The organism is Chryseobacterium sp. P1-3 (genome assembly GCF_000738495.1).
GTDB lineage: Bacteria > Bacteroidota > Bacteroidia > Flavobacteriales > Weeksellaceae > Chryseobacterium > Chryseobacterium gallinarum.
The window spans coordinates 1-115,343 of the sequence record NZ_JPEQ01000005.1; the positions used below are offsets into that span (position 1 = coordinate 1).

At 36.5% G+C, this 115,343-nt stretch carries 114 protein-coding genes, 3 tRNA genes, 5 pseudogenes and 1 riboswitch (1 of these 123 running past the window's edge); of the genes and pseudogenes, 61 read left to right on the top strand and 61 right to left on the bottom strand.

Annotation, left to right across the window (positions count from 1 at the left end):
• The first annotated feature begins 295 nt into the window (after nucleotides 1-295).
• The 9 genes from HX13_RS06830 to pth all read left to right on the top strand — a co-directional run bounded on the left by HX13_RS06830 (nucleotide 296) and on the right by pth (nucleotide 5,391).
• Nucleotides 296-964, top strand: coding sequence for a hypothetical protein (locus tag HX13_RS06830; protein ID WP_238555128.1), 669 nt, complete (start codon nucleotides 296-298; stop codon nucleotides 962-964).
• A 2-nt stretch (nucleotides 965-966) separates the two neighbouring features.
• Nucleotides 967-1,119, top strand: coding sequence for a hypothetical protein (locus tag HX13_RS23700; protein WP_238555129.1), 153 nt, complete (start codon nucleotides 967-969; stop codon nucleotides 1,117-1,119).
• 5 nt (nucleotides 1,120-1,124) lie between these two features.
• Complete coding sequence (locus HX13_RS06835; RefSeq protein ID WP_050020483.1) at nucleotides 1,125-1,940, top strand: hypothetical protein; 816 nt, start codon at nucleotides 1,125-1,127, stop codon at nucleotides 1,938-1,940.
• Nucleotides 1,941-1,949: 9 nt separating this feature from the next.
• A complete protein-coding gene (locus HX13_RS06840; protein WP_238555130.1) occupies nucleotides 1,950-2,645 on the top strand; it encodes a hypothetical protein in 696 nt (231 codons plus the stop codon).
• Between the two features lie 197 nt (nucleotides 2,646-2,842).
• Nucleotides 2,843-3,301: a hypothetical protein gene (locus HX13_RS06845; protein ID WP_050020484.1), complete on the top strand. Its 459-nt coding sequence runs from the start codon at nucleotides 2,843-2,845 to the stop codon at nucleotides 3,299-3,301.
• Nucleotides 3,255-3,704: a hypothetical protein gene (locus HX13_RS06850; RefSeq protein WP_050020485.1), complete on the top strand. Its 450-nt coding sequence runs from the start codon at nucleotides 3,255-3,257 to the stop codon at nucleotides 3,702-3,704. Before HX13_RS06845 ends, HX13_RS06850 begins: the two co-directional genes overlap by 47 nt.
• Before the next feature lie 100 nt (nucleotides 3,705-3,804).
• Nucleotides 3,805-4,200, top strand: a complete 396-nt coding sequence (locus HX13_RS23705) for a hypothetical protein (RefSeq protein ID WP_238555131.1) — start codon at nucleotides 3,805-3,807, stop codon at nucleotides 4,198-4,200.
• Nucleotides 4,169-4,735 (top strand): hypothetical protein, encoded by a 567-nt coding sequence (locus HX13_RS23710; RefSeq protein ID WP_238555132.1) that lies wholly within the window; start codon nucleotides 4,169-4,171, stop codon nucleotides 4,733-4,735. Before HX13_RS23705 ends, HX13_RS23710 begins: the two co-directional genes overlap by 32 nt.
• Nucleotides 4,736-4,827: 92 nt before the next feature.
• On the top strand, nucleotides 4,828-5,391 hold the full coding sequence (gene pth / locus HX13_RS06860) for an aminoacyl-tRNA hydrolase (RefSeq protein WP_050020486.1): 564 nt from the start codon (nucleotides 4,828-4,830) through the stop codon (nucleotides 5,389-5,391).
• A gap of 155 nt (nucleotides 5,392-5,546) precedes the next feature.
• Here pth and HX13_RS06865 read toward each other — a convergent pair whose 3' ends face one another.
• The 7 genes and pseudogenes from HX13_RS06865 to HX13_RS06895 all read right to left on the bottom strand — a co-directional run bounded on the left by HX13_RS06865 (nucleotide 5,547) and on the right by HX13_RS06895 (nucleotide 11,538).
• Nucleotides 5,547-6,182 carry a carbonic anhydrase gene (locus HX13_RS06865; protein WP_050020487.1) on the bottom strand — a complete coding sequence of 212 codons (636 nt, stop codon included), beginning with the start codon at nucleotides 6,180-6,182 and terminating at the stop codon, nucleotides 5,547-5,549.
• Nucleotides 6,183-6,226: 44 nt separating this feature from the next.
• Nucleotides 6,227-7,819, bottom strand: coding sequence for a SulP family inorganic anion transporter (locus HX13_RS06870; protein WP_050020488.1), 1,593 nt, complete (start codon nucleotides 7,817-7,819; stop codon nucleotides 6,227-6,229).
• Nucleotides 7,820-7,968: 149 nt separating this feature from the next.
• Nucleotides 7,969-8,268 (bottom strand): hypothetical protein, encoded by a 300-nt coding sequence (locus tag HX13_RS06875; protein ID WP_050020489.1) that lies wholly within the window; start codon nucleotides 8,266-8,268, stop codon nucleotides 7,969-7,971.
• 25 nt (nucleotides 8,269-8,293) lie between these two features.
• Nucleotides 8,294-8,963, bottom strand: a pseudogene (locus HX13_RS06880) (carbonic anhydrase).
• 294 nt (nucleotides 8,964-9,257) lie between these two features.
• Nucleotides 9,258-9,812 carry a serine O-acetyltransferase gene (locus HX13_RS06885; RefSeq protein ID WP_050020490.1) on the bottom strand — a complete coding sequence of 185 codons (555 nt, stop codon included), beginning with the start codon at nucleotides 9,810-9,812 and terminating at the stop codon, nucleotides 9,258-9,260.
• A gap of 9 nt (nucleotides 9,813-9,821) precedes the next feature.
• Nucleotides 9,822-10,973: a glycosyltransferase gene (locus HX13_RS06890; RefSeq protein ID WP_050020491.1), complete on the bottom strand. Its 1,152-nt coding sequence runs from the start codon at nucleotides 10,971-10,973 to the stop codon at nucleotides 9,822-9,824.
• 97 nt (nucleotides 10,974-11,070) lie between these two features.
• Nucleotides 11,071-11,538, bottom strand: coding sequence for an acyltransferase (locus HX13_RS06895; protein ID WP_238555133.1), 468 nt, complete (start codon nucleotides 11,536-11,538; stop codon nucleotides 11,071-11,073).
• Between the two features lie 41 nt (nucleotides 11,539-11,579).
• Here HX13_RS06895 and HX13_RS06900 point away from each other — a divergent pair, with 41 nt between their 5' ends.
• Nucleotides 11,580-12,554 (top strand): 3-oxoacyl-ACP synthase III family protein, encoded by a 975-nt coding sequence (locus tag HX13_RS06900; protein WP_050020492.1) that lies wholly within the window; start codon nucleotides 11,580-11,582, stop codon nucleotides 12,552-12,554.
• Between the two features lie 25 nt (nucleotides 12,555-12,579).
• A complete protein-coding gene (locus tag HX13_RS06905; RefSeq protein WP_157837417.1) occupies nucleotides 12,580-12,816 on the top strand; it encodes a phosphopantetheine-binding protein in 237 nt (78 codons plus the stop codon).
• A gap of 14 nt (nucleotides 12,817-12,830) precedes the next feature.
• Here the strand turns inward: HX13_RS06905 and HX13_RS06910 are convergent, their stop codons facing one another.
• Complete coding sequence (locus HX13_RS06910; RefSeq protein ID WP_050020494.1) at nucleotides 12,831-13,994, bottom strand: glycosyltransferase; 1,164 nt, start codon at nucleotides 13,992-13,994, stop codon at nucleotides 12,831-12,833.
• Complete coding sequence (locus tag HX13_RS06915; RefSeq protein ID WP_050020495.1) at nucleotides 13,994-14,833, bottom strand: glycosyltransferase family 2 protein; 840 nt, start codon at nucleotides 14,831-14,833, stop codon at nucleotides 13,994-13,996. Before HX13_RS06915 ends, HX13_RS06910 begins: the two co-directional genes overlap by 1 nt.
• A gap of 272 nt (nucleotides 14,834-15,105) precedes the next feature.
• On the opposite strand from HX13_RS06915, the gene HX13_RS06920 reads away from it, so the two are divergent.
• From HX13_RS06920 to HX13_RS23720, 10 genes are all read left to right on the top strand, one after another.
• On the top strand, nucleotides 15,106-15,876 hold the full coding sequence (locus tag HX13_RS06920) for a class I SAM-dependent methyltransferase (RefSeq protein ID WP_050020496.1): 771 nt from the start codon (nucleotides 15,106-15,108) through the stop codon (nucleotides 15,874-15,876).
• Between the two features lie 138 nt (nucleotides 15,877-16,014).
• Entirely contained in the window at nucleotides 16,015-16,671 is a 657-nt protein-coding gene (locus tag HX13_RS06925; protein WP_050020497.1) for an acyltransferase family protein, read from the top strand.
• A 76-nt stretch (nucleotides 16,672-16,747) separates the two neighbouring features.
• Nucleotides 16,748-17,044: an acyltransferase family protein gene (locus HX13_RS06930; RefSeq protein ID WP_050020498.1), complete on the top strand. Its 297-nt coding sequence runs from the start codon at nucleotides 16,748-16,750 to the stop codon at nucleotides 17,042-17,044.
• 249 nt (nucleotides 17,045-17,293) lie between these two features.
• Nucleotides 17,294-18,955 carry an HAD-IIIC family phosphatase gene (locus tag HX13_RS06935; RefSeq protein WP_202962911.1) on the top strand — a complete coding sequence of 554 codons (1,662 nt, stop codon included), beginning with the start codon at nucleotides 17,294-17,296 and terminating at the stop codon, nucleotides 18,953-18,955.
• Nucleotides 18,956-18,957: 2 nt separating this feature from the next.
• Complete coding sequence (locus tag HX13_RS06940) at nucleotides 18,958-19,869, top strand: class I SAM-dependent methyltransferase (RefSeq protein WP_050020500.1); 912 nt, start codon at nucleotides 18,958-18,960, stop codon at nucleotides 19,867-19,869.
• 22 nt (nucleotides 19,870-19,891) lie between these two features.
• Entirely contained in the window at nucleotides 19,892-20,131 is a 240-nt protein-coding gene (locus HX13_RS06945; RefSeq protein WP_050020501.1) for an acyl carrier protein, read from the top strand.
• Nucleotides 20,131-20,511, top strand: coding sequence for a VOC family protein (locus tag HX13_RS06950; protein ID WP_050020502.1), 381 nt, complete (start codon nucleotides 20,131-20,133; stop codon nucleotides 20,509-20,511). Before HX13_RS06945 ends, HX13_RS06950 begins: the two co-directional genes overlap by 1 nt.
• 2 nt (nucleotides 20,512-20,513) lie before the next feature.
• A complete protein-coding gene (locus HX13_RS06955) occupies nucleotides 20,514-21,926 on the top strand; it encodes an MBOAT family O-acyltransferase (RefSeq protein ID WP_050020503.1) in 1,413 nt (470 codons plus the stop codon).
• A 1-nt stretch (nucleotide 21,927) separates the two neighbouring features.
• A complete protein-coding gene (locus HX13_RS23715) occupies nucleotides 21,928-22,341 on the top strand; it encodes a hypothetical protein (protein WP_238555134.1) in 414 nt (137 codons plus the stop codon).
• Between the two features lies 1 nt (nucleotide 22,342).
• Nucleotides 22,343-22,855, top strand: a complete 513-nt coding sequence (locus tag HX13_RS23720) for a hypothetical protein (RefSeq protein ID WP_238555135.1) — start codon at nucleotides 22,343-22,345, stop codon at nucleotides 22,853-22,855.
• On the opposite strand, the gene HX13_RS06965 is transcribed toward HX13_RS23720, so the two are convergent.
• The 30 genes and pseudogenes from HX13_RS06965 to HX13_RS07100 all read right to left on the bottom strand — a co-directional run bounded on the left by HX13_RS06965 (nucleotide 22,847) and on the right by HX13_RS07100 (nucleotide 46,020).
• Nucleotides 22,847-23,788, bottom strand: a complete 942-nt coding sequence (locus HX13_RS06965; protein WP_050020656.1) for a glycosyltransferase family 2 protein — start codon at nucleotides 23,786-23,788, stop codon at nucleotides 22,847-22,849. The genes HX13_RS23720 and HX13_RS06965 overlap by 9 nt on opposite strands.
• Nucleotides 23,789-23,952: 164 nt before the next feature.
• Entirely contained in the window at nucleotides 23,953-24,891 is a 939-nt protein-coding gene (locus HX13_RS06970) for a glycosyltransferase family 2 protein (RefSeq protein ID WP_050020504.1), read from the bottom strand.
• 75 nt (nucleotides 24,892-24,966) lie between these two features.
• Nucleotides 24,967-25,473, bottom strand: coding sequence for an acyltransferase family protein (locus HX13_RS06975; protein WP_316931271.1), 507 nt, complete (start codon nucleotides 25,471-25,473; stop codon nucleotides 24,967-24,969).
• A complete protein-coding gene (locus tag HX13_RS06980; protein ID WP_128572238.1) occupies nucleotides 25,358-25,966 on the bottom strand; it encodes an acyltransferase family protein in 609 nt (202 codons plus the stop codon). Before HX13_RS06980 ends, HX13_RS06975 begins: the two co-directional genes overlap by 116 nt.
• Nucleotides 25,953-26,897, bottom strand: coding sequence for a glycosyltransferase family 2 protein (locus tag HX13_RS06985; protein WP_050020507.1), 945 nt, complete (start codon nucleotides 26,895-26,897; stop codon nucleotides 25,953-25,955). The genes HX13_RS06980 and HX13_RS06985 overlap by 14 nt, the downstream gene beginning before the upstream one ends.
• Nucleotides 26,897-28,693: an asparagine synthase (glutamine-hydrolyzing) gene (asnB, locus tag HX13_RS06990; RefSeq protein ID WP_050020508.1), complete on the bottom strand. Its 1,797-nt coding sequence runs from the start codon at nucleotides 28,691-28,693 to the stop codon at nucleotides 26,897-26,899. Before asnB ends, HX13_RS06985 begins: the two co-directional genes overlap by 1 nt.
• A gap of 145 nt (nucleotides 28,694-28,838) precedes the next feature.
• The gene (locus HX13_RS06995; RefSeq protein ID WP_128572240.1) at nucleotides 28,839-29,732 is read right to left on the bottom strand and encodes a glycosyltransferase family 2 protein; all 894 of its coding nucleotides are present in this window, start codon (nucleotides 29,730-29,732) and stop codon (nucleotides 28,839-28,841) included.
• Between the two features lie 13 nt (nucleotides 29,733-29,745).
• Nucleotides 29,746-30,345, bottom strand: coding sequence for a hypothetical protein (locus HX13_RS07000; protein ID WP_128572242.1), 600 nt, complete (start codon nucleotides 30,343-30,345; stop codon nucleotides 29,746-29,748).
• 572 nt (nucleotides 30,346-30,917) lie between these two features.
• A complete protein-coding gene (locus HX13_RS07010; RefSeq protein ID WP_050020511.1) occupies nucleotides 30,918-31,880 on the bottom strand; it encodes a hypothetical protein in 963 nt (320 codons plus the stop codon).
• Nucleotides 31,881-31,890: 10 nt separating this feature from the next.
• Nucleotides 31,891-32,679, bottom strand: coding sequence for a glycosyltransferase family 2 protein (locus HX13_RS07015; RefSeq protein ID WP_128572243.1), 789 nt, complete (start codon nucleotides 32,677-32,679; stop codon nucleotides 31,891-31,893).
• A gap of 11 nt (nucleotides 32,680-32,690) precedes the next feature.
• Complete coding sequence (locus tag HX13_RS07020; protein WP_128572244.1) at nucleotides 32,691-32,918, bottom strand: hypothetical protein; 228 nt, start codon at nucleotides 32,916-32,918, stop codon at nucleotides 32,691-32,693.
• Nucleotides 32,919-32,952: 34 nt separating this feature from the next.
• Nucleotides 32,953-33,429: a glycosyltransferase family 2 protein gene (locus HX13_RS07025; RefSeq protein WP_050020514.1), complete on the bottom strand. Its 477-nt coding sequence runs from the start codon at nucleotides 33,427-33,429 to the stop codon at nucleotides 32,953-32,955.
• 4 nt (nucleotides 33,430-33,433) lie between these two features.
• Nucleotides 33,434-33,643: a glycosyltransferase family 2 protein gene (locus HX13_RS07030; RefSeq protein WP_050020515.1), complete on the bottom strand. Its 210-nt coding sequence runs from the start codon at nucleotides 33,641-33,643 to the stop codon at nucleotides 33,434-33,436.
• A 1-nt stretch (nucleotide 33,644) separates the two neighbouring features.
• Complete coding sequence (locus tag HX13_RS07035; RefSeq protein ID WP_050020516.1) at nucleotides 33,645-34,313, bottom strand: NAD(P)-dependent oxidoreductase; 669 nt, start codon at nucleotides 34,311-34,313, stop codon at nucleotides 33,645-33,647.
• A gap of 284 nt (nucleotides 34,314-34,597) precedes the next feature.
• Nucleotides 34,598-35,560 carry a glycosyltransferase gene (locus tag HX13_RS07040; RefSeq protein ID WP_128572247.1) on the bottom strand — a complete coding sequence of 321 codons (963 nt, stop codon included), beginning with the start codon at nucleotides 35,558-35,560 and terminating at the stop codon, nucleotides 34,598-34,600.
• A 132-nt stretch (nucleotides 35,561-35,692) separates the two neighbouring features.
• Nucleotides 35,693-36,328 (bottom strand): glycosyltransferase, encoded by a 636-nt coding sequence (locus HX13_RS07045; protein WP_050020518.1) that lies wholly within the window; start codon nucleotides 36,326-36,328, stop codon nucleotides 35,693-35,695.
• On the bottom strand, nucleotides 36,291-36,512 hold the full coding sequence (locus tag HX13_RS25420; protein ID WP_050020519.1) for a glycosyltransferase family A protein: 222 nt from the start codon (nucleotides 36,510-36,512) through the stop codon (nucleotides 36,291-36,293). Before HX13_RS25420 ends, HX13_RS07045 begins: the two co-directional genes overlap by 38 nt.
• A complete protein-coding gene (locus HX13_RS07055) occupies nucleotides 36,502-37,602 on the bottom strand; it encodes a DegT/DnrJ/EryC1/StrS family aminotransferase (RefSeq protein ID WP_050020520.1) in 1,101 nt (366 codons plus the stop codon). The genes HX13_RS25420 and HX13_RS07055 overlap by 11 nt, the downstream gene beginning before the upstream one ends.
• Nucleotides 37,595-37,855, bottom strand: a complete 261-nt coding sequence (locus HX13_RS22950; protein WP_050020521.1) for a hypothetical protein — start codon at nucleotides 37,853-37,855, stop codon at nucleotides 37,595-37,597. The genes HX13_RS07055 and HX13_RS22950 overlap by 8 nt, the downstream gene beginning before the upstream one ends.
• A 78-nt stretch (nucleotides 37,856-37,933) precedes the next feature.
• Nucleotides 37,934-38,314: pseudogene (locus HX13_RS26275) on the bottom strand (hypothetical protein); the annotation flags it as partial.
• A 71-nt stretch (nucleotides 38,315-38,385) separates the two neighbouring features.
• Nucleotides 38,386-38,739: an FdtA/QdtA family cupin domain-containing protein gene (locus HX13_RS21935; protein ID WP_316931272.1), complete on the bottom strand. Its 354-nt coding sequence runs from the start codon at nucleotides 38,737-38,739 to the stop codon at nucleotides 38,386-38,388.
• 59 nt (nucleotides 38,740-38,798) lie between these two features.
• Entirely contained in the window at nucleotides 38,799-39,551 is a 753-nt protein-coding gene (locus tag HX13_RS07065) for a glycosyltransferase family 61 protein (RefSeq protein WP_262483511.1), read from the bottom strand.
• A 44-nt stretch (nucleotides 39,552-39,595) separates the two neighbouring features.
• A complete protein-coding gene (locus HX13_RS07070) occupies nucleotides 39,596-39,982 on the bottom strand; it encodes a hypothetical protein (RefSeq protein WP_050020523.1) in 387 nt (128 codons plus the stop codon).
• A pseudogene (locus HX13_RS07075) lies at nucleotides 39,967-41,231 on the bottom strand (ABC transporter ATP-binding protein). Before HX13_RS07075 ends, HX13_RS07070 begins: the two are co-directional and overlap by 16 nt.
• Before the next feature lie 52 nt (nucleotides 41,232-41,283).
• The gene (locus HX13_RS07080; RefSeq protein ID WP_050020524.1) at nucleotides 41,284-42,132 is read right to left on the bottom strand and encodes an ABC transporter permease; all 849 of its coding nucleotides are present in this window, start codon (nucleotides 42,130-42,132) and stop codon (nucleotides 41,284-41,286) included.
• 166 nt (nucleotides 42,133-42,298) lie between these two features.
• Entirely contained in the window at nucleotides 42,299-43,162 is an 864-nt protein-coding gene (rfbA, locus tag HX13_RS07085) for a glucose-1-phosphate thymidylyltransferase RfbA (RefSeq protein WP_050020525.1), read from the bottom strand.
• A gap of 7 nt (nucleotides 43,163-43,169) precedes the next feature.
• Entirely contained in the window at nucleotides 43,170-43,475 is a 306-nt protein-coding gene (locus HX13_RS07090; protein ID WP_238555136.1) for a hypothetical protein, read from the bottom strand.
• Nucleotides 43,468-43,620 (bottom strand): hypothetical protein, encoded by a 153-nt coding sequence (locus tag HX13_RS23725; protein ID WP_238555137.1) that lies wholly within the window; start codon nucleotides 43,618-43,620, stop codon nucleotides 43,468-43,470. The genes HX13_RS07090 and HX13_RS23725 overlap by 8 nt, the downstream gene beginning before the upstream one ends.
• 5 nt (nucleotides 43,621-43,625) lie before the next feature.
• A complete protein-coding gene (rfbB, locus tag HX13_RS07095) occupies nucleotides 43,626-44,705 on the bottom strand; it encodes a dTDP-glucose 4,6-dehydratase (RefSeq protein ID WP_050020526.1) in 1,080 nt (359 codons plus the stop codon).
• A pseudogene (locus HX13_RS07100) lies at nucleotides 44,706-46,020 on the bottom strand (UDP-glucose dehydrogenase family protein).
• Nucleotides 46,021-46,234: 214 nt separating this feature from the next.
• Here HX13_RS07100 and rimP point away from each other — a divergent pair.
• The 15 genes and pseudogenes from rimP to pckA all read left to right on the top strand — a co-directional run bounded on the left by rimP (nucleotide 46,235) and on the right by pckA (nucleotide 65,796).
• A complete protein-coding gene (gene rimP / locus HX13_RS07105) occupies nucleotides 46,235-46,702 on the top strand; it encodes a ribosome assembly cofactor RimP (protein ID WP_050020527.1) in 468 nt (155 codons plus the stop codon).
• 16 nt (nucleotides 46,703-46,718) lie between these two features.
• Complete coding sequence (gene nusA, locus HX13_RS07110; protein ID WP_002982960.1) at nucleotides 46,719-47,954, top strand: transcription termination factor NusA; 1,236 nt, start codon at nucleotides 46,719-46,721, stop codon at nucleotides 47,952-47,954.
• A 78-nt stretch (nucleotides 47,955-48,032) separates the two neighbouring features.
• Nucleotides 48,033-50,969 carry a translation initiation factor IF-2 gene (gene infB, locus HX13_RS07115; protein ID WP_050020528.1) on the top strand — a complete coding sequence of 979 codons (2,937 nt, stop codon included), beginning with the start codon at nucleotides 48,033-48,035 and terminating at the stop codon, nucleotides 50,967-50,969.
• A 319-nt stretch (nucleotides 50,970-51,288) separates the two neighbouring features.
• Complete coding sequence (locus tag HX13_RS25425; RefSeq protein ID WP_262483512.1) at nucleotides 51,289-51,411, top strand: hypothetical protein; 123 nt, start codon at nucleotides 51,289-51,291, stop codon at nucleotides 51,409-51,411.
• Nucleotides 51,412-51,421: 10 nt separating this feature from the next.
• On the top strand, nucleotides 51,422-54,184 hold the full coding sequence (locus HX13_RS07120; RefSeq protein WP_185113598.1) for a SusC/RagA family TonB-linked outer membrane protein: 2,763 nt from the start codon (nucleotides 51,422-51,424) through the stop codon (nucleotides 54,182-54,184).
• 48 nt (nucleotides 54,185-54,232) lie between these two features.
• A complete protein-coding gene (locus tag HX13_RS23730; RefSeq protein WP_050020530.1) occupies nucleotides 54,233-54,811 on the top strand; it encodes a RagB/SusD family nutrient uptake outer membrane protein in 579 nt (192 codons plus the stop codon).
• A gap of 41 nt (nucleotides 54,812-54,852) precedes the next feature.
• Nucleotides 54,853-55,224: a hypothetical protein gene (locus tag HX13_RS23735; protein ID WP_050020531.1), complete on the top strand. Its 372-nt coding sequence runs from the start codon at nucleotides 54,853-54,855 to the stop codon at nucleotides 55,222-55,224.
• The gene (locus HX13_RS23740) at nucleotides 55,193-55,732 is read left to right on the top strand and encodes a RagB/SusD family nutrient uptake outer membrane protein (RefSeq protein ID WP_050020532.1); all 540 of its coding nucleotides are present in this window, start codon (nucleotides 55,193-55,195) and stop codon (nucleotides 55,730-55,732) included. Before HX13_RS23735 ends, HX13_RS23740 begins: the two co-directional genes overlap by 32 nt.
• 44 nt (nucleotides 55,733-55,776) lie before the next feature.
• The gene (locus HX13_RS07140; protein WP_050020533.1) at nucleotides 55,777-56,580 is read left to right on the top strand and encodes a hypothetical protein; all 804 of its coding nucleotides are present in this window, start codon (nucleotides 55,777-55,779) and stop codon (nucleotides 56,578-56,580) included.
• Between the two features lie 166 nt (nucleotides 56,581-56,746).
• Entirely contained in the window at nucleotides 56,747-58,603 is a 1,857-nt protein-coding gene (locus HX13_RS07145; RefSeq protein WP_238555138.1) for a putative porin, read from the top strand.
• A 12-nt stretch (nucleotides 58,604-58,615) separates the two neighbouring features.
• Nucleotides 58,616-60,202, top strand: a complete 1,587-nt coding sequence (gene bshC / locus HX13_RS07150; protein WP_050020535.1) for a bacillithiol biosynthesis cysteine-adding enzyme BshC — start codon at nucleotides 58,616-58,618, stop codon at nucleotides 60,200-60,202.
• 38 nt (nucleotides 60,203-60,240) lie between these two features.
• Nucleotides 60,241-62,188 (top strand): annotated as a pseudogene (locus HX13_RS26280) (LysM peptidoglycan-binding domain-containing protein).
• A 71-nt stretch (nucleotides 62,189-62,259) separates the two neighbouring features.
• Nucleotides 62,260-63,105 (top strand): ACP S-malonyltransferase, encoded by an 846-nt coding sequence (gene fabD, locus HX13_RS07160; RefSeq protein ID WP_050020536.1) that lies wholly within the window; start codon nucleotides 62,260-62,262, stop codon nucleotides 63,103-63,105.
• A gap of 41 nt (nucleotides 63,106-63,146) precedes the next feature.
• Nucleotides 63,147-64,052: a GYDIA family GHMP kinase gene (locus tag HX13_RS07165; RefSeq protein ID WP_050020537.1), complete on the top strand. Its 906-nt coding sequence runs from the start codon at nucleotides 63,147-63,149 to the stop codon at nucleotides 64,050-64,052.
• A 127-nt stretch (nucleotides 64,053-64,179) separates the two neighbouring features.
• Complete coding sequence (gene pckA / locus HX13_RS07170) at nucleotides 64,180-65,796, top strand: phosphoenolpyruvate carboxykinase (ATP) (RefSeq protein WP_050020538.1); 1,617 nt, start codon at nucleotides 64,180-64,182, stop codon at nucleotides 65,794-65,796.
• 191 nt (nucleotides 65,797-65,987) lie between these two features.
• Here pckA and HX13_RS07175 read toward each other — a convergent pair whose 3' ends face one another.
• The 3 genes from HX13_RS07175 to HX13_RS07185 all read right to left on the bottom strand — a co-directional run bounded on the left by HX13_RS07175 (nucleotide 65,988) and on the right by HX13_RS07185 (nucleotide 67,442).
• A complete protein-coding gene (locus HX13_RS07175; RefSeq protein WP_050020539.1) occupies nucleotides 65,988-66,395 on the bottom strand; it encodes a type II 3-dehydroquinate dehydratase in 408 nt (135 codons plus the stop codon).
• A gap of 30 nt (nucleotides 66,396-66,425) precedes the next feature.
• On the bottom strand, nucleotides 66,426-66,755 hold the full coding sequence (locus HX13_RS07180; protein ID WP_050020540.1) for a helix-turn-helix domain-containing protein: 330 nt from the start codon (nucleotides 66,753-66,755) through the stop codon (nucleotides 66,426-66,428).
• Between the two features lie 96 nt (nucleotides 66,756-66,851).
• Nucleotides 66,852-67,442 (bottom strand): hypothetical protein, encoded by a 591-nt coding sequence (locus tag HX13_RS07185; protein ID WP_128572251.1) that lies wholly within the window; start codon nucleotides 67,440-67,442, stop codon nucleotides 66,852-66,854.
• A gap of 347 nt (nucleotides 67,443-67,789) precedes the next feature.
• Here HX13_RS07185 and HX13_RS07190 point away from each other — a divergent pair, with 347 nt between their 5' ends.
• Nucleotides 67,790-69,049, top strand: a complete 1,260-nt coding sequence (locus HX13_RS07190; protein ID WP_128572253.1) for a hypothetical protein — start codon at nucleotides 67,790-67,792, stop codon at nucleotides 69,047-69,049.
• 74 nt (nucleotides 69,050-69,123) lie between these two features.
• Here the strand turns inward: HX13_RS07190 and HX13_RS07195 are convergent, their stop codons facing one another.
• Together HX13_RS07195 and HX13_RS07200 are read right to left on the bottom strand one after the other, a co-directional pair.
• On the bottom strand, nucleotides 69,124-69,483 hold the full coding sequence (locus tag HX13_RS07195; protein WP_050020543.1) for a helix-turn-helix domain-containing protein: 360 nt from the start codon (nucleotides 69,481-69,483) through the stop codon (nucleotides 69,124-69,126).
• A 46-nt stretch (nucleotides 69,484-69,529) separates the two neighbouring features.
• On the bottom strand, nucleotides 69,530-70,069 hold the full coding sequence (locus tag HX13_RS07200; protein WP_128572255.1) for a hypothetical protein: 540 nt from the start codon (nucleotides 70,067-70,069) through the stop codon (nucleotides 69,530-69,532).
• A gap of 606 nt (nucleotides 70,070-70,675) precedes the next feature.
• On the opposite strand from HX13_RS07200, the gene HX13_RS07205 reads away from it, so the two are divergent.
• From HX13_RS07205 to HX13_RS23760, 6 genes are all read left to right on the top strand, one after another.
• Nucleotides 70,676-71,113 (top strand): transposase, encoded by a 438-nt coding sequence (locus tag HX13_RS07205; protein ID WP_050020545.1) that lies wholly within the window; start codon nucleotides 70,676-70,678, stop codon nucleotides 71,111-71,113.
• A gap of 78 nt (nucleotides 71,114-71,191) precedes the next feature.
• The gene (locus tag HX13_RS07210) at nucleotides 71,192-71,515 is read left to right on the top strand and encodes a hypothetical protein (protein WP_050020546.1); all 324 of its coding nucleotides are present in this window, start codon (nucleotides 71,192-71,194) and stop codon (nucleotides 71,513-71,515) included.
• 119 nt (nucleotides 71,516-71,634) lie between these two features.
• Nucleotides 71,635-72,954: a hypothetical protein gene (locus HX13_RS07215; RefSeq protein WP_050020547.1), complete on the top strand. Its 1,320-nt coding sequence runs from the start codon at nucleotides 71,635-71,637 to the stop codon at nucleotides 72,952-72,954.
• 295 nt (nucleotides 72,955-73,249) lie between these two features.
• Nucleotides 73,250-73,347: riboswitch (SAM riboswitch) on the top strand.
• An 83-nt stretch (nucleotides 73,348-73,430) separates the two neighbouring features.
• Complete coding sequence (locus tag HX13_RS07220) at nucleotides 73,431-76,370, top strand: SusC/RagA family TonB-linked outer membrane protein (protein WP_050020548.1); 2,940 nt, start codon at nucleotides 73,431-73,433, stop codon at nucleotides 76,368-76,370.
• 16 nt (nucleotides 76,371-76,386) lie between these two features.
• A complete protein-coding gene (locus HX13_RS23755) occupies nucleotides 76,387-77,325 on the top strand; it encodes a RagB/SusD family nutrient uptake outer membrane protein (protein WP_238555141.1) in 939 nt (312 codons plus the stop codon).
• Entirely contained in the window at nucleotides 77,306-77,881 is a 576-nt protein-coding gene (locus tag HX13_RS23760) for a RagB/SusD family nutrient uptake outer membrane protein (RefSeq protein WP_238555142.1), read from the top strand. Before HX13_RS23755 ends, HX13_RS23760 begins: the two co-directional genes overlap by 20 nt.
• A gap of 111 nt (nucleotides 77,882-77,992) precedes the next feature.
• On the opposite strand, the gene HX13_RS07230 is transcribed toward HX13_RS23760, so the two are convergent.
• From HX13_RS07230 to HX13_RS07255, 6 genes are all read right to left on the bottom strand, one after another.
• Nucleotides 77,993-78,376, bottom strand: a complete 384-nt coding sequence (locus HX13_RS07230) for a hypothetical protein (protein WP_128572256.1) — start codon at nucleotides 78,374-78,376, stop codon at nucleotides 77,993-77,995.
• Entirely contained in the window at nucleotides 78,369-81,644 is a 3,276-nt protein-coding gene (locus HX13_RS07235) for an RHS repeat-associated core domain-containing protein (RefSeq protein ID WP_050020550.1), read from the bottom strand. The genes HX13_RS07230 and HX13_RS07235 overlap by 8 nt, the downstream gene beginning before the upstream one ends.
• Entirely contained in the window at nucleotides 81,607-83,124 is a 1,518-nt protein-coding gene (locus HX13_RS22760) for a hypothetical protein (protein ID WP_050020551.1), read from the bottom strand. Before HX13_RS22760 ends, HX13_RS07235 begins: the two co-directional genes overlap by 38 nt.
• Complete coding sequence (locus HX13_RS07245; protein ID WP_128572257.1) at nucleotides 83,039-85,249, bottom strand: SpvB/TcaC N-terminal domain-containing protein; 2,211 nt, start codon at nucleotides 85,247-85,249, stop codon at nucleotides 83,039-83,041. The genes HX13_RS22760 and HX13_RS07245 overlap by 86 nt, the downstream gene beginning before the upstream one ends.
• Nucleotides 85,250-85,356: 107 nt before the next feature.
• Nucleotides 85,357-85,842, bottom strand: a complete 486-nt coding sequence (locus HX13_RS07250) for a hypothetical protein (RefSeq protein WP_050020553.1) — start codon at nucleotides 85,840-85,842, stop codon at nucleotides 85,357-85,359.
• Nucleotides 85,843-85,848: 6 nt separating this feature from the next.
• Nucleotides 85,849-86,676 carry a hypothetical protein gene (locus tag HX13_RS07255; protein ID WP_082129174.1) on the bottom strand — a complete coding sequence of 276 codons (828 nt, stop codon included), beginning with the start codon at nucleotides 86,674-86,676 and terminating at the stop codon, nucleotides 85,849-85,851.
• Between the two features lie 277 nt (nucleotides 86,677-86,953).
• On the opposite strand from HX13_RS07255, the gene HX13_RS07260 reads away from it, so the two are divergent.
• From HX13_RS07260 to HX13_RS07290, 7 genes are all read left to right on the top strand, one after another.
• Nucleotides 86,954-87,277, top strand: coding sequence for a DUF6660 family protein (locus tag HX13_RS07260; RefSeq protein ID WP_050020555.1), 324 nt, complete (start codon nucleotides 86,954-86,956; stop codon nucleotides 87,275-87,277).
• Between the two features lie 140 nt (nucleotides 87,278-87,417).
• Complete coding sequence (locus HX13_RS07265; protein WP_128572259.1) at nucleotides 87,418-91,782, top strand: CusA/CzcA family heavy metal efflux RND transporter; 4,365 nt, start codon at nucleotides 87,418-87,420, stop codon at nucleotides 91,780-91,782.
• A 91-nt stretch (nucleotides 91,783-91,873) separates the two neighbouring features.
• On the top strand, nucleotides 91,874-93,103 hold the full coding sequence (locus HX13_RS07270; protein WP_050020658.1) for an efflux RND transporter periplasmic adaptor subunit: 1,230 nt from the start codon (nucleotides 91,874-91,876) through the stop codon (nucleotides 93,101-93,103).
• Nucleotides 93,104-93,233: 130 nt separating this feature from the next.
• Nucleotides 93,234-94,115, top strand: coding sequence for a bestrophin family protein (locus HX13_RS07275; protein WP_050020556.1), 882 nt, complete (start codon nucleotides 93,234-93,236; stop codon nucleotides 94,113-94,115).
• An 11-nt stretch (nucleotides 94,116-94,126) separates the two neighbouring features.
• Nucleotides 94,127-95,026: a cation diffusion facilitator family transporter gene (locus tag HX13_RS07280; protein WP_050020557.1), complete on the top strand. Its 900-nt coding sequence runs from the start codon at nucleotides 94,127-94,129 to the stop codon at nucleotides 95,024-95,026.
• A 19-nt stretch (nucleotides 95,027-95,045) separates the two neighbouring features.
• Nucleotides 95,046-95,465: a Fur family transcriptional regulator gene (locus HX13_RS07285; RefSeq protein WP_050020659.1), complete on the top strand. Its 420-nt coding sequence runs from the start codon at nucleotides 95,046-95,048 to the stop codon at nucleotides 95,463-95,465.
• A gap of 44 nt (nucleotides 95,466-95,509) precedes the next feature.
• On the top strand, nucleotides 95,510-97,492 hold the full coding sequence (locus HX13_RS07290; RefSeq protein ID WP_050020558.1) for a heavy metal translocating P-type ATPase: 1,983 nt from the start codon (nucleotides 95,510-95,512) through the stop codon (nucleotides 97,490-97,492).
• 150 nt (nucleotides 97,493-97,642) lie between these two features.
• On the opposite strand, the gene HX13_RS07295 is transcribed toward HX13_RS07290, so the two are convergent.
• Complete coding sequence (locus HX13_RS07295; RefSeq protein WP_050020559.1) at nucleotides 97,643-98,161, bottom strand: GNAT family N-acetyltransferase; 519 nt, start codon at nucleotides 98,159-98,161, stop codon at nucleotides 97,643-97,645.
• A 424-nt stretch (nucleotides 98,162-98,585) separates the two neighbouring features.
• Here HX13_RS07295 and HX13_RS07300 point away from each other — a divergent pair, with 424 nt between their 5' ends.
• The 11 genes from HX13_RS07300 to HX13_RS07355 all read left to right on the top strand — a co-directional run bounded on the left by HX13_RS07300 (nucleotide 98,586) and on the right by HX13_RS07355 (nucleotide 107,856).
• Nucleotides 98,586-99,905, top strand: a complete 1,320-nt coding sequence (locus HX13_RS07300) for a T9SS type A sorting domain-containing protein (protein WP_050020560.1) — start codon at nucleotides 98,586-98,588, stop codon at nucleotides 99,903-99,905.
• A 131-nt stretch (nucleotides 99,906-100,036) separates the two neighbouring features.
• Nucleotides 100,037-100,399, top strand: coding sequence for a hypothetical protein (locus HX13_RS07305; RefSeq protein ID WP_050020561.1), 363 nt, complete (start codon nucleotides 100,037-100,039; stop codon nucleotides 100,397-100,399).
• Nucleotides 100,400-100,627: 228 nt separating this feature from the next.
• Nucleotides 100,628-100,900 carry a YHS domain-containing protein gene (locus HX13_RS07310; protein ID WP_050020660.1) on the top strand — a complete coding sequence of 91 codons (273 nt, stop codon included), beginning with the start codon at nucleotides 100,628-100,630 and terminating at the stop codon, nucleotides 100,898-100,900.
• Nucleotides 100,887-101,564: an SCO family protein gene (locus tag HX13_RS07315; RefSeq protein WP_050020661.1), complete on the top strand. Its 678-nt coding sequence runs from the start codon at nucleotides 100,887-100,889 to the stop codon at nucleotides 101,562-101,564. The genes HX13_RS07310 and HX13_RS07315 overlap by 14 nt, the downstream gene beginning before the upstream one ends.
• Nucleotides 101,565-101,670: 106 nt before the next feature.
• The gene (locus HX13_RS07320) at nucleotides 101,671-102,345 is read left to right on the top strand and encodes a superoxide dismutase (RefSeq protein WP_050020562.1); all 675 of its coding nucleotides are present in this window, start codon (nucleotides 101,671-101,673) and stop codon (nucleotides 102,343-102,345) included.
• A gap of 4 nt (nucleotides 102,346-102,349) precedes the next feature.
• The gene (locus HX13_RS07325; protein ID WP_050020563.1) at nucleotides 102,350-102,718 is read left to right on the top strand and encodes a hypothetical protein; all 369 of its coding nucleotides are present in this window, start codon (nucleotides 102,350-102,352) and stop codon (nucleotides 102,716-102,718) included.
• 155 nt (nucleotides 102,719-102,873) lie between these two features.
• Nucleotides 102,874-103,701, top strand: a complete 828-nt coding sequence (locus HX13_RS07330) for an MbnP family protein (protein ID WP_050020564.1) — start codon at nucleotides 102,874-102,876, stop codon at nucleotides 103,699-103,701.
• Nucleotides 103,694-104,743, top strand: a complete 1,050-nt coding sequence (locus tag HX13_RS07335) for a cytochrome-c peroxidase (protein ID WP_050020565.1) — start codon at nucleotides 103,694-103,696, stop codon at nucleotides 104,741-104,743. Before HX13_RS07330 ends, HX13_RS07335 begins: the two co-directional genes overlap by 8 nt.
• Nucleotides 104,744-104,756: 13 nt before the next feature.
• The gene (locus HX13_RS07340) at nucleotides 104,757-105,704 is read left to right on the top strand and encodes a transporter (protein ID WP_050020566.1); all 948 of its coding nucleotides are present in this window, start codon (nucleotides 104,757-104,759) and stop codon (nucleotides 105,702-105,704) included.
• 531 nt (nucleotides 105,705-106,235) lie between these two features.
• Nucleotides 106,236-107,435 (top strand): hypothetical protein, encoded by a 1,200-nt coding sequence (locus tag HX13_RS07350; protein ID WP_050020568.1) that lies wholly within the window; start codon nucleotides 106,236-106,238, stop codon nucleotides 107,433-107,435.
• On the top strand, nucleotides 107,368-107,856 hold the full coding sequence (locus HX13_RS07355; protein WP_050020569.1) for a hypothetical protein: 489 nt from the start codon (nucleotides 107,368-107,370) through the stop codon (nucleotides 107,854-107,856). Before HX13_RS07350 ends, HX13_RS07355 begins: the two co-directional genes overlap by 68 nt.
• Before the next feature lie 203 nt (nucleotides 107,857-108,059).
• Here the strand turns inward: HX13_RS07355 and HX13_RS07360 are convergent, their stop codons facing one another.
• The 10 genes from HX13_RS07360 to HX13_RS07405 all read right to left on the bottom strand — a co-directional run.
• Nucleotides 108,060-108,848 (bottom strand): T9SS type A sorting domain-containing protein, encoded by a 789-nt coding sequence (locus HX13_RS07360; protein WP_050020570.1) that lies wholly within the window; start codon nucleotides 108,846-108,848, stop codon nucleotides 108,060-108,062.
• A 494-nt stretch (nucleotides 108,849-109,342) separates the two neighbouring features.
• On the bottom strand, nucleotides 109,343-110,443 hold the full coding sequence (locus HX13_RS07365) for a T9SS type A sorting domain-containing protein (protein ID WP_050020571.1): 1,101 nt from the start codon (nucleotides 110,441-110,443) through the stop codon (nucleotides 109,343-109,345).
• Nucleotides 110,444-110,601: 158 nt separating this feature from the next.
• Nucleotides 110,602-111,156, bottom strand: coding sequence for a hypothetical protein (locus HX13_RS07370; protein ID WP_050020572.1), 555 nt, complete (start codon nucleotides 111,154-111,156; stop codon nucleotides 110,602-110,604).
• Between the two features lie 711 nt (nucleotides 111,157-111,867).
• Nucleotides 111,868-113,427, bottom strand: coding sequence for a T9SS type A sorting domain-containing protein (locus HX13_RS07375; RefSeq protein WP_157837420.1), 1,560 nt, complete (start codon nucleotides 113,425-113,427; stop codon nucleotides 111,868-111,870).
• Between the two features lie 447 nt (nucleotides 113,428-113,874).
• Nucleotides 113,875-113,946: transfer RNA gene (locus HX13_RS07380), tRNA-Glu, on the bottom strand.
• Between the two features lie 67 nt (nucleotides 113,947-114,013).
• Nucleotides 114,014-114,085: transfer RNA gene (locus HX13_RS07385), tRNA-Glu, on the bottom strand.
• Between the two features lie 10 nt (nucleotides 114,086-114,095).
• On the bottom strand, nucleotides 114,096-114,350 hold the full coding sequence (gene rpsT, locus HX13_RS07390; protein WP_002983073.1) for a 30S ribosomal protein S20: 255 nt from the start codon (nucleotides 114,348-114,350) through the stop codon (nucleotides 114,096-114,098).
• A gap of 41 nt (nucleotides 114,351-114,391) precedes the next feature.
• Entirely contained in the window at nucleotides 114,392-114,745 is a 354-nt protein-coding gene (locus HX13_RS07395) for a hypothetical protein (protein WP_050020574.1), read from the bottom strand.
• An 11-nt stretch (nucleotides 114,746-114,756) separates the two neighbouring features.
• Nucleotides 114,757-114,831, bottom strand: a tRNA-Glu gene (locus HX13_RS07400).
• 57 nt (nucleotides 114,832-114,888) lie between these two features.
• Nucleotides 114,889-115,343: the 3' portion of an N-acetylmuramoyl-L-alanine amidase gene (locus tag HX13_RS07405; RefSeq protein WP_050020575.1), read on the bottom strand. 832 nt of this gene lie beyond the right edge of the window; the window shows 455 of its 1,287 coding nt (coding positions 833-1,287); its start codon lies off the right edge, out of view; it ends in the stop codon at nucleotides 114,889-114,891.

Sequence of the window (115,343 nt, forward strand, 5' to 3'; positions counted from 1 at the left end):
ATTTATCATTTTTTACTTTAAAAGTATTACATGTTACCAGTAGAGTTAATGCGTTTTATATGGTTTTAAAGAAGTACACCTTCCAATGATAAAAAAACTTAATAAGCTCCCAAGTTGCATAAAGGGTTTGTCTGGAGGGTGTATTTAAATTCATTTGTGAAAAGTAGAGTTATGTAGAATTAATTCTACTTTTTTGTGTGATTAATTCGATAGCGTAATGTGTTTATTTCTATGGAGTTAAGGTGTGCTTTGGAAACTTTTTTGATTTGAAAATTGTACATTTGCAAACCTTATTATGAAAAAAACAATATATTGCTGCGTGACTGTATTTCTTTCAATCTATGCAGGCGCACAGGTGGGAATCGGGACTTCTAAACCAAAGTCTATGCTAGATATCAACGGAAAAACCACCTTAAGAAAAGAAATTAGAGTAGGAGGTACTTCAACCCAGGTGGGAGACGCGGGTTTGAATGGCCAGGTTTTGGTTTCTCAGGGAGAGGGTTTACCCCCTGTCTGGAAATCGTTGAATGTTTCCTTTATGGAAGAGGGGCAATACAAATTGATTAATTCGTATTTGTCGTCAGATCAAACCGGAATTATTACCCTTTCTAATGGCGTTGCCGGAGATAATGTGTACAAGAATAATGTTGGGGATGATATCACGGATACAAGCAAAGGTAAATGGGAAAAAATTACAGGTCTTGAAAATAATTTTACCATTAAAAACGGAAAAAACAGACTTACATATCAATTCCAGACGGGGGTTGAAATGAAAGCCGCTTCTTCAACTGTTTCATCCAATATCAGGTTTGCCTGTGGGGTTTTCAGAAATGGTAAGCTCGTAGCCGTGCGTCCTGACAGGATTGCTTCTAATAATAATGCAGAAAAGAATGGTATCCAGGATTATATTTTCACCCTCAGTTATACCGAGCTGAATGTTCCTGTCGGTACTCATAAAAATTGAGATTGCCTGCAGAAAAAATTGATACTTCCAACCTAAACTCACAGTTTGCAATAGGGCGTGATGTTCAGAGCTCAAATGGAATATCCAATGCATTTACGCTGGAATCCACAATGAAGATGGATGTTATTGAATATGTTACTTATAAAAGCAATTAATCAGGATGAGAAAAATATTATCGACTTTGCTTCTTGCATCAGGACTGCTATTGTCAGCCCAGGTGGGGATAAATACAGATACTCCGAAAGCAACATTGGATGTAAACGGAGACATTAACTTCAGGAATAAAATTGTACTTCTTAATACTACAGACAATACCCTCTCTGAAGGAAACAATGATCAATTGTTGGTTTCCCAGGGAGAAGGATATCCGCCTACATGGAAAACACTTCGTATTCCAGAGTATGAGCCCAATAAATTTTACCTGATATTCAACAACTCTTTTTCAGATAAAGTAGGGGTTAAATTTACCAATGGAGAGGAAGCTAATATGACATCTTCCCGGGGAGCAACATTTAATAAGGGAACCAATATCAGTAGCTTACAGGGCTTTAAGAAAATTGACGGACTTTCACAAACCATCAGTGTGTTCAGTACTCAAAGTAAGGCATACTTCCAATTTGAAACCGTAGTACAGGCTAATTTCGGCTCGAACGGAACCACTGATACTTCTATAGATTATGCCTGTGGAATTTTTGTAGATGATAAACTGGTGAATCTAAGACAGAGAAATTTAAAGGCAAGTAGTGCTAGCTATCCTTTCCTTACCCATAATCAGATCGGTATTGTAGAAAACCTTACTAAAGGAAATCATACGGTAAGTGTAGGATGTGCGAGACTGGCATCTTATGGAGATACTACTAAAACATTGGCTATAGGAACCAATACAAATACTAATATCAACGGATTTGTAGCTCAATCCTCATTAAAAGTTGATGTGTATGAAGTTCCGGAAGTGTTCAATCCGATCATCAATTAAAAACGAATTATGAAAGAAATATTTTTTGTTGTATCCTTGTTTGTTGCAGGATGTATAAACGCCCAGGTGGGGATTAAAACAACAGATCCGGTTAATATGCTGGATGTTAACGGGGATATCAATATCAGAAAAGAATTAAGAACAGGAGGGACCAATTTGCTGAAAGGCTCCGCAGGAAACGCAGGGGATATTTTTCATAATAATTCTTCTATGGCGGCCAACGACTGGAAGAATATTAAAATTGCAGACGGGCAAGGCAGTATGTCTTTGTTTTCCATCAATACGGTTGCGGATCAGACTGGAGTTTCATTCAATACCAGTGGAAGTGCCGTCCCTTATAACGAAAATGATGCCTTAACAGGAAACTGGACGGTGCTGCCTGGAGCTACGGATACATTCTCCGTGACGAATGCAACGAATAAAGTAACATTTTCGTTCCAGACCACGGCGCAAAAAACAAATAACGGTTCTGCCTCTGCGAGTTTTGCGTGTGGAGTTTTTGTAGATGATAGACTTAAAGCGGTAAGAACAGATGTATTGCTGGGAGAAAGCGGAGCATACAAGATCTTTAACCTTAATGCCACTTTGGCGAATCTTGTCCCCAAAAACAAATATGTTGTAAAGGTAGCATGTATCAACAGAACCCTTAACAATACGACCCTTGGTATAGGCAGAGCAGTAAACACCAATTTTTTTAAGCAGTGATATGTCGCAATCTGTATTGACAGTCTCTGTACTGCAGCCTTACTAATTTTCATAATAATGCAATAATTAAAATCTAAAAACGTTATGTTTTTAGATTTTTTCTGTTTATTAAGACTGTTTGTTGTGAATTTGTTTGAATAAATTAGAGGCTGTTATCAAAAATTGAATTATATTTGAACGTGCTAAAATTATTTTATATGGCAAAAAACTATTTTCTTAAAATTTTCGCCGGCTTTGCTTTGCTGGGCTTGATGGCTTCATGTAATACGACTTCAGATCCCACCGAATCCATACCCAATCCTGATGAAGGAGCGCCACCCCAAAAGATTCTGTCAAAGGTGAGTGTGAACGCCAGTTCTGAAGAAGAATTTGTTACCACTGCAGGAGTTCTGGAAAAAGCAGTCTTCAAAGATGAAGTGAATACCAATGCCAATTATACAGGAACGGTAACTTATACCAACAAGAAAATAACCAATATCAAATTTGTAAGTACAGCCTCTACCAGTATGAATTACACATTTGATATTACCCCCGATGGTAAGGGGAATATTTATAACGCTTCTTGTGTGGCCACTTCTGTGAATGCGGGAGCAGCCTATGTAAGTGATCTTGCCTTTACTTACGATACTGCCGGGAAACTTACCAAAGTTCTTTGAAAAAAGAAAGGTTGGTGGAATAACAGCTTATAATGTATTTGTAGAAAATCTATTTACCTATTCAGGGGAGAATATAGCCCAGGTTACGGTATCTAAAGGAATGTTGGATATCAATGGAACACCGAATATGGCAACAGCAGTAGTGAGTAAATATAGTTTTCAGAACTATGATACCCAGAAAAGCCCATATTCTACTTTGCCGAAACCGTTTTTTATCATAAGAGGCCTGATCAGTCCGGGCCATTTGTATAAAGCTTCCCCGAATAACCCTACGTCAAAGTATTTCCAGTTGCCGTCACCTGCTGCACCTGTAAATACTGCACAAACCTATTCTTATGACCAGCAAGGGTATCCACTTGTTGAGAAAAACCAGAATATTGTATTTACCTATAAAAACCTATAGTGGGAATATCTTTATGAATCTCATTGGAATATAAATAATTCTATAATTTTTTTTGTCAAAAAAAAATTATATTTGTGAAAAAATAATCAACCCCCAGGAAATGAAACAACTTTTCTATTTTATTTTATTAATAGCAGGCCTTTCTTCAGTACATTCATGTAAGAGTTTATTGGATGAGGATGGAGATCCTTTACTGGATCTGAACAATAATACCGGCCTGACCGGGCCCAGAGCTTTATATAGAGAAATTACTGATAAAGATACGTTGGCAGAATACCATTACAGTGGTCTTCTTGTGACAAAAGTACTTACCGATAGCGCATCAGTTACTGATATTATGTATAGTGGCGACAAAATAAGCCAGGTTACTTTCAATGGCTTTCTAGATCTGGATGGAAATGGAAAGCTGGATAAAGACAGTGTATCCTACACACAATTATTTACTTATGTTAATAATAAACTGGATGTCATCTCTGAAACACGTTTTTATTTTTAGAAGAACACCTCCGGTTCCACCGGCAACAACCCCTGGCCCTCAGACATTATTGAGAAAGGAAAAATCGCATTACAAAATCGAATTCAACGCTACTACGGGTAAACTGGAATCTATTGTTATGGAAAACGGACCGGAAATTACCGGACAGCAATTTGCCTTTACAGACTATTCCAATACGACATATACCTATTCAGGAGACAATGTATCTAAAGTAGTAAGACATTACGGGCCAATGGCAGGTGGTATACACGGTGCGGCTAACAGAAAATACAGCTACGAGTATTTTGCGTATGATAACGAGATCAGCCCGTTCACATTATTGCCGCAGGCTTATAAAATCTCAAGGCTGTTGTCTACCATTATTAATGATAAGGAGAGCCTTATATTATCTCCAAACAATCCCAAGAGATGGTCGGCAACTGACCTAATGCCACCGGTTCCGACTCCGGTTGTAAAAAGTACTAACTACGTATATGATCCTCAAACCTATATGACAAAAGGGTATGGTGTGAATTACATTTACAAACCGCAATAAAAAAAATTTTTTTTTAATAATACATCAACTCAATCTTCCGGGATTGAGTTTTTTTTATTTTTTATCTCTTAAATTTTGCAAAAAAATTTCTGATGAAATATTTAATCGTTGGGCTGGGTAACAAAGGCTCTGAATATGAAAATACACGACATAACATAGGATTTAAAGTAGCCGAAAAAATAGCTGATGCTCTCGGCACCTCATTCAATACAGCTAATTTTGGCTGGATGGCTGAAGGAAAATATAAAGGAAGAAAAGTTTTTGTTCTTAAACCGGATACCTATATGAACCTTTCCGGAAATGCCGTGAAATACTGGATGCAAAAAGAGAATATTCCTTTAGAAAATGTATTGATTGTAACGGATGATCTGGCTCTTCCTTTTGGAACTTTAAGAATGAAAGGAAAAGGATCTGATGCAGGTCATAATGGTCTTAAAAGCATTAATGAAATGCTGCAGACTCAAAATTATGCTAGACTACGCTTCGGAATTTCCGCAGATTTTGCAGCAGGCCGACAGGTAGATTATGTCCTTGGCACATGGAATGAAGAAGAAGCTGAGAAACTTCCGGAAAGAATTGAAACTTTCTCTAAGGCAAGTCTTTCTTTTGTTTTTGCAGGGATCAATAATACGATGTCTGCATTTAATGGTAAGTAAGTTAACTTAATAACCCCACTCGGTTTATACAATAAAGGCCATCGGATTCCGATGGCCTTCTGATGTGCTTTAAAAATTAATTTCCAATCAATTTATCTGAGCTATGCTCTGTTTATGTATTATTTTTTTGTAACTTAGCTGTGAATGCTGAAGGTCTATAACCAGGTTACAGCACCTGTTTCAACATCATAATTCGCTCCCACGATTTTGATTTTACCTTCTTCTTCAAGTTTTTTAAGTGTTGAACTTTGTTTGCGGATTTCTTCAATGGCATTCCTTACGTTCTGCTGGTTAAGTCTTTCTAATAGCGAGCTGTTTTTTGATGAACGTTCTTCATTTTCTTCGATCACCTGGTCAATGATTGGGCTGAAATGATTGATGAGGTGATTAAGATTATCCATTCCCAAACCTTCAATCTGAGCAGCGTCAAGACCTCCTTTTAAAGCTCCGCACTTAGTATGGCCTAAAACGACAATCAATTTGGAACCGGCAACGTTACATCCGAATTCCATTGAACCCAGGATATCCTGGTTCACAAAATTACCGGCAATTCTGATACTGAAAATATCTCCCAATCCCTGATCAAAGATCAGCTCTGCAGAAGTACGGCTATCTATACAGCTTAAAACCACAGCAAATGGCCATTGCCCTTCACGGGTAGCATTTACCTGTTCCAGAAGATCCCTGTTTGCTTTAAGATTATTGACGAACCTTTGGTTTCCTTCTTTTAGAAACTCTAATGCTTTTTCAGGAGTAATTGTCGACTGTGTTTCGTATGTATGTGCTTTCATATAATGTTTTCGAATTTTAAAGTTAAAATTAATTGATAATGAGCTTACATCGCTCTTTTATGGGTAATCAGAATATGAGAATCCTCACTTCTTTCATAATCCCTGTATGATGTTTTAAAGCCTAAAAGCTCTACATTGATATCTTCTTCCTTGGCCCGGATATTGGCAAAATCCTGAATCATTTCCAGAACATCTGTTGCAATATAAGAGGTTTCTTTTGCATCAATGGTTACTGTAGAGTTGGGTTTAATGTTTTTAAGGGTTTTTTTAATGGCGGCTTTGTTTAAGAATGAAACTTCTTCCGCCAGCTTGATTTTGATTCCGTCTGCATTGTCCAGTTTTTCTCTGCTCAAATAATAAGCTCTTTTCATATTTCCCTGAAGAATGTAGAAAATAGAGATGGCAAGACCAATTCCGACACCTTTTAACAAATCAGTTGCTACTACAGCTACCACAGTTGCGATAAATGGAACAAACTGGAATTTTCCAAGATGCCAGAAATGCTTGAAAGTAGCAGGTTTAGCCAATTTATATCCTACCAGAATCAATACAGCAGCCAGTGTTGCAAGCGGTATAAGGTTAAGAATGAAAGGAATGGTAAGAACGCATACAAGCAGCAATACCCCATGAATCATGGCAGAGACTTTGGAAGTTGCTCCTGCATTGGCATTTGCCGAACTTCTTACTACTACAGAAGTCATAGGAAGCCCTCCGATGAATGAGCTGATAAGGTTCCCTATCCCCTGAGCTTTAAGTTCAAGGTTGGTATCTGTAATTCTTCTTTGCCTGTCTAACCTGTCTGATGCTTCAATACAAAGTAAAGTCTCAATGGAAGCTACGATGGCAATAGTTGCTCCCACAATCCATACTTTAGGATTGGTGAAACCAGCAAAATCAGGCATAGTGATCAGGTTTTTGAAGTCATCCAGGGATGCTGGAACCGGTAAGGATACTAAATGTTCCTTTGAAATGGCTAAAGAACTTCCGGAAAGTTTGAATAATTCATTGATTAATATTCCGGCTGTTACAGCCACCAATGCTCCCGGCAACATTTTCAGTCTTTTTAAAGCCGGTATTTTATCCCATGCAATAAGAATTGCTACGGATACCAGGGTAATAAGGATCGCCCCAGGATGAATGGCTCCAAAAAGTTCCGTAAAATAATTGAAGTTGAGACCGTTATCGAATATTGATTCATGCCCTTCATAATCTTTATCAAAACCTAATGCATGAGGGATCTGTTTTAAAATAATGATGATCCCGATGGCGGCAAGCATTCCTTCAATAACGTTGTTGGGAAAATAATTGGAAATACTTCCAGCTCTTACAAATCCCAAAATCAGCTGGATAAGTCCTGCAATAATCCCGGCACAAAGGAAAAGTTCAAAGGCACCAAGGTCTGTTATTGCCGTTAATACAATTGCTGTTAAACCAGCGGCAGGACCTGAAACTGAAATATTTGAATTGCTGATCGCTCCTACAACCAGACCTCCTACAATACCCGCAATAATTCCGGATAACGGAGGAGCGCCGGAAGCTAAAGCGATTCCTAAGCACAAAGGCAGTGCTACTAAGAATACAACGAGCCCGGAAGGGAAATTCTCTTTGATTCCTCCTAATAATGATGTTTTTTTCATGATTTTTTGAAAAATAGTATAACTGATTGATTGATTTTAAACCTATCAATTATAAAAGATTGGAAAATTAATTTCAAAGCACAGGTGATATTCACGATCAGAAATGACGTGAACACCGTAATAAAAAATAATCTAATTATACTTTAAAATTAAGCTTCCGGAGGCGGAGAAAATATAGTAAGTAAAGGTGACAGATGAAAAGAATCATCGATCAGTATAAAGGATCCACCCTGAAGATCAGGTTCAGAAAACTTCAGATAATCAAACACATCCAAAGTTTTCGGAATGGCCTTTTCATAAACAATAAAAGAGGATGGATGAGAATGCTGTTCTTCTTCATTGACTATAATATTGGTTCTCAGAATATCCCAGCCTAATACCGCAGCAATGCTCGGCAGCGCTGTAAAATTCAGAAAGAACGTCAATACAATAATACTCCAGAATTTCATTTTACATTCTTTTTTTTAGAAAAAACTATTTGGTTTTTCTGCTCATGATCCAATCAGAACCGGTAAGGTTGTAGATTTTCTGAATATCTTTCAAGATTTTCTCAAAATCAATTTCCAAATCGATGATCTTACCTGTCCTAAGGTCAAATACCCAGCCATGTACAATAGGATGTTCTTCAAGAATATACCTTTCCTGTACGCAGGCCATTTTGATTACGTTGATACACTGCTCCTGAACATTAAGTTCTACGAGCCTGTCGTATCGTTTGTCCTCATCTTCGATAGAATCCAGCTCAGCCTGGTGCAATCTGTAAACATCACGGATATTTCTCAGCCATGGATTCAGTAATCCTAAATCCTGGGGAGTCATCGCTGCTTTTACACCACCGCAGTTGTAATGGCCACATACGATAATGTGTTTTACTTTCAGATGTTCTACAGCATATTGAATAACTGCTGTGGAGCTCATGTCTAAAGTATTTACAACATTTGCAATGTTTCTGTGAACAAAAACCTCTCCCGGTTTAGCTCCCATCAATTCCTCTGCTGTAGCTCTACTGTCTGAACATCCTATATAAAGATAATCAGGATGCTGAGTTTTAGCCAATTCTTTAAAGAAGTTGGGATCTTCTGCCATCTTAGATTCTACCCATTTTTTTATTGTTCTCAAAAATAACTTTGTACGATTGTGACATAATTTTAAATTTTAAAAGGCTTATAATTATTTATTTCGTTTAAATTATTTTTAAAATCAATAGACCGAATCAATAATTATGCAAAAATATACTTTTTGCTGAAAAACTATTCACTTTTAACAAAGTTTAATATTAAAATATGCTTAAAATCATATGTAATATGGCTATTATATGGCTGTTCAGATGAAGATCTGTTATACAATAATTCAAACGTTAATAAACTATGATAAAATTACAAAGTAAAATTTACAAATTGAAATCTGATGATTAAAATATTCTTAATTTTTTCGGATATCATACCTTGTTGTTGATATATCCTTTCGTAGCATCTGATGAAGAGTAGATTTTTCCCGGATTCCCCATAACCATAGAATCGGACGGAACATCAAAATTGACAAACGCATTGGGAGCGATCAATACATTGTTCCCGATATGGATGCTGCCTACTATAACTGCATTGGGGCCTATCCATACTTCATCACCAATCACAGGAAATCCTTCATTTTTTCCTCTGTTTTGCTGTCCTATGGTAACACCCTGGGCAATATTACAGTTTTTCCCGATCCTGGTTTTCGGGTTGATAACCAGTGCTCCCCAATGTCCCAGATAAAAACCTTCCCCAATCTCGGTTTCAGGGTAAATCTGGAAACCATATTTGATCTGGTAATGTCTTAACAGAAGCCTCCAGAATAAACCGGCAATAGATTTTTTTCTGTATTTCTGGGCTTTTCTAAGAATATAAACATAGTGTAGGTTAGGATTAATACATTTGGCCCAAATCTGAAAGGTGGAAAGCCACCGGCCACTTTCTCTGTAAAAATCTTTCTGTATTGCTGTGTAATCTGACATGACAAAATTTTATACTTTATCAATAATTTCCTGAAGATGAGCTACAGACTTTTGCAGGACAAAAGGCAGGTCGGTATTGGCTATTTCTTTTTCATAATGCCCGGCAAGTTCTTTTTGGGTAAGGATTTTTTTCATTCCTTCATAGATCCCTTCTTCTGAATTAGCGTTGATAATTCCAAGTTTTCCTTCCTGAAGCAGGTCCCTGATTCCTGAAACATCAGTAGAGATTACCGGTTTGTTCAGAATAAGGGCTTCGGCAATGATGGTAGGAAAACCTTCATGTCTTGAAGACATAATATAGAAATCCGACTGTTTTACATAAGGATAAGGATTGCTTCTGAATCCCAGCATTTTTACGGTCTCCTGAAGCCCCAGCTGATGAAGCTGGGATTGAATGTTTTCAAAGTCAAAGCCATCCCCAATGATGATAATCTGATGTTTCAGTCCTTCATCCATTAGTTTTTTATGAACATTCAGGAGCCTGTCATAGCCTTTTTGCGGATAAACGGTTCCTACCGTAACAAAGGTTGGAAGATCTTTTGAAAAAGGAAAATCATTAATCTTTATATCCGCTTTTTGTAAAGTATCCTCTTTGTCAATAGGGTTGTATATTTTAATGACAGACTGTTTTTCCCTTTTATTTTGGGCAAGCTTTTGCATTTCTTCTTTCAGCTTGTTTGAAATAACCAGTATTCTGTCGAATCTGAAAAATTGCCTGATAATATCCGGAGTATATTCTTTTAAATTGAAGATGTCATTTTGTATCCAGATTATTTTTTTTGAATGCTTCTGTGGGCTGGATAACAGCTCTTTGTACATTCCGTGGATGGCTGCTATTTCTACATCATATTTCTTATTTTTTAAAATAAATGTATATAACAGGGAAGGGAACCAGATGAACATTTTCTGATAAAGTACCCTGAAGGCTTTTACAGGAATTTCATGAGGCTTGTTGGTGGTGATCATTTCTCCTTTCAGCAGATAATGCAATTTGACCCATGACGGCACTTCTTTAATATACATGCCGGTATACAGATTGATCAGCAGGTCCACTTCGTATTTGTCTTCCGGAAGATTTTTGAGGAAATTAATCAATACTTTTTCTGCTCCACCATGGCGCAGGGAACCTATTCTAATAAGGATTTTCTTTTTTTCAGACATTTATTTTTTTATAGGTTTATAGGTATGAGGGAGGTGTTCTTTTATATAAGCTTCTAATTTGGGTCTGTCCAGTTCCAGTTCTCTGGGGTACATCACGTTATTTTTTTAACGCTTTATCTCCATATTCCTCGATGGTGCAGATATATTTTGCAGGAACTCCTGCATAGACTGTTCCGTCCGGCATAGAAGTCGTAAGTATAGATCCTGCTCCCAAAACGCAATTGTTTCCCATCTCTACCCCCAGCATGATAATCGTGTCGGCCCCGATTAAACATTGTTTGCCGATTTTTATTCTTCCGAATGCTCTTACATCTTTGTACTTTTCAAAAAAGTGTAAAGCATTATATCCGCCATCATGATTGATGAATCTTACATTGTTGGAAAATGTGGTTTCATCGCCTATTTCAATTAAAAAAGGCTCAGTTCCAAATTCCGGAACTTCTACAAAACGAACATTTTTTCCTACCTTTAGTCCTTTAGCAATACAAATTTTGAGATAAATTCTCTGGATAAGATATTGATAAGTGGTATGAATTTTTAATATAAGACGATATATGAATATCATTATTTACAATTTGTTTTTCTCTTACAAAGAAAAGAATTTATATGATAAAAATTTCTAAAATAGAATATTATTTGCCCGAACAAGTTCTTACCAATAAGGATTTGGAAAGAGAATTTCCTGAATGGAGTTCTGAAAGAATCAAGGAAAAAGTAGGAATTGCACAGCGTCATGTTTCTTCGGAAAATGAGACGGTATTGGATCTTGCCATACAATCTACAGAAAAGATTTTTAAGGATTACGACAGGAATGCTATTGATTTTATTCTCTTCTGTACTCAAAGTCCGGATTATTTTTTGCCGACTACCGCTTGTATTTTACAGGATAAACTGGGTTTAAGGAAGAATATCGGGGCTATGGATTTTAATCTGGGTTGTTCCGGGTTTGTTTATGGTCTTGCTTTTGCTAAGGGTTTAATTGCCGCGGGAATAGCTAAAAATATATTATTGGTCACCTCAGAGACCTATACCAAGCATATTCATCCCAAAGATAAAGGAAACCGTTGTATATTTGGGGATGCTTCTGCATCTGTCATTATTGAGAAAAATGAGGATGTTTCAGATTATCAGTTTTGCCTGGGTACCGATGGAAGTGGGGCTGAAAACCTTATTGTGAAAAAAGGGGCATTCCGGAGAGATTCTGAATTTAATCCGAATCACGAATTTGATCCGGAAAACCTCTATATGAATGGCCCGGAAATTTTTAATTTTACGATAGAAAATATCCCGGGACTGGTGAAAGAAACGATGGAACTTAATCAACTGACGATGGAGGATATTGATTATTTTGTCTTTCATCAGGCTAATTCATTTATGCTGAATTATCTGAGAAGAAAAATAAAAATACCTGCAGAGAAATTCTATATTGATATGGAAAACACAGGAAATACAGTTTCTGCAACAATTCCGATTGCATTGAAAAATATGATGGATAAAAAACTGTTGAAAAAAGGAGATAAAATTCTGATAGCTGGTTTTGGGGTGGGATATTCCTGGGGAGCTACGCTGCTGGAATTTTAAAATGATGAATCACAAATCAAAATATATGAAGACTTCCATTTTTTTAGAAAAATTACAAGAAGAATTAGGAGAAAGCCAGACACTTCATCTGGAAACCAGGCTGAAGGAGCTGGAAAATTATGACTCAATCAGTTTCCTGTCGATTATTGCTTTCGTGGATGAAAATTTTAACCGGCAAATTGATACTGACCAATTCAAGGATATGGAAACTATCTCTGATTTGGTTACTATTATTGGTAAAGAAAACTTTGAAGATGAATAAACGAATGGTACAGGTTATTTTTGATGATAAAGTTCTTCTATAATCTGTTCCACAGCATTGAAAATCTTCTGATTGTCAAATTGATCTTCTATGGTTTCAAGGTTCTTTCTGATTCTGGCAATAAGTTCAGGATCAGAAAGAAAAATTTTCATAGCTTCATACATTTCATTAGTGTCATAGTTAATCAGGTAGCCTGTTTCACGGTCCCTGATCATAATACCAACATCACCGGTATCTGTAGCGATGATAGGCTTCTGAAGAATCAGCGCTTCAGCAATGACTAATGGCCAGGCTTCAGACTCAGAAGGAAGAATGAAATAATCCGCATTCTTGATATAAGGGTAAGGATTCATTTTATTGCCACATAGTATAAATGTTCCCTGAACATTATTAGCCTTAATCTGTTCCGTCAGATTTTTCATTTCCTCACCGCTTCCAAGTACTAAAACAGTGTGGTGAAATCCTTCATCAATAAGTTTTTTATGGGCATCAATGAGCTTATGGTATCCTTTTCTATGGTGAAGCCTTCCTACAGATACAAAAACAGGCCCCTCAGGAAGAGACTCTATTTTTTCCTCAGCTTTTCTTTTGATTTCTTCCAAAGGAATGGCATTAATCACGACACTTTCTGCTGGATACTGTAAATCCGGATAATAGCGGTGCATCATTTCCTTAATCCTTTGGGAGCAGTAGATCATATGGTCGAACTTCGGAAAATTTTCAATAATCTCAGGAACCAATGGCTGCAGGGCAGGTAAATTGATCTCTGAATGAAACCATCCTATTTTTTTGGAAGCTTTATTGCTGGAATTATTAACCGAAGAGAAGGTGGAATAGGAGGGTGCAATTTCCACATCAAACTTTTTATTTCCTAAGATGAGGTCAGATATTTTAGCATTTTTTAAGGCTCTTGAAAGTTTTAGCCTTCTGCGGATAAGCTGCAGTTTATGAATCAGGGGATTTTGAGAAAAATTTTCTTTTCCTTGTGTAAGGTATACTTTTTTTACATGTGCAGGAATTTCGTTACGAAGCTCTCCCTGGTTCATATTGAGGAATATTGTGATCTCAAATTTGTCAGGATTAAGATTATTGAGCATACTGAGTATAACTTTTTCCACACCACCCATCTCCATAGACCGGTGTCTGAAAAGAACTTTTATTTTCTTATTTTCTGACATTATCTGAAAAGTTTTTGTAAAGTAATAGAGATTTTTTTCTTGATCCTGTATAAAATGCCGTTTTTATAATCCAGAAGGGTAAAAATCTCCTTATGGTCATTATATTTTTCCGGGATTTTTTTTCCATTGATGCTTTTGAGGTTTCTTCTCTTCATGGTATCAAAAATAACCCGGGCAAAATAATCGTAAGATTTTGTTTTATTGCTGTTTTGAGAGATTCCTCCGGCATGTGCCCTGTAAAGATAATTGGTTTCGTTGATGAAATAGACGTCTCCCTTTTCATACATCTTTAAATACAGATCCTGATCTTCTGCAATCCTCAATTCCGGATTCATTTTTTCGGTTGTTTCATAAACATTCTTTCTGAATGTGGTAAAGTGACCAATCTGGATAGGATAATTGAAAAAATAAGGATCTCCGTTTTTTACCTGCATTGCCGATTTGAATGGGGCAACAGGATTAAGGTCTTTGTCACATGCCATGAATCGCGAGTAAGTAAGCACTACCTTCTTCTTACGTTTAAAAACATTGATGGCGGATTCAAGGGCAGTGGGAAGGATAGCATCATCCGGGTCTACAAAGCCACAGATTTCTCCTGAAGCCAGCTCAATAAGTTTACTTTTTGTAACGCCTACACCGGAGTTTTTTTTATTTTCAAAAAACTGAAACTTTTCATTTCCTGCAATAATCTTCTGTATCTGTTCTTTTTGGTTTTCTGAAGAACCGTCGTCCAGAATAATGGCTTCCCAATCAGGATAGGTCTGGTTGAGTATGGAGTCATAGCATTCCTTGAACAATGCAGCATTATTGTAGTGAGCTATAAGTATGGAAAACTTCATATGGTTTTAAACGTATTGAAATTAATTTCTGCTTTCCGTTACTTTTGCTATATCTGTAAATTCCGGTGTTGTTCAGCACATAAAATAGATAAGTTGTCGGGCCATCAACGGGGAGTAAATTGTTCATTGAAAAATGAAGTCCTGATTCTGTAACGGCATTTTTCATAGCGGGAAAGTAGATGTCATTTTTTCATTTGAGTTTCACAAATATAACCTGTTTTTAGATAAATGAAAAAAAAATCTCTATTTTTGTTTTTATTAAAGTTAACACAGTGAGTGAAATAACAAGAGTTCTCAAAACTTTTATAGGATATCTGAAAAGGCCTGATCTTTATCCTGAACTGGGCCGGAAAATTATTAAAAATACAGTTAATAGAGGCAATGCGTTTAAAGGAAAGGAAAAGACAAACTCCTGGGCTGCTGAAAGGGCTGTATCACAGGAAGAAGCTATTTCCACACTTTTTGGGTTTGAGATAAATCGTTTTCGTGACGAGTTTCGTAATGTTTTGACAGATGCTGCTCAGAGGGAAAAGGAATGTCCTGTAAAAATGGGAGGCCCTGGTGCTCTGGAGCTGATTTATTATGCTTGTGAGTTTGCCAGTGCCCAAAAAGTTGTAGAAACAGGAGTAGCCTACGGATGGTCTTCTTTAGCGAGTCTTTTATCCCTGGCTAAAAGAAATGGAACGCTGTACAGTTCAGATATGCCATATCTTGCCCAGGATGGTGACCAGTATGTAGGATATGTAGTTCCTGAAAATCTCAGAAGCCACTGGAAGTTATTCCGTTTTGCGGACAAGGAATCATTGCCTAAAATATTTTCTGAAAATCCGGTATTCGATGTTCTTCATTATGATTCTGATAAAAGTTATAACGGAAGGGTGTGGGCTTATAGTGAGCTTTACAAACACCTGAAAAAAGGAGGTGTGTTCATCAGTGATGATATCGGAGATAATTCTGCTTATCAGGATTTTTGTGAAAAGAATAATATAGAGACCACCGTAGTAGAATACGAAGGAAAATACATCGGCGTTTTTATTAAATAAATATTTCCTCTGATGAGGCTTAGAAACTGCTGTTTTTGTTTGTCTGAAATTTAATTGTGAACTATTGTTGAAATGAAATATATCTGGATAAAGAAACGTTTAACTCAAGCTTATAATGTGACTGTTTAAGCAGTTTTTATGAAAATTAGTCAGATTACATTTACCAGATTCATTGCTGCGATGGCAATTGTCATTTCACATTTTAACAAAGAGCTGTTTCTCTATAAAATAGATTATATTTCAAATATTTTTCTGAAAGCCAATGTAGGAGTAAGCTATTTCTTTATTCTTTCCGGTTTTATTATGATTGTTGCCTATCATAGGAAAGATAAGATTGAATTTCTTGATTATTATAAAAACAGGTTTGCAAGAATTTACCCGTTGTATGTGGTAGGACTATTGCTTTACCTGATAACAAGATATTCAAACTTCACTGTTTACAAAGGGATTTTGTATTTATTAGGACTGCAGAGCTGGATTCCCGGGGAAGCCATGATTCTGAACTTCCCGGGCTGGTCTATTTCTGTAGAATTTTTATTTTACCTTATTTTTCCAGTACTTTATAATTATTTTTATTCCAAAAACAACAAAAGTGTCTGGGTAATTACTGTAATCATCTGGATCATTACACAGGTATTTTCTAACCTGTATGCAGGATCTTCCTATTATCAGGGACCTCATACGGAAAGCCACGAGTTTCTGTATTATTTTCCGTTGATGCACATTAATGAATTTTTAGCAGGTAACCTTGCGGGAATCTTTTTTTATAAAACACTCTGCCCCGAAGAATTATGATATTCCTGTAGTTGTAGTCTTCATCCTTATCCTGTTATCGCTCGTTTTTGTTCCGCTTTTTTATCACAATGGTCTGATGGCTCTTTTATTTATTCCGCTTATTATTTTGATATCCAGGAATAATGGTGTGCTGACTCAATTATTTTCATTAAAGCCTCTGGAGTATTTGGGAGAGGCCAGTTATGCTGTCTATATTACCCATATTCCTGTTTTGTATATTTTGAGAGAGATTCTGAAATGGAGAAAATATGAGCTTACTATAGATTATATTTTTTGGATTTATATGGTTGTTGTAATTATTACTTCAATTTTATTTTATCAATTTATTGAAAAACCATCGAGAGACTATCTGAAAAAGTTGAATATCAGATAAAAATTTTTATTTTTGTAATAAAGTAAACACAATTATGGAAATCAAAAAGATTCCCGGTACATATGCAATATATGTATTATTTAAAAGTTCAATACTACAGGATTCTTCCCAAAGACATCAAAAGAGCGGGTGGGCGGTAGCTGGAAACAGAGCACAGCCTAATTAATACAATAAAAAAATCATGTATGTACAGAACGTTTTCCGAGCTTAAAAAAAGACCTCCGCAAAAATATTCAGCAGCTTAAAAAAGTGAAAGTAGCTTTATTGGGTGATACAGCAACTCAGTTTTTGAATATTGCTTTAAAAGGAACAGCTATTAATGAAGGCATTAACTTTGAAATCTTTGAAGCGGATTTCGGACAGGTATCTCGCCAGATTTTGGATCCTTCATCAGAATATTATGAATTTGATGCAGATTATACCATCATTTTCGAGTCCTCCCATAAATTGTTAGGCCAATATTATAAATTTTCAGGATCGCAGAATGCTTTTGCTGAAAATAAAATCAATTATATTGCAGAACTTTATCGCACCATCCAAAGCAGAACAAAAAGCAGGGTGATTTATTGTAATTTTCCTGGAATCAACAATCAGATTTTTGGAAACTTTTCAACGAAAGTAGAATCTTCTTTTATTTTCCAGCAAAATAAACTTAATTATCTCCTTTCGGCAGAATTGGCCATTAAAAATGATAATTTCTTCATTGCAGATTTACTTTCCATCCAGAATAAATGGGGACGGGATTTCATGTTTTCGCCCAACATCTATATCAATACAGAAATGGTTCTTTCTTTAGATGCTCTTCCTATTGTAGCACATCATATGGTAAGTATTATTTCTTCATTGGAAGGGAAATTTAAAAAATGTCTTATTCTTGATCTGGATAATACGACATGGGGCGGAATTATTGGAGATGATGGTCTTGAAAAAATTCAAATCGGAAGTTTAGGCATTGGAAAAGCATTTACAGAATTCCAGCATTGGGTAAAGGCCCTTCAAAAAAGAGGGGTAATCATAGCTGTTTGTAGTAAAAATGATGAAGATAAGGCGAAAGAACCGTTCGAAAAACACCCGGATATGGTTCTTAAATTGGATGATATAGCTGTGTTTGTAGCCAATTGGGAAAATAAGGCAGATAATATCAGGAAAATCCAGCAGATTTTGAATATAGGATTTGATTCCATGGTATTCTTGGATGATAATCCGTTTGAAAGAAATATTGTAAGGGAAAATCTTCCGGAGGTTTGTGTGCCGGAACTTCCAGAGGATCCTGCTGAATATCTGGAATATTTATACAGTTTAAATCTTTTTGAAACCGCCAGTTTTTCAGAAAATGACACTGAAAGAACAAAGCAATACCAGGTGGAAGCGCAACGTGTCATTGCCCTGGAAAGTTTTACCAATGTGGAAGACTTTCTTAAAAGTATGAATATGGTGTCTGATGTACAGGCTTTCAATAGTTTTTCAAAGCCAAGGGTATCTCAGTTAACACAGCGTTCCAATCAGTTTAATTTGAGAACAATAAGATATACAGAGCAGGATATCGAAAATTTAATGTCTTCTGATGATCATCATACCATTTCTTTCACACTGGAAGATAAATATGGTGACAACGGATTGATCTGTGTCATTGTTCTTGAAAAGAAAAATGAAGAGACACTTTTCATTGATACCTGGCTGATGAGCTGCCGGGTATTGAAACGGGGAATGGAAGATTTTACGCTGAACACTATTGTGGACATTGCTCAAAAAAACGGGTATAAATATATTGTGGGGGAATATCTTCCTACCGCTAAAAACCAAATGGTAAAAGACCATTATGAGAAGTTAGGATTTACTGAACAAGAGGGAAGATGGATATTGAATGTAGATGATTATCAACAAAAAGAAGTTTTCATTAGCACCAAATAAATATGGAAATTGAACATTTAATTGAAAGTATTGCAGCTAAAAATACCATTCATGGTAAAAAGCTCCAGAAAAATTTCTTGTCTTTAAAAGAGGAGAATAACTATATATCTGATTTTAATACCTTTATTAAAAAGTATAAAGATATTCTTGAGAAAAAGAATCTATCCTTTGATGATTCAATCAATTATTACCTTAAAATGATTAGTGATTTTAATGAAGAAATGCTTGATTTTACGAGGACTGGCCAATATAGAAATACATCATTTGAAGAAGTAAATAAAGCAATGTATGATAATCCAGATGTTATGGTTTCTCATATGCATGGGTTGTTGCTCTCTCAATTCTTATGGAAACATCATTATTTTGTTTATCATTATTTTAAAAGTAATATAGAAAAATATTCACCAATAAATTCTTATTTTGAAATTGGAGCGGGACATGGTCTTTATTTTGAAGCCGCAATGGAAAAAATAGGAATGGATAATTGTACTTTTGAGGCTCTGGATATTAGCGAATCTTCTTTGGAACTTACAAAAAGTTTAATAAAAAACGATAAAGTTATTTATCATCTTAAAAATATATTTGATTATACGGATCAAGACGGAAAGAAAGATTTTATCACCATGGGTGAGGTTCTGGAGCATGTTGAAGATCCTTTATCATTACTGAAAAAAGTAAAAGATTTAATAAAACCAGAAGGAACAATTTTTATTACAACGCCAACCAATGCACCTTCTATAGACCATATTTATTTGTTTAACAATCTTCAGGAGATTCGGGATTTGATTCATGAGGCTGGATTGGAGATCGTTGATGAAAATAGCTTTGCCAGTGAGGATATTGATATTGAAAAAGCTGAGAAAAGAAAAATTGCCATCATGTATGCCTCATTTTTGAAAATAAAACAGAAATAAATAATTCAAACATAATACTACTATGAACAGAAATGAAATTTTGAACCAGTTATCAAATGTTTTTCGCGAAGAATTGGATAATGAGGAAATTACTTTAACCGCTGAAACTACAGCAAATGATGTGGAAGAATGGGATTCTCTTTCTCATATCCAGCTTATTGTAGCTGTAGAAAAAGCTTTTGGGATTCGCTTTACATCTTCAGAAATTCAGAGCTGGAATAATGTAGGTGAAATGGCAGATTCTATAGCTGCGAAACTATAATGAAGTTTCATCATGTCGGGGTTGCCTGTAAAGATATACAGACCGAACTTCAAAACATCAGAAAGCTCCATAAGATTGTTGAAGAAACTCCCGTTGTTTTTGATCCGAACCAACAGGCCGAGCTTTGTATGGTAACGGTTGAAGACGGTTTAAACATCGAGTTTGTTTCCGGAAAACCGGTTGAAAATCTTCTGAAAAAGAGGATTTCTTATTATCATATTTGCTACGAAGTTGAAGATATTGTGACAACAATAGATCTCCTCACGCAAAACGGCGGGATGTTGATTTCTCCACCTAAAGAAGCGATTCTTTTTGATAACCGAAAAGTAGCTTTTTTAATGCTTCCTTATGGAATTATTGAACTTTTAAATAGTAACTGATAATGCAGTTTACATCATTAGTATTTATTCTTTTTTTCTCCGTATTTTTTGCCATTTACTGGTGGATTTTGGGTAAGAATCTTAAAGCACAGAATATATTCCTGTTATTGGGAAGCTATCTATTCTATGCATATTGGGACTGGAGATTCCTTATACTTTTGATGGGAAGTTCAACGGTAGTTTATTTTTTAGGATTAAAAATTTCAGATAATGGCCCCTCAAAAAACATTTGGGTGAATATGGGTTTATTATTCTCAGTAGGGACATTACTATACTTTAAGTATTTTAATTTCTTTATAGAATCTTTTGCTGATTTATTCGGAATTAAAAGTGACTTGACATTAAAAATAATTTTACCTCTGGGGATTAGTTTCTATACCTTTAGAATGATTAGTTACATACTAGACATTAAAAATAATAAATTAAAGGCGGAAACAGATGTATTGGCATTCTTTAATTATATTGCTTTCTTTCCAAGTATGACTTCCGGTCCTATTGACAAAGGTGGATTGTTACTCCCTCAATTAAAGAAAGAAAGAGTATTCACACTGGAAAGCGGTACTGATGCAGCAAGGCAAATTCTATTAGGAGCTTTTAAAAAATTAGTTGTTTCTAATAATATTTCTCCAATTACTCAAGATATTTTTCAAAATTATGAACATCTTTCAGGAAGTACAGTTGCTTTTGGTGCTATACTTTTCCTTTTTCAGATGTATGCAGACTTTTCAGGATATTCAGACATGGCAATAGGTATTGCGAAATTATTAGGTTTTAAAACAACTAAGAATTTTGCTTTCCCCCTTTTTGCCCAGAATATAGCAGACTATTGGCGAAAGTGGCATATTTCATTAACCTCCTGGCTTACAGAATATGTTTTTACACCACTGGTAATCGCTTTTCGTGATTATGATAAAAAAGGATTAATGCTGGCCGTTTTTCTCAATTTTGTAATTGTAGGCTTTTGGCATGGTGCCAGCTGGACTTTTATTGTTTACGGAGCACTTCAAGGACTTTATTATGTCCCTTTGGTTGTAAATAATCAGATTAATAAAAAGAAAAAATTATCTAAAAGCATTCCTACGGTTAAAGAATTAGGAAATATTCTCTATACTATGATGTTGGTTTGTTTTGCATTGGTTCTTTTTGTAGCACCAAGCTTAAAAGATGCTTTCGGAATGTATGGAAAAATTTTCAGCCTTTCACTTTTTTCAATTCCCCAATTTATTAAAGTTAAAATTTTAGGATTAATTGGCATTATTATTTTGATAGATTGGATAAATAAAGAACAGGAACATGGTCTTGAAATCAGTAGGTTTCAACCTGTTACAAGAAGACTTTTTTATACTTTCCTAATTTTTATGATCATGTATTATGGGGTGTTTGGAAATGGTAGCTTTATCTATGAACAATTTTAATATGAAAAGGTTTTTATTTAAAATATCGTTTTATATTGTTGCAGTAGTTGCTGTTCTGTTGTTTCTCGGAACGTATGCGGATGGCAATACAGATGATAATTACAGACATTTTATTGGTCCGGAACCCTCCAATATTATTCTGGGAGATTCCCGTGGTGCACAAGCAATGGTTCCTTTTGTTTTGAATGAAAAAATAAAAGGTAGAACGTTTAATAATTTTGCTTTGAACATCGGTGATTCTCCCTACGGCCAAGTATATTTTGAGGCTTTAAAGAAAAAAATCAATCCTGATACTAAAGACGGAATTTTTATTTTAACCGTTGATCCTTGGTGTCTGTCATTAGACAAAAGTCTGGAACATTCAAAAGACGATCCGGATAAAAACTCTACTATGGCAGATATGCATTTTTTTTAACATGACACCGAATTATGAATATCTCTTAAAACACTATCCCAGAAGTTGGTTTAATATTTATAAAGAAAGGGAAGAAATTGGGAGATCTGCGACATATTTGCATAAAGACGGATGGATGGAAGTAAGCGTTGATGTTCATCCAGATAGTGTAAGTGCCCGAGCAGTTAAAAAGATCGAAGGATATACCAACCTGCTGCAAACGCAGAAAATTTCACAATTCAGACTAAATGGGTTTGTTGATATGATCAAATATCTTAGAGATAAAGGGTCTGTTTATATTGTAAGAATCCCTGCGTTCAAAGGCATGATGGAACTTGAAGATCGATACGATCCCAATTTTAGCCAAAGGATAGAAAATATAGCTAAAGAAAACGGTGTGAAATTTTTTGATTTATCTTCAAACCCTGAAAATTATACATATACAGATGGAAATCATATGTATAAAGAATCCGGTAAGATCTTTACAGCTCAGATTGCCGATTCTATTTTATTGGATAGGAAGAATTTAAAATAGATTCCTCCTGAAATTAATATTATAGATACCGGAACGTATACTTGGGTAATCAATAAACAGATATTTTAAAATCATTCCCCATTTTTTCGGTAAAGGAGCACAGCCAATCTCAAAGCTTCTGTGCATTCTTTTGATATGTTTTTTTATATTCTCGGGCATTGTGCTTTCACCGGAAGCCCAATCATTTACTTCTTTCCACAGAAGAACTCTGGTAGTAGCCGGATTGATTTTCTTAGAATCTACTAGGGTAATCCTGTTATCTTCATGTACACCTCTCACTGCAACTGCTTTATCCAAAATGCCTGGGTAAAGATCAAGATAATAAGACAGACGGAATAAAAACTCAGTATCCTGGTGTAATCTTAAACTGGATTTAAACAACGGGTTCATTTTTTTCATTAAAGAATCCCTGCGTATCGTTAATGCATCAATGCTAAACAATCCAAAACTCCCCAGCATGTATATCTGTCCCGGAAAAACCTCTTGGGGGATATGTCTTTTATAAACTGTCGTAAGCCGGTCGCCGAATAATGAATAATATTGTTCTTTTGCTTTCTCGGAATAATAGTGAACACCGAGCGCTCCGTAGACACCCTCTACATCAGGATTTTTGAAAAGTTCTTTTTCAGCATCAAACCTGTTGGGCAAAAAATAATCATCCGCATCCAAAAAGGCTATAAAATCCCCGGAAGATTTTTCTATCCCTAAATTTCTTGTTGGTCCGGCTCCATGATTTCCTTTGTCAGGATGCTGGTAAAGTTGTACCCGCTCATGTTTTTCCGCAAGATTCTGACATACCTGCCATGCATTGTCAGGAGATTTGTCTTCCACTAAAATGACTTCGAAAACTTCACTGAACTGGAGAGCAGACTCTACTGCCTGGGTCACATATTTTTCTGCATTGTAAACGGGAATAATTACTGAAATTTTCATTGTTGAGCTAAGCGAATCTTTTTGTGTCATCTGTGAGAAAAACTAATGCAATATAATCAATTGTAAAGACTTAAACACTAAAAAAATGATTTAAAAATGAATAAACAGGGTTCATTTATTCTTTTGCTCTACAACCTGTTAACACCTCGCTTAAACAATTGCTATCATAAAAGGGAATACCTGAAGTTGATATTATATAAACCGGAACGTATACTCTTATAATCGGTGAATAAATATTTAAGAATTCCCCATTTTTTTACCGTAGGGGCTTTTGCAATTTCAAAACTGCGATGCATTCTTTTGATATGGATTTTAATTTCTTCAGAAATGGATTCTTCCCTTCCTGCCCATAAATCGACTTCCCTCCACAGCAATTCCCGAGATACTGCGGGATCTACTATACCTGTATCCACTTTGGTTATCCTATTATTTTCATGCACTCCTCTCATGGCAACAGCCTGGTCAATATTTCCCGGATACAGATCTAAATAATAAGATAAGCGGAAAAGAAATTCCGTATCTTCATGAAGTTGTAAGTGGGGTTTGAATAGAAATTTCATTTTTTGCACCAAAGCATCTCTGCGCAGCGTGAGTGTATCAATACTAAATAAACCAAAACTCCCCAGCATATGGATTTGTCCGGGGAAAACTTCTTTGGGAGTATATTTTTTGTAAACGGTGGTCAATCTGTCACCAAATAACTGATAGTATTGCTCTTTTGCCTTTTCGGAATAATAATGAACACCAAGTGCTCCATAGACTCCCTCTACTGCGGGATTTTTGAAAAGCTCTTTTTCAGCATCAAATCTGTTGGGCAAAAAATAATCATCCGCATCCAGAAAAGCAACAAAGTCACCGGTTGATTTTTCTATTCCCAGATTCCTACTTGGGCCTGCTCCATGATTTTTTCTGTCAGGATGCTGGTATAGTTTTACCCGATCATATTTTTCAGCCAGCTGCTGACAAACCCTTAATGCATTATCCGGTGATTGGTCTTCAATAAGAATGACTTCATGAACATCATCAAACTGAAGAGCGGATTCCACAGCCTGAGGGATATATTTTTCTGCATTATAAACGGGAATAACTACTGATATTCTCATTTTTACTTTCTACTTTTACGATAAATTAAATCCTCCTTGTGTTTTTCCGTGTAGTACCACTTTTGAAGTTGAAATTTAAGCTTTTAATTTTACTTTTAAAAATGCAGTAATCTTTTTTTCTACGAAATGATAAAGAAACGCTGCCAGAGCGATTACAACGATGATTTTAAAAATAAAATATGGAATATTAAGATACCCTGTAACCTTAAATTTTCTGAAAAATATCTCCACGAAGGGGTGAGATAAGTACAAAGAATAGGAGATGTCGCCCAAAAAAATCAAAAAACGATTCCCTTTAAATTTAAAAGTATAATCAAACAGAAGAAAGGAAAATACAAATAATGATACAACCAATAAATTAAGCAAAGCATTTGTTGTAGTAATGATATCCAGTAAAAACAAAATAAAAGTGAGTATTCCGGTAACGGAAATAAGTGCTGCCCATTTCTTATGAATTACTATTTTATCAAGAATCAGGGCAAATACTATTCCTACCACAAAGAATAAGTTCAGAGGACTTGTTACCATTTGAAAATAAGCACTTTGAGGTGGAAAATAAATTCCTGTTAAATAGGTTAAAATAAAAAAGCTGATGATGAAAATATACCTTTTTGAATAAAAAAAGAAGAGAGATCCCGAATATCAGGTAAAAAAACATTTCATAGTTCAGCGACCACCCCAGGTACAGTACGGGAAAGATATCTTTCTGGGGAAGAAATAGGATAGAGTGGATGAGCCTTTGAAGGCCGTCTCCATGGAAATAAGTCATCAGACTTTGTCCCATAACCATCCAGCTGAAACTCAGCAAAAAATATAAAGGAACAATCCTGATAAGCCTGCGTTTATAAAATAAAGTAATTTCTTTAGAGGTATTGATGCTGAAATCTTTTTTCCGGGTGGTATAGGCCATGATAAATCCACTGATTACAAAAAATACACTCACGCCGATGCTCCCTCTTCTGAACAGCATATCTCCGAGGGGAAAATTCTCAAAGTTAAGGTAATGTGAAAAGTGAAAACAACATACCAGCAATGCTGATATTCCCCGTAATATTTGTAGATTATTCAGCTTCATGAGAATAAGTGAATCTGTATTTTGTTCTCAGTATGTTGGGATTTTTGACGGTGGCAAGCAATAAGCTTACTGTTTTAGAAAATCCTTTCTTCAGAGATAGTTCAAACGCCTTTTTCTGAAGAGCAATATGTTGTGCTGCTTCTGTATCTAGAGGTTGAAGCTTAGACCAATCATAAAGGGAGTTCCAGAAAAGATGCTGGCGTTGGTTATATTGTGGTGAATATTTTACAATTTTGGTAATCCTGTTATCGTCATGTATACCTCTTACCGCTATAGCCTGATCTATAATTCCGGATTTTAAGTAACAATGAAAAGCCAGCTTGATGATGAAATCAGAATCCTGATGCACCCTGAGAATTTCATTGAATCTTAAATGATGTTTATCAATAGCTGACCTTCTTATTGTAAGGGTGTTGAGATGGAAAAACGTACCGAAAGTTTTCGGTGTAAGTCCCAAGAGACCTCTGAAAATCTCTTTTCCTTCTGCAGGATAATTAACGGTTGTAAGAGAATTGTCTGAAAATTTTGACTGAAATTCCTGTTTTCCTTTTTCCGTTAAATATTCAATACCAATGGCACCGAAAACTCCGTCTATTTTAGGATCATCAAATATTTTTTTTTCAGCATCGAATCTGTTGGGAAGATAGTAATCATCTGCATCCAGAAAGGTAATAAAGCTGCCGGATGATTTTTCGATTCCTAAATTTCTTGAAGCAGCAGCGCCGTGATTTTCTTTGTCGGGATGCTGAAACAGTTTGACTTTAGAATATTCATCTGCCAGCCTTCTACAGATTTCGAGTGAATGGTCTGTAGATTTGTCTTCAACTAGAATTACTTCTTTTACTTCTTCAAACGGTATTGCGGAAAGAACTGATTTTTCCAGAAACTCGCTGGCATTATATACGGGAATGATTACAGAGATATCAAGCATTATAATACGGTTTGGTTGTTATGGCCCCAAAGAGCGAGCTGCAGCAAATTCCAGTGTTTGTTGTCCTTATTCAAAAATTTTTGAGTGGCATCAAAATCAATATAATTAAAAACCTTTTGATTTCGGTCTTTCAGAAGATCATTGGAAAGCTTTATCAGGTTATCTTCATCAAACCAGCTTTTAACACTTAATCCGAAGCCTTGCTTATGCCTGTTCCTTATGGTATCTGTCCAATAGGAGCCCATGGTTTCACGAAGAATAATTTTATCATTTTCATTGGAGAGTTTCAATTGATCAGGGAGCTGAATGCAGAATTCAGCAAAGTCAATATCCAGGAATGGTGTTCTTACCTCCAAGGAGTTGGCCATAGCCATTCTGTCTGATTTCACCATCATATTACTGGGAACATAGTTTTCCAGGTCAACTCTCATGATATCGTTTAATGAGTTCGGGTTGGGAGTGAAGCTATATTTTTGTTGGTAGTCTGTGGAGATTCCCAGCATGTTACGTTCTTCTTTATTAAAATCATTTCTCACCGAATTCAGATGAAAATCCAAAATAGAGTTGTATTTCAGATTTTGTTGAGTAAGGAAAGAAACAGGTTTTATTTTCTGATAAAGACTGAGCCCGAACTTAGCAATGAGATTTTGATAGCTGAAGTGGTTTTTCAGTTTATTTTCTACCGTATAAAAATGATATCCGCCAAACAATTCATCACCTGCGTCTCCTGAAAGGGCTACAGTAAGATTTTTTCTTGCATTTTTACATATTTCATAATGCGGAATAAAAGAAATATCGGAAAAAGGTTCGTCAAAAAAAGGAGAGATGTTGAGCAGGGATTCTGCCAGGTCTTTCTTTTGTTCATGAACTTCAATATGATGGGTTTTGTATTTATCCGCTATTTCTTTGGCATATTTAAGTTCACTGTCTTTATGGTCATAACCAAAACTAATGGTCGTCTGATGAGGTAAGAATTCATCAACGAGGGCTACTACAGATGAAGAGTCCAGACCTCCGCTCAGGAAACTTCCTACCTGAACATCTGCAATAAGTTGTTTTTTAACTGCATTTTTTAAAAGGTAAATAAATTCTTCTTTAGCATCCGATAAACTGATCACCCTGTCCTTAGCGGGAAGGCTGTAATAGCGGGAAACTGTAATCTTTCCATCTTTCCAGATCAATTGGTGAGCTGGAGGAAGGGCGAAAATATTGCTGTAAATACTTTGATAGCTATTTACATATCCATATTGCAGATAATGAGAAATGGCTTCAGGATTTACTTTGGGCTGTATCAGGCCGGAAGCTAAAATGGCTTTGATCTCTGATGCAAAAATAAATTCATTATTATTTCCTATGGCGTAATAAAAAGGTTTTTCTCCGAACCTGTCTCTTGCACAGAATAGCTGCTGTTTCTGATCATCCCAAATAGCAAAGGCAAACATTCCCGGCAGGTCATGAATGAGGTTTTCCTGCTTTCTTTGATACATTGCCAAAATGACTTCTGTATCTGAACCTCCACGGTAAGGATATTCAGTATATTGTTTTTTGATATCCTGATATCCGTAGATTTCACCATTCAGAACGATACATTCGTTTTTTGTATTGGAGAACATCGGTTGTTTTCCATTTTCAGACAAATCGATAATGGAAAGTCTGCGATGGCCTAAAGCAGCGTTTTCATATAATTCATAATGTGAAGAATCAGGGCCGCGGTGGATTAATGAATCCGTCATCTTTTGGATCTCTTCGTGATAATTTCTGGCGTTATTGCCTATAATTCCCGCTATTCCACACATAATTGTAAACTTGTTGACTATATTAATTGTTATACTAAGATAAGATATTAAATGTAAAATTCCCGGTTTAGAGTAAAATAGGGCCTGTTTTACAAGAATTGTTCTTTATAATATATTTTAAAGATTAAGAAAAGTAGGACCAGGCTTAATCAGTTGATTTCGTAATTTGCCTAGCTGTTCTCCATCCTTTGAGATTTTTTTTATACTTTAGGGAGAGTTTCCTGTATTGACTTATATTTCCTATGGCAAGGTTTTTAATCATACTCTGTCTCAGTGATTTTTTTTCCCGTTGCAGTGCATCAGGAAGATTGGGATTCATAGAATTGATTTCAACGCGTAAATCTTCAAATTTGGTAAAATCTATTTTATGCAGGGATTGTACCCCGTCATGTACGACTTTACTTCCGGGAACCAACAGCACTTTCTTTTGATGAAAGTGGATCCGGTTTACATATTCGTCATCTTCACCATAGTGAAAAAAATAAGGATTGAATCCTCCGATTGTTTCTATGGTTGCTTTCGGAAGCAGCCAATGAGCAGCGTTCACGAAATGAATTTCATAGTAGGGCTTCAATGTCTGAAAATACAAATCCGAAATCATCCTGGTCGATTCATAATTTTTGGCAATATACTGGTCCAGAAATATATCGAGGTACTTTTCTGATCCGTCTATATGGATAGGGCTTATAATTCCGATTTCTTCCGGATTAGGGTGGCTATAATATATCTCAAGCATTTTTTCCATGCTATCCGGATACAGCCATGCATCCTGATTCATCAGGTAAAAAAAATCAGCTCCGTCTTTGTATGCTTTTTCAATTCCTATATTGTTGGCTTTTCCGAATCCCAGATTGGTTTCAGATTGAATAAAGCTGACTTCAGGAAAATGGGTTTGGATGTATTCCTGGGTACCATCTGTAGACCCGTTGTCTACCACAAGGCATTTTACAGGAACGGATGATTTTCTTAAACTGGTGAAGCATCGTTCAGCCCATTTCATGGCGTTATAGGTAACAATAATAACATGAATCTCAGACATTGTTTTTTATAATTTATAGCAAATTATGGATTTTAAAATAGATAAAATAAAAGATCTTCTTAAGGAAATCATCAAGCTTTGGAAATGTTAGAAATCCTTGTGTAATAAGAAGCATTTTCCAGGTTAAATTAAATAAAATGAGAACAAAGGCGGTGATTTCCTGTTTTCGACTAAGCACTAGTTTCTGTTCCAGAGCAATAAATATTGTCAATAAGGAAAAGAAAATATTGATCCATCTCCCCCAATCTACTGCCATATAAAATAATGGAAGGAGAAATACAATTTGTATAGCCAAAAATATGAAATTGATTTTAACCTTATTGAACTTACAATATATGTGGAATGCAAGTGTCCCTAATAATATACTAATAGCATACGTCTGATAATCGTAAAAATGACCTTTATAATGCCCCAGGACATCAAAATTAGTATCATAATCAAAAATCCCCATTTCACTAAGGGTTAATCCATGGGCTTTAAAAAATGAAACCGTATTTTCTGTCTTTATATCGATTCCGAATTTATAGAGAAGAAGCATAATAATGACAGAGGGGAAAAACTGATAGAGGAGTATCTTTTTTATTTTACTAATTGATGACCCACTGTTTTTCATAAAATAAGCGAGGCCTACAAAAGGTAAATAAAAAAAACGCTGCTTCATGGGTTAGTAGTGCAATAATAATAAAAAACGTAATGGTAATGTCTTTAATAAAGACCTTGGAACGGAGACATAAAATATATACCAAGTATAAAAAGAAAAATAAAATTTCTTTTTTTGAAGCAATATTGGGATCTTTTACCATCATTCCGAAACCCACAGGGAGCAATACGAGCATTACTACAAGAAGGTTGTTTTTTTTCTTTCCAAAAAAAGCTTGAATAAAAGAGAAAAAAAAGACAGTATAGAGTAAAAAAAATGAATGCAAAGACAATATGCTCAAGCTTGATATCAGTTAGCTCATTGATCCATATAAACAGGGTACCTAATAGTCCTCTTCGTTTAAATCCACCATCCTGGTAATTGATGATCCATTCTCCAAAATACCAACCTCCCTTGTTCAGGACGATAAGATTATATGAAGTTTTAATACTGAAATAATAATATATAATTAATATAAAGCCAATAATGTAATTGATCAGTTTAGTTTTCATAATTATTGATGTAGAGTATAGGGAATAAATAGTTTAATCAATAAAAATTTCTTTAAACCTATCCATTACAGGATGTGGCAAAAATTTCTCGTATAATGACTTTGCCGACAAGTTAAGTTCCGCATCTAAAATAATATCCTGAAGCTCTTTACTGTCGTGATAATAATAAGCCTGATCTTTTAGATGACTGATGTGTGCTTTTTCCGGAGGATTAGCAAATGCAATAACCGGTTTTCCCTGAATGGCAAATTCAGCAACAGTGATCCCAAAAGTTTCTCCTCTTTCACGAGCATGCAGTAATGCATTGCAGGTATTGATGAATTTTTGCTTCATAATAATATCCGAGCTGGGAGGAAGGAATATAATATTGGAAGGAACCGATTTCCACCATTTCTTTTTAAGAAAAGGATCTACTCCCATAAAAATAAAATAAATATCCTTATATCTGGATGCTATTTTTTCTATGGTTTTCTGTGCAAAAATAATATTGAAACTGATGTATCCCCCATAATATCCGAATACTTTTGCTTTTGGAGGAATATTCAATTCTGCTCTTAAATCTTGATCTGTTTGGGTTTCAAAATTAACCATATGGGGAACATAAGGAAATTTGGATCCGGTCATTTCTTCACTGAGCCATTCAGAGACATAGGCATATACATCCCCATGAGGTTCAAAATGTGTAAAAACACTATGTATTGCACTTTTAGTTTCTTGGGTATCTATCCCGTCAATATATCCATTTTTAATAGCATAAAATAGATCTACATTATTTTCATTAATAATTTTATCTACTTCACTGAAGTCAGAATAACCATGTACTTTGAAACGTTTTTCAAACTTTTCAATACCTAGCGGATGATTGGTTTTTGAGTTTTTGTTATATACAATTATAGACTCATTTCCCAGATATCTTTCATTGAAATCTGCATAATCGTAAACTGCTATAGAAGTTCCTCTGTAGTTGAGTTCATCTTCATGGAAAAGAATTTTCATCCTGTTTATGTTATTTAAATATTTTTTTCAGTTTTCCTTTTATCTTTTGAAGAATTGTCTTTTTCGGATACTTGGTCAGGTCATTGTGCATAAAAAGTCCTTCGCCCTGTGCAATTTTAAAATTTTGCTTCACCCACCATGCGGCTATATTTCTTTCCAGGGATGCTGTTTCCCCTGAAAAAGGGATAATAGTTTCCAGCAAAAAACTTTTTCTGACAAGATAAGGATTATTGGTCCAATTGGCCCAACGGGAAGTGGTTATAAAATATTCACCTTGTTTCTGAATTTTATCCGGAAATTCTAAGGCAGGATCCAACCAGTGTAATGATTCCAGGAGATGAGGTGAAGTACATTCGTGCCAGTCATCATAATAGTTGAGTTCATTTCCTTTGTGTCTGATTGAAATCAGCGGATATCCGGGATTTTTGCGGCTCCGGTAACGAATGACATCAAATCCGTTATTCAGCATTTCTAATCCACTTTTAAGGCGAGAATATACTGTTCTTTCATCTTCAATAAGCTCAAAATCATGTTCCAGAAAGAGAATGTTTTCACAAACTGCATTTTCTGCCAAAGCTTTCATTCCTTTCCCGATTCCGATATTATCTTGTAAACCGATATATCTGACTTTATATTGATCAGCTGTTTTTTTATCTTCATCACTTACTTCCTGAAAAAGAATAATAATATCATCAATCATATCCAGGAGTCCGTATTTTCGATATGATTTCAACGTGTTTTTAAGGGTTTTCCCGCTTTTCCAGGAAAGGATACAGATACTTACAGGGAGCTTTTCCATATTCATGTTGCTTAAAGGTTCAGGAATGGATGTTGGGCTGTCATAGATGTTTTTCTTGCCGTTTCAATCTCTCCGAATTTTTTTGAAAAATACCGGTACTGCTCTCTATAAAATTTTGCCTCATTGATATTTCCTTTGACCCCCATTTTCAGGAGATAGGAAAGGAGGGCTTTTTTTTCTCTTTTGATATTGAAATCATAATTGGGATCCAGGTATTTTGTTTCCCGTTGCATTTGCATGGAAAGTCTTGCTGTTTTTATTACTTCAGCTTTGCTATTGGGTTCTTTTTTTATAGAAGGATTGTACGGTATCGTGAACTACTTTACTTTTTGAACATACAATTATTTTCAATCCGAAATAAGAGATTCTGTTGACATATTCATAATCTTCAGCCCCGTGAAAAAAATACGGATTGAATCCACCTACTTTCTCAATAATTTTCCTGGGAATACACCAATGTGCTGCATTTACGAAGCTTATTTCGTAATACGCTTTGGACTCTTTAAAATAGATATCTGAAAGCATTCTGTTATTTCTGAGATCTTTAGCAAGGTAATTTTCAAAATGCAGATCCAGCTTTTTCTCACTTCCGTCAAGATGCATAGGGCTTAAAATACCGATCTGGGTGTTGTCAGGATAGGTATGGTAAACATCAAGTAATTGCCGGAAACTGTCAGGATAGATCCATGCGTCCTGATTCATCAGGTAAAAGAATTCAGCTCCCTCCTTATATGCTTTTTCGATCCCCATATTATTAGCTTTTCCAAATCCGGCGTTTTTCGGGAGATTGTATAAAATCCACTTCAGGGAAATGAGTCTTTACATACTCCTGGGTACCGTCTGTAGAACCGTTATCTATCACAATACTTTTAACAGGAACCGAAGAATGCCTCAGACTTGTAAAACATTTCTCTGCCCATTTCATGGCATTATAAGTGACAATTATGACATATATATCCGCCATCTTAAATATATTTTTGAGTTAATGTTTCTAAATACGCTTCCGGGCTTACTTCTGAGAAAAATGAAGTAATGTCTTCTCCAAAGTCCACTTTATAAAAATCTCCTTCATCGATTTCCGAATAGATTCCTTTCTGATGCGTCTTTTTTTCAATTGCTCCAATGATTTCCTTTAAATCATAGTAATACGGAAAAGCACAATTTACAATACCATTATCAAGAAGGATACAATGGGTTTTCAGGAACCGGGTAATATCATCCATGTCAATCAATAATCTTCGGGCTTTGTTATGAACTACAAACCGATTATTGTTTGTTATCTGATTTTTCAGGTAATTAAAAAGTGTATTGGGATTTCCTCCTTTTCCTACAATATTACCAATTCTCAGAATAAGATAATTTTCTGAATGTTTTTTAATGTAATCCTCAATGGACAGCTTATGCAAAACGTAATGGCTGCCTTGTTTGGATTGGTCTTTTACACTTAACGTGGAAAAGTATATTATTTTTTTATCGTTATTGCTTTCAAGGGAATTCTTTAAAAGACTGAACTCTCTTTCAAATTCAGAACTTCTGGTTTCGAGGGAATTTGAAACACCGGAAGCAAAGAATACATACTCCTCTGAATCTATATTTTTTAATGCATTGGCGATAAGTCCGTTTCCTATGATCATTATCAATGTGTTTTTTAATAGTACAAAACTATATTTTTTAAAAGCCCAAGGTGGTTTCAGATTGTTTTGGTCATTTGAATTTTTTTAATATTGATGCCAGCTTTCTGTGAATCTTTAAACCTAATTGTCTGTTGGCTTGTCTAAGTTCTTCTTCATTTTTATTCGTTTCTGTAAACCATCGGTTGAATAAATGAATCTTATTTTGAATAATATATTTCGAAGCTTGTTTCTTTTCAATGCTTGTGAGAATGGCTTTTTCAAAAGCGAGAGAAGCGGCTTCCCAATTATACCATTCTGTAGCAGTTTGTAGTGCATTTTTTCTTTAAAAACTCCAGTTTTTGAGGATTGTCTTTTAATATATTAATGTATTCAAGAATGGCGGAATCATCATTCATTCTAGCAATGAATGAATTGAAGTCATGCTTCATATATTCATCATGGCCTGTGACATTATAAGTAATTGCTGTCCCGCCACAATGGAACATTTCCAGCGGTGGCCCGAACATTCCTTCTACGGTGCTTAGTTTAACCAATACATCACACGATCGGTAAATTTTTTGGGTTTCATGGGTAGGAATATTAGAAAACACTCTGTCGACTCCCCCATAATTTTGAATCGGTGAATTTGTCAGAAGCCAGATTTCATCCGCTTTGGATTGTTTACAAATTTCAATGGTCTTAGGTACATTCTTGAAGCTGCTTTGAATATTTCCTTCAATCAAAACCCTGAGTTTTCCATTTTTTCTAGAAGCATAACATTCTCCTGTAGGAGAATAGTTTTCTTTTCTGATCCCATTAAGCACTAGCTCTGCATCTATATCATATTTTTCCTTTACATATTTCTGAATCCAACTGGCTTCAGTGATGATATTAAGGCCTAAAAGATAGGTGGCTTCAGCTGCATTTTGATTATTGAAATCCTGATCAGGGTAAAATTTAGATTCTACTGACTGATTAAAATAGAGATAAGAGGATGCATTTAAGTTGGCAAGCTGATAACATGTACGCCAGAATGTAGCAATAACAACATCAAAATTAATATCTTCGGCCTCTTTTAAGGTTGTTCTTGGTATTTTGTCTATTCCCTCAAACCATGCAATATCTTCATTTTTAACAAGGTGATCGAAAATAAGGACTACTTCAATATTTCCTCTTTCATGAATGTGAGAAAGATGTTCAAAAATAACATTATTACCTCCGGAAAGAGAAGGAGAAGCAAGTATACCTATTTTTAATTTTTGTTTCATCTTGTTTTCATCTTTAGTTATGATAAGTTTTGGATACAATATCAGAAAAATTTACATGCTATTTTGTAAAGTGAGGGAGGAATATGATTTTGAATACAAAAAATAAGTCTTTTAACATGAAAAGGATATTTTTTATACAAAGTAAAAAAATTCTTCGGAAATATCCTGACCTGATAGATATTTTTGTTGAATGAATCCGTTGATTTTATCCTTTACTTTTCCATCTTTATCAAACATGGTTTGAAGCATTACGAATTCTGTTTCTACTCTTTCTGCTCTTGTTTTTGATATATTTTCAGCATGTGTTCTATAATAAGCTAGTTTTTCAGGAATATAAGAAATCAGGTATTTTTCATTTATTTTCAGCCATCTATAATAATCTTCTACAATGAACTTTGAGTCATATTTTCCTGTCTCTATTAATGCTTTTCTTCTCATCATTACAGTAAGAGCAGGAATACGGTTCCCTTTGATCAGTTCCTGCCTAAAAACAAGAGGAGCTACATTCCCTGATGTATTATAATCAGCAATATCTGGAATAATAGCTGAAGAATCATCTACTGCGAATGTGTCTGTATAGATCATTCCAAATTCCTCTCCCAATGATTCCAGTTTAGAAACACAACGTTCAATAGCCTCAGGATGTAGAAAATCATCGGCGGCAATAAGTTTAATATATTTTCCTTTGGCTAATTCAATACACTCATTAAGCATTTGTGCCAACCCGGTATTATAAGAATGAAAGTTTTTTTTCTGCTGGATATTCATTCTCCTTTAACCATTGCTCAAAAATCTTAACCGAATGATCTTGAGAAGCATCATCCCCAACAATCAGCTGAATGTTTTTATAAGTTTGATGCTTTACAGAGTTTAGATTTTCCTTAATGTATTTTGAATGGTTGTAGGAAACAACAACAATTGTTACTAATGGGCCCTCCATTTTAGAACTCATTTATGGCTTTTATAATAGCAGAAATTTCTTCTTTATCTAATACAGAAGATATTGGCAGGCTGAGGACTTCCTGATGCATTTTTTCCGTAATAGGGAAAGATAGGTTGTTGTATTCTTTGTATGCTTCCTGCTGATGAGGAGGAATAGGGTAGTGGATAATTGTTTGTATTCCTTTTTCTGTCAGGTAAGTTTGTAATTCATCTCTTTTCTCAGTTCTGATTACAAAGACATGCCATACATGTTCTTTTTCATCAGCAGGATTTTCAGGAAGTATGATTTTTGGATTGGTAATACCGGAGATGAATTTTTTTGCAATCTCACGACGAGTATCATTTTCGTGGCTGATGTATTTTAATTTTACATCTAAGACTGCGGCCTGTAGTTCATCCATCCTGGAATTCAGACCTTTGTATATATTTACATATTTTTGATTAGAACCATAATTTGCCAAAGCACGTATCGTTTCAAACAATTTTTCATCATTAGTTGTTACAGCTCCTGCATCACCTAATGCTCCCAGATTTTTACCGGGATAAAAGCTAAATCCCGAAGCATCACCCAGGTTTCCGGATTTTACTTCTTTCCACTCAGCTCCGATTGCCTGAGCATTATCTTCAACAATCTTTAAATTGTATTTTTGGGCCAGGTTTTTTAGCTCCTCTGAAAAAACAATTCTTCCCTGGAGATGAACGATCAGAATTGCTTTTGTTTTAGAAGTTAGTTTTTCTTCAATTTTTGAAATATCAATATTATATGTTTGGGCATCCGGTTCCACAAAAACAGGAACTAGTCCGTTGTCCGATAATGCCAGTATAGACGCAATATAGGTATTTGCTGGTACAATAACTTCATCTCCCGGTTTCATAAGACCAAGCTCAATATAAGCACGAAATATAAGGCGTAATGCGTCTAAACCGTTGGCTACTCCAAGAGCATATTTTGTACCTATATATTGTGCTAAATTCTTTTCAAAAATTTTAGTTTTCTCTCCAAGGAGAAACCAGCCTGAACGAAATGTTTGCAGTAAAGCATCTTCTATTTCCTGCTGATAGGTAAGGTTAATTTTTTGTAAATCTAAAAACTTAATCATTCTCGTACCCGTTTTTTAATTTCCAATTTTCAAAACCTTCTTTTTCCCAGGGTAGGCCTCTTGAGAAGTTATACGGCCATGGATAATGAGATTTGCCTGTTTCTTTTGATTTTAGTTCACGAACATCCTTTATACTTTTTGCAGGGTTACCTATAATCAAAGAATAATCTTCATGCTTTCCTCCCACAAGAGATTGTGCTCCTACCAAACAATGTTTTCCTATTTTTGTAGCAGGCAGTAAAACTGTACCCACAGCAATTTGAGAAAAATCTCCAACTGTAGGACCGACACAAGTGTTGGATGGCGGAGTGGGATCGTTCGTAAATACTACATATGGATAAATGAAAACATAATTTCCTATTTTAGATTGTTGTCCAATATGTACATTACTATGCAGCCAGCAGTTATCCCCGAATTCTACATAGCCTTGTATATCGGATACTGTACCAATTCTGCAATTATTTCCAAACTTTGAGTTTTCTCTGATAGTTACACGGTGGCCTGTGGAAAACTTTTTTCCGAAAGAAGAACCAGCATATAAAATGCTGTGACTTCTTATGAAAGCTCCTTCCTCTAGTATTGTTTTTGGATTTTCATAGTTGTCACTGAAGTAATAATCATTGAGAGGCTCACCAATTATGCAATCATTACAGATAACAGAATTATCTCCAATAATTACATTGTCATATATAACAGAATTGTCTCCGATCTTTACGTTTTTTTCCTATGACAGCTTTTTCACTTACATATACGTTCTTGTTATTAAATTTCATAAATTATATTTTATTTAAATGTCTTTTTTTGATCTATAATCTTTCTAAAATCTTCGAAGCTTCTAAAATAATCTTCTTCTTCATAAAGTTCTGAAGCAAGGCAAAGTAAAACAGCATTGTGAGAAAATTTAATATCTCTCCAAACCAATTGAGGTATGTATAATCCTTTTGTTGGATGATCTAATATGAAGGTTTCTTTGTTTCCCTCTCTATCTTCAGTATTAAAGGTAATTGTACCCGAAACTGCAAAAATAATCTGTTGAAGTTTCTTATGAGCATGCCCTCCTCTTGTTATGTCTTGTGGAGTATAGTATGTCCAATAAACACGTTGTATGTTAAATGGTACATTTTTTTTCGACTTCAGCTATGGTTATGTAACCTAATTCTGAAGATCCTATCTTATTAAAAGTTATGATGGTTGGTTTAGTGTTTTCCATAGATATAATTAAATAGTTCTACAAACTTTTCAAAATTAATTATAAAATTACTATCAGTATGTACTCCATCATTTGCATATAATTGAGTATAAAAATCTACTTCGAAAATCTTTGCCAGATTCGAAAAGGCAGTAAACTCTTTTGCATTATCCGGAATAAAACAGATAGCTTGTGGATTATTTCCACAGAAAAGCATGTTTGACCAAGCAGCTCCTGAAATACCAACAATAAATTTAGCATTTTTAAAATAACTGATCTGGTCTTCAATACTCAATTCTTCAAGATAGACTGGAACAAATCCAAATTTTTTCAAATATTCTAAAATCTGATCTTGATTTTCTGCTACACGATGGGTATTCTTTCTGTATAAAAATATTCTTTCCGGTAGGTTGCTTACCATTGATAACTTTTGAGAAATTATATGAGAAAAACTACGGATGATTTCGGGATTGTAAAAAGTACCTTCTGCTTTAATAAAATGATCAAGGCGATTAAACGGGACATGATTGAAATCATTGATGTAATAAAGATCTTTTACTCTATATGTTTTATCCGGGCTTAAATATTTTACGTTAAATTTATTTTCAGTTAAAATTTCCAATATTTTTTTCATACTGGGGGTTTTGAGTATAACCTCATTAACAAGTATTGTCTGACAGTATTTTTTATTAAATACAATAAGTTTTGGCATTATTTCTATGAGGAAATGAAACCAATTCCAGGAACCGTTTCCTCCCAGAAAAAATCCCTCATCGAGTTCTTCAGTTTTTTTTGAGGTCTACTTTAGCGTTTTTTACTGTCATGTGCCGTTACAAAACCTTCGTTGAATCTTTCATTTTTGCTTCTATAGGCTATCAATTGTTTACCAAGTAAAACTGCGGAGGAGTGAATATCAATAATGGCATTCTTAAATAGATAAATCGAAATCTCTGGGGTAGAAGTTTGAATATAATGTTCGACACCATTTAAAGATTTTGGTAAATAATTTTTAAAAATAGTTTTGTTATATAGCGTTTGAACAATATTTTCTTTACATTTTTCAATGTTCTTTATGGTAACTATCTGAGATGCAGGACTGTATTTGTAGTTGTATACTGTCTTCTTAAAATAACTGGAAAGAGATTTGTTACTTTTAATATATGAAACGAGTTTTTCTATAACAGTTGCCATTGGAAGCTAGTTTTAATAAATCCAGGTTCTATTCCCAACCATTCTCCTAATTCTTTACCTTTCTCACTTATTCTGAATGTTAATAAGTCTTCTTCATGTAAAACACTTTCATGAATATTTCTTATAATATACAGGCTAAGAACATATTCCCCGACATTTAAGAATTCTTTGGGAATATCACATAAAAGTTTATTGTTGCCGGGTTGTAACGAAACCTTATTGAAATTGCTCATCGTAAAGAGAATATCATTATTGAAATTTTTTACGATATAGGAAAGGTGGTAATCGTTGCTGTTATCTTTTATCGTAATGTCGGTGAGAAGGTTAAATTTCTGATCCTCTTTAAAATCAGCTTCATTAGTTTGTAAATTTTCATCCACTAAAGAAATGCTATTGAGTTCAAAAAGATCGTTTTTAAAATCCTTATGGTCACCTAATATTACGCTGTTACCAAACGATTGCTTATCACCATTGTAGACACTTAATGCTTTATCTGTTGTACCATTATAGATAATATTTCCGTTTGACATTACAATTCCTTGATTGCATAGAGATTTTATAGCGGTCATATTATGACTTACAAACAATATTGTTCTACCTTGATCATTAGTGACGTCAGACATTTTTAGCCAAACATTTTTTTCTGGAATTCTGAATCTCCCACAGCTAAAACTTCATCTACAATCAGGATTTCGGATTCTAAATGTGCAGCCACAGCAAAAGCCAGCCGCACATACATTCCTGAAGAATATCTCTTTACAGGAGTATCGATATATCTTTCAACACCTGAAAAATCTACAATTTCATCGAATTTACGTTTGATTTCTTTTCTGGTCATTCCCAGAATGGCGCCGTTCAAAAATACATTTTCACGGCCGGTCATTTCAGGATGAAACCCTGTTCCTACCTCCAATAATGAAGCAATTCTTCCATTAGTATATATTTTTCCGGTGGTAGGCTTGGTTACCTTACTTAAAAGTTTCAAGAGTGTTGATTTTCCAGCACCGTTTCTGCCAATAATTCCTACGGCATCACCCTGTTCTATTTCAAAATTAACATCACGAAGTGACCAGACATAATCAGAATTACCTTTGGAGGTTCTATCGTTGGCCTCACCTATTTTCAGATATGGATCTTCCTTACCTCTTACTCTATGCCAGAATCTGTTGAGGTCATGGGATAGAGTACCTGTTCCGACCTCACCCAGACGATACTGTTTTGATATGTTTTCTGCCTTTAAAGCTAGCATGTTTTAATGTTTTAAATTTTTACTCAAGTGTTTTTTTTATGTACAATGGTATTTATACCGTGTCCATAAATGTTTTTTCAACCTTGTTAAAAGTTATTACTCCCACAACAAGAAGGAGTAAAATAATAATTGTGCTGGCAACCAACATTACGGGAGAAAAGTCTCCAACTCCCAGCCATCCATATTTGAAGCATTCAAAAATACCTGTGAGAGGATTAAACTTTGCCAGCTTTTTGAAATATCCGGGAAGCATAGATACGGGATAAATAACCGGAGTCGCATACATATACAATGTAATGCCGAAAGCTAATAACATGCTTAGATCCTTATATTTCGTAGTCAATGCTGAAAAAATCATTCCCACACCTAAGGCAAACAGAGCCATAAGGATTAGTAAGAATGGAGTAGCTAAAACCCACCAGTTAGGGGAAATTTCATTATTAAAAACATAATAGATCCAGACGATAAGAAATAATAGAAATTGCACACTCAAACGCATTAGATTTGAAATGACAATAGAAATAGGAGTAACTAATCTTGGAAAATATACTTTGCCGAAAATATTGGAATTCCCTGTAAATGTGGCTGAAGTTCCAAGTAATGCTCCTGAAAAATAATTCCATAAAGTAACTCCGGCAAGGTAAAATATAACCCCGGGAGCTCCATCTGTAGGAAGCTTGGCAAATCTTCCGAAGATGATCAAGTAGGTAATCGTTGTAAAGATGGGATTAATAAAAAACCAGATCGGTCCTAAAATAGTTTGTTTAAAACTTGATATAAAGTCTCTTTTGACAAACATGTAAATAAGATCTTTATACCTCCATACTTCCTTGAGCTTTAAGTCAAATAAAGAATGATTGGCTTCAATCGTTTCGGTCCACTTTTGGTGTGGGTCATTCATCTGTGTAAGTTTTTACAAATTTATAATAATTAATTCTTATTTTGTAGTTTGTGAATACATGTTCATATAAACTGAAAATATGGACTAATATATTAATATTTGTTGTTATGAACAAAAAACTATTGACCATAGGGCCAATAGTTTATGGAAATTATTAATTATATTACTATTTGTTGACGAGTTTTTTCAGATATTCACCATATCCGCTTTTTCCATACTTGGTAGCTGTTTCCAGTAATTTCTCTTCAGTAATGAATTGATTTCTGAAAGCAATTTCTTCAATACATCCGATTTTGAACCCCTGTCTCTTTTCAATCACACTTACAAATTCTGAGGCATCGTGTAAAGAATCAAATGTTCCTGTATCCAGCCAGGCTGTACCTCTGTCCAGTACTCCTACTTCTAATTTTCCTCTATTTAAATAAACATTGTTGACATCTGTAATCTCAAGCTCACCCCTTGCTGAGGGCTGAATATTTTTAGCAATTTCTACTACCTCATTGTCGTAAAAATATAATCCGGGAACAGCATAATTGGATTTTGGATTCAGAGGTTTTTCCTCAATAGAAACAGCTTTAAAATTATCATCAAAATCTACCACTCCGTATCTTTCAGGGTCTGCTACATGGTAGGCAAAAACAACACCACCATCCGGATTGGTTTTGTTTTTTAATAATGTTCCCATCTCGGAGCCATAGAAGATATTATCACCCAAAACAAGAGCCGCTGAATCATTACCGATAAACTGCTCTCCCAGGATAAAGGCCTGTGCAAGTCCGTCAGGACTTGGCTGTATTACATATTCTATATTGCATCCAATCTGGGACCCATCCCCCAAAAGCTTTATAAATCCCGGCTGATCGTGTGGGGTAGTGATAATTAATATATCTTTTATTCCGGCTAAAAGAAGCGTGGAAAGCGGATAGTAAATCATGGGTTTGTCATAAACAGGCATAAGCTGCTTGCTTACAGCAATAGTTAGGGGGTAAAGTCTTGTTCCGGAACCTCCGGCTAGTATTATTCCTTTCATCTTTTTATTATTTGGTATTCTCTATTGCATAGTCCATTTGATTTTTAATATTTAAGTCAATAGCAGGAGTCATCAAAAGAGCAGAATTGTCTTTTGATAATTGGCCGCCAATACTTCTGTAAAACCTAATCATCTCTTTTAGGCTTTTTTCTGAAATAAAAGAAAATGAACTATATAATGAAATTTTAAAATCATCAAAATTAAAATTGCTGATGATTGATTGAACTTGTTCTTTGGTGAGTAATTCCTTGGGGGGATTTACATTATAATCGAACATTTTACGTTCAAGATAATCTTTGGCATAATTAATCAATGCTTTTTTTATAATGAGCAACTTCTATAAATTCATCGATTAATTTCTGTTGGGATGAGTTGGCCATTGCCGGAGGAGAGGGTAAATCCTGTGCTCCGGCAAAAGAAGAAGATATTATAAAAAGTAATGAAAAAATATACCTCATGTAGATTAATTGTATTGCTTTTCGTAATATTTTTGATAATCTCCGCTGGTTACATTTTCCAGCCATTCTTTATTTTCAAGATACCAGTCAATAGTTTTACCCAATCCTTCTTCAAAGGTTACAGATGGTTTCCATCCTAAATCTTTATTTAGTTTGGTTGCATCAATGGCATAACGTTTATCATGACCAGGCCTGTCTTTTACAAATGCGATCAGCTTTTCAGAATATCCTTCGGGTTTCCCTAGTTTAGCATCCATTTGCTTTATTAATTCTTTTACCAGATCAATGTTTTGCCACTCGTTAAAACCTCCGATATTATAAGTTTCCCCGGTTTTTGCTTCATTAAAGATCTGATGAATTGCTCTGGCGTGATCAATGACAAATAACCAGTCTCTTGTATATTTACCATCACCATAGATAGGTAAAGGTTTTTCATTGATGATATTGGAAATACACAATGGAATCAATTTTTCCGGAAAGTGGTTTGGTCCATAGTTGTTTGAACAGTTGGATACAATAAATGGCATTCCATATGTGTTTCCATATGCTCTTACCAAATGGTCGGAAGCTGCTTTTGATGCTGAGTAAGGAGATTGCGGGTCATAAGGTGTTGTTTCCAGGAAAAATCCTGTTTCTCCTAAACTTCCATATACTTCATCAGTAGAAACATGATAGAAGAGGTTCGTTCTTTTTTCATCCGGGAATCTTCCATGGGTATGATCAGGATTCAATGTCCAGAATTCTTTACAAAGATTAAGAAGATTAGCTGTGCCGTTTACATTGGTATTGATAAATGCCATCGGGTCTGTAATACTTCTGTCTACGTGGCTTTCAGCGGCCAGATGTACAACAGCGTCCGGATTATATTTTTCAAAAACTCTTCTCAGCTCTTCTGGCTTGGTAATATCTGCTTTTTCAAAAATGTAGTTAGGCTCATTTTCGATGTCTTTCAGGTTTTCCAAATTTCCTGCGTAGGTAAGAGCATCAAGATTGATGATGGTACTGTCCGGATTGTTTTTTACAAATTCTCTTACAACATGTGATCCGATAAATCCTGCTCCTCCTGTAATAATAATATTTTTCATTTATTTTGAGATTGTCTTTCTACCTATACTTTTATAATAAAATCCATTTTGCTCCGGGATTTCAAGCGGATACATATTTCTGCCGTCAAAAATAGCCTTATTTTTCATCTTTTTCGCGATAAGATCGAAATTCGGGTTTTTAAATTCCGGCCATTCTGTAGCGATCAATAAAGCATCTGCCTCTTCCAAGGCATCGTACATGCCCTTAGCATATTGAATTTTATCGCCAAGAAGCTTTTGTACATTGTTTTCAGCAATGGAATCATATGCTACAATTTCCGCGCCTTTTTCTAATAGCAGATTGATATTGTCTAAAGATGACGCTTCACGAATATCGTCTGTGTTGGCTTTGAAAGCAAGTCCCCATATGGCAATTTTTTTTACCTGTGAGGCTTCCCCCAAAATATTTTTCAATTTCAGAAACCAAAATGACTTTCTGGGAAGTATTTACTTTTTCTGTGGCTTCCAGAATCTGAAAATCAAAATTTTCCTGCTTTCCAGATTTAATCAAAGCTTTTACATCTTTAGGAAAACAGCTTCCTCCATACCCGATTCCGGGAAATAAAAAACGATGACCAATTCTGTCGTCACTTCCCATTCCGAGTCTCACCTTATCTACATCTGCACCTACTTTTTCGCAATAATTGGCAATTTCATTCATAAAAGTAATCTTTACTGCTAAGAATGAATTAGAGGCATATTTGGTAAGTTCAGAAGATTTTTCATCCATGAATATGATAGGAATTCCGGTATTGGTGAATGGCTGATAAATTTTAGACATAATATCCTTTGCTCTGTCGGAGCTTGCACCTACCACCACTCTTGATGGGTTCATAGAATCTTCCACCGCAAAGCCTTCCCTTAAAAATTCAGGGTTAGATACCACATCAAAAGGGATGTCGGTTTTAGAAGATATTGTTTCTCTTACTCTGTCTGCTGTACCTACAGGGACGGTACTTTTGTTGACAACAACCTTGTATTCGGTCATCATTTCTCCGATATCGTTGGCAACTTTTAAGACATAAGAGAGATCTGCCGAACCATCTTCTCCGGGAGGTGTAGGTAAAGCCAGATAAATAACTTCACTTTTATCTAAAGCCTCTTTTAAATTGGTAGTAAAAAATAATCTTTCAGACTGAATGTTTCTTAGGAACATTTCTTCAAGGTTCGGCTCATAAATGGGAACGATGCCGTTTTTCATACCTTCTACTTTTTTTTCATCAATATCAACACAGTATACTGAATTGCCAAGTTCTGCAAGGGTAGTACCTGTAACTAATCCCACATAACCTGTTCCTACAATCGTTATATTCAAAATGTTTGTTTTTTAAATTCAAGACAAAAATAATAAAAATACTTTCACTTGCTTCTTTAATTTATTGTAAAAGAAATTCTCTCTATTTACTTGATACTAAGATAAATTTTGCATTTTTAGAAAAAAAAGCGTATATTTGCAATGGATTTACGGAAAAAATGGGAAGGCTTCGGAAGAAAGCCTTTTTTTCGTACTGTAAATCAAGATAAATTATATGGAGTTTAGAAAAAGAATTGAAGAATTATTAAATGAATTCCTTGAGACCAGAAAAGATCTGTTTCTTATTGATCTTAAAATTTCTGCAGGGGATGATATTACAGTGATTTTAGATGGTGATAACGGAGTTTCTTTGCAGGATTGTCTTGACGCAAGCCGTGCTATAGAATTCAATATGGATCGTGAAGAGCATGATTTCAGCCTTCAGGTAATGTCTGCCGGATTAAGCGAGCCATTATCCACTCCAAGGCAATTCAATAAGAATATAGGAAGAGAGATTGAGGTGATGCTGGAAGATTCTTCTAAGATTGAAGGGGAATTGTCGAAAGTAGATGATGATAAGATCACACTTATTTTACGCTACCGGAAACCGAAAGATATCGGAAAAGGAAAGGTAGATGTGGAGGAGGAAAAAGAAATTCCTTACTCTGAGATTAAGAAAGCATTAGTAGTAATTAAATTTTAAAAAGAAAAAAGAATAGATGGATAATATAGCGTTGATTGAATCCTTTGGTGATTTTAAAGACGAAAAAGGGATCAGTAAGATTGATCTTATGGCAATTATTGAAGATTCACTGAAAACACTTTTAAGAAAAAGATTCGATTCAGATGATCATTTTGATGTGATTGTAAACCCGGATAAAGGAGATTTTCAGATATTTTTAAATAAAACAATTGTAGAGGATGAAATGTCTGAGGATGATGATTTGGAAATTGAAATTTCTGAAGCAAAGAAGATTGACCCTACTTTCGAAGTAGGTGAGGACTTTACAATGGAAATTCCTGTTGCACAGTTAGGAAGAAGAAATATCCTTACATTGAAGCAAATCCTTGCTACAAAACTTCAGGAACACAATAATGCAATGCTATATGAGCAATTCAGAGATAAAATCGGGGAGATTGTAGTAGGAGAAATTCATCATATCCGTCATAAGCATGTGATATTATTGGATGATGAAGGAAATGAATTTATCTTGCCAAAAGAAAACCAGATCCCATCCGATTTCTTTAAAAAAGGTGAAAATATCAGAGCTATTGTTGAGACAGTAGACTTTAAAGGTTCTAAACCACAGATTATTATTTCCAGAACTGCCCCTAAATTCCTTGAGAAATTATTGGAGCTGGAAATTCCTGAAATCCAGGACGGAACCATTATCCTTAAAAAGGTAGTAAGAATCCCAGGAGAAAAGGCAAAAATTGCAGTAGATGCTTATGATGACAGAATTGATCCTGTAGGAGCTTGTGTGGGAGTTAAAGGATCCAGAATTCATGGAGTTGTAAGAGAGTTGAGAAATGAAAACATCGATGTTATTCAGTGGTCTAAAAACCCTGAGATCTTGGTGAAGAGAGCTTTAGGAAATGTTACTATTAACAAAATTGAGATCAATGAGGAGACTAATTATGCATTGGTGTATACTCCGGTTGAAGAAATTTCTAAAGTAATCGGAAAACAAGGTCAGAATATCAGACTGGCTTCTTGGTTGACAGGATATGAAATTGATGTGTACAGAGAGTCCAGCGAAGATGATGATGTTGAATTGAAAGAATTCAACGATGATATCGAGCAGTGGATTTTGGATGAATTTAAGAAAGTAGGACTTACTACTGCAAAATCGGTATTGGATAAAGAAACCGAAAGTCTTTTAAATATGGTGGACCTTGAAGAAGAAACTATTGAAGAGGTGAAACGTATTTTGAGAGAAGAATTTGAAGATTAAAATTTTAAATAAATTTTAATAAACAGTAAAAAAGAAATACTTTAATTTTAAGAATTAAAAAAATAGTAAATAATATAGATGCCAAAAATTAGATTAAATAAAGCGGTTAAGGAATTCAACATTTCGATGTCCAGGTTAGTAGAATTTTTACAATCCAGGGGATTTGAGGTTGAAAGCAATCCTAACGCTCAATTGGAAGAAGCGGCATATTCTGCATTGGAGGCTGAGTTTGCTAAGGATGGCGAACAGCGAAAGGCTTCCCATGAGGTGGTGATTACGAAAGTTCCGGAAGAAAAGCTGGAAATTGAGGAAAAGAAAACCCCTGAAGTGATAAGAGCTAAAGCTAACAAACCAGAAACTAAGATTTTAGGTAAAATAGATTTGGAACCTAAGACCCCTGAAGTTGAAGAAGCTCCTGCAGCTCCTGTGGCAGCACCGGTTGAAGAAAAGAAAGAAGAAATAGTGAAAGAAGAACCGGAGGTAAAGGCAGCCCCTGAAAAGCAGGAATTTAAAGTTTTGGATAAGATTGATTTGTCTCAGATAGAATCTAGAAATAGACCTGCAAAGAAAGACAAGCCAAAAATGGAGGAGGCCAAAGAAGAAAAACCGGTAGTAGAACCTGTAAAAGAAACTCCAAAACCAGTGGTAGAAGAGAAAAAAATAGAAGCCCCAAAAGCGGAAGCTGAATCTGAGACTCAAGAGCCTCAAAAAATTGAGACTGTTTATCAAAAACTTGATGGCCCTAAAATTGTTGGTGAAAAAATTGATTTGACTCAGTTTGCTCCAAAGCCAGGTGCTGGTGCAAAGAAAAAAAGAAAGAGAATAGAAAAGCCTGGTCAAAATAACCAACAGGGCCAGGGGAATAATCAAAACTCAGGAAATACCCAAGGCGGACAAGGCCAGGGAAACCGTCAGCATAATAATGGTGGCCAAGGTGGAAACCGTCAGGGACAAGGCGGTCAGGGGAACCGTCCTCAAGGCCAGGGTGGTCAAGGCGGAAACCGTTTCGGAAATAACCAGGGAGGAAACCGTCAGGGTGGCCAAGGTGGTGGATTTAAGAAAGGAGGCCAAAACAACAGACCTGGTCAAAGAGTGATGCCGGTTGAATTAACGGATGAACAAGTTAAAAACCAGATCAAAGAAACCTTAGAAAAACTTACCAATAAAGGAGGTAAATCTAAATCTGCAAAACACAGAAAAGATAAAAGAACTTTCCGTAGAGAGCAGGATGAGCGTCAGCAAGAGCTGGAGGCTCAAGACAGAACCCTGAAAGTTACAGAATTCATTACAGTAGGAGAATTAGCGAGCTTAATGAATGTTTCTCCAACAGAAGTGATTTCTGCATGTTTCTCTCTTGGGGTAATGGTTACCATGAACCAGAGGCTGGAAGCTGATACCTTATTATTAGTAGCTGACGAATTCGGTTATAAAATTGAATTCTCGGATGCTGATCTTGAAGAAAATGATAGTGAAGATGAAATCGACAGTGAAGAGGACCTGGTATCAAGAGCTCCGATTGTTACTGTAATGGGTCACGTAGATCATGGTAAGACATCATTACTTGACTATATCAGAAAAACAAATGTAATTGCTGGAGAATCAGGAGGTATCACACAACACATCGGTGCTTATAATGTGAAACTTGAAAATGGTCAGAGGATTACATTCTTAGATACACCGGGTCACGAGGCCTTTACAGCGATGAGGGCCAGAGGTGCCCAGATTACGGATATTGCAATTATCGTAATTGCAGCCGACGACGATGTAATGCCACAAACGAAAGAGGCAATTTCTCACGCCCAGGCAGCAGGTGTACCGATGATCATCGCATTGAACAAGGTTGATAAACCAAATGCTAATCCGGATAATATCCGTCAACAGCTTTCCGGAATGAATATTCTGGTAGAAGAATGGGGTGGAAATGTTCAGTCCCAGGAAATTTCTGCTAAGTTTGGTAATAATGTGGAATTGTTGTTAGAGAAGGTTCTTCTTCAGGCAGAAATGTTAGAATTAAAGGCTAATCCTAACAGAAATGCTCAAGGAGTTGTTATTGAAGCATCATTAGATAAAGGAAGAGGATATGTATCTACAATGTTAGTACAAACAGGTACTTTAAGAGTAGGGGATTATGTTCTTGCCGGTAAAAATCATGGTAAGGTAAAAGCAATGCTTGATGAAAGGGGAAGAAACCTTAAGGAAGCAGGTCCTTCAATTCCGGTTACCATCTTAGGACTCGACGGAGCTCCTACTGCAGGTGATAAATTTAAAGTATATGCTGACGAAAGTGAGGCGAAATCTATTGCCAACAAGAGAGAGCAGCTTCAGAGAGAGCTTTCGATCAGAACTAAGAAGCATACCACATTAGAAGAATTAGGTAGAAGGATTGCCTTAGGTGATTTCAAAGAATTGAACATTATTCTGAAAGGTGATGTGGATGGATCTGTTGAAGCATTGTCTGATCAGTTGCAAAGATTATCTACTGCTGAGATCAATGTGAACATCCTCCATAAAGGAGTTGGTCAGATTACGGAATCTGATGTTAACCTGGCTGCTGCATCCGATGCGATTATTATCGGATTTAATGTAAGGGCTGGTGCGAATGCTAAAGACTTAGCTGATAGAGAAGAGATCGAAATCAGAACATATTCGGTAATCTATGCTGCTATTGAAGAAGTAAAAGAAGCGATGGAAGGAATGCTTTCTCCTGAAATTAAAGAACAGGTAATTGGTAATGTGGAAATCAGAGAGGTGTTCAAAATCTCTAAAGTAGGTACAATTGCAGGATGTATGGTTCTTTCGGGTAAAGTGACAAGAAATTCCAAAGTGAGAGTATTGAGAGACGGTATCGTTAAATTTGACGGTGAGCTGGAAAGTTTGAAGCGTTTTAAAGATGATGTGAAGGAAGTAACAAAAGGTTATGAATGTGGTCTGAACCTGAAGGGCTATAACGATATTGAAATTGGAGATATTCTTGAAGTTTACGAAGAAGTTGCAGTTAAGAAAAAACTGAAATAATAATACGGTAAATTATATCCTAAATATGTGAAAACCACTTTTTTTATGAAGTGGTTTTTTTATTTTTTATACTTTCGCAATTTATAATAGTTCTAAATAATATTTTTTGCATTATTGACAATCGGCTATTTATGTACATTTTCATGGAAAAAATATATTTTATTAAATAAAAATTGTCTATCATTATTGAATCTTGTTTATTTTTTGTATTTTTCATTTATAATGTTAAAAAAAAGGAGTGCTTAAACAATGGTTTAATTTGTGAATATTAATATTTATTAACATATTTGCCTATTAAAATATATTAAAATTTGTTAATATGAATGTTAAACTACGTGTATTGAGTGCTGGTGCGCTATTTTTCTTTGGAGGAATGGTTATTGCGCAGCAGCAGACAACAACTAAAAAAAAGGGACACGGTAAAAAAGGAAACATCAATTGATGAAGTAGTTTTGTTAGGGTATTCAAAAACTATTACAAAACCTAAATCGACTGTTGCTTCTAATACTGTTGGTGAGGTATTCTTTGAGAATAGACCAAATGTCAATATGTTAACTTCTTTACAAGGTTCGGCACCAGGAGTGATTATGAACGGAGGGTCTGGTAGTCCAGGTTCTGCTAAGTTTAGCTTATTGATTCGTGGGACGAGTTCTATTAATGGTAATACAGATGCATTGATCGTTATCGATGATATTCCATCAAATGCTTCAGAATATAGAAATTTGAACCCTAATGATATTGAGTCAACAACTATTCTGAAAGATGCTGCAGCAACTGCTATATATGGTAACCGTGGAGCGAATGGAGTTGTTGTTATCAGAACAAAAAGAGGTAAATATAATAGTGGATTTAAGCTTTCTTATACAGGGATGACAGGGATGTCCCTAAGACCACTTGATAAATATAATCTAGCCAATACTGAAGAGTATATGGGAATTATGAGATTGTATGGTTATAATGAAACCAACTCAGACAACTATAGAACAGCGCAAAAAGCTAAAGAAGCTGGAATAAGTACTGACTGGTCAAAATATTTTTTCAAACCTGAATTGTTTCAATCACATGATGTGGCAATTTCAACAGGGGGAGCTAATGTGTCTTCTTATAACTCTTTTGGTTATATGGAGCAAGGGGGAGCTGTACCGACTACAGATTTTAAGAGGTTTACTGTTAGATCAAATATTCAGGCTAAATCTAAGGATAATAAACTAAATGTTAATTCTCAGATTGCTCTTGCATTCTCAAGAAGAAATGAATTAAATGAAGAAACCAATACCGGAATCAGAAACAACTCTGTGCAGAATCCACTTCTTGGAGTTCTTCAAGGTTTGCCATATTTGTCCCCAACTAAATATGCAAACGGACAGGAGTTATTTAACTCAATTGGAACTAATTTTAACAATGGAAATAATATCTACGTACTACAAAATCTTTTAACCAGAGGAAACCTTCCAAATTTTGTAGATCAGATATCTATTGGAGCTAACTTAGGGGCATCTTATAATATTACAAAAAACTTCACTTTAAGTAATAAACTAGGTATTGATTACAGACAAGGAGACAGGATTTCTGGTAGGGCTCCTTGGGCCTATCTGGCTTTGGCAACACAAGGAAATGCAAAATATACCGGTAACGAAGATCAAACAACGACAAGAGATTTAACGATCAATAACGTGATTTCAGCTTTATATAGCGGAAAAACAGGTGAACACTCTGTAGATGCTTCTGTTAATATGGAATATAATAAAGTATATTATAGATCAACAACAAGAAGACAAAACGGATTAGATCCAAGGACTTATGTACCGGGATCAGGTACAGGTTATGTGCCATTTGATAACTCGGCAACATCTCCTTATATCCCTTCTGTAAGTGCTTCAAGAGTTACAGCAGGAACTGTAGCAGTTTTTGGAACTGTTAACTATGATTATGCTGGAAGATTTGGTTTTAGTGGTACATTAAGAAGAGATGCATCTTACCGATTTGTTGGAGAAAACAGATGGGCAACGTATTGGTCTGTAGCAGGTAGATGGAATATTGACAAAGAAAGCTTCATGGAAGGTTCTACATTCAGTACTCTTAAGCTAAGAGCTTCTTATGGAACAAATGGTAACCAGAATATTATTGCTGCAGCTCCAGGTTCTAACCCACTATTAACGGCAAGCCAGGTTGTAAGAGATTTGTATACTTCTCCTACAGGATATGGTAATGCTCTTGGATTAGGTTTTGCTTATGGAAATCCGTTAGTACAGTGGGAAGATGTTGCTCAGGCAAACATTGGATTAGATTTTACATTGCTTAATAATAAATTAGAAGGTACCCTTGATGTGTACCAAAAGAAAACAACAAACCTATTTAGTACAATTCCAATTTCAGGTGTTTCAGGCTCTTATAGTGTTTCAGGAAATAATGGGTCAATGACTAATAAAGGGATTGAATTAGGTTTACGTTATAATGTTATAAGAACTAACGATCTTACATTAAGCATTTTTGCTAATGGCTCCTATAATAATAATAAAGTTAATGACTATACAATTTTCGGAGATCCGGAACCAGGTTCAACGGTTAATATGGCTGGACATACTTTAAATGAATGGTATGTATATAAGTATGCAGGGGTTAATAAGAGTAACGGTAACTTATTGTTCTATACTAAAGATGGAGGGGTTACAGAAGCACCGAAAGTGGAAGACGCACAATTTCTGGATGTAAGCCCGATTCCTAAGTATGCGGGGAGTTTTGGTTTCGAAACTAATTATAAAGGGTTTTTCTTTGATGGGTTATTCACATTCCAAAAAGGAGTTAAGAAGTTTGATAATGCGCTTTATTGGTTAGCTAATCCTGAAGGACTAGGCTCGAGTGCTGTTGGCTCTTCAAACATGTCAACAGACCTATTGGGTGCGTGGACTCCTGAAAATTCAAATGCTGATATTCCAAGCTTAAGAGCTACAAACTGGGGATATACAGCAGACTCTGATTATTTTCTTAAAGATGCATCTTTCTTAAAAGTTAGATCCGTTACAATAGGATATCAACTTAAAAAAGAACAATTACAGAACCTTCCAATTACGGGACTTAGAATATATGTACAAGGAGAAAATCTTTATACATGGACAAAATGGAGAGGTTTCGATCCTGAGCCACTTACAGGATCAAATTTAAGTGTATATCCTAACCCAAGAATGTATACAGTAGGGGTGAAAATTGATTTCTAAAAATTATTAAAATGAAAAAAAATATTATATATATTATCGTTTTTCTTAGTGCTGACGTCATGTAATGATGCACTAGAAATTGTCCAGGATGGAGAGATTAATGATGCAAATGTTGCCTTTCAGTCGGTAGAAGATATGCAGAAGTTTCTTAATGGAAGCGTTTATCCGGCTGTAAATCCAACAAGTGAGATCTTTTTTACTTCGTTATTTACAGATGAAGTTGGATATGGGCCGAGTAGTGTAAGTACTTCAGATATTTTAACTCACAGATTTGTTCTTAATTCTACAACAAGTCAGGTCTCAGGTATTTGGGCAAGTAACTATAACATTATCAATAAAGTAAATATTCTTTTAAAAGGAAGCACTTTGATTGACTATAACTCACTATCTACTCCTAATAAAGCATTGTATACCGGAGTCTTAGTAAATGCCAGAGCCTTAAGAGCATATGCTTATATTACACTGGAATCTTACTTTTCTTCAAATATGAAAGACCCAAATGCATTAGGAGTAATGCTTAGCACTGAGCCAGCAGACATTTTTACTACTAAGTTGCCAAGAGTGAAAAACTCTGAAATATTTGCTTTGATTGAATCAGATTTGCAATTTGCGCTTACGAATTTTTAACGGAAACGCTGTTTCTACAGGAGTTTCTGCCCAACATTATTTTGATAAAAAAAGCATCAATTAATGCAATTGCTGCAAGGTATTATAATTATAAAGGTGATAATGCTAATGCAAAACTTAATGCTGAAGCAGCTATTAATACTAGTGGTTTAGCTTTAGCGTCAGGTACTACATATTCTAACATGTGGGCAGATACTTCAAGAGGTGAAATTCTTTGGTCTTTATATAGACCAAACAGTTCCACGGGTTCTTGGTCTAATATAGCAGGATTGTGGACGACAAATTCTACGGATATTAATGGATCTGTTAACTTTGATATGAGTAGAAAATTATTTTCCCTTATTAATGGGCAAATATCTACAGCGGGGGATATTCGTCGTGATGTTTTTTGTAGATGCTACAAGTGCATTTGATGCATTTTATCCTAACGGAGCAAATGCCAGAGAGGATGACGTAATTGTAATTAACAAATATCCGGGAAAATCTGGTAGCCTTGCAAGTGCTACCATGCAATTGAGAAATGACATTAAGATGTTCAGATTATCAGAAATGTACTTTATTTTAGCTGAAGTAGCTGCAAATCAAGGTGATTGGGTAACTGCTGCAGATAACATTAATAAAGTACGAAAAGCTAGGTCTAAAAACGGTGCTTCGCCTATGCCTTCTTACTCTGGGGCACAGCAAGCATACGCAGATATTCTTTTAGAAAGAAGAAGGGAATTGTGTTTGGAAGGACATCGTTATGTAGACTTAAAAAGAATGGGGGTTGCAGCTGGAGTAGGTATTGACAGAGATGTTTATGATGATGATAACAAGACATTACCACTTACATTACCTGCTAGTGATTACAGATTTACATTACCAATTCCATTGGATGAAATTAATGCAAATCCTAATATTCAACAAAACTCTGGATATTAATTATAATAATTAAGAATTTATGAAAAAAAATTGCATTTTTAATATTGGCATTCGTTGTTTTCTTTTTTAATAGTTGTAAGGATGAAGCTCAAGTTTATGACGGCGAATCATATTTACACTTTAATAAAGGTACAAGAAGTGAAGCTGTAGTGAAAATAGGCTCAGGCCCTACTACAGTAGGAATTAACTTTGGAACAGCTCATGCACTTCCAGGAGCAGCGCAGGTGAAACTTGTAGTTGATACAAGTGTTTCTACAGCTGTAGAAGGTACTGATTTCCAAATTGTAAATCAAAACCAGACTGTTGATGCTGGTAAAATAGAAGGTCAATTCCAGGTAAAACTTCTTGAAGCAGGAGCTACTGTAGATCCAAAAGTAATTGTATTTAAACTACAATCTTCATCAGTTCCTAATGCTACATTTGATCAAACATATACTTTGACATATACTAAAGCTTGCCCAGCTTCATCATTTGTAGGAAATGGAATGTTTCAAAACAATGTATCAAGTTGGATAGAAGATCCTACTGCAGTTTATACTATCCAAGATTTGGGAGTTACAAACAACGTGGGTACATTTAAAGTTATTGGATTTATGGATAATGGTAGTGATCTTATTTTAAAGTATAATCCTGACACTTATGTTGTTACTACTCCTGAACAAAGCTTAGGCTCTTCAGCTAACGGGGGTGTCAACTATGTGAAAGATGCTTCAGATGGAAGTAAATCTACTTTTAACGCATGTACAAGAACATTAAAGCTTCGAGTTAATTATTTTGTTAAAAACCCTACTACTGGTGCTTCACTAGGAAGTTATGGTGATTATGACGAAGTGTTTACAGGCCAATAAAGTAATTTATATTACTTATATAAAACTAACCCCACATTTTTGTGGGGTTTTTTATGTCCTTTTATTTCTTATTTTTGCTGTACAATAATGAATAATGAAGTACATCCTTTTCATACTTTTTTCTTTAAGTTTTATAGCTAAAGCTCAAGTCAAGCCTGAGAAGCCTTTGCAAAAAGCAGAAGACACTCTGGTCATAGATTCCGGGAAAAAAGATTCTTTAAAGATTTTCAAGCCTACCATTCAGGATTATCAGTATCAGACTCAGTTTTCCGAAAAGAAAGTTTTTGATACGGTAATGACATTTGATAAAACCTACATCTACTCACAATACAATAACAGGGATAATTTTGGAAGGATACAACCCGCAAATATAGGTGCAGGATTCAATCCGCTGGTATTCGAAGTAAATGCAGAAGAAAACCTGTCTTTGCTTCCCGCCAATAAGTCGTATATGATTATTGGGGCTAATGATGTGAAGTATTATGATGTAAAAACTCCTACCGCCTCTTTCATTTATCATAATGCAATGAGAAACGGTGCAGCACTGAAATCTACCTACACCCAGAATATCGGAAAAAGATTCAATTTCGCACTTGAATATATGGGACTCCGTTCCCAGGGGCTTTACAGAAACTCATTAGCTGCTAATAACAACACCATATTTTCGGGACATTATGTTTCAAAAAATGGAAGTTATGAGCTCTTTGCCCATTATCTTCACCAAAATGTAAATAAGCAGGAAAGTGGTGGGATTACAGAAGATGATTTGTTTCAAAGTGGTGACAGTAACTATAAAAACAGACAAAATGCCCAGGTGAACCTGGCTTCCACAAGTTCGCAATTTTCCTACAGAAGATATTATTTAAGTCACCAGCTTACTCCGTTTAATTCGGAGAAATTCCCATTCAGTATCAGGCATACTATTTTTCATCAGGGAAATAAATATTTTTACAATCAAGGCGCAATAGAGCCATATTGGGTGACCAATCCTACTAATGTTATCACTGGTTTCCCATTGACTACCAAAAAATATTCTGAGAACTTAAGCAATACTGTAAGTCTTGTGTTTAATAACGAGAAATTTAAATTAGATGCAGGAGTTCGCTATCAGATTATTAAACTTGGGATAAGAGATGTGGTGGCTCGGAATGGGGTCCCTTTTCCCGATGAACTTAAAGAAAACAGGATAGGTGCAGTAGGAAACCTGGAAGTAAAACTTTGGGATAAAATTCAGTTGAAATCATTTCTTGAATTTTCGAATGGGAGCCAGTTTAAGAGCTATCTTAAAACCACTAATAACCTGAAGTTTGAACCTGTAAAAGATTACTTTGTGAATGCAAAAGTTAATTTTCAAAGTGCCTATCCTTCGTTCAATTATTTATTAAATACTTCTGTGTACAGCAATTTCAACTATTATCTTGAGAATGCGAAAAACCAATCAGTAATGGAAATCGGCGGAAGTGTAAATCTGAAATGGTTTAAAACAGAACTTTTTGCCAATTATTTCAGGATCGATAACTATACTTATATAGATAGTAATGCAAACCCCAGACAGAGTGAAAGCTCACTGAATATTTCTCAGATTGGAGGAGAGGCCACTTTTAGTTATGGCAAATTCCATTTGAATACAAGATTGCATTTTCAAAATACTTTAACAAATAAAGAATTGCTTCCTTTACCAGGTTTCATTGGAAGGGCTAACCTCTTTTATCAGACACAAGCATTTAAGAAAGCCGCCGAAATTCAGGCCGGACTTAAAATATATTATTTCTCCAAATTTGCATCCAGAGACTATTTCCCGGTTCTTAACGAGTATATTCTACCTGGTGCCAATTCATTCTCTATTGGAGGACAGCCTATGATGGATCTTTATATTAACATGAAGGTGAAAAAAATGTTTTTCTTCATAGAAGGGCAGCAGATAGGAACCGTTCTTTCCAATAACAAAGCGTATGCATTTCCACATTATCCGGTATATGATTTCAGATTGAATATCGGAATTGTGTGGTATTTGTTCAACTAAAAAACGAGCAGGTTGAAAACAATTAATAAAATTCCGTTTAGCGATATAGAAAGTATCCCCCAGTTGGTAAAAGATTTTTTAAATCAGAAAATTGAGGGTTTTGAAAACAGTACCTTTTCCTTAGAACATTTCCGGAATCAGATCCATATCAAACAGGATTCCTTTTCACAAGAGCAAAGAGAAGTGTTGTATAATGTACTTGAAAAACAGCTTTCAGGATTTACTCTTTCGTCCGGACAAAAGAAAAATATGGACCTTTTGAAACTGCCGGATACATTTACCATTACCACCGGTCATCAGCTGAATTTATTCTCAGGACCTGTTTTCTTTGTCTACAAAATATTACAGACCATTAAAACCTGTATCTATCTTAAAGAGAATTTTCCGGATTTTAACTTTGTTCCGGTATATTGGATGGCTTCAGAGGATCATGACTTTGCAGAAATCAATCATTTTAAGACCGAGAATAATTATTATGAAACCAATGAAAAAGCAGGAGGGCCGGTAGGGAGAATTAAAATCACCGATACCTATTTCATTTCGGAGTTTGAAAAAGAATTTAAGGACTCCGTTTTTGGGACAGAGCTGATTTTAATGTTAAAAGAAGCTTATAAGAACGGGAATACCCTTACGGAAGCCATCAAAACGCTGGTGAACCGTTTGTTCTCAGAATTTGGATTATTGATGTTGGACGGAGATTCTAAAGATCTTAAACAGCAGGTTAAAGACATTTTTAAAGATGAACTGCTTCATTTCAGTTTACAAAAAAACTCAAAAAATAAAGTTGATTTCCTGACAGGCAAGTATGGGAAAGTTCAGGTAAATCCACGGGAAATTAATCTTTTTTACCTTACTGAAACCAGAGACCGGATTGATTATAACGGACAGCACTATCTTGTTGTAGATACCAATCTTCAGTTTACAAAGGAAGAAATATTGGCAAAACTGGAACAGAATCCGGAAAAATTCAGCCCGAATGCATTAATGCGTCCGGTATACCAGGAAAAAGTTTTGCCAAACCTGGCTTATATCGGGGGGAATGCTGAAATTATGTACTGGCTTGAGCTTAAAGATTATTTCTCTGCAACCGGGATTCCTTTTCCTATTCTTATCCCGAGGAATTCCATGCTCTTTTTGAAGGAAAAAACGGTAAAGAAAATAGAGAAATTACATCTCAAAACAGAAGATTTCTTTCAGAATTTTACTACCATTACCAATCAGGTGATTATGAAAGATAACACAATCTTACAATTGCTTGAAGATAAAGAAGAACTTCTGGTCCGTAATTTTTCCGAATTGAAAGAAGCTGCCGAAACTACAGAGAAATCCTTTGGAAATATGGTGAAGGCAGAAGAAGTAAGACAATTGAAATCTTTTAAAAGAATGAAAAAACGCTTGCTTCATGCTGAAAAAATAAAACAGAATGAGCTGCTCGAAAGACTTGAAAATCTGTTTTTAGATGTACATCCTTCCAAAATATGGCAGGAAAGAGTTTTCAATTTTAGTGTATTCTTTTCAGATGAAGGGTATTCATGGCTTGAAAATTGTTTGGAAGAAATGGTGGTTCAAGAATCCAAATTAATAATTGTTGCCATTTAATTTTAAAGGAGTATTTTTGTAAATTATAATTATCGAATATGATAAAGAGGTTTTTTATTCTATCCAGTTTATGTATGGTTTTGGGAGTTTCAGCTCAGAAATCCCATACGGTTGTACAAGGTGATAACCCTTACAACATTGCAAAGAAGTATGGAATGACTGTAGATGAATTGTTGAAGTTAAACCCTAAGCATAAAGATGGCAAGCTGGCTATTGGAGATGTTTTAACGATAAAATCAGACAAAGCAGCCACGCCGGTTGTCACAAAAACAGCTGTCGCTGAAAAAGTAAAAACGGCAACAAATACGAATGCTGCATTAGGGAAAATTGTTCTACAGCCAAAGCAAACCATCTATGGAATTACAAAACAATATAGAATTTCTGAAACTGATTTAAGAAAACTGAATCCGGAACTGGATTCCCATATGAAAATCGGGGATGAAATTACCTTACCTCTTGCCAGCATTAAAAAATATGGTGACAGCCAACAAGTGGTAGCTACAGAAAAGCCGGCAGAAACAACTGCTGAAAAAGTAACAACTCCTGCTCCTGTGGCACCTGCGGATGATGAAACCTATGTGATTCAGGCAAAAGATAATTATTACAGGATTTCAAAACAATTTGGAATCAATCAGCAGGAACTTTTTGCTTTAAATCCCGGTTTAGAAGAAAAAGGGCTGAAGCCTGGTGAGACTATTAAAATAAAAAAAAGCCAATGCTGATCCCGTTGCAGAACCTGCCAATCCAAAAGCAAAAATGGATTCAGGGAACGAAAAGCCTTCCGGAACAACGACAGCCAGTGTGGCCGCAGGAGATGATTATGTAACCTATACCGTTCAGCAAGGAGATACTGTATTTTCTATTGTTAATAAATTCGGTGTTTCAATTGATGAGTTAATTGCCCTTAACCCGGAACTTTCGCAGGGGTTGAAGGCAGGAATGGTTTTAAAGATTAAAAAACAGGATCCGGCTTATGTGAAGAAAAATGGAGATGCCTTAAGCGTAGTTCTGATGCTTCCTTTCGGGTATAGCACCAACGAAACGCAATACAGAGGTATGGCGCTGGACTTTTTGACAGGAGCTAAGCTGGCTATTGAAAGAAATGCAAGAGGAGGCCAGAAGTTAGACATTAAAATCGTAGACTCAGGAAATGAAGCTTCATTTAAAAACTCTTTAACACAAATCAATCCTGAAAATACAGACCTGATCATAGGACCATTCTTTAAATCCAATGTGATTGATGTCCTTGACTTTACCAGAAATCAGAAAATCCCGATTGTAGCACCTTTTGCCAACTCTCCGGAACTATATAACTACAGCAACCTGATTATCGTGGAAACGAACAATCAAACCTATGCTGATAAGATTGTGGAAGAAGTAAAGGCAGTGTATTCAGATCAGAAAATATATGTAGTGGCAGATGCTAAAAAAGAAAATGCCAATTACATTAAAACAGGCCTTGAAAAAGCAATCAAAAATCCAAATATCGTCATTGTTAACTCACCTGCAGATATCCAGCTGGATCAGAATATGATGACAGGACAATCTGCTCCGGTGATTGCTGTTTTAGCTAATGATGATATGGGAGATGCCTTTGCCAATAAAATAATAGGACTTTCTAAGGAAGCACAGGGGGTAAAAGCTTTCAGTATGTTCTATTCTCCCGTCTTCGAAAAGAGAGTAGATGAATTGAGCCAGGCAAGTTTAGTGTACCTGATGGATAGAAAAATCAATACGGATGGTAGTTTTGAAAAAGAAATCCTGGCGGCTTATAAAGCCAAGTATTGTAAAACCCCACCAAAATATGCCATCGTTGGTTTTGATGTGGTAAACGATATGCTAACCCGGGAAAATAGAAAAGGAGAAATCTTTAAACAAATGAATAAGGTGCAGACTCAGCTTGCAACGAAATTTGAGTTTGTAAAATCCAAAGCCAATGGAGCGTATGTAAATACCGGTTACAGAGTAATCAGGCTGGTACCTTAACATGTTTTATAGCTCTTTAAAAGAATATTGTTAACATTATAGTTATATTTGCATAATATTTAATTCAATACATGAAAGCACTTGTATTTCCTGGGCAGGGTTCTCAGTTCGTAGGAATGGGAAAAGAATTGTACGATTCTAGAAAAGATATTAAAGATCTGATGGAATCTGCCAATGAAATTTTAGGTTTCGACATCCTTTCCATTATGTTTAACGGAACAGATGCAGATCTTAAAAAAACAGAGGTTACCCAGCCTTCAATTTTTATACATTCAGTAGCAGCATTAAAAGCAGTAAATGGTCTTGGAGCCGAAATGGTAGCAGGACATTCTTTGGGAGAATTTTCAGCATTAGTGGCCAACGGCGTTTTATCTTTCGATGACGGGTTGAAATTAGTCGCAGAAAGAGCTAAGGCTATGCAGGACGCTTGTGATGCTAATCCAAGTTCTATGGCCGCTATTTTAGGATTGGAAGACGCTAAAGTAGAAGAAATCTGTGCACAAATCAGTGGAATTGTTGTTCCTGCAAATTATAACTGTCCCGGACAGCTGGTAATCTCAGGAGAAACACCTGCGGTAGAAGAAGCTTGTGTAAAACTGAAAGAAGCAGGCGCCAAAAGAGCATTATTGTTACCTGTAAACGGAGCCTTTCATTCACCATTGATGCAGCCTGCACAAGAAAGGTTAGCTGCGGCCATTGAAAATACAAAATTTAGAAAAGCTACCATTCCTGTGTATCAGAATATCACGACTACAGCAGTAACAAATCCTGATGAGATCAAACAAAATCTGATCGATCAGCTTACCGGTCCTGTAAAGTGGACGCAGTCTGTACAGAATATGATTAAAGACGGTGCGTCTAACTTTGTAGAAGTAGGACCAGGAAAAACCTTGCAGGGATTGATCAAAAAAAATTGATGGAACAGTAGAATCTACTTCTGCAATCTAATCAAAAAAATATGAATGCGATATTTTCACCGGGAAAGCTTATGCTTACTTCAGAATATTTCGCAATAGATGGAGCTCTTGTCTTAGCGGTACCTACCAGGCTGGGACAAGAGTTTTTCTTTGAAGAAAAAGAAGATCAGAAGTTTCTGGTTTTTTGGGAAGCTTTCCATCAGAATAAACCGTGGCTAAGAGCTGTCATTGACTATAAAAACTGGCAGGTCCTGGAAACCAATATTCCAGCAGGCGCTGAATTTATCCTACAGACTTTAAAAAATGTTCAGGAGCTTTCTTCCACTAAATTCAGGCATACTCTTACATACCATTTAAAAACAAACCTTCAGTTTCCATCTGACTTTGGACTGGGAAGCAGTTCTACCCTGATGAATAATCTGGCGGAATGGGCCGGGATTGATCCTTTTTACCTGAATACAATCAGTCTTGGAGGAAGCGGTTATGATATTGCTGTCGCCAAAGAAAAAACTGCTGTTCTTTTCCAGAACAAACCTGAAATCAGGTATGAAAAGGTTAATTTTGCTCCTTCCTTTAAAAATGATCTGATTTTCATTCATTTAAATCAAAAACAGAATAGCCGTGAGGGAATCAGTTTTTATAAATCGAAAAAGAGGTCTCAAAAACTGGTTGATGAATTTTCGGATATCACAAAAAAAGTTTTGTTATGTAATGAATTGGATATTTTTAGCCAATTAATGACAAATCATGAACAAAAAATATCCGGTTTTCTTGAAATTCCTACAGTTAAAGAGAGGTTGTTCCCTGATTCTCCTGCTTTTGTAAAAAGTTTGGGAGCCTGGGGCGGAGATTTTGTAATGAGTGCCAAATTTGGGGGCTTTAAAGACTATTTTTGGGAGAAAGGTTTTACAACCGTTTTCGAATGGTCTGATATAATAGGTTTATAATCAATATTTTACAATCCTGTTTTTTTATTTGTCATTCTGACTTATATCAGTATATTTAAACCACCTTTAACAAATAATTAATATTATTTTTGTTGAACTCAATAAAGAAATAGAAAATATAAGTAAAATGAAAAACACTAAAATCATCCAGGATTTAGAGAAATTAGGGATTAAAGGAAACTACGAAGTAGTGTACAATCCTTCTTATGAAGAATTGTATCAGGCTGAGGTTTCTCCTGAAAATCAGGGGTTTGAGAAAGCTGAGCTTACAGAGTCTGGCGCAGTATCGGTAAAAACAGGAATTTTCACAGGTCGTTCACCTAAAGACAGATATATTGTTCAGGATGATGTTACAAGAGATACAATTTTCTGGGATGGTAAAGTAAATTTACCTACAACCCCGGAAGTTTTCGGGTCTTGTAAAGAACTAGTGATGAACCAGCTTTCTGAAGCTAAGAAAATTTATGTTGTAGATGCCTTCTGTGGTACGAATGCAGATACAAGACTGAAAGTGAGATTTATCGTTGAAGTAGCGTGGCAGGCACACTTCGTTACTAATATGTTTATCCGTCCTTCGCATTATGAGCTTGAAAACTTTGGCGAACCTGATTTCACAGTAATCAACGGATCAAAAACAACCAATCCAAACTGGGAAGCACAAGGATTGAACTCTGAAAACTTCATTATGTTCAACCTTACTGAAAAACTACAGATCATCGGAGGTACCTGGTACGGAGGTGAAATGAAGAAAGGGATGTTTGCCATGATGAATTATTACCTTCCATTAAAAGGAATGGCTTCAATGCACTGCTCTGCAAACGTAGGGGAAAAAGGAGATGTTGCTTTATTCTTTGGTCTTTCCGGAACAGGTAAAACAACTTTATCAGCAGATCCGAAAAGATACCTTATCGGTGACGATGAACACGGTTGGGATAATAACGGAGTATTCAACTATGAAGGTGGATGCTACGCTAAAGTAATCGACTTATCAGAAGAGAAAGAACCGGATATTTTCAGAGCAATCAAGAGAGATGCCCTTCTTGAAAACGTAGTAGTGAATAATGGAGTAGCAGATTACACTGACGGATCCATTACTGAAAATACCAGAGTTTCTTATCCAATCTATCATATTAACAAAATTGTTTTGCCATCTAAGGCAGGACATGCAAAAAAGATCGTATATCTTTCTGCAGATGCATTCGGAGTACTTCCTCCGGTTTCCATCCTGAATGATGACCAGGCGCAATACCACTTCCTTTGCGGGTATACCTCCAAATTAGCCGGAACAGAAAGAGGAATTACAGAACCTCAGCCATCTTTCTCACCAGCATTCGGAGAAGCTTTCCTTACATTACACCCGACAATGTATTCTAAAACATTAATCGGTAAAATGAAAGAGCACGGTGCAAAAGCTTATTTGGTAAACACCGGATGGAATGGTACCGGTAAAAGGATTTCTTTAAAGGATACCAGAGCAATTATTGATGCAATCATCGACGGTTCTATTGATAATGCCCCTAAAACTCAGGTTCCGATCATGAATCTTGAAATTCCTACCGAGCTTCCAAACGTTTCTGCAGGTATTTTAGATCCTAGAGACACCTATGCGAACGCTTCTGAATGGGAAGAAAAAGCAAAAGATCTTGCTTCAAGATATATCAAAAACTTTGAACAATACTGTGATACTGAAGAAGGTAAGAGATTGATCGCTTCAGGTCCTCAATTGCAGGAACAAACAATTTAATAAGATCAAACCATATAAAAGCCTCATCATTGATGGGGCTTTTTATTTTTATCTTTCGCGGGTTAGGCTGATTTCGCAGATGTTCGGGGTGTCAATATAAGCTCATACGATTAAGAATAATATCTGCTAAACTGTTAAACCTGCGTCAAAATATTATTTTTGATATGAATCAGGGTAATTCATCATCCTATTTATTTTAAACTGAGGATAGCTAATCGGTAGCCATCCATCCCGAATCCGGATAAAACAGCATCTGTGTTCGCTGCCGTCACCGATTTCTGCCTGAATTCTTCTCTTTTATAAATATTGCTGATATGGACCTCCACTTTAGGCTTCCGGATATTTTTTAAACAGTCAGCTATGGCATAGGAGTAATGGGTAAAAGCTCCCGGATTAATAACAACGGCATCAAAATCATCTTCCTGAAGCCTGTTGATGAGTTCTCCTTCTATATTAGACTGGTAATAAAGTATTTCGTGAGTGTGAAACTCGGATTTCAGGGTAACTAAATAATTTTCCATGGAAATATTCCCATAGATTTCCGGTTCGCGGCTGCCTAAAAGATTCAGGTTAGGCCCGTTTAAAATCAAAACTTTCATATAAAAAATTTACCCAAAGATAAATATTTTCTATCCATTTTGTTCATGGTCTGTTGCTAGGTTTTGTTGAATATATTCTGAAGGAGTGACCCCTTCTATTTGTTTAAACACCCTGTTAAAGGTAGATTGGTTGGAAAAACCGGCTTCTGTATAGACATACATCAGGGTTGCCTTTTGAAAATCAGTTTCAGTGAAAAGCTTTTTGACATAGTCTACCCTATATGTATTCAGATAGGCATTAAAATTAGCATATCCTTTATAGCGGATGGTTTTTGAAATATAAGTGCTATTAACATCAATGGCTACGCTCAATCTGGAAAGATTAAGCTTAATATCCTTAAAAAGCAGATCTTGCTTCATTGCTGTTTCTATTCTTTCAAATATTTTTTTCGAAATTTTCTACATCTGCAACATCAGGTTGTGTTTTGCTTTCTTTTTCTGTTACTTTTTTTATAATCATTTCTGATATTGGCTAGCGACTGTAAAAAATTCCTGCTTTCGTATTTTATCCTTATAATACAGTAGCAAGGCTATGATCAGAATATTGGAAACAAATAAAAGGGTATCTGTAAACATCACTTCTTTTTGAGAATGTTTAGGAAATATAAAACCAAGATTGAATACAGAAAAGTTATTAGCAACAAGACTTGCAATAATGATGATTATCAGAGTATACAGAGTATAATAAAAGACTGTCTTTTTTGAAAAAAATATATAGGCTCCCAACGGGATGGGCAATAACCAGCAAAATCCTGATACTGAATTATCCCAGAAAACAATCATTACATATAAGCTATAAATAGGGGCAAATATCAGATAAGTATGTACAATCCGGTTTTGGGAACATTTTCTTCTTGCAAACAGATACCAGCTTCCTAACAGAATTATACCACAAATTAAGTAGGAAGAGATCATTTTATCCTGGATGATGAAGGAATAAATGACCGTAAAAATTCCCAGAATAAACATCATAAGAATTACATATCTGTCCATCAATGCAAGCTTTAATCTTTCTATCTGCTCATTTTTGATATTTAATGCAGCCATATTAATTAATATTATGTGGAATTCCCAGTGAATTCTTTGAAATGATTTTGTTATCTTATTGATTTGAAATGATTTATTAATCTGTAAATCATTTTCCAGATTATCATTGACAGTTAATTTTTTTTTGAAAGTTTTAAAGAATAATTTTGTACTTGAGCTTTTGGAGCACAATAAATTAATAATTTTCTTAAAAGATTTTTCAAACTTACTTAATTAATTTTTTTTTGACAAACTATCTGAATTATTTTCTTCAATCGGAAATAGCCAGCTATCATATCATCGGAAAAGATGCTGTATAGCGGAACCTAAAGCAGCCACAATTTTTAACCTACTATAAATTATTTCAAATGAAGAAGACCTTTCTATTACTTACACCCTTGTTTTGCAGTTTAATGTATTCGCAGGTAGGTATTAATACTACCAATCCGCAAAACATTTTTCATGTTGACGGAGCTAAGGATAACCCGGCAACTGGTATTCCAACTGCAGCCCAGCAGGCTAATGATTTTACTGTAACATCCAGTGGAAGTGTTGGGATTGGTACTACTATGCCTCACGCATCTGCTATTTTAGACGTAAATGTTGATGCGTTGGCAGATGGCAGTAAAAAAGGATTTCTAGGACCCAAAGCAGCTCTGACCTCTTTGACGGATCAGACAACGATACCGTCACCTGCCACCGGGTTACTGGTGTATAATCTGGGGACTGCCGGACTTGCTTATAATGGCTATGTATTTTGGAATGGAAGTGAATGGAGAACTCTTAATAACGGTTCCCTTGCCATTGGAACAATCGGGACGATTACCTGCAACTCCATTAAGCTTACACCCAGTATCTATACTGCAGGAACTCCTTTTAACGGAACGATGAGTGTGCCTTACACCGGTGGAAACGGAGGAACTTATCCTGCACAGATGATAGGTCCTGTAAATGGTCTTACTGCCACGTTATCTGCGGGAAATTTTAATTCCGGATCGGGCACTTTAACCTATACAATCTCAGGAACTCCGACGGTAACCAGTCCGGTTACAACAGTATTTCCCCTGAACATTGACGGGAAAACCTGTGACGCTACTGTAGGAGCGGGAGATGGAATTTCCATGGGGGAATTAATTTACTATAAGGCCAGCATACCTTCGGGGCCCTCTAATGTATGGTTAAGCGATTATGTTTCTGATCTGCCTGTTTTAGGAGGGAAATTAAGACTGGATGCCTGGTTTATGTCCAATTCAAGTGTGGGGCCTAATAATGTTACAATGAATCCTCGTCTTGTGAATGTTTCTTCGGATCCGGTAAAATTTTGGTTCAGTGCGTTGACAAATGTTGATAGATTTAATGCTTCAAATATTCTGATTGCCCCTTCTTCCTATGTTAATTTGGATAATGGTATTTATTTTAACTTAGGATACGACGATAAATTAGGAATAAGTACACCCCGGACTGCAGCTAGTGGCGGAGCAAGTCATCAGGAAGTGCTTACTATGGACCTTTCACTTGACGGACAATGGTACAGGGTATATTATTTCCCTATTGTTGATAACAAAAATACAGCGTCAACGGCGGATGATACCAGGGATATTTATTTGTCTATTCAAAGGCTTTACTAAAATGAAATTCTAAAAGATATTATGGCAAGGTGATGTCCGGGAGATATCACCTTTGCCATTTACAGGATCCGGGTTTATAGATAATCGGGATCTGTTTTCAGATGTTGCTGGATATATTCGGAAGGAGTAATTCCTTCTATTTGTTTAAAAACCCTATTGAATGTGGATTGATTTGAAAATCCGGCTTCCGTATAAATATACATCAGGGTAGCTTTTTGAAAATCGGTTTCAGTGAAAAGCTTTTTTATATGGTTGATTCTATAGGTATTAAGGAAAATTTTAAAATTAGGGTATCCTTTATGACGGATTGACTTGGAAATATACGAGCTGTTGACATCCAATGTTGCGCTAAGTTTTGAAAGGTTGAATTTATCATCCTTGAAAAGCATATCTTCAGTCATGGCAGATTCTATTCTTTCAAATAATTTTTCCATACTGGCAGGATCAATAGAATCTGTTAGAGGCTTAATTTCCGTTTTGTTACTTTTTTCTTTTTCTGGTAGTCCGGCAATTATGTGCTGCTCTGATGCTTCCAGCCTTTTTTATTTTATCTTTATAATGGATAAGTAAAAATACAACTGAGATATTTGAGATAAATAAAAGAATATCATTGAATTTAACTTCAGCCTGCGAATGTTTGGGAAAATCAAAGTTAAAATTATTGGCGACAATACTGACTGTAATAATTGTTACTATCACATACAGGGTATACATGAGCACCTGTCTTTTTGGAAAAAATATATAAGCTCCCAGTGGAATGGGCAATAATATAGAAAAACTTGCAACAGAGTTTTCCCAAAAGGCAAGTATAATGTAGAAACTATAAATAGGAACACAAACTAAAAACACAGTGACAATGAAATCCGGTGAATATCTTTTCCGGGTAATCAGATATGGAGCAGCTAGAAGAATGGCTCCGGCGAGCAAATACCAGCTCATTATTTTGTCATAAATAAAGAATGTAAAAATGATGACATATACAAATAGGATAAAAGCCATCAGGATCACATATCTGTCCATCAGTTCAATTTTCAGTTTTTTTATTTGTTCTTTTTTTGCACCCAATGAAGTTGATTAAATTGTTATTGATATAATTTATTAATTAATTTCTAATAAATGATTTATTTAAAACTCTGTTTATCAATTGAATACTGTTTATAAATCATTTTCGGGAATCTCATTTACGCTTTATTTTTTTTGTACTGCTGTAAAGAATAACTTTGCGACAGGACTTTGAAACAGGATAATCGGAAACAGATATTATCCGCATTTCAATTTCTTACGATAAAGCTTCTGCATTCCGGAAGATCAAAATATTTCACATTTCAGGTCAGAATTATAATAGCTTAATTTTCGACTAAAAGATAGAAAAAAATGCACAATATCTTGCAGATCATACCTCTTTTTTTTGATCTGTTGTTATGTGCTGAATTAATCTTGTATTTTCTTCCCGGAGTGAAATGATGGATATCTTTATTATAGTTTAGTATATAAACACAACTTTATACAATAAAAAACACAAATGATGATTTATGAATATGGCATAAGCAAAACAGGCCTCTGTAAGAAGGCGAAGAATTTATTAATGGAAAAAGTTCTGAATTTCTTAAAGGTTAAGTTTTGACAATGGAATTTGATTTTAAAAATATATGTATCGGCAAATGCATTAAAAGCAGAGCTGATGAGCTAGACATTTCTATGGTCCGTATCTGTAACTTTCTTCATACCACGGAAGAAGAGGTACATAAAATGTATACACAGGAAAACATGGATACTGAACTTATTCTTAAGTGGTGTAAGCTTTTAGAATATGACTTTTTCAGAATTTATACCCAACACCTGATTATTTTTGCTCCCCCATGTAATGACCAATATAATAAGGCGTCTTGCAAACAAACCTCTGTTCTTCCGCAATTCAGAAAAAACATCTACACAAAAGAACTGATCAGCTTTATTTTAGAAATGATAAATACCGGTCAGAAAACAAAACTTCAGATTATAGAGGAGTACAGAATTCCCAAGACGACCCTTTATAAATGGCTTAGTAAGCATGAACACATATAAACATATAAAATGAATAGGAGGTTCTGCTATCAAATTAAAACCTTGAACAGCAAAATATAAACTTATAAACAAAAAAGCATGAAAGAGCAAGGTCCGGATTACAAGAAGATTTATACAGACATTATTCGCATGAAGCATCCTGAAAAACTTGAAGCTTGCCGTTCTATTTTAAAAAAGGAATATTTAACGGCATTGGATGTCATTAAGCTCAATCAGATCATTTTTGATTTTAAAAATGTTGAAACAGAACAATTTAATCAAAGTCATAAATCGTATGATAAGCTTACCATTATGGAGATCCTTGAGTTTCAGAAGAAAAATGGCTATAACAATACCCAAACGGCAAATCAGTTTAAAACAAGTAGAAATACTGTAGCGAAATGGAAAAAAATGTTTCTTTAAAATGCTGCAGTAGGTATAGCTCCACGGCTTAGAATTCACACATAAAAACAATTATATTCAGATTCATAACCTTATGATTCTGTGTACACTTATTTTATAACAATAATTTAAACATTAAGATGATGAACAAACAAAAACTATTAAGCTTAGTAGCTTTCCTGGCTTCTTTTTTATTCTTACATGCACAAGTAGGGATAAATATTGCTAATCCACATCCTAAATCGGCGCTGGATGTTTTTTCTAATGATAAAGGGTTTCTTCCACCACGCCTGACAACTTCCCAAAGGGACTCCCTTCTTTCCCCGGATACCCCTAACATAGAGGCAGAGGGTATGGTGATCTATAATAAAACGGTGAATTGCCTGGAATTCTGGAATAGTGTAGAATGGATAAACCTATGTCAGGGCAATGCAGCAGTGTATACTATCAATTGTGAACCTGTTGTCAATGGAAATTTTTATGCAGGTTCGCCCGCTGTAGGTTCCGTAAGGATTAAGGTGACAGTGAGTAAGCCTGGTAAGTATAAAATTAATACTGATACAGTCAATGGAATTAGTTTTAACGCAGAAGGGTATTTTGAAAATACGGGGGAACAATATGTTACCCTTTCTGCTGAAGGGACTCTGCTACAGGCAGGAACCTACACATACTCTATTGTTACGCCGGCGGGCAATGAAAGCTGTACTTTCGCTGTTACAGTAACGAACCTGCCGTCCGAAAGGGTAGTGAAAATACTTTCGATCATTCCTGACGCCTGGAACGGGACTTTATCCACAGATTCTCATGGGAGATATTCATCTGTAGCCAGATCTAAGCTTAACAATCCCAGTAATTTCGGACCCAATGGAAGGGTGGTAATTTCCAACTTTATTTTTAATACAATCAATATACGGACTGCCACTCCTGCTGAATTGGCTCAGGCAATAGATAATGCGGACATTATCTGGATTGGTTATGTATACACCAGCTACTTTTCTGACCAGGCTATTGCTGTTCTGAGGCAAAAAATCCAGGAAAAGAAAAAGTTTTTTATTATTGACGCAGAACACCAAAGTCTTACTCCTATCAATAAGCTGAATTTAGGATATACAGCACAATATATTAACAGTCAAAGACCGGGTTCCTTTTATACGACAGGCTCACAGGGGCCAAATACCGGGATATTTGGTAACCTTCCTGAAAATACCAGGCTACAAACCAACCGCTATATGGGACGGATCACACAATATCCTGCTACTGCCAGGGTATTTATGAAAGACAGTGCCGGTAAAGCGGCTGCAACTCTGGATGATAATTTACTGGTCTATACTGATGTTAATTTATTTTATAATTATGAATCTACTGATAAATTTTACAATGAAGGAGCGGGTTGTTCGGAAAGCTCTAATGCGAGGATGTTCTGTAATATATTCAGTATCGCAGTTGATTACACCAGATAGGATGTTATTTGCATTAATCAACGATCAATGAAGCTGTAGGACAATACTTTTCAATTATTTAAATAATTATATCCGATAAATGGCACTCAGGTGTCATTTTTTTTTTTCTCTTTGTGATTTTGAGTAATCTATAATGATATTTGTCATATTTGCTAAAATTGTAAATTTCGTAACTGCTTATTTTAGTGGTGTTTGTTATAAAATTAAGTTAATTTTTAAAAATTTAACATGAAAAACAATAAGTCTACTTGTTTTGTGGACTAAATATTTATAGCTTTGCAACTATATTTCGATCGGCTTATAAAGAAAGATGGAGGGAACTGACCCTGTGAAGTCTTAACAACCTGCGTTATGTAAGGTGTTACATTCAGCCTTTTAAAGGGAAAATAAGCATTTGGTTTATCGTATATTTCGATGCCCTTTGCTGATTATTCTGCAAAGGGCAAAAATTTTATATATGGTAAATAAAATTGATTATGATTAGAGAAAAATTAATTAATTATACAATTTGGATCCCATCAGCGGCGGTATTTTTTTTAGGAGTTACCGGGATTAATGGACAGAGTTCGGGACCTAAAAAAGATACTCTTCATGAAAAGGAGATTGATGAAGTTGTAGTAGTTGCTTATGGAAAAGCAAAAAGAACAAGCTATACAGGTTCTGTAGCAACTATTTCCAGTGATAAAATCAACAACAGGCCCGTCACCAATATCACCAAAGCGTTGGAAGGCCAGGTACCGGGAATCCAGACAACAAGTTCTTCCGGACAACCCGGAGCCACATCTACAATCCGGATCAGGGGGATTGGCTCCATCAGTGCCTCCAGTGATCCTCTTTACGTAGTAGATGGAATTCCTTTTGACGGAAACCTAAACGCCATCAGCCCCAATGATATTGAATCCATCAGTGTATTGAAAGATGCTACAGCAAGTGCCTTGTATGGTTCAAGAGGAGCCAACGGGATTATTATCATTACCACGAAATCCGGTAAAAAAGGCGAGGCCAGGGTGAATTTTAATATCAGCCAGGGATTCTCCGGCAGAGCAGTGAAAGATTATCAACAGGTAAGTACGGATCAGTATTTTGAACTTTACTGGGAAGCGATGAGGAACGGCTATCAATCAGGTAAAGTATCAGCACAGCAGGCTGCACAAATGGCCACTGATAATATAGTTTCAGGTGCAGGGCTTTCTATTAATCCTTACGGGGCCGGTTATCCTAAACCTGTAGGTACAGACGGAAAATTGTTGCCCGGCGCAAAAGCTTTATGGAATGACGACTGGCGGGATATTTTGCAAAGAGTAGCTTCCAGGAATCAGGTGGATCTTGATATTAGTGGCGGAAGCGAAAAAAGTAACTATTTCTTTTCACTGGGGTATCTGGATGATAAAGGAATGGCGATTGAATCCGGGTTTAAGAGATATAATACCAGATTAAAACTCAACTCAGAAGTTAAAAAATGGTTGAATGTAGGGGTGAATTTGAGCTATACCAATAGCATTCAGCAAGCTCCACCTTCATCAGATTCAAAATCCAGTAACATCATCCAGGCGGCAAGGGTAATCCCTTCTTTCTATCCTTATTATGAAAGAAATCCTGATGGATCGTATGTGTTGGATGCTGCAGGAAACAGAATTTATGATTTTGGAAAGTACAGGCCTACAAGTGCTCTTCAGAATCAAAATGCTGCTGCTACCTTGCCTCTTGATAAGAATGAAAATAAAGAAGACAACTTTTCAGGAAAAGGGTTTCTGGATTTTACCTTCCTGCCGGAGCTGAAGTTCAGATCAAGTTTTTCCGTTGATCTGGTTAATTACAACGGACATTATTATTCTAATCCGCTTATCGGACAAGGAAGTGAAACAAACGGTTCTGTAACGAAATCCAACAGCAGGACGTTGTCATATACTACCAGTAATATTTTAACTTTTGATAAGAAATGGGGTAAGCATCATTTTAATGTTTTAGGAGGGCAGGAATTTTATAAATATGATTATCAGACAATTTCCGGTAGCAGAACTCAGTTCTCCCTGCCTTATTATTATGAGCCAGATGGAGCTGCTTTATTGGGAAGCTTCAGCGGGAATAGTGATAAGGTAAGCCTCCTGAGTTTCCTGGGAAAGGTGGAATATGATTTTAATAATACGTATTTCTTATCCTTTTCAGGAAGGGCGGACGGATCTTCAAGATTTTCTCCGGATAACAGATGGGGGAAATTCTGGTCTGTAGGAGGTTCATGGAAAATTTCAAATGAAGAGCTGATTAAAAACCTGAATGTATTTAATCAACTAACACTCCGTGCAAGCTATGGAGGACAGGGTAACGATAAGTTGTTACGCCCTAATGGCTCACCTCTTTATTATGCTTACCAGGAATTGTACAGGTTTTATAATAACCTGGGTGAAGCAGGAACTGTTTTAGAAAAAGCAGCTACAGCTAATGTGAAGTGGGAAACCAACTTAAATTTGAATGTCGGACTGGAGTTTGGAATTCTTAAAAACAGGATTAAAGGAAATATTGAATATTTTAAAAGACAAAGCCAGGATCTGTTATTTAATATGCCGGTTGCGCCGTCATTGGGGATCAGTGATTTTCCTGCCAATATTGGGACCATACAAAATACAGGTTTTGAATTTTCATTATTCACAACTCCCGTTAAGAAAGATGATTTTCAGTGGGACCTGGATATTAACCTGAGTACTCTGAGTAATAAGGTTACCAGGCTTCCGAAAGGTTCTATCGTAACGGGAACCAAATTACTGCAGGAAGGTGGATCTGTCTATGATTTCTATATTCCCGAATGGGCCGGGGTGGACCCAAGTAATGGAAAGCCTTTATGGAAAACGATTTCTCAGGATGCCAACGGAAATACTATTGAAGGAACCACATCTGAATATGCAAAAGCAACAAGAACCTTACAAGGATCTGCATTACCTAAAGTAACAGGAGGAGTAAGTACGAACATCATCTATAAAAACTTTGATTTCTCAGCATTGCTTACTTTTAAAATAGGGGGGAAGATTCTGGACACAGATTATACTTCACTGCTTCATAATGGAAGTGCAGGAGGACGTGCCTGGAGTGTTGAAATGCTGAACAGATGGACTCCGGACAATCCTTACACAGATGTTCCCGCTTTAAGTACCACTACCAATAACTGGACTTCTACTTCTTCGAGGTTTTTATACTCAGGAACATATGCAAGGCTTAAAAATGTGAGTTTAGGATATACTCTTCCTGCCGATTATTTTGAAAAAATCGGGCTTAAGAAATTCAGGATTTATATCCAGGCAGAAAACCTTCTCACATTTTATAAACATAAAGGAATGGATCCTGAGCAGGCCTTGGATGGTACCACCTATTACAGATATCCTGCTATGAGAACAATTACTTTCGGCCTTCAGGCGACTCTTTAACTTTAAAATTGAAACAATGAAACAATTAAAATATTTATCTGTTAGTCTTTTGGCATTATGGTCGCTGGCCAGCTGTGAAAGTGAACTGGATACGGCTCCTACCAACCAGGCCAATGATGTTGAGGTTTTTAAAACAGCAGAAAGTGCAGAGACGGTTATTAATGGAGCATGGGCAAAATTCAATGATGACGGAACTACCTATGCGAATATCGGTTACTCTACCGTTTTGAGGACAAGTGATGCAATGGGAAGTGATGTAGCGGTATTGACCAATAAATATGGTTTTGCATCTGCTTACGCATTCACCGAGATGGTGAATAGTACTACAAGCCGTCCGTTGTTTATCTGGTCATTATTGTATTCCACCATCAACAATATGAATAATGTTCTTGCGAAAATAGATGGTACGGAGGGCAGCCAGGAAAAAAAGAACCAGGTGAAAGGCCAGGCAAAAGCATTGCGTGCTTTCTGCTACCTTAATCTGGCCAGTTTTTATCAGTTTAGTTATCTTAAAGATAAAACAGCCCTGACCGCTCCTATTTATACTGAACCTTCTACTATAAACTCAGTAGGGAAGAAAAAAGCAAGCCTGGAAGAAATTTATACTTTGATTAAAAGTGATCTTACGGATGCGGATCATTTATTACAAGAGTATACAAGAAATAATAAAGATAAGATCAACCGTTCTGTAGTCAATGGACTATTAGCCAGAACATACCTGAATACCGGGGAATGGGCAAAAGCTTCAGCTGCTGCAAAAATTGCAAGAGAAGGTTTCCCTTTGATGGCTCCGGAAAAATATAAAGAAGGGTTTAATGATATTAATAATGCAGAATGGATCTGGGGACACGGGCAGACACAGGAACAGTCGGATGCAAGCTATGCTTTTCATTATCTGGATGTGTCTTCTTCCGGAAGTTTTTTATTACAGCTTTATGGCGGATCCTTACTTTAAAGATCTGTTTGATACGAATGATATCCGGTATCAGCTGTTTTCATGGGATGGCCTTAAAGGAAGGGAAGGACTGTTGAGATATGCCAAATTTAAATTCAAGCCTACTTTGATTGCGGATATTGTATACATGAGGTCGGCGGAGATGTATCTGATTGAAGCTGAAGCAGAAGCAAGAAACGGAAATACATCACAGGCAGTAGCTGTTTTAAACCAATTGAAGACGGCAAGAAAAGCGAATGTTTACAGCGGCTCTCTGGCTCAGGATGATGTGGTAAAAGAAATTCTGGTTGAAAGAAGAAAAGAATTGTTCGGAGAAGGCTTCTCGCTGTCAGATATTATCAGAACCCAGGGAACGGTGGTTAGAAAACCATTTGTAGATGCTGACGGAAAACCTGTTAAGGTTCAGATTACAACACCGGATGGAACTGTGAAAACAGTAGACGGCAGGGGACATTCTGTTTTTGATTTCCCTGATAAAACGGCCTTTGTTCCAAATAGTCCTTATTATTTATTCAGTATTCCACAAAGAGAAACGGAGAATAACCCGAATTTATAACATAGAGCCATAATTAGATTTGATTTTTAGCCACTGCTTTTGCAGTGGTTTTTTGTTGGTGAGGTATAAAAATAGCCGCAAGATTCTTGCGGCTATTCATATTATGGTCTATCAATTTTCTTTATAGTAAAATGTATAGACTTTGTTGGGTAAACTGATATAGACTGTATCCGTTATCAGTTTTTTCTTATCAATTTTCTTAAGATAAACCCTTTCTTCAGGAGACGGATCTATTTTTCCGAAAGTAGAAGACCGAATGCTTGCGGCAGTCATAACTTTGCTCTTGAAAGCAATGTATATGGAATGGTTATTTTGTATATTGTAAAGAGTGTGTACTCCTACTTTTACATAATTAACTTTGCCGTCTGATTCTTTAATTTCATAATACTCTTTAGTTTTTGGTAAGTTATCAATTGATTGGTAACTTTTGAAATCACTTGATACGCAGCTTGTTGTTAAGCAGAACGTTAAGAGTAGTAAAATATACTTATTCATCTTTAGATATTCTATATATTTTAAACATTTGTGTAGCATTACATTCGTTAGTGCCAAAGGTTTCATACGGATCACCTTTCATAAAGAGTTGTTCCCATATTCCTTTTACCTGGAAATTTGTCCAGCCTTGTTCATACACCTGGAATATATGGCCAAATTCATGCCCAAATGTAGTGAAATGAGTGAGTGCTCCCTCGGCGCCAAAAGTAGCTACATTATTTCCCCAGGTAACTTCTCTTCTAAATTTACTTATAGAATAACCTCTGCTGTTGGTAGTAAATAATTTTGCAAAGAAAGGTTGTGCCAGTTGGTATAAACCTTTATTTCTCCATTTTACATGTTTATATGAAATATCTAACTCCTTAGACATGGCTTTCACATCTTGAAGCTGCTCATCAGTTGGTTTATAGGTTGCACCAAAAACAGTAATCATGAATGCTGCCTGGCCCGCTCCGTTATAGGCTCCGTTTTCAAAGCCATTTTTAATTCCCTGCCATACATTTGTTCCTCGGAACATGGCTGTAAAGCCACCTGAAATAGCACCTGTAATTCCATATTTAGTTGAGTTGTACAGGATTTCTCCTACTACATTTTTAGCCCAGCCCCAAACACCTTTTCCGCCTAAAGCTTTCCATCCCGGTAGTTTATTTCCAACAAATGCCCCAATCATTGAAGAAGTAATGGTTATTGCATCAATTTTTCCGTCCAGCATAGACTGAGTAGTGATGTTAGAAAGAAGTTCCCATGTTCCGTTGTTAAGAATAGCACTACTAGGACTGAATAAAGCGGCACCCAGGCCGTTTAATCCTCCGGAAATTGCACCCGCAATAGCTCCTCCCAATACTGCTTTGCCAAAACCGCTCCAATCTTTGGTAATTAAGCCTTTGATAGTGTATGTTAAAATACCAATACCTGCCCCTATGATAGCTCCGTAGGCTGCCCCTATAGCAATTTTGATGAGAACAGGTAGCAAGACCTGCAGGAATTCCCCACTAGGGTCATTAAACATCAAAGGATTGTTCAGAACATAGCCGTACTTATTATAGTTTTGGGTATTATAAGGATCCTGGATATGCTCATCAGCATTTAAGAATCTTCTTAATAAAGGGTCATATAGCCTTCCGTTCATATGGATGATTCCTACTTCCATGAAGTGCTCATGAGAAGTATAGCCTCTTTCCAGCAGTAATCCTCCTTTATTTACTGTTTCCTGAATTTTGTTGATATCCGTTACAATTGGCCCGTTACCTATTTGAAGATGGGTCATATTCCCCCATGCATCAAAATGTCTTTGTTCCAGTTTATTTCCCGCTTCATCACTGATGGCTAAGATACTTCCTAAATAATCTTTATGCAAGAATTTATAAGAACCATTATTCTCCGTATAGTTCTTGACAAAAATAATATCACTTTCATAAGGAGTTCCACCAATATAAAGAATATGCTTTTCTTTTCCTGTAGCATTATCTTTTACAATTTCAAAACTTCCGTCCTCACTATAGAATTTAGTGAATTTACCATCTCCATCTGCATTAAAATTACCTCCATAGGTAACTCTTTGTCTCATTGCTGTCAATCCGTATTGGAAAGCGACATCTCCTTTCATGCCATCAATAAATACAGGATCGTTATTTTCATTATAAACAACATTTTGGATTAAATCATTGTTATAATTCTGTGTCCCTGCCGCATTAAGAGTCATCCCTGTAGGCTGATAGATTTTAGAAGAATTATCAAACTTAATTTTTCCTACCTGATCATTTTCTAAGATTCTACCCTTTACATCATAAACATTAAGAACAGCATTTTGGGTTTTAACCCCTGTCACCGGGTTGGTCGAATTGATCAACCTGTTGTTATCATCATAATCAAATGATTCCTGAATGTAGAAATCGCCTTCGGTAGACCTGGTTTCCAGCTCATTCTTAATGGCATTGAAATTATAGGACAGTCGTAAGATATGTTTTTTAACAGCTGAACCATGGTTTACCTGGCTTAAGGTACCATCGGGTTCATAGGTTTGGTTAATTTCAGCAGCTCCTAACTGAGCTTTAAGAACCTGGCCTCTTGCATTTACCTCTTTCAGTTCCCAAAGAGTTTTTCCGGAGTTTTTATCTTTTACCAGATATAAATCTCCATTCCAGGGATTGTACACATTTTCTATCTGAACTTTAGTCAATACTCCCGAAGAGAATAATTGTTTTTCGTAAGAGATAATTCTTGCTTTATCATCATAGGTAATTCCTTTTTGGATAAAGTACTTGTCATTACTGCTTTCAGAAGAGGACAATACCCTTCCTTGCTGATCGTAAGTGGTTGATGAACTGTATGCTTTTCCTTTAGAAGTTCCGGTTTTTGAAACAAGTCTTCCCTTATCATCGTAGCTGAAAGAAATTAGCTTATTGGTGGCCTGCCCACCATCCGTTGTGGAAATCTCTTTTTGAGAAATAAGCTGCCCAAGATTATTATAAGTATATTCTTTAGTACCCTTAGGGCTTACAATTTTCTTAATCTGGCCAAATCCATTATATTCATATTTATAAAGACCATTTGAAGGATCATTGAATTCTGATTTTCTTCCCCATGAGTCATACTTGATGGTTACCGTATTTTCAGCATACTGCGTCTTGATTTGTTCTCCGGCAGCATTGTAAGAGAATGTAATAGTACCTCCTTTATCTGTGGATGATACTACGTTTCCTAAAGCATCGGTAGTCTTGGAAGTTGTTCTGCCATAACCATTGAGCTCTTTCTCTGTAGTAGTTCCACCCACAATTGAAGTTTCCATTTGCTTGCCGGTAAACGCTGTAGCGGTAACTTTGGTTGGAAATACGGAGTCATCATAAACTATAGTATTCCACTGCCATGCGTTTGTTCCTTCACCATAAGGCTCACTTTCACTTGTTTTTCTTCCTAATAGGTCATATTGAATGTCAATATTGAGGAATTGTCCCTGCTGAAAGGCTTTTGTAGATGCCTTGTATTTTTGTCCAAACTTATTGGTGTATTTTTTTGAAATATTTCCATGAGGCTCATGCTGTACTACTATAGCGTTATACTGATCATCTTTAATATATTCATAAGTAGTAGTTCCACCTAAGCTTGTCTTTGATTTCAACAATTTACCCCACGCATCATATTCATTTTCCAGGATATTGCCAAGAGGGTCAGTCTGTTTGGTAATCTGCCCCCAATTATTGTAAACAATATCAGTGACAAGTCCTAAATTATCAGTTTTTTTTAACAACAAACCTACCCTTATCATCATATTGCGTACTTACCGTTTGTGACTGGGAATCTATACTGTTAGTTGTTGTTTTCTGAGTAATATTTCCAAAACTGTCATAATTGTAGTTTTCCAGTAGCCAGCCTGTGTTATCCCTATTCCAGGTTTTCTTTGTTTTTACTGAATTATTCTCATACGTGTATTCTTCTTTGGAAGACTTAGTATCATTGTACGCCTGCTTGGTTTCTGTTTTTTCCTGCGGCCTGCCTATATAATAAGCTGCTCCTGATCCGGATGGATTATGGAAATAGGTAAATGCTGACGTCGTAATGGCATATCCATTATTGATATTAGTAATATTTTGCGACGGGAGATAATAACTTCCATAAGTAATTGTATTCTCTGCAACTGTGTTGGTTATGAAATCTTTCGTTCTGATTTTTTTAGGAACAATTGCTGTAACCGCTTTGGACTTATCATTCTCTGAAACAACAGCGGTAACCTGGCCATTTATTAATTTTTCAACTTGATAGATGGTAGATTTTAAGCTTAATAGCTGGCTATTGTTTTCAGAAATGTCAGTTGGGAAAACTTTTGTTTCATCGGTTGTCCGGATAGACCATTCCTTGATTGGTAAACTTTCGTTCAGCGGATCTATTTCCGTACCGTTCCATACTTTAGTGTTTTCAAAGCCGTCTGCATACCATGATGAGCGGGCAATTTGACGGAATCCAACAGTTCCACGACCCTGTAGATGAGCTAATAATCCTCTGTAACGGAAATCCTGCTTTTTACCCTCTTGCTGGAGTTGCGACACAGCGTAGGATTGCTGAACATTCGCAAGTTCCATATAAGGATATTTTTCCTTCTTTACAGCCTGATAGAAGTTCGGTGAAGCAATAGGGTCAAGCTCTTTATAGCTGATATCTGTTTTTACACCGCCTTGAGTAATGGAGCTGATACGGGCTTCTTTAGAAACATCATAAAAATCAATTCTCTTTACCCTGTCTCCTGAAACTCCCCTGATTGGGCTTGGGCTGACAAGTATGATCTGATGAACAGACTGGTTGATTTTAAAGTTCCCTAAAAGCTCCTGCATATCATATTTGGTTCTCTCATTAAGATAAGTATGTGGATCATCCCTAAAGCCGCTACTGTCTCCTAAAGGACCTTCATTGAATGCATAACGAATATCATTGTTGAATTTTTTTTCTCCCGCAGATATTTTAATATCAACCGTATTATAATAATAGATATTAAAAATAGTTTGAGAGCCGCTAAGCTTAACTCTTTCTTTTCTATAGTTAAAAGTAACGAAGTCACTCTTACCGTCTCTGTCAAGGTCATAAGCCTGGTGGCTTGTTCTTTCAACAGTTGCAGTACCGTCATTATTAGAATTAACAAGCTGATCTTTACGGAATAAAGCAAAATTAGGTTTAAATTCCTCCAGAAACGTTTTTACCCGTTGATTGATATAAATACCAGTCTGTCGTAGTATTGGACGCAGGAACCAATAAATCACTCTTTCCGTCTCCGTTAAAATCTCCGATGACAGCTCTTTGATTAACTCCTTTAACTCTTTCATCATTCTGATAAAAACCATTTTCGATTACAGAATAAAGGTTATTCGATTCCTTCTTAAACTGAACTAGAAATGGACGATTTCCACTGTCAAATCTTAAAAAATCAGTTCTGCCATCTCCGTCAAAATCTCCCATTTTGTAGGTGTCAAATATATCCACATCATAAGGATAAAAAGACATTTGAGAGAAAGATTGCGTAGCACTTATTGCATTATCCAGGTTGATTGCAATATATCTTTTCCTGTCTTGAAAGGTTTCATCAAATTCAGGCAAGCTTATTGGGCTATTAGGATCCTGGGGTCTCTGAACTTTGGTATGTACGGCGTCATTGAACCCCATCATTAATTCAGAAATACCATCTCCATCAAGATCCAATTCCATAAGTCTCAAAGGGGTGGTTTTGAAACTGGTGCCACCTTGCATAGGGTCAATTTCCGGAGTAGTGAGATCATAAACAGATTTAGGAAGAACCTTGGTGTATTGATGCTCTAGTTGATTATTCTGATTAATTGAATATACTAATAATTGAATATCTTTTGTATCACTGGCAATTTTATAAAAAGCGAATCCCTGCTGGTTTTCCATAATGCCTGCCGGGTTTTTGAATGAAATGGGCAAAGCTTTCTTAAACTCATCTTTTGTAATAGCCAGAGATCCGACGTAGGTAAGTTCAGCCAATCCTTGTGGACGGTCCAGGGCTTTCTTTGCCAGATAAAGACCAGCTGGTTTGTCTATAGGATTGTTACATACAGAATTGAAACCGCTGCCTCCAATACTTCCACAGATTCTGAAAGGCTGATCCTTATATTCTAAGGCATCTATTTTACCGTCTCCATCAAAATCACCCAATAATCCTGATTCCAAAGAATGACTGGAAGATTGTATCCAGTCAGTCCCTCTTACCGAGTTTTCATATTCAAAACTGACAGGATTGGCAGCTTCACCTGCTGAATTATATTCAGTGACTTTATTCAGAAACTGATAATTTGTCCCGTTATTATCTTTTTTATATTCAAGACGGTAAGTTTTGAAAGGTTGTAAATGGGAGGTTACAATAATTTCTGAAAGAATTTTATTCTGTGCATGTTCAAGCCCTTGTACAAAAGACTGTTCTTTCAGGTCCCGGTCAATGTATAAGAATTCGATTGAATTAAAATGCGGTTTATTCAATGTTTCATTTCCTCCCCATCCTATGGAAGAGATCCTCATGACACGATTTAAGGTTCTGAAGCCTCCGGAAGATGATTCAGAAGCATAATTATAGGTAATGTAATTTCCCTGTGCATCTTTCCACTTTACGATATTGTATTCTAAAGGAGTAGTTACAGTAGGATTACCCCTCATTCCTGGCTGGTATGCGCCATACAAGGCTTGGGATCCGTCTTCAAAAGTAACTTCAAAATGGGCAGGTCCGACATCTTGTCCATTGACTACATAGGTGCCAACAGATTTAATCTTGAGGTTAGAATATTTTTCAGTCACATATTCAGCCCCATCTTTTCCATATTCGCCTGATTTTAATATTAACCGTTGGCCATTGAAACTGTAGTTGTCGGAATAATCTATTTGTACCGGTTTCACCTCACCATGCGTTTCAATAGTTTTACCAATCCTTGAAATAGATGTGATTCCTGAAAGGTTCCAGCCATATCCTGCAATACCATTTCCCGTACCACTGGTATAGACAAGATTAGCCTGCGGAGCTACGTTTTTCACTCCGGGAGGTAAAGTGATCGGTAATGTAAATTGTAATTGCCCAGTTCCCGTAACTTCTATATTTCCTTGAGTATCATGGAAACTTTTACCCGTAGGTGCAGAAGTCCCGCTAGGGTTATTCGACCCTGCATTTGAATTTGTCGGCCCGCCACCCGGATTCTCCGTGGCAGGACCTATTTTAGCCACAAACGGATTCGAAACATCCGATTGGGCATGAAATCCCTGTGCCATGACCACCGTCTGCGGATCCTGAACCGTCCGGGAGGTGGATTCTGCCTGGTAGAGGATGGTCTGCGAAAAAGCCCCTACCGAACACATGGATAACATCAATGATGAAAATAATTTCATTGTTATTAGTTGTTTGTTATGATAATTTGTAATTGATGAGATAGGAATACCATCCTGATAACATTGAGATATCTTTGAATTTTTCAACGTTAAATAGTTCCTGCCTTTTATCTTTTAGTCACATTTCTTCCAAAGACTCTTCCGTCTTTTAACGTAAAGCGAAGAATGTAAACACCCCAATCGTATCCGGTCATATTGATTTTTATCTTACGTCCTAAATCCGGTGAATTCTGCTGCTGGAATTTCCAGTGAACTGTACTATGCTGGTACAACGATACGGATTCAATCAATCCGTCTACTTCTTCAGTCCAGTCAATGGTTAGATAATCATTTACCGGGACAGGATAGAGCCTTATTTGTTTCCAGAATGTTTTTTCATCAATAGCAGGAGTTTGTTGGGTAACAGCTGCTACCTTTGCTTCCTCCTGTACTTTGACTTCTTTTGTAATAATCTCGTCGGCTTTTTTAGCGGATACGTTAGTACCCCTGTACCGTTGGTTTCCGGCTTCATCATATTTGAAATAGACTTCAGTTTGTGAATAGCCCAGAAAACCTACCAACAAAGAAACTATTGAAAATAATTTTCTTTTCATGGTATTTTATTTTTTTGCAGAAAGCAATTGTTGTACCTGTGCTTTTAGTTCTTTAATCTCTTCAGATTGTGATTTTAACTGTTTATTCTGCTCAATGGAATAAAGGGTTAATTCTTCTATTTTCTCCAAAAGCTTAGCATCCATTTCTCCTAAATTAATTCCGTCTTTCTCTACTTCTTTGGCAGAAGGGATGTTTGGTAAATGTCCTTTTTCTGAAATATGCCTTTCTACCTCTTCCAAAGAGCGAAGTTTATAATCCTTTTTGAAGACATAGTCTGCCCAGCCGTTAGCTGCAGGGTTTTCAACTTTTACCTGTTGTGCTTTGATTCCCTTGCCCACATACAGGGTAAAATTAGGATCATTATCATACAGCTCCGTTCCCATCGTTACCTTTCCTGTGTTGAAAAGTACCAGTAAACTTTTGTGGACCCCATCAGAAAAACGGACTCTTGAGATTCCCGGTGAGTTAGGAGTGCTGGTATCTGCATTAGGATCAATGGCATTATCATTATCCATATGGATATTCAGATTTTGCCCGCTTAATAACCTCATCACAGCATCATTTGGTTGTGCCCATTGGGAGTAACAACGGCTGCACGGAGCAAGGGCCAGCTGTAAGTTTCCGGTTCCAGGAGCTCCGCTTCCGATATTGATGCTCTGGCCCTCCAGTTTAAAGATCTGTTTGTTGTTTTGTCTAAAAACAATTGGCTTGTCATCTGTTGTTCCGATAAAGTGAGTTGAAGGATTGGTTCCAACATTCCCGGTAGTGTTCCAGCTTTGTGCGAAAATGCCGGATGCCGCCATCATAAAGGCGAATAGTAATGTACGTTTCATTGAAAAGTTTTTAAATTTGTTATTCTCAGTACAAATTTAACGCTTTTTTATTTTAGTCACTTTTTGGTGTCTTGTGATTTAAGTCATATAAAAAAGGCTTATCTTTAGATGAAATTTACTATCAATTACAAATCCTTTTGAATCAGTAAAAAGAATGGTATTTATTTTGATGATTACTGCCAAAGAAACACTCATGAAAATGAGAAGAATGACTTTAAGTTCTTCTAAGTTTCAATAGAAACCGTTCATTTTAGAAAAAAACTTTACCTTTGTTGCAATGAACCTGTTAAGATGGATACTGGCAATTTATTTCATGGCGTTATCTTTGATGCCATGTGAAGATGTGTCCCGTCCATTGGATTCTAACGGTAATAAAATATCTTCATCTATCCAAGGAGCTCACTCTACAGAAAAGGGAGATGTTTGTTCACCACTTTGTGCCTGCAGCTGTTGCCAGATTACGGCTTCAGCTTTTAAAATGGATCCTTTGTTAGAAGTTCCCGAGCAGATTCAGGCTTATTTCTCTAAGAAAATCTTATTTCAGAAAAACGACTTTGCCTATCAGGTGTATGACCCTATCTGGCAACCTCCTAAGATTTAATTTTTATTGACTTATCAGAAAGCTGTGCTTTCTAAACCGTGTTTGAAACTTTGCAATACCATTGCAGGGGCTTTCAGAATATTTTTGCTGCAGTATTTTAGGCTGTTAGCATTATTTTCAATAAAAATTCAATAAAAATCGTGTTAGATAAAATCATACAATTCAGTATTAAAAATAAGGTCATTATCGGTATTATGACCCTTTTGCTGATCATCTGGGGAACATGGAGTGCAACCAGGCTCCCTGTTGATGCTGTGCCCGACATTACCAATAATCAGGTGCAGATTATTACCGTTTGCCCCACATTGGCAGGGCAGGAAGTGGAGCAGTTGGTAACCTTTCCCATTGAACAGAGTATAGCCAATGTGCCGGATATTCAGGAAACAAGAAGCATATCAAGATTCGGGCTCTCTGTGATTACCGTTGTTTTCAAAGAAGATGTTAATATTTACTTTGCGAGACAGCTGATCAGCGAACAGTTGAAAAATGCAGTTGAGGAAATTCCGAAAGGAGTAGGAACCCCTGAGCTAGCTCCTGTGAGTACGGGTCTGGGGGAAATCTATCAATATATTCTTCATCCTAAAAAAGGGAGTGAGAAAAAGTACAATGCTAAAGAACTCAGAACCATGCAGGATTGGATTGTTCGCAGGCAGCTCAACGGAACACCGGGCGTTGCTGAGATCAACAGTTTTGGAGGTGAATTAAAACAATATGAAGTCGCTATAGACCCCAACCGCCTGAAGGCAATGGATATCAGCATTACAGACATATTTACAGCACTTGAAAAAAATAACCAGAATACAGGAGGGGCTTATATTGATAAAAAGCCCAATGCTTATTTTATCCGTGGAATCGGGTTGGTAAGTTCCCTGGAAGATATTAAAAATATAGCCGTAAAAAATGAAACGGGGAGTGTGCCGATATTCGTCAAAGATGTGGCCGATGTCCGGTTAGGAAGTGCCGTCCGATATGGAGCATTGACGTATAATGGAAAAGTAGATGCTGTGGGAGGAGTTGTTATGATGTTGAAAGGAGCCAACAGTAACGAAGTGGTGAACAATATCAAAGCTAAAATCCCTACTATTCAGAAATCACTTCCGGATGATGTAGTGATAGAACCGTTCTTGGACAGGACAGATTTAGTGAGCAGGGCGATAAATACTGTTGAAAAAAACCTGATGGAAGGTGCATTGATTGTTATTTTTGTTCTTGTTGTCTTCCTGGGTAACCTGAGAGCCGGACTTATCGTTGCATCAGCCATTCCGCTTTCTTTATTATTTGCTTTGGGAATGATGAATGTTTTTGGGGTTAGTGCCAACCTGATGAGCTTAGGAGCTATTGATTTCGGGCTGATTGTGGATGGAGCGGTAATTATCGTTGAAGCAACCCTGCATCTCCTGCATAACAAAAATTATAACGGCAAGCTCAGCCAGATTCAGATGGATCAGGAAGTAGGAACTGCAGCTTCCAAAATGATGAACAGTGCCATATTCGGGCAGATTATCATCCTTATTGTGTATGTTCCCATCCTTACTCTGGCAGGAGTAGAAGGGAAGATGTTTACGCCAATGGCTAAAACAGTAGGCTTTGCAATTATTGGGGCAACAATATTATCGGTTACGTATATTCCGATGATGAGTGCCCTGTTTCTATCTAAAAAGATTTCCCATAAGGAGACTCTTTCAGATAAAATGATGAATGCATTACAGAAGATTTATCAGCCATTGCTGCGGAAAGCAATTAAAATAAAATATGTTATCGTCTCAGCAACGGTATTGATATTTGTAATAGCGGCTTTCATCTTTAAGAATATGGGTGGAGAATTTATTCCACAGCTACAGGAAGGAGATTTTGCATTTCACTGTATCTTACCTCAAGGAAGCTCGCTGAGCCAGAGTATTGAAACATCTATGCAGGCATCCCGGATTATCAAACAGTTTGATGAGGTGAAAATGGTCGTAGGGAAAACCGGTTCAGCTGAAGTTCCTACAGACCCCATGCCGCCTGAAGCCACTGATATGATTATAGTATTGAAACCACAAAGTGAATGGAAAACCAAAAAATCCTACAACGAACTGGGAGATGAGATCAGTGAAAAACTGGAAGCTATTCCGGGGGTGTTCTTTGAGAAAAACCAGCCGATTCAGATGCGTTTTAATGAACTGATGACAGGGATCAGACAGGATGTAGCTGTTAAAATTTTTGGAGAAAACCTTGATTCACTGGCAGTATATGCTGATAAAGTAGGAAAGGTAATCCAAACGGTTGATGGAGCTACTGCCCCCCAGATTGAAAGAGTGAGCGGTTTGCCTCAGATCAATGTACAATACGACCGGACAAGAATTGCCAACTACGGATTGAATATCGAAGACGTCAACAATGCGGTAAGTACGGCATTTGCCGGTAAAGCAGCCGGACAGGTTTTTGAAAACGAAAGACGTTTCGATTTGGTGGTCCGCCTGGACAGTCTCCACAGATCAGATATCTCGGATGTTAACAATTTAATGATCACTACTGCTACCGGTGCACAAATTCCATTATCACAGGTGGCTAATGTAAGCTACAAGCTTGGTCCGGCACAGATTAGCCGTGAGCAGGGAAAACGCAGAATAGTAATAGGATTTAATGTAAAAGGCCGAGATGTGGAAAGTGTGGTAAGAGATATTCAGGCAAAACTGGATAAAGATATCAAACTGCCTTCAGGGTATTACTTTACCTATGGCGGACAGTTTGAAAACCTGCAGGAAGCGAGTAAGCGTCTGATGATTGCAGTACCGGTATCCCTGTTTCTTATTTTCATGCTGCTGTATTTCACCTTCCATTCATTCAAACAGGCCGGATTGATCTTTACAGCGATTCCAATGAGTGCTATAGGAGGAATATTTGCATTGCTTCTCAGGGATATGCCGTTCAGTATCAGTGCGGGAATAGGATTTATCGCGCTCTTTGGAGTAGCCGTGCTCAACGGAATTGTTTTGATCGGAACGTTTAACCAGCTTGAAAAAGAAGGAGAAACCGATCTTCTGAAAAGGGTATATGAGGGAACGAAAAGCAGATTGAGACCGGTTTTAATGACGGCTACAGTAGCTTCATTAGGGTTCCTGCCGATGGCCATTTCCACAGGAGCAGGAGCAGAGGTTCAGAAACCTTTGGCAACGGTAGTAATCGGTGGCCTTGTATCAGCCACATTCCTTACCTTGTTTGTTCTGCCGATGCTGTATATTATTTTTAACACAAAGATTTTGAAAAGAAAGAAAAATAATCCGGGAACTTTTACCATTGTTCTTATTGTAGGGCTGATGATGATGGGGCAGACTTTTAACGCCCAGTCCAGACCAATCTCCGTAGAACAGGCGGTGCAGATGGCAATGGATAATAATTTAACCTTACAATCAAAAGATTTAAGTATTAAATCGGCAGAAGCGTTGAGGCCAACTGCCAAAGAGCTTCCTAAATTAAGCTTTGAAGCCCAATTGGGACAATACAACAGTCCGAAGTTTGACCAGTCTTTTGCCATTTCACAGAGTATTCCCTTCCCGACACTGTTTAAAGCAAGAAGGGACCTGATCAATGAAAATATAAAAAGTAAAAAAATTGATAAGGAAATCACTGCCAATGAGTTGATAAGACAGGTCCGGACGTATTATTATCAGATTGAATATCTTCAATACAATAAAGCACAGCTTACCAGCCTCGACGCGGTATACGAGGATTTTATCAGGATTGCAACAGTAAGATTCAAGGCAGGAGATATCAAGAAAATTGAAATCAGCACAGCAGAAACCCAGAAAGGAGAAATTGACCTGCTGCTCAGACAGAACGAAGTATATTTAAATAATGCCTATAAGAATTTAAAAACCATTTTAAATACTGCCGAAAATTTTGAAGTTCCGTTCAACCAGAATTATGAACCTTTAAAAGCGGAGAGCGTATTGGATAGTACCGTAGTTGCTAACAATCCATCCGTAAAGGCTTTTTACCAGGAAATGGAAATTGCGGAGAAAAATAAAAAGGTTGAAAAATCCCTTGGGCTTCCTGATTTCAGTTTGGGATATACCAATCAGTCGTTGATAGGCTTTCATACGGTAAACGGGCAAGAGATGTATTATGGAGCAGGAAACCGGTTCAACTCTGCAACAGTAGGAGTTGCCATTCCACTGACTTTCGGAGCTACAAAGGCAAGAATCCAGGCATTGGAATATGAAAAGCAGGTTGCTGAAACCAATGCAAAAATGCAGCAGAAACAGCTTACCACCCAACTGGAAAATGCGCTTAATCAGTATCAGCAGGATATGCAGCAATATGAGTACTACATCAATCAGGCTTTGCCCAATGCTGAAAAAATTGTGAAAGCGGCTCAACTGGGATACAAAACAGGAGAAATCTCTTATGTAGAATATCTTTTTGCCTTGCAGACAGCTACCAGTATTCAGCTGAAATACCTGGAATCTATTCAGCAGGTCAATCAATCTGTAGTTACTATTAATTCAATCATTAATAAATAATATGAAATCGCTTTTAATACAATTCACCGGCAAAAAAATAAAAACGGGAGCAGCGATGATCCATGACTTTATAAAAAATAAATATTTGCATATGAAACCCAGTTATAATACCATATCCCTTATCCTTATCGCATTCCTGATAACGGGCTGTGGGAAAAAAGAAACTCCGGAAGAAAAAGCCCCTGAAAAAACAGAACAAAAGGAAAAACCCAAAGAAGAAGCCCATGAAACCATAGCCTCATTAACGGAAGAACAGATGAAGTCTGTAGGAGTGGCCCTGGGATCGGTTGAAATGAAAGAACTCACTTCCACTATTAAGGCGAATGGTTTATTAAGTGTTCCCAACAGCAATAAAGCCACAATAACTTCCTTATACGGTGGGATTATCAAAACATTGAACATCCAGGTAGGAAGTGTGGTGAAAAAAGGCCAGGTGATAGCAACTATTGCCAACCCTGAATATATACAGCTTCAGGAAGATTACCTGACGACCAGCAGCAGAATTACCTATGCAGAACAGGAATACAGAAGGCAGAGGGAACTTTTTGATAACGATGCGGGAGCTAAGAAAAACCTGCAAAGCGCAGATGCTGAGCTGAAGACCTTAAGAACAAAAAGGGCATCCCTGCTGAAACAACTTCAGATGATGGGAATAAACCCGGGAAAAGTAAATAACGGAAATATGAAATCCGGTCTGGTGATCACCTCTCCGATTAGCGGAACGATCAGCAGTATCACCGCACAGATAGGAAGTTATGTTGATATTTCTTCCCCTGTTGCTACGGTCATTGATAACGGTTCAATTCATCTGGATCTCCAGGTTTTTGAAAAAGACCTCCCTAAAATGAGAGTAGGACAGATTGTTCATTTTAAGCTGACGAATAATCCCGAAACAGAATATGACGCAAGAATTTATAGCATAGGCTCATCCTTTGAAAATGAGAGCAAAACCATTTCCATGCATTGTGAGGTGACAGGGAATAAAGCAGGATTGATTGACGGGATGAATATCACAGGAATCGTGAGCCTGGATAAAAGCACTACCCCGGCAGTTCCCACTGAAGCCATTGTAGAGGCTGACGGGAAATATTATGTTTTTGTGCAGGCAGACAAGAAGAAAGAAGAACAACATAAAGAAAATGAAAAAAGCCATCCTAAAACAATGAACTTTGAAAAAATAGAAGTAGTAAAAGGTACAACGGATATGGGATACACTGCCATTACACCGATTGGCGAAATTCCGGCCGATGCAAAAATTGTTGTGAAAGGAGCCTTTTTTGTGAATGCTAAACTGGTCAATGCCGGAGAACATGAACATTAATGAAGGGACTGGTCTCTGGTAAATGTCGATTTTTATGCTTAATTTAGAGACGTTTACGGAATATTTTCATTGAATTTTAATCAATTGAGGGAAAAGATAATCCCTGCAGAATTTTAATCAAGGATCTATTATGTTATTAAATAAAAGAATATCGGTCTGGTATTTCCTTCGTGAAATAAAAACCCAGATGTTATTTATTGGAATATTTGCCGTAGTCATAGGGCTTTTGGATATGCTTCCCTGGTTTCAGAAAATTTCACTACCTTTAAACATACCCGCACTCCTGGGAACAGCAGTATCCTTGTTATTAGCTTTCCGGACTTCCCAATCCTACGAAAGGTGGTGGGAAGCCAGAACGGTATGGGGAGCCATTGTGAATGACTCCAGGTCCCTGATACGACTGGTTGTTCAGTTTCTCCCGGAAAGTGAAGATAAGATCATCAAAGATTTTGCAGAAAGACAAATCATATGGACCTATGCACTGGGCGAATCTTTAAGAAAACAGTCTTTTTCTGAAAAAGTTCTGCAGTATCTCGGAAAAAATAATATCAGTGCGGCTAATATTCCCAATGCACTTTTGGATGCTCACTCCAGACAGCTGAAGGAAATAGCTGAGCCCGCAGGACTTACCGGGTTTCAACAGATGCAGCTGAATGATATGATAACGAGGCTTTGTGACAGTATGGGAAAATGTGAACGACTGAAAAATACCGTTTTCCCGAGATCTTACAGTGTGCTGGTTCATATTTTAATTTATGTATTTGCAGCCATCCTTCCATTCGGACTTGATGACTCGGAGTTGATGGTGGAAATAGGAGTGACTTTCCTGATTCCGGTAGTATTTATCAGCATAGAAAAAACCTCTATCCTGATGCAGGATCCTTTTGAAAATAAACCGGTAGATACACCCGTGACGTCTCTGGCGCAAACCATAGAAATCAATATAAGACAAATGATCGGGGAGCAGAATGTTCCTGCAAAAAAAGAGAATACATCATATTATGAAATGTAAGTAACTGAATTATGGAACCAAAAACACAAATACAAACCGCTTCTGCTGCCAGTAAACATAAAAAAAATCTTCTGATTGTACTGAGCTTTAGCGGAACTTACCTGATCGCCGAGGTAATAGGAGGTATTCTTACCAATAGCCTTGCCTTACTTGCAGATGCTGCTCATATGCTGACTGATGTGGTAGGGCTGCTTCTGGCTTTTATTGCCATCAAAATAGGAGAAAGAAAAGCCGATCCTTCCAGAACTTATGGATATTACCGGACCGAAATATTGGCGGCAGTCATCAATGCTGTTGTTTTATTAGGGATTTCGGGATATGTTTTATATGAAGCTTATCAGCGTTTTCAGAATCCGCCGGAAGTGCAGAGCAAGTCCATGCTGATAGTAGCAGGAATAGGATTGCTGATAAATGTTGCCGGAATGATGATTTTAAGAAAAGATTCAGAAGCGAGTCTCAATATGAAAGGCGCTTATTTTGAAGTCCTTTCGGATATGCTTACCTCTATAGGTGTTATGATTGCAGGAGTCATTATGCTGACTACCGGTTGGTATTATGCAGATCCGCTGATTTCTGCGGCAATCGGATTATTGATTTTTCCAAGGACCTGGCGGCTGTTGAAAGAAGCGATTAATGTTTTACTGGAAGGTACCCCGAAAGAAGTAGATATTTATCAATTACGTCAATCACTGGAACAGGTTCCGGGAGTGAAGAATGTTCATGACCTGCATGTCTGGTCTCTGACATCAAGCGTCAATGCTATGAGTGCCCATATCGTTAAAGATAAAGCATCTTCTCAGAATCAATTGCTGAAAACACTGACAGAAACAACGATTAGGGATTTCAGGATCAGTCATACAACCTTTCAGATAGAAGAGGAAGGCTATGGAGAAAATGAAATTCATCTGTAACCCATTAAATGACAGAGAAATGAAAAAAGATATAGAAAACAAACTTATCGATAAAAATACAAAACCAACCAGTATGAGAATTCTGGTATATGATTTTTTAAGCTCACAAGAGGCCGCATTGTCTCTTTCTGAAATAGAAAATCATTTTGATAACGCAGACAGGATTACCATTTACAGGACCCTGAAAACTTTTGAAGAAAAAGGAATTGTGCATAGCATCCAGGAGAATACCACTACAAAATATAAATTATGTGAGGATGACTGTGATGAGAAAACCCATAAAGACTGGCATCTGCATTTCTACTGCAAAATATGTAAACAGACCACCTGTAAAGAAGATATTTCGTTTCCTGAAAACATTCAGACCAATTTCAGGATTGATGAAATAAGGCTCTTTGCCAAAGGAATCTGTGAAAATTGCCTTGAAAGTTTGCAATAGTATTGCATCAGTCTCACTCTTAAATTTGTATAAAAATATCAGTTATGGAAAAATGCTGTAGTACAACCCCGGAAAAACCGGATACAAAAAGACACCAACATAATCACCCTGAAGGAGACGGGCACGACCATGACGGTCATGACCACTCTCACGATTCGGGAGATCAGTCTGTCTTTCAAATGTTTCTTCCGGCCATTATATCGTTTGTGATCCTGTTAATAGGAATTGCTTTTGACAATTATATAAAACCGGTATGGTTTGCAGGCTGGGTGCGCTTAGTATGGTTTTTGGCTGCTTACATCCCTGTAGGATTCCCGGTATTGAAAGATGCGTATAAAAGCATTATTAAAGGAGATGTTTTCTCAGAATTTTTTCTGATGGGTATAGCAACAATCGGAGCTTTTGCCATCGGGGAGTATCCCGAAGGAGTTGCGGTAATGCTTTTCTATGCCGTAGGAGAAGTTTTTCAGACGTTGGCGGTTTCCAGAGCAAAAGGAAACATCAAAGCTTTGCTGGATCAGCGTCCTGATGAGGTTACCATTATGGAAAACAATCAGCCCAGGACCATGAAAGCAAAAGAAACAAAAATCGGAGATGTTATCCAGTTGAAACCCGGTGAAAAGCTGGCATTGGACGGAGAATTGCTTTCAGACGCAGCTTCATTCAATACAGCTGCATTAACCGGGGAAAGTAAACCCGATACGAAAAACAAAGGGGAAGTGGTTCTGGCAGGAATGATTAATATGAACAGTATTGCACTTGTTAAAGTAACTACGGCCTATGAAGACAGTAAGCTCAGCAAAATATTAGAGCTCGTTCAGAATGCAACTGCTCAAAAAGCCCCTACAGAATTATTCATCAGGAAATTCGCTAAAGTATATACCCCTATTGTTGTACTTCTTGCTATTGGAATCTGCTTATTGCCGTATTTTTTCGTCAGTGAGTATCAGTTCAGGGACTGGCTGTACAGAGCGCTCATCTTCCTGGTAATTTCTTGTCCTTGTGCCCTGGTTATTTCCATTCCGTTAGGCTATTTCGGAGGAATAGGAGCAGCAAGCCGTAATGGGATATTGTTTAAAGGAAGCAATTTCCTGGATGCCATTGCCGAAATCCAGAATGTGGTAATGGATAAAACCGGAACCATGACAGAAGGAGTTTTTAAAGTTCAGGAAGTAAGCATTAGTCCCGGATTCAATAAAGATGAAATCCTTCAGATGGTTAACGTGCTGGAAAGTAAAAGTACACACCCTGTAGCCACTGCCATTCATAATTATGTAGGAGATATCAATTACTCCATCCCATTGGATGAGGTGGAAGAAATTGCAGGACACGGATTAAAAGCCAGAGTAAACGGAAAAGAGCTTTTGGTAGGAAACTTTAAATTAATGGATAAATTCAATATCAGGTATGACATCAACCATGCCAATATTGTATATACCCTGATTGCCGTAGCGTATGACCAGAAATTCGCAGGATATATTACCATCGCAGACAGCATTAAAGAAGATGCCAGAGCAACTGTTGAAAAGCTGCATCAGCTGAATGTAAAAGCTACCATGCTGAGCGGTGATAAAAGCACCGTAGTAAAATATGTGGCGGATCAGCTGGGCATTGACAACGCTTTTGGAGACCTGTTACCGGAAGATAAAGTCAATAAGGTGAAAGAGATCAAAGCCAAAAATCAGTCTGTAGCTTTCGTGGGCGATGGGGTGAATGATGCTCCCGTAGTTGCCTTAAGTGATGTTGGGATCGCAATGGGAGGATTAGGCAGTGATGCAACCATTGAAACAGCAGACGTTGTAATTCAGGATGATAAACCAAGTAAAATACCTATGGCGATCAATATTGGTAAACAAACTAAAAAAATAGTCTGGCAGAATATCATTTTAGCTTTTGCTGTAAAAGCAGTTGTATTAGTGCTGGGTGCGGGCGGACTGGCAACCATGTGGGAAGCGGTATTTGCTGATGTTGGGGTTGCATTATTAGCGATTTTAAATGCCGTAAGAATTCAGAGAATGAAATTTTAAAAGGTAAAAAGCAAAAAGCTATGATGCTCAATATATAATACTTATAGTAACGGAGTCTCTTGCCTGATTCCGGGGAATAAAATAACAAAAAGCTCTCCTGATTTACTTTTCAGGAGAGCTTTTATTAACAAGATTAAACTTTATAAAGAACTAAATTTTTTGCTTTGATAAGGCAAAGAAATCAAAAGTCTCTTTTCCTATAGTGAATTGATGTTCTCCAACCTTTGAAAAACCGTTTTTGTAATAAAAATTTATCGCCCGTTCATTGGAGTTCAAAACAGAAAGCCAGATATGGGTTTGAGCCGAATCGTTAAAAGAAGACATCAGCTTTTCCATTAAAATTTTACCTGCCCTTTTATCTAAAAATTCCTTTAATACATAGATCTTCTGCAATTGAGAAACGGTTGAAACATCGATAAATGGTGATGGAGAATGAACTTTTAACTTGGCATATCCGATGGGAAGATCATTCCAGTGGGCAATCCAGAATTTGTTATTAGCATTCTCTATACTATTTCTGATCTTCGCTACGTTGAAGGTCTTTTCAAAATAATGGAAAAGATCCTGTGGATCACGGAAATACTCCGAGAATGTTTCTGTGAAAGTAACTCTTCCCAATAATGCAATTTGAGGCGCATCTTCAGTAGTTGCTGTTCTAATGGTGATCATGGCAATATCCTTATGGCCAAAGTTCGGAATAATATCATTGTAGTAACAGGTACAGTTTTGTTATTTTTTTAGGTAACAGTATGGTTTATTTCTTACAAGTCCTGCATCTGTTTTCAGGTTAAGTAAAAATTAATTTTTTGATCAAAATATCTGAATAATTTCATTAAATCATTTTTATGTGAAAAAAAATAATAACATAATGCTTTTATTTGTAATTTTGATATCAACCAAATCTTAAATTTTAATTACATGAAAAATTATTTATTACCAGGCAAGGACTTGCTGTGTAAAGTAATGGCAGCAGCCTTTTTTATTCCTCACTACAGCTTTATACTATGGACAGCTTGAAAAAACCTATATAAGCAGCCAGACGAATCAGATCTTTGGAGTTTGTGTATTATGCGGGGTAAATAATCCGCAAAACGTGGTGGGAAGTAATGAAAACGACTATGCCACTTTAAAAATTCCTATAGGAGTAAGTGGAAGGATTGAGCAGAATTTTATTTTCCCAAAGCTAAGCCCCGGTTTCAGAAAGATTGTAATGGGTATTGAAACACCGAATGTCTCCATAAAAGAACAGGCAAAAAGAGAAATTTATATTGAAACGTTTAATGGCAATGTTTCCAATGGTGACAGGCAAAGATTAAACGTCAGTATGCTGAAACCAGGTCCCAATCCTCAGAAAGGCACCATTGAATTTACCTCTTCCAAACGTTTTGATAAAGTCCATATCTCTGTTTACAGTGGATTGATTGGTTTGGGTGAAGAACTCAGGATTTATTATGTATATCATCTTCCGGCTCCATTCACAACATGCGGTAACCCACCGCTTGATCCGCAACACTATTATCCATTTGATGGAAATGAAAAGGACTTGATTTCTGATCATGATTTCTTCTCTAAATCGGAGATAGATTCTCACCAAAATCTGGTTTGTGGGGAAGCTATTTATGGCGGAGTTAATGTGGGACAATTACATAGCGATTATCTACCATATAAAAGTGCAAAAACTATTGCATTTTGGGTAAGTATGGATAACGCACCCATGGCCACGGATGGAATTCCAGAGTTTTTAGTAAAACATAATGAAATAGATATCAATGGTAAGAAATGGGAAACAGGTAGTTATGTTATTGATGTACATGGATATAACGAATTGGGACCAGTAAGACAACCCGTAGAAACGACCAGTATTACTCCCGATGAATTAACTCATATTACTTTAGTTTATAATGAAGATCAGTACGGAAATAGAACAGTATGTCTTTATAAAAATGGGGTCCCGGTAAATAATATTGTCCCTTGTAAAGCTTTTAAATATGAATATCAACAGTCAGATGTAACTATTCTGGATATTAATCTACAACAGTCTAAAATAGATGAACTCATTATATATGACAGGGCGTTAACCAGTGATGAAGTAAAAACATTATCATGCTCCTATGGTATACTTCCCAATTGTAATTCCGGAAATACATCCACTGTGGCCAAAATTGCTTCTGCAGAAGAAGTCTTCACGGTTTCCCCTAACCCTACCACCGGGCAGATTACCCTGGATGGGAACATTCTTTTCCTGGATGCTGATATTTCCATTACCAATACTTCCGGGAAAGAAGTGTACCGCTCAAAATTTATCTCTAAAACTTTTGAGCTGCCTTCCACATTGCCGGGAGGAGTGTATATCCTTAACCTGCAGACAAAGGATAAAAAGATGCATTCCCGCAAAATTATCCTGAACCGGTAGATGTTTTAAAGAATGGAGAGGCTGTCTGAAAAGGCAGCCTCTTGCTTTTTTAAAAAAGGGGCAATGACATTCATCATAAATGAAAGGTAAACCCATTTTGAAATAGTATATTTGTAACACAAAATAAATCATTGAGAATATTAATTTCCATATTTATCATTTTTACTGTTGCAATACGTCCCGTTTTGCCATTGATAAATTATGTGGTTAATTATGATTATATCGTAAAAAACCTTTGTGAAAACAAAGATGTCCCACAGTCTACCTGTAAAGGGAAATGTTACGTAGGAAAAGAACTGGCCAAAACAGAAAAACAATCCAATACTTCCCAGACTATAAAAATTGCAGGGCTGGATGTCTTTTTATCCAATGAGATTCTGACATTTCCTGATCATAAAGAGCATGAGCTTTTTGCTGAAGCTCCCGGCTCAGGCCACTTTAATTTCTCCTCTTCAGATTATTTTTCAAGGGTTTTCCATCCTCCATTGGCGTAAAATTTATTTTAAACCAGGTTTTTAGTTTTTAAAGTGAAATCTTTTTGATTCTGCTTGTCTGAACTTTTTACTGTATCATTGTAAACTGGCGAGATCACTTAAGTACTAAGTAAAACTTTTGTGCCTTTGCGGGGTATACTGATAGGTTTAAACAGCTATTCTGCCAGGGATCAGAATATAATCGAAAGCCAAATTTATTTAACACATTCATTTCAATCATATCATAAAATGAAATCTCCTTTTATTTTGATAGCCTTGCTGTCAATATCATTGTTTTCCTGTACAAAGGAAACTCCACAGGTAAAACATAAAAGCAATATGAGTTCTTCCAGGGAAAACCTGGATATACAGGTCGTGAACGAAGAAGATCCTGTTTGCCATATGAAGACTGCCGGATTTCTAAAAGATACCGCAGTATACAAAGATAAAACCTACGGGTTCTGCAGCTCTTATTGTAAAGATGAATTTAAAAAAAATCCGGAAAACTATGCCCAAAAATAATAAGACGAATAACAAAAGCAAGCTGCTGATCCCGATTGCGGTTATTGCACTGCTTTTTCTAGGTATCGGGATAGGAATGGGATATTTTAAAAAGAATCTTTACACCGTAATGAAGGTTCCTGATTTTGAACTTACCGACCAGAATAATAAAAAGATTACCAATAAGGATATGTTGGGCAAGGTATACCTGGTAGAGTTCTTTTTTAGCAAGTGCCCTACGATTTGTCCGGTAATGAATACCAATATGAAAGCGATCCTCAGCCAGGTCAATGATCCCGGTTTCGGAATCATCTCTATCAGCATCGATCCGGATAATGATACCCCGGAGGCATTGAAAGAGCATGCCAAAAGAATCGGAGCATCTTCCCCAAACTGGCATTTCCTGACGGGCGACAGAGGGTATATTGGTAAGCTGGCCGACCAGTTCAACATCTACGTGGGAGATAAAGAAGATGAAAGCGAAAGCCTTAATCATAGTGGAATGATTGCCTTAGTAGATCAGAAAGGAAATATACGCTGCAGGTATAATAAGGAAAATATGCCCATTTTATATTATTCAGGGCTCAACTATGACGATCCGGAAGGAAAAACACCCAAACTGAACGGTAAATTTCATCCGGACCGGGAGATCCTGATTGAAGACATTAAAAAATTATTGAAGTAAAGCGAAGAATGAAGGAAGCCGTATATCGGTAACTATTTCGGAGTCATACTTCCATTGTAAAATTTCATCTACACAAAATATTGTTTAACCATATACCCATACGTTTATGAAGATTATGAAAATAGCTGCTTTAGGAGCAGTACTGATGGCGCAGTTTACGCTTGCGCAGTTCACACAAACCCCTTTACCATATGCTTATAATGCATTGGAAGGTTCCATAGATGCCCAGACGATGGAGATTCACTATTCCAAACACGGGGCGGCTTATGCAAGTAACCTGAATAAAGCAATTGCCGGAACCCCACAGGAAAAACAGACACTCATTCAGATTCTGTCAGAAACTTCAAAATTAAGCCCTGCAGTAAGAAATAATGCTGGAGGACATTTCAACCATGAACTTTTCTGGACAGTCCTTACGCCTGAAAAAAATACGCAGCCATCAGCAAAGCTGGCAAAAGCCATCAATGAAACTTTTGGGAGTATGGAGGCTTTTAAGGAGAAAATGAGTAAGGCAGGTGCCGATCGTTTTGGTTCAGGATGGGCATGGCTTTCTGTGGATAAAAACGGAAAACTATTCGTTTCTTCAACACCGAACCAGGACAATCCTTTGATGGATATTGCAGAAGAGAAGGGAACCCCGGTTTTAGGAATTGACGTTTGGGAACATGCTTATTATCTGAAATATCAAAATAAAAGAGCAGATTATCTTACAGCGATCTGGAATGTTCTGAACTGGAAAGAAGTCAGCAGAAGATACGAAGACACTTTAAGCAAAAAATAAACTGATGAAGTTACTTTACAGCATACTTTTTACTTTTTATATGGTGTTCAGGCCACTGGTACCATTGGTGGAGTATGCTGTAAATTATGATTATATCAAAGATGTTTTATGTATCAACAAAAATAAGCCTGAACTTCATTGTAACGGAAAATGTTACCTGAGTAAAGAACTGGCCAAAACCAATGATACAGAATCTTTGCCATTGGGTAAGATTAAAAACTCAGGACAGAAGATCCTCGATACGTACATTCTTCCTGAAATTACTGAAATTGTTTATTCTGAGAAAAACCTTTTTTTCAGTTTCAATTTTACCTATGAAACAACCTATTCTTTCCTGTTTCTGAAACCTGTTTTCAAGCCGCCGGTTTTTTGAGCTGCATACAGCACTATAGCCACCACTACAAAAAATTATAAGCTCGTTATCAGTATTATTTTTTGTCTGGGATGGTTAAAATGAAATGTTTTCATAAGACATTCAAAGCAATTCTATTGCATGTATTCAATTGTATCCAACTTAAAAAATCAACAATGAAAATCTATAAATTTTTATCATTATTCTTTATTGCCTTTACTGTATTGTCTTTTTCATCTTGCGGAAGCAGGGATGAAGATAATCCCCAAGATACCACTCCCGGAACTCTCCAGATTAAATTTGAGAACGGATTTAACAACCTGGGAGATATTGTTTTAAACCAGACGACCCAAATCTCTTCCCAGGGACAAAAACATAACTTTTCCACTTTAAAATACATAATCAGCAATATCACCCTGATTGACGAAGCAGGAAAAGAATTCAGGTACAATGAAAATAATCCTGATAAAGGAGCCTTTATTATTGATCAGGCAGACGCTGTAGCGGGAATTGTTTACCTGGATTTAAACGAAATTCCCCAAAATAATTATAAGAAAATAAAATTCGGATTGGGAATCAGCCAAAATGCTTATTTATTGGGACAAGGCGGACAGGCGGAATTCTGGAACAGAGCCAAGCAAAAAGGGATGTCATGGTCCTGGGCGGCAGGATATGTTTTTGTAAAGCTGGAAGGCAAGTACGGAACAGGTTCGGCAACTACAGAATACATGAATCATACAGGGAATATGGGGAACGTAAAAGCCAATGACACTCCCGATCTGTACAGGGAAATTACTCTGAATCTTCCGACAACCGCAAGAGTAAATGGAAGGATCAGGCCTTCTATTCATATTCTTGCAGATCTTAATCAATTCCTGAGCGGAGAAAAACCTTTGATTTTAAACACTGCTAATGCAATGATGATGGGCTCAAGTTCTCATCTGGTAGATGTTACCAACAACCTTACCAAAATGTTTAAAGTAGACCACGTACACAATGATTAATTTTTTGCTGAAGACAATCCTGCTTCCGGCAGGCTTGCTGTTGAGTTGTATGTCCTGTTCAGGAGAGGTGATAGAGCCATTGGAAAAAGACGAAGCCTACTACCTGACATCTCCATTCTATTTTCCGCCCATGACGTATAATACACCTGATAATCCGGTTACCAGGAATGGAGTGGAACTGGGAAGGAATTTATTTTATGAAGGAAGACTCTCCCGGAATAATACCATCTCCTGTGGCTTTTGCCATATTCAGGAAAATGCTTTTACCCATCATGGGCACACGGTAAGCCATGGGGTAGATGACAGGATCGGGATCAGAAATGCACCTCCCATCCAGAATATGGCATTTCTGAAAAGATATATGTGGGACGGTGTGATTCATAATCTGAATGAACAGCCGATTATCCCGATTACAGATGTTAATGAAATGGATAGCTCAATGCCGGATGCTATTTCGAAAATTAAAAATGACCCCAAATATAAAAGGCTTTTCAAAGCTGCTTATGGAGATGAAAATATAACCGGAGAAAGAGTTTTGAAAGCATTGTCCCAGTTTATGGCCTCCATGATTTCAGCTGACTCAAAATATGACCGGTTCAGGCAGGGAAAAGAAAAACTGACATCAGAAGAATCACAGGGAATGGCATTATTTAATCAGAAATGTGCCTCGTGCCATAGTGGTGAGCTGTTTACAGATGAAAGTTTCAGGAATACAGGAATGTATTATAACAATCAGTTTAAAGATGCGGGACGATACAGGGTAACCCTGGATCAGAATGACTGGATGAAATTCAGAGTGCCAAGTTTAAGAAATGTTGAATATACTGCTCCCTATATGCATGACGGAAGATTCTATACGCTGGAAGCTGTGCTCAATTTTTATACAGATAGTGTTGAAGATAATCCTAATCTTGATCCCGCACTTAAGCAGAACAACCATGTCGGAATTGAAATGAACAATCAGGAAAAACAATTTATTATTGCCTTCCTGAAAACTTTATCCGACAAGAATTTTATTTCAGATCCAAAATTTGCAGAATAATTTACATATAGACATGAAGAAGATCATTATAATTCTAAGTCTGATAGTATTTACGGTACATCAGGCAAAAGCTGTCGAAGACAGTGCTTATATTGCCCGGAATAATTTTAATTACTTTAATTTTTATGACGACTGTGATGCCTGTGGCTGTGCAGCCGGAAACGGTTCATCCGGCTTTGAATCGCTGCTGAATCCACAATTTATAGGGATTAAATATTTTGCACAACATTATAAGGCAAAAGAAAATTTATTTGTAAAGGACCTGACACAGGATCAGTATTTTAATACCCTACAGCTTTGGGGTAAAATTCCTCTGACAAAAAAGGTAAGTGTCTATGCGAGTCTTCCATACCACTTCCATGAGAAAAAAACAATGCAGGGAGATATCAGGATCAGTGGAATCGGGGACTTGAACCTGATGGGAATCTATCAGATTCTTAATTCAAAAAACAGTTTCCATCAGTTGAGTGGAGGTCTGGGGATAAAGATTCCTCTCGGGAAATTTGATGAAAAAGGAATTTCCGGGGTGAATCCGAGTTTTCAATTGGGAACAGGCAGTTGGGATTATCAGGCAGTTTTGAACTATAAATTTCAAAAAAATAAAATTGCCGTTCTGGTCAATACCGATTATACCGTTAAAACTGAAAACAGGAAAAATTACCGCTTTGGCAACCAGTGGAATTATGCCGCTACAGGGTTTTACCAGATTACAGGTAACGAAAAATCAGTTTTTTCAGCCAAAACAGGCCTGCAGGGAGAGATATATGCAGGGAACAAACAATTTGATGAAGAATTGCCCAATACTGCCGGAAGTGCATTATATGCAAAACTGGGATTTGAAACTTCTTATAAAAAATTGAGCCTGGGAAGTGAAATCATGCTTCCGGTATATACCCGTCTTGCCGGAGGGGATATTGAAGCGAGATCAAGATTCAGTATCTTCCTGAATATTGGTATTTAAAAACATGAAGCTGTCTCATTGAGGCAGCTTTTTTTACATCAGAAATTTTTCCGGCATAGTGAATTTCAAGGCTTGGATAAGCTAATCGGTTTTTTTCTATGCTATAAATGTAAAAATAACCTCGGAGTAATGTATTTATTTTTTGTCTGGTTTTAAAATAATTCAATACTGTTTCTGTTTATTTTTTAAATTGATTGTATACTTTAATGGGAATATAAATGAATATTATCTTGTAATTGCCTGTTTTGTTTTAAAAAAAATATATAAAATTAATTTCTCTTAAGGGAGTGGGAAATGGATTTTTTTAAGTTCCATTAAAAAGATAGATAGCAACGTATAATTCCTGTTTAAAGGATTTTATTTTGCATGTAGTAGGTTTGCAATCTCTGTTAGTGGGAGAAATAAATTAATATGTTGTATCTGTGTATTAGCATGTGTTTAATAGAGTATGATCTATGTGGCAAAAATGATGTAGGGCTCTTTAAGGTAAATTACTGTTGGATATGGTAGTTTTGCCTCAAAATAATACAAATGGGAAACAAAAAAAATTATTTATTATTGATGGTGTTCTTTATGAATACCGTTTTTTCTCAAGTGGGAATAGGCACTGCTAATCCCAGAGGAGCTTTGGATGTTAATAAGGGAACGGCAAACAATATGGGGCTGGTCCTTCCTACGAATGCAGACCCGAAAAACCTTGTCAACCCGATGGGTGGCGATGTGGCAGTAGGTACTATTATGTATGATTCTACCTTAAGCTGTGTACGGGTATTTAAACCTACAGGATGGTCAAATTGTTTATGTGACCAATGCGGCCCGACACCGGGGTTTACGTTAGATTGTTCCAGCGGAGCACTTTCCGGAACTTTTACAGCAGGTACGGCAGGAGCCGGTTCTAAAGTAATCAATTATACTAACGCAACCGGTCAGTCCTACGGTGCGATTTCGATTGCTTCCACAGGCGTAACCGGTCTTACAGCCACCGCACCGGCAGGGACCCTGGCTACCGGAAACGGAAGTTTGACACTTGCCATTACAGGAACTCCTTCTTCATCAGGTACTGCCAGTTTTGCCGTAACAATTGCCGGACAAACGTGTACTTTTAATGTGCAGGTAAATGGGAGCTCACCTTCGTTTACCCTGGATTGCGCGAGCGGGGCTGTTTCCGGGACATTTGCAGCGGGTACACCAGCCAGCGGGTCTAAAGTAATCAATTATACTAATGCAACAGGCCAGTCCTATGGTACTATTTCAGTTGCTTCCACGGGAGTAACAGGACTTACCGCTACAGCACCGGCTGGAACACTGGCTAACGGAAACGGAAGTATTACTCTTGCTATTACAGGAACCCCTTCTGCTGCAGGAACCGCAAACTTTACATTGAACCTTGCCGGACAGACTTGTACATTCAGTGTTACTATTCAATCTTCATTAAGGACTATCAGAGTATTAAGTTTTATCCCCGATTCATGGAATGCGAATTTATCCAACGGGGTTTATTCCCAGGTAGCAAGAGCCAAGATGAATAATCCTGCTAATTTTGGTCCGTTTGGAACAGTAAAAGTGGCTAATTTTTCTTACTCCACAATTAATGTAAGTTCTGCCTCTGCTGCAGAGATAGGAGCAGCAATTGATAATGCTGATATTGTATGGATCGGATATATTGCTACAGGTTATTTACCGGAAAACTCAGACAAAAGACAGATCCTGGAGCAAAAAAATTGCAGATAAAAAGAAATTTTTCTTTATAGGAAATGATAATTATAATGGTAGCTTTTTCCCGGCCAAAACCTCTTTCGCAGGTAGCACTTATGATTACTTTGAGTTTGGAACACGTCAGATTTTTATAATAGGCGGAGGGCTTGCTAACGGAATCTTCGGTAATGTTTCACCTGGAGCTACCATACAACAGAGCCGTGCTATAGGAAAAATGACACAATATTCTGGAACACCATTCCTCAGGAACCCTGACGGAAGTGTAAATGCGGTAGAAGGAGATAACTACGTGATTGTAGGAGATACAAACTGGTATACTTCAAACGAAACGACAGATGGCTTTTACAATGGAACGCCAAGCTGTAGTGAAAATAATTCTTCAATTATATTCTGTAATATAGTTGAAAAGGGAGTTAAATATATTCTGGCCCAATAAATACTATATTTATTATTGTTAAAAAAGGTATTAAAGCAATTTAAAGGAAACCGCTTCTACTTATGAAGCGGTTTTTTCTATTTGATTTAAAATTGAGCCGGGTTATAAAATTTTCAGGTTCCGCTGATGAAAGGTACCATAAGACGGAATAAAATAGCTCAGGCAGGCCGAGAGGCCTGCCTGAGCTTTATCTGACATATAATTTATTTAATCATGACCTTTTGTGAGTAAGATTTCCCTTCTTTAGTCTGAAGTGTCATAATGTATACTCCTTCCGGTTGATTGGTTTCAAATGTATTGGATTGTAGTTTGGTTCTAAATACTTCTTTTCCTGAAGTATTGACTAAGGTTACCTCTGAGCCTGCTAACGGAAGATCTCCCCCGATCGTTACCTGTCCATTTTTGCTATGAGCCATGAAGCTGATATAAGGATCTTTATACTGGTAAGCATAGTAAAGTCTAAGGGCTCCGTTTACGCTAAGCAATCCTCCATTCAGGTTAATTTTAATACGGTCATAGGGTTTGTTCATTGTAAATTCAATTTCACCTTTGCTTGGATCGCTGCCTCCGAGCTTGATATTATTAGAATCAAGGTATTGGTAATCATTGTTGGAGACGTTACCATTAAACGTTTCTATTGAAATACTGCTTGCTATCTGTGCTGCAAGCATTGTTTTGTCAGCACCGAAACCAATGACAAGTTTATTTGTACCGGCAGCGACATTAGTTTGAGGGAAAATCAATGTTTGTTCCGTTCTTGCGATAAGTCCCACGGAAACTTCCAGGGTAGAGTAAGTGATTTCATTACCATCTACGGCATTATCCGGATTCAGAACACCACAACCCAGACAAATACCCACTACCTGGTTGGTTTGGCTGGTTGCATAGATTTTGGTGATTTGTGCAAAAGACAATGAAGTCATCAGGAGCATCGATGAAGCCAATACTACTGTTTTCTTCATAAACTGGCTTGCTAATAAATTTGCTTTCATATGTTTAAAATTTAGTTTTCTGGTTTTATTTTTACAAATGTACACATAAAATGATTATGTTGGTATATTTATTTCATTTTTGTGTGATATTGTAATAATTCACTTTTTTTATATATAAAAATTAAATTTTATTGAATTTAATTTAATGTTGGTTGGTCAAACGATTAGGAGAAGAGATTTTCAAAGCCTGGATAGAGACGCGTTCTGCTGTAAAGTAAAGAAAAAGTTTATGTCGAACTAAAATGTTGATTATAAGTTTTTTATGGTAAAAATATTTTCTGATAATGAGTTTGATTTCATTGTTTACATTTTTGACTAATAGTTAAAATCAAATGTAAGAATTAAATGAAAAAATAAAAAATAATATTTCATTTTACGGTGATATTTATTGTTTATTTATAAAAAATTAACAATATATTCATGTTATATGAAATATATTTATAAGATTAAAGACAGGTGGGGCCTGTCTTTAATAAGTCTGATTTGAGACAAAACTATCTTGTCAGGATGATCTTACGGGTGTATATTTTTTGGTCTTTCGTCTGCACGGTTAATATGTAGACTCCTCCGGGAAGGTTGGCCGGTAAATCAAATGTTTTGGTTTTAAAATCGGTACGATAGACTTCCTTTCCGGATGTATTCCTGATAGAAATATTTGAACCGACTAAAAGGAAGTTCCCGTTTAAAGTGATTTGGCCTGCGGTCGGATTGGGAGAAACCGTGAACAGGTAACTCTCTGTAGCCGCTTTTTGAATTGGAGATGAGATAAGGGTTGAGGGTTGATTGTATGACTGTGCCAACTGTAAGATCTCATCTGGCCCAAGTATCCGGTTATAAACAAGAAGTTCGTCAATTTGAGAGCCATTCGGAAGCCGCACCAGTATCTGATTATTCGGATTGGGTAAACTCTCTTCTTCCTCTGTACAACCGACATAATTCCCATTTTTGTATAGGCATTGGCGGGTATCAGCTCCATTATCAACATAAACTATCGCATAATGATTCCATTGATTAAGTGGACTTGTGGTATGTACCGCTATCTCATCTATACTTTTATCAGGGCTGAAAGTATGAGGATAGGATTTAACCTGCTCGTGGTTAATGAGGGTAATGGTGTTGAATGCTGTTACTTCCACACCGGATGAGTTTCCATCTGTACGACCCCAAAAAGCAATTGTTTTGGAATGCTTTAAAGAGTCAGGCAGTGTAGTAGTTGATAAATCTCCTGAGGTTATAGCTTTACTACAGATTGTTCCGTCAGGGAATGTTTTAGTAGCATTTGTAATCTCGTTCAGGTTAAAACCATTAATAATGTCTTTAGCATCCCCATTGAACGGATAATAGGCAATAGGATTAAGCGGTAGTTTACCACATGTAGTGAATGTTCCATGGGTGTAATAAGTATAATATATCCTAAATTCTTCACCCAAGCCAAGCAAACCGCTGTTAAAATATACTTTTACTCTGTCAAAACGCTTAGGAGAAGTGAATTCTATGGTTCCTGTTTGCGAATTGGGGGTGAATTTCAGCATGTTGCTGTCTACTTTTTTATAATCATTATTAGAGGTGTTTCCAAGGAATGTTTCTACAAACATTTTACCTGGCAATTGAATATTAAAAAACGTCTTTATTGGTTCCTATTCCTATGACTATTTTTTTGTAATTAGAAGGAGTAGGAGTTGGGTATATTAATGTTTGTACCATTCCTCCGGCAATGCCCACAGGAATTTTTATGGATGTATAATCATATTCATTATTTCCTACAGCGTTCTGCTGATTTTCTATAGAGCATAGAAGGCAAACTCCGGAAGTTTTGGTTTGTTTGGGAAGCTGCATAGGTTTTCGGATTGGGTGTCTGGTAAGCATAATATATTCTGCGGGGATTATCATTTAATACATCGTGGAAATAGAGTTTAATGCGATCATAGCGTTTATAAGGTATAAATTCAATCATTCCTTTATTTGAACCTAAGGATTTTAACATATTGTGATCGACTTGTACCAGGTCATTGTTAGAGGTATTTCCTAAAAAGGATTCTATGGAGATTCCTCCAAGGTTTAAGATGTCTAGAGATGCATTTTCAATTTCTATACCAACGGTTACCTTATTAAAATGTGCTTCTTTAGCAGCAGGGAAAATCAATGTTTGTTCAACCAATCCGTTGCTTTTATAGGGAACTTTTATGATAGTATAGTCATTTTCATTATTTCCCACAGCGTTTTGTGGAGACTGGATTGAACATTGCGGGCATGCATCAATAATTTGGGTAATCTGACTGCTTGCATAAATCTTGTTTTGTGCATACAATATAGCACCGGTAACGAGCAGGAAAACGAAAAAATGCTATTTTTCCGATCATGCTTTGTTGTAAAAATGAATTTTTCATATAATTAAAAATTTAGGTGTCGTCTGAATAAAAATTTTTAAGTTAATCTGATATCAATTACTGCTGTATTTGCTCTTTCTTTCAGAGTAATTTTCAGGTAGTCATATTGGATTAAAACAGTATAGTAAAGCTCTATCTGAAGTATTTCAGTTAGAGTCTATAAAACCTCCGGAGTAATATTCTACTCAGGATAGGTTGTATTGTTGTTGTGTCAGTGGTACAATGGTTTTTATAGGAGATTCAGCTGCCTGAAGGGTATTTGAAGTAGCTCGTCCTCGTTTTCTCCTTATCGGAGTAATATTCCATAATCAGATGTGCTGTAGTTTTGTTTATTAATAAGAAACCTGTAGCAGGCGGTAAAATAAGATAATGAGGGATTGGGAAATTCCGTAAATAAATTGATTTTCATATTTTGAGATCTGAGTGTTTGGTGATATAAATTTACATATAAAATGATTATGCTAACTATTTTTTTAACGTTTTTAGATTATTTAATAGTATGTTCATCATATCATTCAAATATTAAATATTCTTTAATGTTTGAAGGTGGGTTTCAGGTAATTTTAAAAAGATTCCGGCAGGCTGAAGCCTGCCGGAATCTTTTTAAAATTTGATCAGAATACGGTATGTCTTTATCGTGTCAAAATAATTTTACGGGTATATACTTTTTGGTCTTTTGTCTGAAGAGTAAGTATATAGATTCCTCCGGGAAGATTGGCAGGTAGTTCAAATGTTTTGGTTTTGAAAGCGGAGTGATAAACTTCCATTCCTGATGCATTCCTGATAGAAATGTCAGAGCCGGTTAAAGGGATGTCTCCATCGATGGTAATCTGTCCTGTGGTTGGATTAGGAGAAACGGCTAATGTTTTGCTTTCTATCTGAAATGATGTTTTTGCCAAAATGGATGAACCGCTGCTATTTTGTGGGTAAGTATTAAACAGCAGTTTTGGATCAGCCTTTTTATCATAAATAAGAAACTCATCCAGCTGTGCCCGTTTGAAGGAAATACTAAACTCGTTATTCATCAGGTCTGCCCCTTTAGTATAATAAGGAGCCCAATGGGTAGTGTAAATAACCGTAGGATAGCTGCTGGTGGCACCTGTAAAAAACAGATAAGGACCGGGAAGGCCTTCTCCATTTACAGTTGGATAAACATCTACAGGATAATACGGAGGATTGACTTCTGCATTATTTTTTATGTAGAACGTACTTGAAATAGAATAAGGAGGAGTTGGATCATTGTTGAAGTTTATGGTATAGAGGTTTAATCTTCCTGAAGTGGCCGGATTACGTCTGAACATTCTCCCAAAATAGCTTTTTTGAAAACTATGGTTCTCGTTGACTGGTTTTATAATGATGCTATCTGGAGTAATTTTTACTTTTTCTCCGTAAATGGTGAGATCAATATAACCGCCCTGATCAATTTGTGCCCAGAATGAAACCGTTCTTGGAGCCCGTGGAAACGGTACATTCAGATAATCTTTACCTTTGAATGTGTAGGTAGGATCTGTTGTAGAGTAGCTAAGTCCCTGGCTGCATATCATATTAGGCTTAAACAGTTCTGTATCTATACTGTTACGGGTTAAATCAAAGTTTCCGGCATGGTCATAAGTTGTACCATCAAAGGGATAATAATGAACAGGATTATGGGGAGGCGGGCACATGCTGGTGTGCTCTGTGTAATAAGCGTAATAAATACGAAGTCCGCCCGTTAATGTGAGAAGTCCTCCCAGCAACGTTATTTTAGCATATGAAAATTGGCTGATTCCAAGGTCCAGTTCAATGGTGGCTCTTTTTTGATCTTGTGAGCTGACTTTGAGGATGCTGTTGCTGATGGTTTTGACATTCACATTGGATTTTGTTCCCAAAAGATCTCTGTCCCCGGTCTCTACAGTAAGAGATCCCAGTAGTTCAATGAATAAGGGAGTGCTCTCAGTACCGATGCCAATTACGAGCTTTCCGGGCATTTTCGTTGTTGGTTCAAAGAGTAAAGTTTGCTCAACTCCAGCAATTACCCCTGCATTAAGTTTCAGGGTAGAATACGTATCTTCATTAGCATCAACCGCGTTTTCAGGGTTCTCTACCCCACAACCCAGGCATAGTAAAGCATTGGTATTGTTTTCTTGCTGATAAGCATACTTTTTAGTTTGGGAAGGGAACAATGTGCTCACTATGAATAACAGAAAAGCCATTGCCTTAGTTTTTTTTGAACAGTGTTTTGTCAATAAATTGATTTTCATATCGTTGGGATTTAGGTGTTTTAGTTTTTATAAATTTATACATAAAATTATTATGTTGATATTTTTATTTCATTTTTTAATGATTTATTAAGATTTTGATTGTAGTATTTGACAGTTTTAGAAAATGTCATTCTTAGGGGGGATATGAAATCACTGATGTTGATTCTTGTTGTGGATGGCTAGCCATATGGTTTCATCCCGAAAGTTTCTTCTATTCAGATTAACTAAACTTTTGTCTGGTCCTCAGCTTTTGTAACTGATCCCAGCAAAGTCAGTGAAAGTGGATGAATATGCGTATGCTTAGAAAAGATTAAATGAACTTGGCCAGATCGTAGTATAGGAAGAAATAGAAGGAAAGTAGAGAAAACAAAAAAAGGACCTTATAAAAGTCCTTTTTTGTAGCCCGTAGGGGAATCGAACCCCTCTTACCAGAATGAAAATCTGAGGTCCTAACCGATAGACGAACGGGCCCTACTATCTTCCACTGAATTTTCAGTGTGTTAGCTTTTGTTTTTATAAGTATCAACTCTTATTTTTGTAGCCCGTAGGGGAATCGAACCCCTCTTACCAGAATGAAAATCTGAGGTCCTAACCGATAGACGAACGGGCCTACTATATTCTTACGCTAATTTATTAACGTGTTTTGTTAATTTGCTTTTCAAGTTAGCAGCTTTGTTCTTGTGGATAATATTTTTCTTAGCTAATTTATCCAATAAAGCGATAACTTTTGGCAGTTGCTCTGTAGCAGCAGCTTTGTTCTCCTCATTTCTCAAGGCTTTCAACGCTGTTCTAGCAGTCTTGTGATAATATCTGTTACGAAGTCTTCTAGTTTCGTTTTGTCTGATTCTCTTTAATGCTGATTTATGATTTGCCATATCGTTCAAATGTGAGTGCAAAACTATAAAACTTTTTTTTTTTATCTGCCAAATTTTTTTTTCAAAAAATTTTTTAATTTTTCTTCTGACAGGTATTTTCTGAGTTTATCTATTGCTTGTTCTATTTTTAAATTTTCTTGTTCCTTTTCAATTTTCTTGATTGTGTTTCCCAACATAATCATTGCGTTGTTCCATTCTCCAGTCGTATTGGTGAAAGTAAGTTCATCTATTGTTACTTCGAAATCTACCCTTTCTCCGGTCCTGTAAAGCCTGAAACTTATTTTATCATCCCTGCCTGTAATCCCGTCTTCATTGATTTGTAAATCATAACTTTTTGGGTTAGAGTGGATTTTCTTAAAAAGCAATTTTGCTTCTTGTATTTTTAAATCCGGCATGATATAAAATTTGGTAGCCTATAGGGGAATCGAACCCCTGTTGCAAGAATGAAAATCTTGAGTCCTAACCACTAGACGAATAGGCCAAATTTTGAGGTTGCAAAAGTAATCATTAACTTCTAAACTTCAAAATTATTTTAACATTATTTATACACTTTTTGTATTACCGTATTTTTAATTCCTTTAGTCTCAAGTTCTTTCTGAAGTTTTACAGCATCTTCTAAAGTATACACTTTTCCATAGGTGTAATAGAAGACTCCGCTGTCTTTCTGCCTTTCCACATCTTTTAAGGTTTGAAGAATATAAGAGTTTCCATTAAGTTTATCTCCTGCATAAACCTCAATGGTATAATACCCCATGCTGATTCTCTGGTTAGGCATAAATCCTACTGCAAAGGCATTTCTGAAGCCTGCATCCTTAGCTGTCTTAAGATTGATGTCTTTTACGGAAGCCATATTGGTTACAGCGTAATAGTACTTGTATTGTCCGTTTTCTTTAAGGGTAAGAATATAATTTAAACCTTTAAGGGCGGGATCTCCATCATTGTATTTCGTAGGGGAGCTCATCAGTAATATTCTGAAATCATTTTTCAGAGGAA

Excerpts from the sequence above, each read along its gene's own strand:
- HX13_RS07360 (WP_050020570.1), bottom strand. The coding sequence starts at position 108,848 with ATGAAAGCAAATTTATTAGCAAGCCAGTTTATGAAGAAAACAGTAGTA.
- HX13_RS07035 (WP_050020516.1), bottom strand. The coding sequence starts at position 34,313 with ATGATCATAGGAAACGGACTTATCGCCAATGCATTAAAAAATATAGAT.
- HX13_RS07290 (WP_050020558.1), top strand. The coding sequence starts at position 95,510 with ATGGAAAAATGCTGTAGTACAACCCCGGAAAAACCGGATACAAAAAGA.
- fabD (WP_050020536.1), top strand. The coding sequence starts at position 62,260 with ATGAAAGCACTTGTATTTCCTGGGCAGGGTTCTCAGTTCGTAGGAATG.
- HX13_RS06915 (WP_050020495.1), bottom strand. The coding sequence starts at position 14,833 with ATGAAGTTTTCCATACTTATAGCTCACTACAATAATGCTGCATTGTTC.
- HX13_RS07330 (WP_050020564.1), top strand. The coding sequence starts at position 102,874 with ATGAAAATCTATAAATTTTTATCATTATTCTTTATTGCCTTTACTGTA.
- HX13_RS06930 (WP_050020498.1), top strand. The coding sequence starts at position 16,748 with ATGGCTCTTTTATTTATTCCGCTTATTATTTTGATATCCAGGAATAAT.
- HX13_RS06910 (WP_050020494.1), bottom strand. The coding sequence starts at position 13,994 with ATGTCAGAAAATAAGAAAATAAAAGTTCTTTTCAGACACCGGTCTATG.
- HX13_RS07340 (WP_050020566.1), top strand. The coding sequence starts at position 104,757 with ATGAAGAAGATCATTATAATTCTAAGTCTGATAGTATTTACGGTACAT.
- HX13_RS06900 (WP_050020492.1), top strand. The coding sequence starts at position 11,580 with ATGATAAAAATTTCTAAAATAGAATATTATTTGCCCGAACAAGTTCTT.
- HX13_RS07040 (WP_128572247.1), bottom strand. The coding sequence starts at position 35,560 with ATGAAACAAAAATTAAAAATAGGTATACTTGCTTCTCCTTCTCTTTCC.
- HX13_RS06985 (WP_050020507.1), bottom strand. The coding sequence starts at position 26,897 with ATGCTTGATATCTCTGTAATCATTCCCGTATATAATGCCAGCGAGTTT.
- HX13_RS07205 (WP_050020545.1), top strand. The coding sequence starts at position 70,676 with ATGGAATTTGATTTTAAAAATATATGTATCGGCAAATGCATTAAAAGC.
- HX13_RS23705 (WP_238555131.1), top strand. The coding sequence starts at position 3,805 with ATGAAACAACTTTTCTATTTTATTTTATTAATAGCAGGCCTTTCTTCA.
- HX13_RS06980 (WP_128572238.1), bottom strand. The coding sequence starts at position 25,966 with ATGAAGCTGAATAATCTACAAATATTACGGGGAATATCAGCATTGCTG.
- HX13_RS07275 (WP_050020556.1), top strand. The coding sequence starts at position 93,234 with ATGTTATTAAATAAAAGAATATCGGTCTGGTATTTCCTTCGTGAAATA.
- nusA (WP_002982960.1), top strand. The coding sequence starts at position 46,719 with ATGGATAATATAGCGTTGATTGAATCCTTTGGTGATTTTAAAGACGAA.
- HX13_RS07220 (WP_050020548.1), top strand. The coding sequence starts at position 73,431 with ATGATTAGAGAAAAATTAATTAATTATACAATTTGGATCCCATCAGCG.
- HX13_RS07020 (WP_128572244.1), bottom strand. The coding sequence starts at position 32,918 with ATGCAAATGCAACGGGAAACAAAATACCTGGATCCCAATTATGATTTC.
- HX13_RS07325 (WP_050020563.1), top strand. The coding sequence starts at position 102,350 with ATGAAGTTACTTTACAGCATACTTTTTACTTTTTATATGGTGTTCAGG.
- rpsT (WP_002983073.1), bottom strand. The coding sequence starts at position 114,350 with ATGGCAAATCATAAATCAGCATTAAAGAGAATCAGACAAAACGAAACT.
- infB (WP_050020528.1), top strand. The coding sequence starts at position 48,033 with ATGCCAAAAATTAGATTAAATAAAGCGGTTAAGGAATTCAACATTTCG.
- HX13_RS07055 (WP_050020520.1), bottom strand. The coding sequence starts at position 37,602 with ATGATTAAGTTTTTAGATTTACAAAAAATTAACCTTACCTATCAGCAG.
- HX13_RS07010 (WP_050020511.1), bottom strand. The coding sequence starts at position 31,880 with ATGAAAATTCTTTTCCATGAAGATGAACTCAACTACAGAGGAACTTCT.
- HX13_RS07310 (WP_050020660.1), top strand. The coding sequence starts at position 100,628 with ATGAAATCTCCTTTTATTTTGATAGCCTTGCTGTCAATATCATTGTTT.
- HX13_RS07255 (WP_082129174.1), bottom strand. The coding sequence starts at position 86,676 with ATGAAACGTACATTACTATTCGCCTTTATGATGGCGGCATCCGGCATT.
- HX13_RS07235 (WP_050020550.1), bottom strand. The coding sequence starts at position 81,644 with ATGATGATAAGGGTAGGTTTGTTGTTAAAAAAAACTGATAATTTAGGA.
- HX13_RS06840 (WP_238555130.1), top strand. The coding sequence starts at position 1,950 with ATGAAAGAAATATTTTTTGTTGTATCCTTGTTTGTTGCAGGATGTATA.
- HX13_RS06845 (WP_050020484.1), top strand. The coding sequence starts at position 2,843 with ATGGCAAAAAACTATTTTCTTAAAATTTTCGCCGGCTTTGCTTTGCTG.
- HX13_RS25425 (WP_262483512.1), top strand. The coding sequence starts at position 51,289 with ATGAATGTTAAACTACGTGTATTGAGTGCTGGTGCGCTATTTTTCTTT.
- HX13_RS25420 (WP_050020519.1), bottom strand. The coding sequence starts at position 36,512 with ATGAGTTCTAAAATGGAGGGCCCATTAGTAACAATTGTTGTTGTTTCC.
- HX13_RS23725 (WP_238555137.1), bottom strand. The coding sequence starts at position 43,620 with ATGAGGTATATTTTTTCATTACTTTTTATAATATCTTCTTCTTTTGCC.
- HX13_RS23760 (WP_238555142.1), top strand. The coding sequence starts at position 77,306 with ATGGCGGATCCTTACTTTAAAGATCTGTTTGATACGAATGATATCCGG.
- HX13_RS07395 (WP_050020574.1), bottom strand. The coding sequence starts at position 114,745 with ATGCCGGATTTAAAAATACAAGAAGCAAAATTGCTTTTTAAGAAAATC.
- HX13_RS07210 (WP_050020546.1), top strand. The coding sequence starts at position 71,192 with ATGAAAGAGCAAGGTCCGGATTACAAGAAGATTTATACAGACATTATT.
- HX13_RS06875 (WP_050020489.1), bottom strand. The coding sequence starts at position 8,268 with ATGAAATTCTGGAGTATTATTGTATTGACGTTCTTTCTGAATTTTACA.
- HX13_RS07175 (WP_050020539.1), bottom strand. The coding sequence starts at position 66,395 with ATGAAAGTTTTGATTTTAAACGGGCCTAACCTGAATCTTTTAGGCAGC.
- HX13_RS07195 (WP_050020543.1), bottom strand. The coding sequence starts at position 69,483 with ATGGAAAAATTATTTGAAAGAATAGAATCTGCCATGACTGAAGATATG.
- HX13_RS07080 (WP_050020524.1), bottom strand. The coding sequence starts at position 42,132 with ATGAATGACCCACACCAAAAGTGGACCGAAACGATTGAAGCCAATCAT.
- HX13_RS07190 (WP_128572253.1), top strand. The coding sequence starts at position 67,790 with ATGAAGAAGACCTTTCTATTACTTACACCCTTGTTTTGCAGTTTAATG.
- HX13_RS07185 (WP_128572251.1), bottom strand. The coding sequence starts at position 67,442 with ATGGCTGCATTAAATATCAAAAATGAGCAGATAGAAAGATTAAAGCTT.
- HX13_RS23715 (WP_238555134.1), top strand. The coding sequence starts at position 21,928 with ATGAAAAGGTTTTTATTTAAAATATCGTTTTATATTGTTGCAGTAGTT.
- HX13_RS06870 (WP_050020488.1), bottom strand. The coding sequence starts at position 7,819 with ATGAAAAAAACATCATTATTAGGAGGAATCAAAGAGAATTTCCCTTCC.
- HX13_RS07230 (WP_128572256.1), bottom strand. The coding sequence starts at position 78,376 with ATGAATAAGTATATTTTACTACTCTTAACGTTCTGCTTAACAACAAGC.
- HX13_RS07375 (WP_157837420.1), bottom strand. The coding sequence starts at position 113,427 with ATGGCTTTTCTGTTATTCATAGTGAGCACATTGTTCCCTTCCCAAACT.
- pth (WP_050020486.1), top strand. The coding sequence starts at position 4,828 with ATGAAATATTTAATCGTTGGGCTGGGTAACAAAGGCTCTGAATATGAA.
- HX13_RS07260 (WP_050020555.1), top strand. The coding sequence starts at position 86,954 with ATGAACCTGTTAAGATGGATACTGGCAATTTATTTCATGGCGTTATCT.
- HX13_RS07030 (WP_050020515.1), bottom strand. The coding sequence starts at position 33,643 with ATGGCGGATATATATGTCATAATTGTCACTTATAATGCCATGAAATGG.
- HX13_RS07070 (WP_050020523.1), bottom strand. The coding sequence starts at position 39,982 with ATGGCAACTGTTATAGAAAAACTCGTTTCATATATTAAAAGTAACAAA.
- HX13_RS06940 (WP_050020500.1), top strand. The coding sequence starts at position 18,958 with ATGGAAATTGAACATTTAATTGAAAGTATTGCAGCTAAAAATACCATT.
- HX13_RS07285 (WP_050020659.1), top strand. The coding sequence starts at position 95,046 with ATGAAAAAAGATATAGAAAACAAACTTATCGATAAAAATACAAAACCA.
- HX13_RS06885 (WP_050020490.1), bottom strand. The coding sequence starts at position 9,812 with ATGTCAGATTACACAGCAATACAGAAAGATTTTTACAGAGAAAGTGGC.
- rfbA (WP_050020525.1), bottom strand. The coding sequence starts at position 43,162 with ATGAAAGGAATAATACTAGCCGGAGGTTCCGGAACAAGACTTTACCCC.
- HX13_RS07245 (WP_128572257.1), bottom strand. The coding sequence starts at position 85,249 with ATGAAATTATTTTCATCATTGATGTTATCCATGTGTTCGGTAGGGGCT.
- HX13_RS07335 (WP_050020565.1), top strand. The coding sequence starts at position 103,694 with ATGATTAATTTTTTGCTGAAGACAATCCTGCTTCCGGCAGGCTTGCTG.
- HX13_RS07045 (WP_050020518.1), bottom strand. The coding sequence starts at position 36,328 with ATGAATATCCAGCAGAAAAAAAACTTTCATTCTTATAATACCGGGTTG.
- HX13_RS07315 (WP_050020661.1), top strand. The coding sequence starts at position 100,887 with ATGCCCAAAAATAATAAGACGAATAACAAAAGCAAGCTGCTGATCCCG.
- HX13_RS07000 (WP_128572242.1), bottom strand. The coding sequence starts at position 30,345 with ATGAAAAACAGTGGGTCATCAATTAGTAAAATAAAAAAGATACTCCTC.
- HX13_RS07165 (WP_050020537.1), top strand. The coding sequence starts at position 63,147 with ATGAATGCGATATTTTCACCGGGAAAGCTTATGCTTACTTCAGAATAT.
- HX13_RS07180 (WP_050020540.1), bottom strand. The coding sequence starts at position 66,755 with ATGAAGCAAGATCTGCTTTTTAAGGATATTAAGCTTAATCTTTCCAGA.
- HX13_RS06970 (WP_050020504.1), bottom strand. The coding sequence starts at position 24,891 with ATGAGAATATCAGTAGTTATTCCCGTTTATAATGCAGAAAAATATATC.
- HX13_RS06945 (WP_050020501.1), top strand. The coding sequence starts at position 19,892 with ATGAACAGAAATGAAATTTTGAACCAGTTATCAAATGTTTTTCGCGAA.
- HX13_RS06835 (WP_050020483.1), top strand. The coding sequence starts at position 1,125 with ATGAGAAAAATATTATCGACTTTGCTTCTTGCATCAGGACTGCTATTG.
- HX13_RS06830 (WP_238555128.1), top strand. The coding sequence starts at position 296 with ATGAAAAAAACAATATATTGCTGCGTGACTGTATTTCTTTCAATCTAT.
- HX13_RS07250 (WP_050020553.1), bottom strand. The coding sequence starts at position 85,842 with ATGAAAAGAAAATTATTTTCAATAGTTTCTTTGTTGGTAGGTTTTCTG.
- HX13_RS07215 (WP_050020547.1), top strand. The coding sequence starts at position 71,635 with ATGATGAACAAACAAAAACTATTAAGCTTAGTAGCTTTCCTGGCTTCT.
- HX13_RS07320 (WP_050020562.1), top strand. The coding sequence starts at position 101,671 with ATGAAGATTATGAAAATAGCTGCTTTAGGAGCAGTACTGATGGCGCAG.
- HX13_RS07350 (WP_050020568.1), top strand. The coding sequence starts at position 106,236 with ATGGGAAACAAAAAAAATTATTTATTATTGATGGTGTTCTTTATGAAT.
- HX13_RS23740 (WP_050020532.1), top strand. The coding sequence starts at position 55,193 with ATGTTTTTTGTAGATGCTACAAGTGCATTTGATGCATTTTATCCTAAC.
- HX13_RS06925 (WP_050020497.1), top strand. The coding sequence starts at position 16,015 with ATGAAAATTAGTCAGATTACATTTACCAGATTCATTGCTGCGATGGCA.
- HX13_RS07270 (WP_050020658.1), top strand. The coding sequence starts at position 91,874 with ATGAAACCCAGTTATAATACCATATCCCTTATCCTTATCGCATTCCTG.
- HX13_RS07025 (WP_050020514.1), bottom strand. The coding sequence starts at position 33,429 with ATGGGGATCGAAAAAGCATATAAGGAGGGAGCTGAATTCTTTTACCTG.
- HX13_RS07365 (WP_050020571.1), bottom strand. The coding sequence starts at position 110,443 with ATGTTTGTAGAAACATTCCTTGGAAACACCTCTAATAATGATTATAAA.
- HX13_RS06865 (WP_050020487.1), bottom strand. The coding sequence starts at position 6,182 with ATGAAAGCACATACATACGAAACACAGTCGACAATTACTCCTGAAAAA.
- HX13_RS07015 (WP_128572243.1), bottom strand. The coding sequence starts at position 32,679 with ATGGAAAAGCTCCCTGTAAGTATCTGTATCCTTTCCTGGAAAAGCGGG.
- rfbB (WP_050020526.1), bottom strand. The coding sequence starts at position 44,705 with ATGAAAAATATTATTATTACAGGAGGAGCAGGATTTATCGGATCACAT.
- HX13_RS07200 (WP_128572255.1), bottom strand. The coding sequence starts at position 70,069 with ATGGACAGATATGTGATCCTGATGGCTTTTATCCTATTTGTATATGTC.
- HX13_RS23755 (WP_238555141.1), top strand. The coding sequence starts at position 76,387 with ATGAAACAATTAAAATATTTATCTGTTAGTCTTTTGGCATTATGGTCG.
- HX13_RS23710 (WP_238555132.1), top strand. The coding sequence starts at position 4,169 with ATGTCATCTCTGAAACACGTTTTTATTTTTAGAAGAACACCTCCGGTT.
- HX13_RS06965 (WP_050020656.1), bottom strand. The coding sequence starts at position 23,788 with ATGAAAATTTCAGTAATTATTCCCGTTTACAATGCAGAAAAATATGTG.
- HX13_RS06890 (WP_050020491.1), bottom strand. The coding sequence starts at position 10,973 with ATGTCTGAAAAAAAGAAAATCCTTATTAGAATAGGTTCCCTGCGCCAT.
- rimP (WP_050020527.1), top strand. The coding sequence starts at position 46,235 with ATGGAGTTTAGAAAAAGAATTGAAGAATTATTAAATGAATTCCTTGAG.
- pckA (WP_050020538.1), top strand. The coding sequence starts at position 64,180 with ATGAAAAACACTAAAATCATCCAGGATTTAGAGAAATTAGGGATTAAA.
- HX13_RS23720 (WP_238555135.1), top strand. The coding sequence starts at position 22,343 with ATGACACCGAATTATGAATATCTCTTAAAACACTATCCCAGAAGTTGG.
- HX13_RS06895 (WP_238555133.1), bottom strand. The coding sequence starts at position 11,538 with ATGATATTCATATATCGTCTTATATTAAAAATTCATACCACTTATCAA.
- HX13_RS07295 (WP_050020559.1), bottom strand. The coding sequence starts at position 98,161 with ATGATCACCATTAGAACAGCAACTACTGAAGATGCGCCTCAAATTGCA.
- asnB (WP_050020508.1), bottom strand. The coding sequence starts at position 28,693 with ATGTGTGGAATAGCGGGAATTATAGGCAATAACGCCAGAAATTATCAC.
- HX13_RS07280 (WP_050020557.1), top strand. The coding sequence starts at position 94,127 with ATGGAACCAAAAACACAAATACAAACCGCTTCTGCTGCCAGTAAACAT.
- HX13_RS06950 (WP_050020502.1), top strand. The coding sequence starts at position 20,131 with ATGAAGTTTCATCATGTCGGGGTTGCCTGTAAAGATATACAGACCGAA.
- HX13_RS06955 (WP_050020503.1), top strand. The coding sequence starts at position 20,514 with ATGCAGTTTACATCATTAGTATTTATTCTTTTTTTCTCCGTATTTTTT.
- HX13_RS06905 (WP_157837417.1), top strand. The coding sequence starts at position 12,580 with ATGAAGACTTCCATTTTTTTAGAAAAATTACAAGAAGAATTAGGAGAA.
- HX13_RS06995 (WP_128572240.1), bottom strand. The coding sequence starts at position 29,732 with ATGTCTGAGATTCATGTTATTATTGTTACCTATAACGCCATGAAATGG.